The organism is Bacillus haynesii (assembly GCF_001969855.1).
Classification (GTDB): domain Bacteria; phylum Bacillota; class Bacilli; order Bacillales; family Bacillaceae; genus Bacillus; species Bacillus haynesii.
This window is the reverse complement of sequence record NZ_MRBL01000013.1, coordinates 1-115,343: the sequence shown is the minus strand read 5'-3', so window position 1 is coordinate 115,343 and position 115,343 is coordinate 1. Positions and strand designations below refer to the sequence as shown.

General features: G+C 44.1%; 101 protein-coding genes, 9 tRNA genes, 1 rRNA gene, 10 pseudogenes and 1 riboswitch (1 of these 122 running past the window's edge). Of the genes and pseudogenes, 76 read left to right on the top strand and 45 right to left on the bottom strand.

Translation table 11 applies throughout. From position 1 onward, the window contains the following. The 5 genes from BTA31_RS11915 to BTA31_RS11895 all read left to right on the top strand — a co-directional run. On the top strand, nt 1–262 hold the 3' portion of the coding sequence (locus BTA31_RS11915; RefSeq protein WP_043926761.1) for a PTS mannitol transporter subunit IIA. It extends 179 nt beyond the left edge of the window; only the last 262 of its 441 coding nucleotides appear in the window; its start codon lies off the left edge, out of view; its stop codon occupies nt 260–262. Next, entirely contained in the window at nt 259–1,398 is a 1,140-nt protein-coding gene (locus BTA31_RS11910) for a mannitol-1-phosphate 5-dehydrogenase (RefSeq protein WP_076791771.1), read from the top strand. Before BTA31_RS11915 ends, BTA31_RS11910 begins: the two co-directional genes overlap by 4 nt. A 274-nt stretch (nt 1,399–1,672) precedes the next feature. Further along, nucleotides 1,673–3,751: a BglG family transcription antiterminator gene (locus tag BTA31_RS11905; RefSeq protein ID WP_076791768.1), complete on the top strand. Its 2,079-nt coding sequence runs from the start codon at nt 1,673–1,675 to the stop codon at nt 3,749–3,751. Nucleotides 3,752–3,862: 111 nt separating this feature from the next. Next, nucleotides 3,863–4,732: an SDR family oxidoreductase gene (locus BTA31_RS11900; RefSeq protein WP_076791766.1), complete on the top strand. Its 870-nt coding sequence runs from the start codon at nt 3,863–3,865 to the stop codon at nt 4,730–4,732. A gap of 15 nt (nt 4,733–4,747) precedes the next feature. After that, nucleotides 4,748–5,251 (top strand): D-lyxose/D-mannose family sugar isomerase, encoded by a 504-nt coding sequence (locus tag BTA31_RS11895; RefSeq protein ID WP_076791763.1) that lies wholly within the window; start codon nt 4,748–4,750, stop codon nt 5,249–5,251. 16 nt (nt 5,252–5,267) lie between these two features. Here the strand turns inward: BTA31_RS11895 and BTA31_RS11890 are convergent, their stop codons facing one another. Continuing rightward, nucleotides 5,268–5,651: a DUF2283 domain-containing protein gene (locus BTA31_RS11890; RefSeq protein ID WP_043926754.1), complete on the bottom strand. Its 384-nt coding sequence runs from the start codon at nt 5,649–5,651 to the stop codon at nt 5,268–5,270. Between the two features lie 82 nt (nt 5,652–5,733). Here BTA31_RS11890 and BTA31_RS11885 point away from each other — a divergent pair, with 82 nt between their 5' ends. The 3 genes from BTA31_RS11885 to BTA31_RS11875 all read left to right on the top strand — a co-directional run bounded on the left by BTA31_RS11885 (nt 5,734) and on the right by BTA31_RS11875 (nt 8,526). After that, entirely contained in the window at nt 5,734–6,156 is a 423-nt protein-coding gene (locus BTA31_RS11885) for a pyridoxamine 5'-phosphate oxidase family protein (protein WP_043926753.1), read from the top strand. Nucleotides 6,157–6,610: 454 nt separating this feature from the next. Continuing rightward, the gene (locus BTA31_RS11880) at nt 6,611–7,420 is read left to right on the top strand and encodes a lipid II flippase Amj family protein (protein ID WP_043926752.1); all 810 of its coding nucleotides are present in this window, start codon (nt 6,611–6,613) and stop codon (nt 7,418–7,420) included. A 164-nt stretch (nt 7,421–7,584) separates the two neighbouring features. Further along, nucleotides 7,585–8,526 (top strand): LCP family protein, encoded by a 942-nt coding sequence (locus tag BTA31_RS11875; RefSeq protein WP_043926751.1) that lies wholly within the window; start codon nt 7,585–7,587, stop codon nt 8,524–8,526. Between the two features lie 32 nt (nt 8,527–8,558). On the opposite strand, the gene BTA31_RS11870 is transcribed toward BTA31_RS11875, so the two are convergent. Both BTA31_RS11870 and BTA31_RS11865 read right to left on the bottom strand, forming a co-directional pair. Beyond that, a complete protein-coding gene (locus BTA31_RS11870) occupies nt 8,559–8,852 on the bottom strand; it encodes a DUF3817 domain-containing protein (RefSeq protein WP_003179046.1) in 294 nt (97 codons plus the stop codon). An 84-nt stretch (nt 8,853–8,936) separates the two neighbouring features. Next, nucleotides 8,937–9,347, bottom strand: coding sequence for a carboxymuconolactone decarboxylase family protein (locus BTA31_RS11865; RefSeq protein ID WP_076791760.1), 411 nt, complete (start codon nt 9,345–9,347; stop codon nt 8,937–8,939). A gap of 117 nt (nt 9,348–9,464) precedes the next feature. On the opposite strand from BTA31_RS11865, the gene BTA31_RS11860 reads away from it, so the two are divergent. Both BTA31_RS11860 and BTA31_RS11855 read left to right on the top strand, forming a co-directional pair. Beyond that, the gene (locus BTA31_RS11860; RefSeq protein ID WP_076791758.1) at nt 9,465–9,893 is read left to right on the top strand and encodes a transcriptional regulator LrpC; all 429 of its coding nucleotides are present in this window, start codon (nt 9,465–9,467) and stop codon (nt 9,891–9,893) included. Nucleotides 9,894–9,963: 70 nt separating this feature from the next. Continuing rightward, nucleotides 9,964–12,147 (top strand): DNA topoisomerase III, encoded by a 2,184-nt coding sequence (locus tag BTA31_RS11855; RefSeq protein WP_094777430.1) that lies wholly within the window; start codon nt 9,964–9,966, stop codon nt 12,145–12,147. A gap of 192 nt (nt 12,148–12,339) precedes the next feature. Here the strand turns inward: BTA31_RS11855 and BTA31_RS11850 are convergent, their stop codons facing one another. Genes BTA31_RS11850 through BTA31_RS11840 form a run of 3 tightly spaced genes read right to left on the bottom strand, consistent with a single transcriptional unit; the run spans nt 12,340 to nt 15,705 of the window. After that, nucleotides 12,340–13,254, bottom strand: a complete 915-nt coding sequence (locus tag BTA31_RS11850) for a prephenate dehydrogenase dimerization domain-containing protein (protein WP_076791752.1) — start codon at nt 13,252–13,254, stop codon at nt 12,340–12,342. After that, nucleotides 13,251–15,347, bottom strand: coding sequence for an aminodeoxychorismate synthase component I (gene pabB, locus BTA31_RS11845; protein WP_076791749.1), 2,097 nt, complete (start codon nt 15,345–15,347; stop codon nt 13,251–13,253). The genes BTA31_RS11850 and pabB overlap by 4 nt, the downstream gene beginning before the upstream one ends. Continuing rightward, nucleotides 15,316–15,705 carry a chorismate mutase family protein gene (locus tag BTA31_RS11840; RefSeq protein WP_076791746.1) on the bottom strand — a complete coding sequence of 130 codons (390 nt, stop codon included), beginning with the start codon at nt 15,703–15,705 and terminating at the stop codon, nt 15,316–15,318. Before BTA31_RS11840 ends, pabB begins: the two co-directional genes overlap by 32 nt. A 1,007-nt stretch (nt 15,706–16,712) precedes the next feature. On the opposite strand from BTA31_RS11840, the gene BTA31_RS11835 reads away from it, so the two are divergent. Then, on the top strand, nt 16,713–18,434 hold the full coding sequence (locus BTA31_RS11835; RefSeq protein ID WP_076791994.1) for a pyruvate oxidase: 1,722 nt from the start codon (nt 16,713–16,715) through the stop codon (nt 18,432–18,434). A gap of 178 nt (nt 18,435–18,612) precedes the next feature. Then, nucleotides 18,613–19,179: pseudogene (locus tag BTA31_RS11830) on the top strand (lytic polysaccharide monooxygenase auxiliary activity family 9 protein); the annotation flags it as partial. 101 nt (nt 19,180–19,280) lie between these two features. Here BTA31_RS11830 and BTA31_RS11825 read toward each other — a convergent pair. From BTA31_RS11825 to aspA, 5 genes and pseudogenes are all read right to left on the bottom strand, one after another. Continuing rightward, on the bottom strand, nt 19,281–19,532 hold the full coding sequence (locus BTA31_RS11825; protein WP_043926744.1) for a hypothetical protein: 252 nt from the start codon (nt 19,530–19,532) through the stop codon (nt 19,281–19,283). Nucleotides 19,533–19,603: 71 nt separating this feature from the next. After that, nucleotides 19,604–20,154 (bottom strand): annotated as a pseudogene (locus BTA31_RS11820) (GNAT family N-acetyltransferase). A 53-nt stretch (nt 20,155–20,207) separates the two neighbouring features. Beyond that, complete coding sequence (locus BTA31_RS11815; protein ID WP_043926742.1) at nt 20,208–21,488, bottom strand: Nramp family divalent metal transporter; 1,281 nt, start codon at nt 21,486–21,488, stop codon at nt 20,208–20,210. 181 nt (nt 21,489–21,669) lie between these two features. Then, a complete protein-coding gene (locus tag BTA31_RS11810; RefSeq protein WP_043926741.1) occupies nt 21,670–21,930 on the bottom strand; it encodes a GlsB/YeaQ/YmgE family stress response membrane protein in 261 nt (86 codons plus the stop codon). Nucleotides 21,931–22,024: 94 nt separating this feature from the next. Next, nucleotides 22,025–23,446: an aspartate ammonia-lyase gene (gene aspA, locus BTA31_RS11805; protein WP_043926740.1), complete on the bottom strand. Its 1,422-nt coding sequence runs from the start codon at nt 23,444–23,446 to the stop codon at nt 22,025–22,027. A gap of 306 nt (nt 23,447–23,752) precedes the next feature. Between aspA and BTA31_RS11800 the strand changes: the two genes are divergently transcribed. Continuing rightward, the gene (locus tag BTA31_RS11800) at nt 23,753–24,937 is read left to right on the top strand and encodes a macrolide family glycosyltransferase (protein ID WP_076791741.1); all 1,185 of its coding nucleotides are present in this window, start codon (nt 23,753–23,755) and stop codon (nt 24,935–24,937) included. A gap of 25 nt (nt 24,938–24,962) precedes the next feature. On the opposite strand, the gene BTA31_RS11795 is transcribed toward BTA31_RS11800, so the two are convergent. Continuing rightward, on the bottom strand, nt 24,963–25,409 hold the full coding sequence (locus BTA31_RS11795; protein ID WP_076791738.1) for a DUF2188 domain-containing protein: 447 nt from the start codon (nt 25,407–25,409) through the stop codon (nt 24,963–24,965). Nucleotides 25,410–25,526: 117 nt separating this feature from the next. Here BTA31_RS11795 and BTA31_RS11790 point away from each other — a divergent pair, with 117 nt between their 5' ends. Further along, the gene (locus BTA31_RS11790) at nt 25,527–26,348 is read left to right on the top strand and encodes an EcsC family protein (protein WP_076791735.1); all 822 of its coding nucleotides are present in this window, start codon (nt 25,527–25,529) and stop codon (nt 26,346–26,348) included. A gap of 36 nt (nt 26,349–26,384) precedes the next feature. Beyond that, nucleotides 26,385–26,994, top strand: a pseudogene (locus BTA31_RS11785) (endonuclease V). A 31-nt stretch (nt 26,995–27,025) separates the two neighbouring features. Here BTA31_RS11785 and BTA31_RS11780 read toward each other — a convergent pair. Beyond that, nucleotides 27,026–27,889 carry an AraC family transcriptional regulator gene (locus BTA31_RS11780; protein WP_043926732.1) on the bottom strand — a complete coding sequence of 288 codons (864 nt, stop codon included), beginning with the start codon at nt 27,887–27,889 and terminating at the stop codon, nt 27,026–27,028. 157 nt (nt 27,890–28,046) lie between these two features. Here BTA31_RS11780 and BTA31_RS11775 point away from each other — a divergent pair, with 157 nt between their 5' ends. After that, complete coding sequence (locus BTA31_RS11775; RefSeq protein WP_076791732.1) at nt 28,047–30,332, top strand: beta-L-arabinofuranosidase domain-containing protein; 2,286 nt, start codon at nt 28,047–28,049, stop codon at nt 30,330–30,332. A 126-nt stretch (nt 30,333–30,458) separates the two neighbouring features. On the opposite strand, the pseudogene BTA31_RS22560 reads toward BTA31_RS11775, so the two are convergent. Both BTA31_RS22560 and BTA31_RS11765 read right to left on the bottom strand, forming a co-directional pair. Then, nucleotides 30,459–30,631 (bottom strand): annotated as a pseudogene (locus tag BTA31_RS22560) (IS5/IS1182 family transposase); the annotation flags it as partial. A gap of 110 nt (nt 30,632–30,741) precedes the next feature. Then, complete coding sequence (locus BTA31_RS11765) at nt 30,742–32,031, bottom strand: Na+/H+ antiporter NhaC family protein (RefSeq protein ID WP_076791729.1); 1,290 nt, start codon at nt 32,029–32,031, stop codon at nt 30,742–30,744. Between the two features lie 129 nt (nt 32,032–32,160). On the opposite strand from BTA31_RS11765, the pseudogene BTA31_RS23650 reads away from it, so the two are divergent. The 9 genes and pseudogenes from BTA31_RS23650 to BTA31_RS11725 form a co-directional block, all read left to right on the top strand. Continuing rightward, nucleotides 32,161–32,490: pseudogene (locus BTA31_RS23650) on the top strand (cupin domain-containing protein); the annotation flags it as partial. Nucleotides 32,491–32,499: 9 nt separating this feature from the next. After that, nucleotides 32,500–32,847 carry a YdbC family protein gene (locus BTA31_RS23645; protein ID WP_422109654.1) on the top strand — a complete coding sequence of 116 codons (348 nt, stop codon included), beginning with the start codon at nt 32,500–32,502 and terminating at the stop codon, nt 32,845–32,847. Between the two features lie 104 nt (nt 32,848–32,951). After that, complete coding sequence (gene gsiB, locus BTA31_RS11755) at nt 32,952–33,392, top strand: glucose starvation-inducible protein GsiB (RefSeq protein ID WP_043926729.1); 441 nt, start codon at nt 32,952–32,954, stop codon at nt 33,390–33,392. 221 nt (nt 33,393–33,613) lie between these two features. After that, complete coding sequence (locus BTA31_RS11750) at nt 33,614–34,654, top strand: AI-2E family transporter (protein WP_043926728.1); 1,041 nt, start codon at nt 33,614–33,616, stop codon at nt 34,652–34,654. Between the two features lie 71 nt (nt 34,655–34,725). Next, a riboswitch (cyclic di-AMP (ydaO/yuaA leader) is annotated at nt 34,726–34,867 on the top strand. Nucleotides 34,868–34,941: 74 nt separating this feature from the next. Continuing rightward, nucleotides 34,942–36,186, top strand: a complete 1,245-nt coding sequence (locus tag BTA31_RS11745; protein WP_043926727.1) for a dicarboxylate/amino acid:cation symporter — start codon at nt 34,942–34,944, stop codon at nt 36,184–36,186. A gap of 68 nt (nt 36,187–36,254) precedes the next feature. Beyond that, a complete protein-coding gene (locus BTA31_RS11740) occupies nt 36,255–37,181 on the top strand; it encodes an ABC transporter ATP-binding protein (RefSeq protein ID WP_076791727.1) in 927 nt (308 codons plus the stop codon). Continuing rightward, complete coding sequence (locus BTA31_RS11735; RefSeq protein ID WP_076791724.1) at nt 37,174–37,941, top strand: ABC transporter permease; 768 nt, start codon at nt 37,174–37,176, stop codon at nt 37,939–37,941. Before BTA31_RS11740 ends, BTA31_RS11735 begins: the two co-directional genes overlap by 8 nt. Nucleotides 37,942–38,061: 120 nt before the next feature. After that, nucleotides 38,062–38,400: a hypothetical protein gene (locus BTA31_RS11730; protein ID WP_076791722.1), complete on the top strand. Its 339-nt coding sequence runs from the start codon at nt 38,062–38,064 to the stop codon at nt 38,398–38,400. Nucleotides 38,401–38,524: 124 nt separating this feature from the next. Further along, complete coding sequence (locus BTA31_RS11725) at nt 38,525–39,673, top strand: acyl-CoA dehydrogenase family protein (RefSeq protein WP_076791719.1); 1,149 nt, start codon at nt 38,525–38,527, stop codon at nt 39,671–39,673. A gap of 47 nt (nt 39,674–39,720) precedes the next feature. On the opposite strand, the gene fbpB is transcribed toward BTA31_RS11725, so the two are convergent. The 3 genes from fbpB to BTA31_RS11710 all read right to left on the bottom strand — a co-directional run bounded on the left by fbpB (nt 39,721) and on the right by BTA31_RS11710 (nt 40,776). Next, on the bottom strand, nt 39,721–39,876 hold the full coding sequence (gene fbpB, locus BTA31_RS11720) for a Fur-regulated basic protein FbpB (protein ID WP_003179099.1): 156 nt from the start codon (nt 39,874–39,876) through the stop codon (nt 39,721–39,723). Nucleotides 39,877–39,878: 2 nt separating this feature from the next. Further along, nucleotides 39,879–40,037, bottom strand: coding sequence for a Fur-regulated basic protein FbpA (fbpA, locus tag BTA31_RS11715; RefSeq protein ID WP_003179102.1), 159 nt, complete (start codon nt 40,035–40,037; stop codon nt 39,879–39,881). A 418-nt stretch (nt 40,038–40,455) separates the two neighbouring features. Continuing rightward, nucleotides 40,456–40,776 (bottom strand): thioredoxin family protein, encoded by a 321-nt coding sequence (locus BTA31_RS11710; protein WP_003179104.1) that lies wholly within the window; start codon nt 40,774–40,776, stop codon nt 40,456–40,458. A 160-nt stretch (nt 40,777–40,936) separates the two neighbouring features. On the opposite strand from BTA31_RS11710, the gene BTA31_RS11705 reads away from it, so the two are divergent. The 6 genes from BTA31_RS11705 (at nt 40,937) to BTA31_RS11680 (ending at nt 48,190) form a co-directional block, all read left to right on the top strand. Beyond that, a complete protein-coding gene (locus tag BTA31_RS11705; RefSeq protein ID WP_076791717.1) occupies nt 40,937–42,022 on the top strand; it encodes a D-alanine--D-alanine ligase in 1,086 nt (361 codons plus the stop codon). A gap of 138 nt (nt 42,023–42,160) precedes the next feature. Continuing rightward, nucleotides 42,161–43,531, top strand: coding sequence for a UDP-N-acetylmuramoyl-tripeptide--D-alanyl-D-alanine ligase (locus BTA31_RS11700; RefSeq protein ID WP_076791714.1), 1,371 nt, complete (start codon nt 42,161–42,163; stop codon nt 43,529–43,531). Between the two features lie 66 nt (nt 43,532–43,597). Continuing rightward, nucleotides 43,598–44,308 carry an alpha/beta hydrolase gene (locus tag BTA31_RS11695; RefSeq protein WP_076791989.1) on the top strand — a complete coding sequence of 237 codons (711 nt, stop codon included), beginning with the start codon at nt 43,598–43,600 and terminating at the stop codon, nt 44,306–44,308. Nucleotides 44,309–44,659: 351 nt separating this feature from the next. Beyond that, on the top strand, nt 44,660–46,123 hold the full coding sequence (gene cshA, locus BTA31_RS11690; protein WP_043926791.1) for a degradosome RNA helicase CshA: 1,464 nt from the start codon (nt 44,660–44,662) through the stop codon (nt 46,121–46,123). 113 nt (nt 46,124–46,236) lie between these two features. Next, the gene (locus BTA31_RS11685) at nt 46,237–46,716 is read left to right on the top strand and encodes a PH domain-containing protein (protein ID WP_076791711.1); all 480 of its coding nucleotides are present in this window, start codon (nt 46,237–46,239) and stop codon (nt 46,714–46,716) included. Next, the gene (locus BTA31_RS11680; RefSeq protein ID WP_076791709.1) at nt 46,706–48,190 is read left to right on the top strand and encodes a PH domain-containing protein; all 1,485 of its coding nucleotides are present in this window, start codon (nt 46,706–46,708) and stop codon (nt 48,188–48,190) included. The genes BTA31_RS11685 and BTA31_RS11680 overlap by 11 nt, the downstream gene beginning before the upstream one ends. Here the strand turns inward: BTA31_RS11680 and BTA31_RS11675 are convergent. After that, nucleotides 48,187–48,786, bottom strand: a complete 600-nt coding sequence (locus BTA31_RS11675) for a rhomboid family intramembrane serine protease (protein WP_043926794.1) — start codon at nt 48,784–48,786, stop codon at nt 48,187–48,189. The two genes, BTA31_RS11680 and BTA31_RS11675, sit on opposite strands and share 4 nt — an antisense overlap. A 343-nt stretch (nt 48,787–49,129) precedes the next feature. Between BTA31_RS11675 and BTA31_RS11670 the strand changes: the two genes are divergently transcribed. From BTA31_RS11670 to BTA31_RS11610, 13 genes are all read left to right on the top strand, one after another. Beyond that, entirely contained in the window at nt 49,130–50,089 is a 960-nt protein-coding gene (locus BTA31_RS11670) for a LolA family protein (RefSeq protein WP_152847888.1), read from the top strand. Nucleotides 50,090–50,314: 225 nt separating this feature from the next. Continuing rightward, a complete protein-coding gene (alr, locus tag BTA31_RS11665) occupies nt 50,315–51,484 on the top strand; it encodes an alanine racemase (RefSeq protein ID WP_076791706.1) in 1,170 nt (389 codons plus the stop codon). Nucleotides 51,485–51,595: 111 nt separating this feature from the next. Further along, nucleotides 51,596–51,877 (top strand): CopG family ribbon-helix-helix protein, encoded by a 282-nt coding sequence (locus BTA31_RS11660; RefSeq protein WP_006638778.1) that lies wholly within the window; start codon nt 51,596–51,598, stop codon nt 51,875–51,877. A 4-nt stretch (nt 51,878–51,881) separates the two neighbouring features. After that, a complete protein-coding gene (gene ndoA / locus BTA31_RS11655) occupies nt 51,882–52,232 on the top strand; it encodes a type II toxin-antitoxin system endoribonuclease NdoA (protein WP_003179128.1) in 351 nt (116 codons plus the stop codon). 117 nt (nt 52,233–52,349) lie between these two features. Next, nucleotides 52,350–53,177 carry an RsbT co-antagonist protein RsbRA gene (locus BTA31_RS11650; RefSeq protein WP_076791703.1) on the top strand — a complete coding sequence of 276 codons (828 nt, stop codon included), beginning with the start codon at nt 52,350–52,352 and terminating at the stop codon, nt 53,175–53,177. A 3-nt stretch (nt 53,178–53,180) separates the two neighbouring features. After that, entirely contained in the window at nt 53,181–53,546 is a 366-nt protein-coding gene (locus BTA31_RS11645; RefSeq protein ID WP_043926799.1) for an STAS domain-containing protein, read from the top strand. Nucleotides 53,547–53,548: 2 nt separating this feature from the next. Continuing rightward, on the top strand, nt 53,549–53,950 hold the full coding sequence (locus BTA31_RS11640) for an anti-sigma regulatory factor (RefSeq protein WP_043926800.1): 402 nt from the start codon (nt 53,549–53,551) through the stop codon (nt 53,948–53,950). Between the two features lie 10 nt (nt 53,951–53,960). Then, nucleotides 53,961–54,968: a PP2C family protein-serine/threonine phosphatase gene (locus tag BTA31_RS11635; RefSeq protein ID WP_076791700.1), complete on the top strand. Its 1,008-nt coding sequence runs from the start codon at nt 53,961–53,963 to the stop codon at nt 54,966–54,968. Between the two features lie 58 nt (nt 54,969–55,026). Continuing rightward, on the top strand, nt 55,027–55,353 hold the full coding sequence (locus BTA31_RS11630; RefSeq protein WP_020450262.1) for an anti-sigma factor antagonist: 327 nt from the start codon (nt 55,027–55,029) through the stop codon (nt 55,351–55,353). Continuing rightward, nucleotides 55,353–55,835 carry an anti-sigma B factor RsbW gene (rsbW, locus tag BTA31_RS11625; RefSeq protein ID WP_076791698.1) on the top strand — a complete coding sequence of 161 codons (483 nt, stop codon included), beginning with the start codon at nt 55,353–55,355 and terminating at the stop codon, nt 55,833–55,835. The genes BTA31_RS11630 and rsbW overlap by 1 nt, the downstream gene beginning before the upstream one ends. Continuing rightward, nucleotides 55,801–56,592: an RNA polymerase sigma factor SigB gene (gene sigB, locus BTA31_RS11620; protein WP_076791987.1), complete on the top strand. Its 792-nt coding sequence runs from the start codon at nt 55,801–55,803 to the stop codon at nt 56,590–56,592. The genes rsbW and sigB overlap by 35 nt, the downstream gene beginning before the upstream one ends. Then, a complete protein-coding gene (locus BTA31_RS11615) occupies nt 56,589–57,188 on the top strand; it encodes a PP2C family serine/threonine-protein phosphatase (RefSeq protein ID WP_076791695.1) in 600 nt (199 codons plus the stop codon). Before sigB ends, BTA31_RS11615 begins: the two co-directional genes overlap by 4 nt. A gap of 77 nt (nt 57,189–57,265) precedes the next feature. Then, on the top strand, nt 57,266–59,428 hold the full coding sequence (locus tag BTA31_RS11610; RefSeq protein ID WP_076791692.1) for a Tex family protein: 2,163 nt from the start codon (nt 57,266–57,268) through the stop codon (nt 59,426–59,428). A gap of 36 nt (nt 59,429–59,464) precedes the next feature. Here the strand turns inward: BTA31_RS11610 and BTA31_RS11605 are convergent, their stop codons facing one another. Further along, nucleotides 59,465–60,022: a TetR/AcrR family transcriptional regulator gene (locus tag BTA31_RS11605; protein WP_076791689.1), complete on the bottom strand. Its 558-nt coding sequence runs from the start codon at nt 60,020–60,022 to the stop codon at nt 59,465–59,467. 151 nt (nt 60,023–60,173) lie between these two features. On the opposite strand from BTA31_RS11605, the gene BTA31_RS11600 reads away from it, so the two are divergent. Together BTA31_RS11600 and BTA31_RS11595 are read left to right on the top strand one after the other, a co-directional pair. Further along, nucleotides 60,174–60,797, top strand: a complete 624-nt coding sequence (locus tag BTA31_RS11600) for a GNAT family N-acetyltransferase (protein WP_076791687.1) — start codon at nt 60,174–60,176, stop codon at nt 60,795–60,797. Nucleotides 60,798–60,937: 140 nt separating this feature from the next. After that, on the top strand, nt 60,938–64,057 hold the full coding sequence (locus BTA31_RS11595; protein ID WP_076791684.1) for an MMPL family transporter: 3,120 nt from the start codon (nt 60,938–60,940) through the stop codon (nt 64,055–64,057). Nucleotides 64,058–64,223: 166 nt separating this feature from the next. Here BTA31_RS11595 and cmpA read toward each other — a convergent pair whose 3' ends face one another. Further along, nucleotides 64,224–64,334, bottom strand: coding sequence for a cortex morphogenetic protein CmpA (gene cmpA, locus BTA31_RS22555; protein WP_003179153.1), 111 nt, complete (start codon nt 64,332–64,334; stop codon nt 64,224–64,226). A gap of 111 nt (nt 64,335–64,445) precedes the next feature. Between cmpA and BTA31_RS11590 the strand changes: the two genes are divergently transcribed. From BTA31_RS11590 to BTA31_RS11555, 8 genes are all read left to right on the top strand, one after another. Further along, the gene (locus BTA31_RS11590; protein ID WP_076791681.1) at nt 64,446–64,907 is read left to right on the top strand and encodes a SprT family protein; all 462 of its coding nucleotides are present in this window, start codon (nt 64,446–64,448) and stop codon (nt 64,905–64,907) included. Nucleotides 64,908–65,023: 116 nt separating this feature from the next. Next, nucleotides 65,024–65,098: transfer RNA gene (locus tag BTA31_RS11585), tRNA-Asn, on the top strand. A 2-nt stretch (nt 65,099–65,100) separates the two neighbouring features. Next, nucleotides 65,101–65,191 (top strand) — tRNA-Ser (locus BTA31_RS11580). A gap of 28 nt (nt 65,192–65,219) precedes the next feature. Continuing rightward, nucleotides 65,220–65,291: transfer RNA gene (locus tag BTA31_RS11575), tRNA-Glu, on the top strand. Between the two features lie 12 nt (nt 65,292–65,303). After that, nucleotides 65,304–65,378 (top strand) — tRNA-Gln (locus BTA31_RS11570). A gap of 8 nt (nt 65,379–65,386) precedes the next feature. Then, nucleotides 65,387–65,462 (top strand) — tRNA-Lys (locus tag BTA31_RS11565). 12 nt (nt 65,463–65,474) lie between these two features. Further along, a tRNA-Leu gene (locus BTA31_RS11560) sits at nt 65,475–65,557 on the top strand. A gap of 20 nt (nt 65,558–65,577) precedes the next feature. Then, nucleotides 65,578–65,660, top strand: a tRNA-Leu gene (locus BTA31_RS11555). A gap of 197 nt (nt 65,661–65,857) precedes the next feature. On the opposite strand, the pseudogene BTA31_RS11550 reads toward BTA31_RS11555, so the two are convergent. Next, a pseudogene (locus tag BTA31_RS11550) lies at nt 65,858–66,346 on the bottom strand (response regulator aspartate phosphatase); the annotation flags it as partial. Nucleotides 66,347–66,853: 507 nt separating this feature from the next. Next, on the bottom strand, nt 66,854–67,663 hold the full coding sequence (locus BTA31_RS11545) for a MerR family transcriptional regulator (protein WP_076791679.1): 810 nt from the start codon (nt 67,661–67,663) through the stop codon (nt 66,854–66,856). A 99-nt stretch (nt 67,664–67,762) separates the two neighbouring features. Between BTA31_RS11545 and BTA31_RS11540 the strand changes: the two genes are divergently transcribed. Continuing rightward, on the top strand, nt 67,763–69,034 hold the full coding sequence (locus tag BTA31_RS11540) for an alpha/beta hydrolase family protein (RefSeq protein ID WP_076791676.1): 1,272 nt from the start codon (nt 67,763–67,765) through the stop codon (nt 69,032–69,034). Nucleotides 69,035–69,133: 99 nt separating this feature from the next. Beyond that, nucleotides 69,134–69,691 (top strand): GNAT family N-acetyltransferase, encoded by a 558-nt coding sequence (locus BTA31_RS11535; protein ID WP_076791674.1) that lies wholly within the window; start codon nt 69,134–69,136, stop codon nt 69,689–69,691. 14 nt (nt 69,692–69,705) lie between these two features. Here BTA31_RS11535 and BTA31_RS11530 read toward each other — a convergent pair. From BTA31_RS11530 to desA, 9 genes and pseudogenes are all read right to left on the bottom strand, one after another. Beyond that, a pseudogene (locus BTA31_RS11530) lies at nt 69,706–70,665 on the bottom strand (ATP-dependent helicase ComFA); the annotation flags it as partial. A 182-nt stretch (nt 70,666–70,847) separates the two neighbouring features. Then, nucleotides 70,848–72,335: a family 1 glycosylhydrolase gene (locus BTA31_RS11525; protein ID WP_076791672.1), complete on the bottom strand. Its 1,488-nt coding sequence runs from the start codon at nt 72,333–72,335 to the stop codon at nt 70,848–70,850. Nucleotides 72,336–72,351: 16 nt separating this feature from the next. Further along, a complete protein-coding gene (locus BTA31_RS11520) occupies nt 72,352–73,719 on the bottom strand; it encodes a PTS transporter subunit EIIC (RefSeq protein ID WP_076791669.1) in 1,368 nt (455 codons plus the stop codon). 130 nt (nt 73,720–73,849) lie between these two features. Continuing rightward, nucleotides 73,850–74,686, bottom strand: coding sequence for a PRD domain-containing protein (locus BTA31_RS11515; protein ID WP_076791666.1), 837 nt, complete (start codon nt 74,684–74,686; stop codon nt 73,850–73,852). Nucleotides 74,687–74,703: 17 nt separating this feature from the next. Next, a complete protein-coding gene (locus tag BTA31_RS11510; protein WP_076791663.1) occupies nt 74,704–75,186 on the bottom strand; it encodes a PTS sugar transporter subunit IIA in 483 nt (160 codons plus the stop codon). 366 nt (nt 75,187–75,552) lie between these two features. Further along, nucleotides 75,553–75,867: pseudogene (locus tag BTA31_RS11505) on the bottom strand (DDE-type integrase/transposase/recombinase); the annotation flags it as partial. Between the two features lie 280 nt (nt 75,868–76,147). After that, nucleotides 76,148–76,523 (bottom strand): annotated as a pseudogene (locus BTA31_RS11500) (DUF6262 family protein). Beyond that, complete coding sequence (locus BTA31_RS11495; protein WP_076791660.1) at nt 76,516–77,001, bottom strand: hypothetical protein; 486 nt, start codon at nt 76,999–77,001, stop codon at nt 76,516–76,518. Before BTA31_RS11495 ends, BTA31_RS11500 begins: the two are co-directional and overlap by 8 nt. Nucleotides 77,002–77,199: 198 nt before the next feature. Further along, complete coding sequence (desA, locus tag BTA31_RS11490) at nt 77,200–78,228, bottom strand: Delta(5) desaturase DesA (RefSeq protein WP_076791657.1); 1,029 nt, start codon at nt 78,226–78,228, stop codon at nt 77,200–77,202. 639 nt (nt 78,229–78,867) lie between these two features. Between desA and cspC the strand changes: the two genes are divergently transcribed. After that, complete coding sequence (gene cspC, locus BTA31_RS11485) at nt 78,868–79,071, top strand: cold shock protein CspC (protein ID WP_003179166.1); 204 nt, start codon at nt 78,868–78,870, stop codon at nt 79,069–79,071. A 197-nt stretch (nt 79,072–79,268) separates the two neighbouring features. Here cspC and BTA31_RS11480 read toward each other — a convergent pair whose 3' ends face one another. Continuing rightward, complete coding sequence (locus BTA31_RS11480) at nt 79,269–80,312, bottom strand: zinc-dependent alcohol dehydrogenase family protein (protein ID WP_076791654.1); 1,044 nt, start codon at nt 80,310–80,312, stop codon at nt 79,269–79,271. A 558-nt stretch (nt 80,313–80,870) separates the two neighbouring features. Then, a complete protein-coding gene (locus BTA31_RS11470; protein ID WP_076791652.1) occupies nt 80,871–81,470 on the bottom strand; it encodes a YczE/YyaS/YitT family protein in 600 nt (199 codons plus the stop codon). Between the two features lie 116 nt (nt 81,471–81,586). On the opposite strand from BTA31_RS11470, the gene BTA31_RS11465 reads away from it, so the two are divergent. From BTA31_RS11465 to BTA31_RS11450, 4 genes are all read left to right on the top strand, one after another. Further along, nucleotides 81,587–82,039, top strand: coding sequence for a MarR family winged helix-turn-helix transcriptional regulator (locus BTA31_RS11465; protein ID WP_076791650.1), 453 nt, complete (start codon nt 81,587–81,589; stop codon nt 82,037–82,039). A 25-nt stretch (nt 82,040–82,064) separates the two neighbouring features. Beyond that, the gene (gene paiA / locus BTA31_RS11460) at nt 82,065–82,583 is read left to right on the top strand and encodes a spermidine/spermine N(1)-acetyltransferase (RefSeq protein WP_043926357.1); all 519 of its coding nucleotides are present in this window, start codon (nt 82,065–82,067) and stop codon (nt 82,581–82,583) included. 22 nt (nt 82,584–82,605) lie between these two features. Further along, nucleotides 82,606–83,223, top strand: a complete 618-nt coding sequence (locus BTA31_RS11455; RefSeq protein WP_043926356.1) for an FMN-binding negative transcriptional regulator — start codon at nt 82,606–82,608, stop codon at nt 83,221–83,223. 318 nt (nt 83,224–83,541) lie between these two features. Next, nucleotides 83,542–84,414, top strand: coding sequence for a YitT family protein (locus BTA31_RS11450; RefSeq protein ID WP_076791647.1), 873 nt, complete (start codon nt 83,542–83,544; stop codon nt 84,412–84,414). On the opposite strand, the gene BTA31_RS23555 is transcribed toward BTA31_RS11450, so the two are convergent. Then, on the bottom strand, nt 84,411–84,545 hold the full coding sequence (locus BTA31_RS23555) for a hypothetical protein (protein ID WP_275667483.1): 135 nt from the start codon (nt 84,543–84,545) through the stop codon (nt 84,411–84,413). The two genes, BTA31_RS11450 and BTA31_RS23555, sit on opposite strands and share 4 nt — an antisense overlap. Before the next feature lie 113 nt (nt 84,546–84,658). Further along, the gene (locus BTA31_RS11445) at nt 84,659–85,771 is read right to left on the bottom strand and encodes a Gfo/Idh/MocA family protein (RefSeq protein WP_076791644.1); all 1,113 of its coding nucleotides are present in this window, start codon (nt 85,769–85,771) and stop codon (nt 84,659–84,661) included. Nucleotides 85,772–85,891: 120 nt separating this feature from the next. Here BTA31_RS11445 and BTA31_RS11440 point away from each other — a divergent pair, with 120 nt between their 5' ends. Beyond that, nucleotides 85,892–86,749 (top strand): LysR family transcriptional regulator, encoded by an 858-nt coding sequence (locus BTA31_RS11440; RefSeq protein ID WP_043926353.1) that lies wholly within the window; start codon nt 85,892–85,894, stop codon nt 86,747–86,749. 308 nt (nt 86,750–87,057) lie between these two features. Here BTA31_RS11440 and BTA31_RS11430 read toward each other — a convergent pair whose 3' ends face one another. Then, a complete protein-coding gene (locus BTA31_RS11430; RefSeq protein WP_076791641.1) occupies nt 87,058–87,768 on the bottom strand; it encodes a MerR family DNA-binding transcriptional regulator in 711 nt (236 codons plus the stop codon). Nucleotides 87,769–87,921: 153 nt separating this feature from the next. Here BTA31_RS11430 and BTA31_RS11425 point away from each other — a divergent pair, with 153 nt between their 5' ends. Beyond that, nucleotides 87,922–88,800 carry an alpha/beta fold hydrolase gene (locus tag BTA31_RS11425; RefSeq protein WP_076791638.1) on the top strand — a complete coding sequence of 293 codons (879 nt, stop codon included), beginning with the start codon at nt 87,922–87,924 and terminating at the stop codon, nt 88,798–88,800. Nucleotides 88,801–88,905: 105 nt separating this feature from the next. Here BTA31_RS11425 and BTA31_RS11420 read toward each other — a convergent pair whose 3' ends face one another. The 4 genes from BTA31_RS11420 to BTA31_RS11400 form a co-directional block, all read right to left on the bottom strand. Further along, on the bottom strand, nt 88,906–89,463 hold the full coding sequence (locus tag BTA31_RS11420; RefSeq protein WP_076791635.1) for an alpha/beta hydrolase: 558 nt from the start codon (nt 89,461–89,463) through the stop codon (nt 88,906–88,908). Between the two features lie 84 nt (nt 89,464–89,547). Beyond that, entirely contained in the window at nt 89,548–89,877 is a 330-nt protein-coding gene (locus BTA31_RS11415; protein ID WP_076791633.1) for a winged helix-turn-helix transcriptional regulator, read from the bottom strand. A 491-nt stretch (nt 89,878–90,368) separates the two neighbouring features. Next, the gene (locus BTA31_RS11405) at nt 90,369–91,157 is read right to left on the bottom strand and encodes a cyclase family protein (RefSeq protein ID WP_076791627.1); all 789 of its coding nucleotides are present in this window, start codon (nt 91,155–91,157) and stop codon (nt 90,369–90,371) included. A gap of 129 nt (nt 91,158–91,286) precedes the next feature. After that, nucleotides 91,287–92,669 (bottom strand): amino acid permease, encoded by a 1,383-nt coding sequence (locus tag BTA31_RS11400; RefSeq protein WP_076791624.1) that lies wholly within the window; start codon nt 92,667–92,669, stop codon nt 91,287–91,289. Nucleotides 92,670–93,071: 402 nt separating this feature from the next. On the opposite strand from BTA31_RS11400, the gene BTA31_RS11395 reads away from it, so the two are divergent. Together BTA31_RS11395 and BTA31_RS11390 are read left to right on the top strand one after the other, a co-directional pair. After that, entirely contained in the window at nt 93,072–93,704 is a 633-nt protein-coding gene (locus tag BTA31_RS11395) for a DUF2306 domain-containing protein (protein WP_076791621.1), read from the top strand. Nucleotides 93,705–93,956: 252 nt separating this feature from the next. Then, nucleotides 93,957–94,316, top strand: coding sequence for a putative zinc-binding protein (locus BTA31_RS11390; protein WP_043926343.1), 360 nt, complete (start codon nt 93,957–93,959; stop codon nt 94,314–94,316). Nucleotides 94,317–94,447: 131 nt separating this feature from the next. On the opposite strand, the gene BTA31_RS11385 is transcribed toward BTA31_RS11390, so the two are convergent. Continuing rightward, nucleotides 94,448–95,272: an alpha/beta fold hydrolase gene (locus BTA31_RS11385; RefSeq protein WP_239693180.1), complete on the bottom strand. Its 825-nt coding sequence runs from the start codon at nt 95,270–95,272 to the stop codon at nt 94,448–94,450. A 132-nt stretch (nt 95,273–95,404) separates the two neighbouring features. After that, nucleotides 95,405–95,668: a CD3324 family protein gene (locus BTA31_RS11380; protein WP_043926341.1), complete on the bottom strand. Its 264-nt coding sequence runs from the start codon at nt 95,666–95,668 to the stop codon at nt 95,405–95,407. A gap of 345 nt (nt 95,669–96,013) precedes the next feature. Between BTA31_RS11380 and BTA31_RS11375 the strand changes: the two genes are divergently transcribed. The 4 genes from BTA31_RS11375 (at nt 96,014) to BTA31_RS11360 (ending at nt 100,878) form a co-directional block, all read left to right on the top strand. Next, a complete protein-coding gene (locus BTA31_RS11375) occupies nt 96,014–96,511 on the top strand; it encodes an RNA polymerase sigma factor (protein ID WP_043926340.1) in 498 nt (165 codons plus the stop codon). Continuing rightward, entirely contained in the window at nt 96,511–97,371 is an 861-nt protein-coding gene (gene rsiV / locus BTA31_RS11370) for an anti-sigma-V factor RsiV (RefSeq protein WP_076791618.1), read from the top strand. The genes BTA31_RS11375 and rsiV overlap by 1 nt, the downstream gene beginning before the upstream one ends. 230 nt (nt 97,372–97,601) lie before the next feature. Then, nucleotides 97,602–99,485 carry an acyltransferase family protein gene (locus BTA31_RS11365; protein ID WP_076791616.1) on the top strand — a complete coding sequence of 628 codons (1,884 nt, stop codon included), beginning with the start codon at nt 97,602–97,604 and terminating at the stop codon, nt 99,483–99,485. A 187-nt stretch (nt 99,486–99,672) separates the two neighbouring features. After that, nucleotides 99,673–100,878, top strand: a complete 1,206-nt coding sequence (locus BTA31_RS11360) for a Bcr/CflA family efflux MFS transporter (protein ID WP_043926367.1) — start codon at nt 99,673–99,675, stop codon at nt 100,876–100,878. Between the two features lie 39 nt (nt 100,879–100,917). Here BTA31_RS11360 and BTA31_RS23325 read toward each other — a convergent pair whose 3' ends face one another. Beyond that, nucleotides 100,918–101,952, bottom strand: coding sequence for a response regulator (locus BTA31_RS23325; RefSeq protein ID WP_422109653.1), 1,035 nt, complete (start codon nt 101,950–101,952; stop codon nt 100,918–100,920). A 162-nt stretch (nt 101,953–102,114) separates the two neighbouring features. Beyond that, a pseudogene (locus tag BTA31_RS23320) lies at nt 102,115–103,380 on the bottom strand (sensor histidine kinase); the annotation flags it as partial. Between the two features lie 803 nt (nt 103,381–104,183). On the opposite strand from BTA31_RS23320, the gene BTA31_RS11350 reads away from it, so the two are divergent. The 7 genes from BTA31_RS11350 to BTA31_RS11320 form a co-directional block, all read left to right on the top strand. Then, on the top strand, nt 104,184–105,260 hold the full coding sequence (locus BTA31_RS11350; RefSeq protein WP_076791613.1) for a response regulator: 1,077 nt from the start codon (nt 104,184–104,186) through the stop codon (nt 105,258–105,260). Nucleotides 105,261–105,560: 300 nt separating this feature from the next. Next, nucleotides 105,561–111,500, top strand: a complete 5,940-nt coding sequence (locus tag BTA31_RS11345) for a SpaA isopeptide-forming pilin-related protein (RefSeq protein ID WP_076791611.1) — start codon at nt 105,561–105,563, stop codon at nt 111,498–111,500. 94 nt (nt 111,501–111,594) lie between these two features. Then, nucleotides 111,595–112,227 carry a class A sortase gene (locus tag BTA31_RS11340; RefSeq protein WP_076791608.1) on the top strand — a complete coding sequence of 211 codons (633 nt, stop codon included), beginning with the start codon at nt 111,595–111,597 and terminating at the stop codon, nt 112,225–112,227. 573 nt (nt 112,228–112,800) lie between these two features. Beyond that, nucleotides 112,801–114,222: a sugar porter family MFS transporter gene (locus BTA31_RS11335; protein WP_076791606.1), complete on the top strand. Its 1,422-nt coding sequence runs from the start codon at nt 112,801–112,803 to the stop codon at nt 114,220–114,222. Nucleotides 114,223–114,821: 599 nt separating this feature from the next. Next, nucleotides 114,822–114,898 (top strand) — tRNA-Arg (locus BTA31_RS11330). Nucleotides 114,899–114,910: 12 nt separating this feature from the next. Next, nucleotides 114,911–114,984 (top strand) — tRNA-Gly (locus BTA31_RS11325). 158 nt (nt 114,985–115,142) lie between these two features. Further along, nucleotides 115,143–115,343 (top strand): 16S ribosomal RNA (locus BTA31_RS11320); the annotation flags it as partial.

The following is a 115,343-nucleotide window of genomic DNA, read 5'->3' as shown; positions in this document are numbered from 1 at the left end:
TATTCCGCATGGTACGGAAGATAGCAAGCAGGATGTTCTTTATTCCGGAATATCCGTTATCCAGCTTCCGGAAGGTGTCGAATACGGCGATGGCAATATTGCTAAAGTGATCTTTGGCATTGCCGGGAAAAATGATGAGCATTTGGAGATTTTGTCAAAGATTGCGATCGTCTGCTCAGAAGCGGACAATGTCGAACGGATCATCAATGCGAAAAATGAAGATGAGTTAATGGCGGTATTTGAAGAAGGTGACCAGATATGATTGCACTGCATTTCGGTGCGGGGAACATCGGCCGCGGATTTATCGGAGCCTTGCTCTGTAAATCGGGATATGATGTCGTGTTCGCCGATGTAAACGATGCCGTGATCAATGAATTGAACGACAAGGGCCGCTATACCGTCGAATTGGCCGACGCCGGAAGGAAGCAGGAAACGATTGGCCCGGTGCGGGGGATCAACAGTGCGACCCAGCTTGACGAATTGTATGATTTGATAGCGAAAGCCGACCTTGTCACCACAGCGGTGGGCCCTGCGGTACTTAAATTGATCGCAGAGCCGATTGCAGAAGGTCTGAAGCGCCGGATGAAAATAAACACACAGCCTTTAAATATCATAGCTTGCGAGAATATGATCGGAGGCAGCGCTCATCTTCGCGAGGAAATTTTTGCCCGCTTAACTGAAACGGAGCGCGCCGCAATCAGCGATTCAGTCGGCTTTCCGAACTCGGCAGTCGACAGAATCGTGCCGATCCAGCATCATGATGATCTGTTGAAAGTAACGGTTGAGCCTTTTTTCGAATGGGCCGTCGATCAAACGGAATTCGCCGGAAAAGTGCCGAATATTGAGGGCGTGACATACGTAACGGATCTCGCGCCATTCATCGAAAGAAAGCTGTTTACGGTCAATACCGGACATGCCATGGCGGCGTATGCCGGCTATAAGAAAGGTTTGAAGACAATAAAAGACGCTATTCATCACCCGGAGGTCCGCCAAACGGTCGCAGGCGCGCTTGAAGAAACAGGCCGGTACCTTGTTCAAACATACGATTTTACACAGGAAGAACACCGGGCATATATGACAAAAATTATCGGCCGCTTTGAAAATGAATGCCTGTCAGACGATGTCACCCGTGTGGCCAGATCGCCGCTTCGCAAGCTTGGCAAGGATGACCGTCTTGTCAGTCCGGCCCGGAAGCTTTGCGACCTCGGCTTTGAACCTGTCCGCCTTGCAGAAGGGATTTCCTTGGCGTTGCAGTTTGATTGTGCCGATGATCCGGAAGCCGTTCAGCTTCAGAGCATGATCGCTGAAAAAGGCTATGAAGGCGTGCTTCGTGACGTATGCGGACTCGAAGAGGATCATTCTTTATTCAAACTGGTCATCAGCCATTTGAAAGCATAGCTTTAGATAGAATCGGGAGAAGTTCGGCAGCCGGGCGGGGGCTGCCGAAAACAGAACGTATGAACAGGGCGGTGCAGATGCAACCTAACCTAGAAACATCAGCTGTGAGCTGATGTTTCTTCACTTCTTGAAAAGTATTTGCACAGATTTTAATAAAAAATGAATTAGTTTGAATTGAAGATTTTTTAGCAGCGTTTTATGATAGGGATACCGTTTCAACCGCCGGACCCCCTTTCATCCCCCGCAAAAACGACAACACCGGAGGCGGCGTTTTATGTATATGACAGCAAGGGAACAAAAATTGTTGAAATACCTTTTGCATCAAAACCGTTATCTCAAGGTCAATGAAATTGCCGACTATATTGAAGTCAGCACAAGAACGGTTCACCGCGAACTTAAAGCGGTTAAATCCGTTCTGGACAAGTACAGTCTTCAGCTTGATAAGCAGCCGGGAAAAGGCTTGAAACTGGTCGGAGCCTACGGAGATAAACAGCAGCTTCTTGAAGATCTGTCCCGGGACAGCCATGTCGAATACAGTGCCGATGAACGAAAGCTATTGATTTTATGCGCGATGCTTGAAGCAGGAGAGCCGATCAAGCTTTATACAATCGCCAATGACTTGCAGGTGACGACGGCTACGATCAGCAATGATCTTGACGAGTTGGAGAAGTGGATCGCTCCGTTCGGCCTTTCGCTGATCAGAAAAAGAGGCTACGGCATAGAGCTGAGGGGGCCGGAGGACGCCAAGCGAAAAATCGTCGGAAACTTGATGGCCGACAAGCTCGATGTTCAGCAGTTTCTGGAAACGATCGAAATGAATATTAAAGGCAAGAACGAAGCGCCGGAGAAAATATTCGGTGTCGTCAGCAGGGGGAAATTGCTGAAAGCGGAAAAAGTGCTGTTTCAGATGAAAGAAAAGTATGGACTTTCCCTTTCCGACAGTGCATACATCGCTCTCGTCGTCCACTTGACGTTTGCGATCGAGCGGATACAGCTCGGTGAAATGATCAATATGAATGAAGAAGAATTGGCGGATCTGAAGCGTACGAAAGAGTTTGAACTGGCGCTTGCGCTTGCAAAGGCGCTTGAAGATGCGTTTCACGTGAAGATCCCCGAAGCTGAGGCGGGGTATATTACGATGCATTTAAGAAGCGCCAACAAAAGCTTCAAAATCGACTACAGAGCGGAAGATATCGAGCTGGATACTGCGCTCAGGACGAAAAAGCTGATCGATTTCATCTCGCAAAAAACGGGCATGAACTTAACCGGCAATCATTCGCTTTATGAAGGATTAATCGCCCACCTTGAACCGGCGATCATCCGGATCAAAGAAAAGATGTCAGTGCATAATCCGTTAACAGAACAGGTCAAAAAAGATTATTTTCTCTTATATATGGCCATAGAGGAAGGCGTCGAAACATTTTTTCCGGAAATCCGGTTTCCAGATGAAGAAATTGCTTTTATCGTTCTTCACTTTGGATCGGCGCTTGAAATGAGCAAACAAAAAGTGGACATTAGCGCGCTCGTGATTTGTTCGAGCGGAATCGGTTCATCAAAGATGCTGGCCTCGCGGCTGAAAAAAGAGCTTCCTGAAATCGCTTCCTTTGAAATATCCTCGCTGATGGAGCTGAAGACGAAAAATACCGGTGCCTATGACATCATCGTTTCAACCGTACCGATCCCGTATGAAAACATTGACTGCGTTACCGTCAGTCCGCTCCTTGACACGGAAGATGTGAAACAGATCAAACACCAGCTCACCCGAAAAATCCCGCTCATCCTTCGGAAAAAGCGGATGGCTCCCAAAAAGCCGGAGCCGTTTCCCGATATGCTTCAAATTGCGCGGGAAATCGGCCATTATTCAGCCGGCATTCAACATATACTGAGCCATTTTACGGTTGAAACGCTGGAAGCTGAATCAAGCCTGGAACATACGGTCAAACGCATTTGCAGTACCCTTGAAGATCAAGGTCTGGTTACGGATGCAGAGCAAATGGCCGACGGGCTCATGAAAAGAGAAGCGCAGGGGGGCCTCGGAATTCCCGGTACTGCCTTCGCACTGTTCCATTTAAAAAGCGAAGCGGCCGCGATTCCCCTCTTTAAAGCTTATGATCTGTCCAAACCGTTCGAGATCAAAGGGATGGACGGAAGCGCCATGAAGATGACACGGATGCTCATCATGCTGGCGCCGGCCGATCTGTCTTCGGAAGGTTCCGAGATTCTGAGCTTTATTAGTTCTTCGATGATTGAAAGTGATGAGAGTATAAAAGCGTACCAGACAGGAGACCGCGAGCAGCTGTACGGAAGGCTGAACGTGTTGTTTCACCGGTTTATACAGGATAAAGAGTGGTGAGAGCCCCGGGTTAACCCGGGGCTTTCTTCATTTTTATCGCACACGGTCATGTTTAAACAAAAATTTCTCCGGTTAAAAGTGTAGTAACATCAGCTAAAGGGAGGAATCACAATGGATTTGCGTAATCAGCAGACAAACGGACAGCCGGCACAGACGCAAGACGGCCAGCCCGGCATCGAAAGCGTCATGAACCCGCGTCCGATCTATGAGGATGAAAATTACAAAGGGACGGATAAATTGAAAGGAAAGGTCGCGCTGATCACAGGAGGCGACAGCGGAATCGGCAGGGCCGTTGCCGTTGCCTATGCTAAAGAAGGCGCGGACATCTCGATCGTCTACTTGAATGAACACGAAGACGCTCAGGAGACGAAAGCGCGGGTTGAAAAAGAGGGGGTCAAATGCCTGCTGCTTCCCGGAGACGTCAGAGATGAAGCATTTTGCAATGACGCGGTTGAACAGACTGTGAAGGAGCTGGGCCGTCTTGATATTCTTGTCAATAATGCGGCCGAACAGCATCCTAAAGACAGCATTAAAGAGATTTCCAGTGAACAGCTCGAGAAAACATTTAAAACAAATTTCTTCTCTTATTTCTACTTTACAAAAAAAGCGATTGATTATTTGGAGCCGGGCAGCACGATCATCAATACAACATCGATCAACCCTTACCGGGGCAATCCGCAGCTGATTGACTACACGGCAACAAAAGGTGCGATCAATGCATTTACACGGTCGATGTCACAGGCGCTCGTCAAAGACGGCATCCGTGTCAATGCCGTTGCACCGGGACCGATTTGGACGCCGCTGATCCCGTCCACATTTTCAGGGGAGGAAGTGGCGAAGTTCGGTACAAATACACCGATGGGCCGTCCCGGTCAGCCGGTCGACCATGTCGGCTGCTATGTGCTTTTAGCATCTGACGATTCTTCGTATATGACAGGGCAGACCCTCCACGTCAACGGCGGAGACTTTATCACGACATAAAAGGGGGAAGCTCGTGTGAAGGTGACAAAGGAAGACGTAATCGAATACTATGAAAAAGCGGGCATCGTGCTGAGCGACGCTGATAAAGAAAACATCCAAATCATGGACTACGGTTTAAATAAGCTGAATAAGCTGGGGCTTCAGCTGTTCGTCTATGTCAACACAGACCGCTACTGCGCCAAAGAGCTTGTATTATTCCCTGAACAAACATGCCCCGAACACCGGCATCCACCTGTAGACGGGCAGAAAGGGAAGGAAGAGACATTCAGGTGCAGATACGGAAAAGTGTATTTGTATGTAGAAGGAGAAAAAACGGAAGTTCCGGCTGTTATGCCGCCGCAAGAGGATATCGAGCATTTCACCGTTTGGCACGAAATTCAGCTCACGCCCGGTGAACAGTACACGATTCCGCCGGACACGAAACATTGGTTTAAAGCGGGGAGTGAAGGTGCGGTAGTCACGGAGTTTTCTTCAACAAGCACTGATGATCACGATGTGTTCACAGACCCGAGAATTTAGCGAATGGGAGTCTATCTCATTCGCTTTTTTCTACCCGATCCATCACATCAAAGCCGATGAAGTGCCGTCCGTCATGATCGGCAAAATAAAACAGAACACCGTTCACACCAAGCGTTTTGACCGCTTCCTGTGCCGTCGGTCGAAACCGCTGAACGCGGGCACCGTTTAGGAAAGCCGATTCAAGTTTGTGTTTTCTGCCGGTCAGCGTTCCAAGCCGCGCCATTTCCGGAGCCGCCTCCCCCGGAAATTCGACACCGATGATCCGCTGATGACGGTCAAAGTCTGCAGTTAAAGCCGTGTTGCCGATCTCATCGGTTGCTGCGGCAGATCCGGCACGGCTTTCCGTCAAAGCAATGTAGCCCATATCAGCATCGGCATCAAACGATATGAAAATATTCACGTCAAAAACCTCCATTCAATTGTTTAATATACAAGACATTGTGGAAAAGTAACAGTGGAGACGATAAAGGAGGGAACTCAAAATGGATCAGCAGCAATTGAAGAACAAGGTGCTCGACATTCTCGATCATCATAAAATCGGTTCGCTTGCAACGGTCGAAAGCGGCAAGCCTCATTCCCGCTACATGACCTTTTTCCACGACGGGCTGACGCTTTATACACCGACAAGCGATGAGACGCACAAGGCGGAAGAAATTGATAACAATCCGAACGTTCACGTGCTGTTGGGTTATAACGGCGAAGGATTAGGCGATGCATACCTTGAAATCACAGGTACGGCAAAGCTCAACCATTCAAAAGATTTAAAGGACAAAATCTGGGATGAAAGGCTTGAGCGATGGTTTGACGGAAAGGACGATCCGAACTTGACCGTGCTTGAGATTGAGCCTTCGGAAATCAGACTGATGAATGAAGGTGAAAGCACCCCGGTCACGCTTGACCTGTAGCACGCTGTGATCAGGCAGTTTGTCATGAAGGACGAACTGTAGTATAATAAAAAACAGGAACACACAAAAGAGCAAATAAATGGGAAGTAAACTTCTTTTTTCTTTCTTAGAAGATGCTAATGTCTTCCTCTGACCCGCCCCTAACAGGATAGAGGGAAAAAAGACTTTTTGTTTCACAATTCACACTGGCGCGGCTTCGGAGCCGCAAGGACGAATGAGAGGTAGGGCTTTCGTTGTCTTGTATCAGAAATTCCATGGTGTTTACTTTCGCTCGGAACGATAGATGCTGATCTTTTACGAAATTCAAATGACCGCCTTTGGCAGCGGATGATGATTTATTTGCTCGAATAAATATGATAATTGAGACCGCTTCGGCTTTTGCCGGGGCGGTTTTTGATTTACCGAAACGTTTGCGTTTTGAAAACAGTCTTACCTATAGACTGGAGGAAAGAAAATGGACTTTTTAACATCTAAGGTACTATTGATTTTTTGTTTTCTGTTATTGATTCATTCCATCGAAACACTCGCATACGCTACCCGGCTGTCAGGCGCGAGAGTCGGATTTATCGCATCGGCTCTGTCATTATTTAATGTGATGGTCATCGTCTCGAGAATGTCAAATATGGTTCAGCAGCCTGTGACGGGAAAGCTCGTCGATGTCGCGGGGGCGGATGCGCTTTCTCTCGTCGGCAGCCAATTTCGGTTTTTGATCTTTGGTTCAACCGTCGGCACAATTTTCGGAATGCTGCTTCTGCCGACATTCGTCGCCGTATTTTCGAGAGCGATTGTTCATTTGGCAGGGGAAAACGGCTCCGTTTTGCAAGTGTTTCGCAAGGCGTTTTCAAAAAAAATCTTCAAGCATGCAAAGCATTATGCAAAAAGACCGAGCCTGGAATATGTGAAAGACTTTCGGTTCCGCTATATACCGAAACGGCTGTTTGTCTTGAACATGGTCATCACGGCGATTTATACAATCGGCGTTCTTGCCGCTCTTTATGCGGGCGTCCTCGTGCCCGAAAGGCATACGACCGCGGTGATGGCCTCCGGCCTTGTCAACGGGGTTGCAACGATGCTGCTGGCGCTGTTTGTCGATCCGAAGGTGTCGGTACTTGCAGATGATGTAGCAAAAGGGAAGCGGAGCTATACCTATTTGAAATGGGCTTCGATCACGATGGCAACATCGAGGGTGGCCGGGACGATTTTTGCCCAAGTTCTATTTATCCCCGCTTCTTACTATATCGCATGGATGACGAAGTGGATGTAGTCGATTTTTGACGAAAAGATCAAAATTCGATCATTTTTGTTACATTATGAAACAAATAAAAACAAAAGATTATCTTTTTCGACAGGATTAGACAGCCTGATCTTTCTTTTATTAATTGCCCGCTGTTTCATCCTGTGATAGTCTTATGTGTGGCGGTGATAAAAGTGGAGAGGGTTAGAGTAAGAGTAAGAAAACCGAAAAGAAAAAGGCGAAAAATCATAAAGCGCCTGTTCACATTAACTTTGCTGGTTATCATAGCAGCAGCGGGTTATACCTACTTTGAATACAAAAAAGGCTTATCCGAATCTGACGGAGATTTTAAAGAAGACGGTCAGTTTGAATTTAACGGGGAAGGCTCTGATCTTGATGAAGTGAACATCCTCGTACTGGGGATCGATTCAAGAGGGGAAGACCATTCAAGGTCTGACTCCATGATGGTCATCCATTATAATAAAAAACAGAAACAGCCTAAATTGATTTCGATTATGAGGGACAGCTATGTCGACATCCCGGGATATGACAAGCAAAAAGTCAATGCGGCTTATGCATACGGAGGCCCGGAACTCGTCAGAAAAACATTAAAAGAATCCTTTGATTTGGACATTAACTATTACGCCATCATCGATTTTAAAGGTTTTGCCAAAATCGTTGACGCGGTGGCGCCTGACGGCATCGAAGTCGACGTTCCGAAAAAAATGTCGTACGGAATCGGCATGACACTGCAGCCGGGAAAACAAGTTCTTCACGGTGATAGGCTGCTGGGCTATGTCCGGTTCAGGCATGACAGAGAAAGCGATTTTGGACGGGTCAGAAGGCAGCAAGAAGTCTTTTCAAAGCTTCAAAAAGAAGCGGTGAGCATCGGAAATATCGCTCAGCTTCCGAAGCTGTGGGGGCTCGTCGATCCGTATATTGAAACAAACATTCCGAACGGCGTCATTTTCTCCCTCGGCAAAGACTTTTTGCTCGGAAGCGTAAAAGAAACCAAAAGTTTCAGGCTGCCGGTTGACGGATCATTTACGAACAAAGACGATCCAACATACGGGGCAGTCCTCGATTTAGATCTTGAACAAAACAAGGAAGAGCTGAAACGCTTTTTAAATGAGTGATCAAAAAATCCGCCGGGTTTCCCGGCGGATTTTTACTGATCATATTTTTTTAGTCCCCGGTCATAAAGGAAATTGCCGAACGGAACAAATGCGGCCACAAGACCGGCAGCCGGCCATTTCACAGACCACCTCAGCACAAAAGTTGCATACAACAGAACAAACAGATACAAAATAAACAATCCGCCGTGAACCGATCCGACAATCGTAACGGCCATCGGATAATCCGCCCAATATTTAAGCGGCATGGCGATAAACAGCAGGATTAGAAGCGACATGCCTTCAATAAAACCCATCAACCGAAGGCGGCCAATCGGCGTTTGCAGCATAGTATACCTCCTGTGGCGTGATAGTCTACCTTTATACTATAAACTAAAAGGGGACAAATATGACAGTTTTTTTCTCCGTTGGATTTATGCGTCTGCCGGAAGCTTCATTAAAGCACCGAAGTATTGCTGGGCAGTCGTAAAACAAATAAATGCGGTCAATTCCGTTATTTCTTCTTCTGAAAACACTTCTTTTAAAACATCAAACTGTCTGTCTGACACGCGCTCCCTCTGCGCCAAAAAGACCTCTGCAAACCCCATCGCAAAGCTCGTTTTCTGCTGATTCGGAATCTCGGGTTTCCCCTTGGCCTTGCAATATTCGCAACCGTTTCCCTGAGCCAGCACGCGGCGTACCTGCTCTTTCAGTTCCTTTGATAAAAAGCCGTCTCCTGACAGCTCCTCAGCTAAAGTCGTCCAGTTTGACATCAGGCTTTCAGAGTGTCCGAGCAGCCGCTGAAACGGGGTTTCTCCTCTGTCTGAAAAATTGATTCTTGTCATATGATGATCACCTCTTCATAATCATATATAAGCAGAATGAAAATATGAATTTCGAACGAAAGAATTTTCGTAAAAATATTAAAATAATGAAATAGAATGAAGGGAATAAAATTACATATGAAAATTGATGATCTCGATTTTAAAATCATAGCCGAATTAAAGAAAGACAGCCGTTTATCGATGCGGGAGCTGGGCAGGAAGATCAGCCTTTCCGCGCCGTCTGTGACCGAAAGAGTCAGGCGGCTCGAATCGTTCGGTGTCATTAAAAAATATACGCTAGACATCGATTACCAAAAGGTCGGTCTTCCCGTTTCCTGCATCATTGAAGCAACGGTGAAAAACGGGGAATACGAGAGGTTTAAAGCGTATATCGAACGCCTCCCGAACATTGAATTCTGCTACCGGATCGCGGGAGCCGCCTGCTATATGCTGAAAATCAATGCAGAGAGCTTGGCGAAGATCGAAGCGTTTATCAATGAAACGTCTCCATATGCCAAAACCGTGACACACGTGATTTTTTCTGAAATTGAAATAAAGGAATCGTGAACATTAGAGATGCATCTGTATCATCTGTTATAATAAAAGGATGCATGAACAAGAAAGTGATGTGATGGACTTGTCTAAAACAGTCGTTTTAGCAGAAAAACCTTCAGTCGGCCGTGACTTGGCCCGCGTGCTGAAGTGTCATAAAAAAGGAAACGGATATCTTGAAGGCGACCGCTATATCGTAACATGGGCGCTCGGCCATCTGGTCACATTGGCGGACCCTGAAGGATACGGAAAGGAATTCCAGTCTTGGCGGCTTGAAGATCTGCCGATCATTCCCGAGCCTTTAAAGCTCGTCATCATCAAAAAGACCGGAAAACAGTTTCAGGCAGTTAAATCGCAGCTGATCAGAAAAGACGTCAAAGACATCGTCATTGCAACCGATGCCGGCCGGGAAGGCGAGCTTGTCGCCCGCTGGATCATCGAAAAAGCTAAGGTCACGAAGCCATTGAAGCGCCTGTGGATTTCATCGGTCACAGACAAAGCGATCAAAGACGGATTTAAAAACTTAAAGAACGGCAAAGACTTTGAAAACCTTTACCATTCAGCCGTGGCCCGAGCTGAAGCCGATTGGATCGTCGGCATCAATGCGACGAGGGCGCTGACAACGAAATTCAACGCCCAGCTTTCCTGCGGACGCGTACAGACGCCGACATTGGCGATGATCGCGAAACGGGAGGAAGATATCAAGAACTTTAAACCCGCCCCTTATTTCGGCTTGCGTGCGGCGGTTGACGGCATGACGCTGACATGGCAGGACAAGAAGACGAAGCAGACCCGCACATTCAACGCGTCTGTGACGTCACAGCTTGCAGGAGCGCTGCAAGGCAAACCGGCCGACATCGTCGACTTGAAAAAAACGGCGAAAAAAAGCTTTGCTCCCGGACTTTATGATCTGACTGAACTGCAGAGGGACGCCCATAAACGCTTCGGTTTTTCCGCAAAAGAAACGTTGTCCGTTTTGCAGAAGCTCTATGAGCAGCACAAGCTTGTCACCTATCCGCGGACGGACTCAAGATTTCTTTCCAATGACATCGTCCCTACGCTGAAAGACCGTTTGGAAGGCATGCAGGTGAAGCCTTATGCCCAGCATGTGACCCGGATCTTGAAGCGGGGCGTTAAAGCCAATAAAAGCTTTGTCAACGATGCGAAAGTATCCGATCACCACGCGATCATTCCGACGGAAGAGCCGCTTGCGCTCGGCGCGTTAAGCGAAAAGGAAAGAAAGCTTTACGATTTGATCGCGAAGCGCTTCCTCGCCGTTTTAATGCCGCCGTTTGAATATGAAGAAACAAAAGTGTTTGCCAAAATCGGCGGGGAAACCTTTACGGCAAAAGGGAAAACGGTTCAGTCGCAAGGCTGGAAAGCGGTGTACGATTTCGCAGACGAAGATGATGACGAGGAAGAAAAGGATCAAACCCTTCCAAAACTCGCAAAAGGCGACACGCTTTCCGTCCGGTCTTTGACAGAGACGAAGGGTGAAACAAAACCGCCGGCGCGTTTTAATGAAGGAACATTGCTGTCTGCGATGGAGAATCCGGCTGCATTTATGCAGGGAGAAGAAAAAAACCTTGTGAAAACCCTCGGAGAGACGGGCGGACTCGGGACGGTCGCAACCCGCGCCGACATTATCGAAAAGCTGTTCAACACGTTCCTGATCGAGAAAAAAGGAAAAGATATTTACATCACCTCAAAAGGAAAACAACTCCTTGAGCTTGTTCCGTCAGATTTAAAATCTCCGGCGCTCACCGCCGAATGGGAGCAGAAGCTGTCAGGCATTGCGAAAGGAAAACTGAAATCCTCCGCCTTCATTAAAGAAATGAAGGAGTACGCAAAGCAGACGATCAGAGAAATCAAAAGCAGCAATCAAACGTTTAAGCACGACAATATCACAGGAACGCATTGCCCTGACTGCGGAAAACTGATGCTTAAAGTAAACGGCAAACGCGGCACAATGCTCGTCTGTCAGGACAGGGAGTGCGGTCACCGCAAAACAGTCGCCAAACAGACGAACGCCCGCTGCCCGGTTTGCCATAAGCGCATGGAGCTGCGCGGCCACGGGGAAGGCCAGACCTTCGCCTGCGTCTGCGGCCACAGAGAAAAGCTCTCCGTTTTCGAAAAGCGCAGGGCAAAAGACAAAAATTCAAAAGCATCAAAGCGCGATGTACACTCCTACTTGAAAAAGCAAAACAAGGATGAGCCGATCAACAACGCCCTCGCTGAACAGCTGAAGAAGCTGAAGCTTGATCAATAAAATCACGCAGCCTGCCGTTTTCGGCAGGCTGTTTTTAATTTGACCAAATATCAAAAAACTAGATGTTATGAAAAAGAACTTGTCAGTGAAAAAGTCGCGAATCTTCACGACTTTTCATACTTCTATTTGTCCCAAAAAGCCGTTCCCTGATCAAAGGAATCAGTTGTTTTCAAAACCCTTGATTCTACCCAATTAACCGGGGTGGTTAGTCTGGCTATGCTTTCCCTCCTTCGGTGCGATTGGCCCTTCAAAGATACTAGTACAGAGATCTTGATAAAGGGCTATTTCATTTCCAAATACCTCTCGGGATTTACGCAGAAGTTCGATGAATACGGACTTATCCCTCACCGATTCGTCCAACGATCCAACTGCTTCAGCTAGTGTAGCACGAGCCGTCATTGCTTGGTGGTTTACGGATTGGACGTCCCAATACACTTCCGGTGTTCCCGAACTAATCCGTGCTAGTAGTGCAAGCATAGTTGCATGCGGAGGGGGTGCAAGGGAACTGAGTTTTGCAATGTCAACATCTAGTTCTGCGAGCGCCAAACCAAAGGTGAGTATCGCTGCATGAGTGAGTGCCTGCATAGCCGCGGCCAATTGATCATGCTCCTCAGCTTCTAATAGCACAGGGCGACCTTTCCAATCTAAAATCATTTGAATCAAATGACTTCCTTTAGGCCCATCGTTTTGGACGATGACAGCTACCGGTCTACCCGCGATACTAAGACTGGGAGCAAACATAGGGTTAAGACCTATGCTTTCGAAAGGCAAACCCAAAGCGTGTATTCTTTTAAATATGGGTGACTGGACAGAAAGAGTGTGCGCCAAGAGAGAATCAGGCTTCATTAACGACCCGACAACTTTTACTGCTTGAAGAGCCGCATTCTCTGGTAAAGCGAGCATCACCATGTCCGCCTTTTGGATCATATCTTTGGCCTGTGGAGTCGGAACAGTGATGTCACACTTCTTGAATTGTCGACGAACGGAAGGAGGATTTATATCGATAATACATACTTCAATACCAGACCCTTCAAGGAGGTCTGCAAACATCCCGCCAACGCCGCCGGCTCCCCCCGCAATCACACACTGCCTTATTTCCTGACTCATCTTGAACCTCCCACTGCAGAGACTTCCGCTGCTGCGATAGCTGAGACCATAGCTCGCGCTTTAACCTGAGTTTCTTTGAACTCCTCTTCTGGATCTGACAATGCTACGATCGCTCCTCCGACACCAAAAGTCGCCTTGTCATCGGTCACAACAACTGTGCGGATAACAATACTAAGATCCGCAGCTCCACTCAGTCCGAACCAGCCGAGGCTGCCCGAGTAGACACCGCGGGGGCCATTCTCGAGCCGGTCTATGATTTCCATCGTCCGAATTTTCGGAGCACCGGTCATCGAACCGCCTGGAAAAGCAGCGCGGACACAATCAACCGTTGATTTGTCCGGACGTATAGTGCCGCGAATCGTCGAGATCAACTGGTGGACTGGTGCATATGTTTCTACATCGAACAGCTTAGGGACATGAACAGATCCTATTTCACAAACAGTGTTAAGGTCATTTCTGACTAAGTCAACGATCATTAAGTTCTCTGCGAGATCTTTTTCATCACTTAGTAACTCATTTCGTAATTGATAATCTTCAGCAGAAGTCCTGCCTCTCATCCGGGTACCCTTGATCGGTTTGGACTCAACGATGCGATCAGTACCGATTGAGAGGAACCGTTCCGGAGAGGCACTCATTACAGCCACATCGGCAAAGTTTAAAAATGCCCCGTAGGGAACCGGACTGATTTTTCGCAGGTGTGTATACGTAATCCAAGGATCTATAGGGGTATAAACTGTGGCGGAATTAGTCAAGCATATCTCATAGGATTCACCATTGCGGATTTCTTCCAAGCAATTGTTGATCAGTTGAAGATAAGAAGGCCGGTTATGCCGAAACTCGATTGGGATATTGTGGTCTGGTACGGACGTAAGTACTGAATCCTTGTCAAAATCATTTGCTGCAGCAGGAATGTCATTCAAGATTCGCTCTGCAGTATTTAGCCAGTTGAGTGCTTGCTTATCCTCATCCCCAGTCGAAAGACACAACAGATAGGCTTCTTGTTCAAGATGATCAAAAACAAGCATGCGGTCTACGAAAAGCAAGGCCGCATCAGGAATCTCAGATTGATACCGGCTGCTCCCGCAAGTTTCAGCTTTTAGCTCATAGCCAATGTAACCCACATAACCGAGATTGAAGTCAAAGGGAAGGCCTTCCGGAGTAGATGTTGCTCGACGGCGGATTTGCTCATCAAGATAATCATAAAATGACTGTTGAATGAACTCCGTCTCTTGACCCGGACGTTGTACTTTTACAATACCCTCTGCTACGCTATACGTCATATATTCAGCATTCTCTCCGGTCCCATCGCCAAGATATGAAAATCGTGACAACCCTTCGATGACACTGCTGCTGTCAAGCCAGAATCCATGAGGTGCATCAGCAAATAGTGCCTGGTAACTTGATTGAGCGTCAGGAAATCCCGATAATTTTCGAAAATGAATCCGGTAGAAATCATGTTTAGAATGAGAAGGCTCCTCTAATTTGGGAGACTGTCTTGATCGTCTAGTGCGCTTCGGGGTTAGGTCTCGAAAGTTGGCAAGCAACTCGTGCCCATAATGACTACAAATTGACTCGGGGTGGAATTGCACACCCCAAATCGGCAGATTGCGGTGTCGAAGCCCCATAATTAATCCATCTTTTGTCCACGCAATCGCTTCAACATCATCACCTAAATCAGTAACGATAAGGGAGTGATAGCGTACGACAGAGAACTCAGGAGGAAGCCCGTCAAAGATATCGATCCCTGAATGATGGATGACTGATGATCGTCCATGCATAGGCTCAGAAGCGTGGCCCACTTTCCCGCCAAACAAATGAGCTATACCTTGATGTCCAAGGCAGACCCCGAGAACTGGCAACTTCGCTTCTAGAATAACAGTTGCATTAATTCCAAAGTCCTTAACCCGTTCCGGTCGACCTGGGCCTGGGGAGATCACAATGTTGTCAATCTCATCAATCGGTACTTGTGACCAGTCTACATCATTACGGACAACGATTGGCGGTCGGCCATTTACTTCACCGATTAATTGATAGAGGTTGTAAGTAAATGAGTCATAGTTATCAATTAGAAGTGTTTGTATCTCTGTCCCCATTAAACAATTCCTCCCTTTTTCTTTTTTGGTCAACTGGGCTTGAAGAAATGTCTTGCCCGCGATTTTCTGAATTGTCAATGACGATATCCTCAACCCTGCACGTTTCAGAAATAATGAGCTCATAAAGGTTATGCAAAAACTCTTGACTTAAACCATTCTCGTCAGCGTATCGAGCTGCTCGTTCCTGAACAAAGTTAATTCGGTGCGGTTGCATCATCGGAATATGATACTCGCGTTTGTACAACCCGATCCTGATGCAGCATTCTAAACGTGCTTTCAATGTATCCAACAATTGTTCATCAATACGATCAAGTTTTGCACGCAGGCCCTCAAGCCCCTTTTCTATTTCTGATAACATGTAAATGCCTCCAATTCTAAATTCTTTGATAAAAGAGAGGGACTTTACTTTGACGATCCGCGTCTCTCCTTTTCACCCGAAACTTAGACTATGAAGTATACGGTTGATAAGATAAGAAGATTTGAGTGTTTCGACTATAGTTTCAGTGAAATTACCTTCAGATCGCAACAACCGAATCTCGAAGACAGATGGCTTCCACAGCACTTGAAACTGACAATCTGCAGCATGATGAATACCTAACGTGCCGAGGAGACTTAACAAGCCGATTGAGATTGTCGTGGTATCTGCATTAATAGAATAGACCAGCTTGTCCTTCTAAAATGGAGTAACCTAGATACAATGCCGCATGACAGGTGGATTCACATACGTACGAGCACTTCTGACCCATCAGATTAGGATGATTGGATAAATAAGCCAGTCCTCAAATACTATATATTTTATAAAAGCAGATTATAATAATTGCCGCCACGACCACCCCTGTGTTTGACGAAAGATTTAACAACCTTAACTTCAATCGAAGTTATGCAAATTCGGTTCATTTCTGTTAAATTATAACTCCGAACCTAAATTATAACAATTTAAATGTTAAAAAAAGTTTCAACACTTGTGTGAATGAACTGCGCCCCAATTGCTATAACATTGGTGCTAACGGATGAAGATCAAATGAAAAGGCATGAGTCCAATACCATTTCCGGACTCATGTCAGTCTAACCGCTTCATGACATTCTATTGTCTAACTTTGCGGGGGCATATCAAAATGAGCGGCAGCCTTTTAGTAGATTTGATCATGTGTACATTGAATGGTGCTTAGGATAGGTGCCGGCGTAATTTTCGGGCATGGCTTCAAGTTCAGCAGTGTGGTGGGGAGATCTTTATGCGAGATGAGCGCGGCTGGGAACACAAAGCATGAAACAGCCGCTGTCGTGTTTTCTTCACTTTCGTCAGCATGCCGTATCACGTTTCCCGTCGGCGAAAAAGTGGTATGGATAAACAAAGGAGGACGTGATATGGCAAACAAAACCGCAGGAAAAATAGCTGCAGAACTGCTGATAGAATGGAATATTGATCATGTTTACGGCATGCCGGGCGACAGCGTCAACGAATTTATCGATGAATTGCGGCATGAAGAAAACAGCCTCCGCTTCATTCAAGTGCGCCATGAAGAAACCGCTGCTCTTGCTGCCGCAGCCGATGCAAAGCTGACAGGCAAAATCGGCGTCTGCCTTTCGATAGCGGGACCGGGCGCCGTTCATCTGCTGAACGGCTTGTATGATGCGAAAGCTGACGGGGCGCCTGTGCTGGCGATTACAGGACAGGTGTCTTCGAATGAAATCGGAAGGGATTATTTTCAGGAGATCGGTCTTGAACGAATGTTTGAGGATGTGGCTGTCTTTAATCAGCAGGTTCATTCAGCTGAAGCCCTGCCTGATCTTTTAAATCAGGCGATCCGTACCGCATACAGCCAAAAAGGGGTCGCCGTACTGAGCGTCTCTGATGATCTGTTTGCGGAAAAGATTAAGCGGAAGCCGGTTTATACGTCTGCGCTTTATATCGAAGGCGATCTTCAACCGAAGCAAAGCCAGCTGATGCAATGCGCACAATTGATTAATCATGCGAAAAAACCGGTGATTTTAGCGGGAAGGGGAATGAAAGCGGCAAGAGACGAGCTGCTCGAGTTTGCAGATAAAGCTGCCGCTCCGATCATCGTCACGCTCCCCGCGAAAGGAGTCGTACCCGATCGGCACCCGCACATGCTCGGGAACCTTGGACACATCGGCACAAAACCCGCATATGAAGCGATGGAGGAAGCCGATCTGTTGATCATGCTGGGGACTTCATTTCCGTACCGCGATTATCTTCCGGAAGATGCGCCGGCTATTCAGCTTGATAACAACCCGGCGAAAATCGGCAAACGGTATCCTGTCACCGCCGGTCTTGTCTGCGATGCGAAAAAAGGGCTTTTGGAACTGACGAAAACCATTGAACGGAAATCGAACCGCGGATTTTTGGAAAGCTGTATACAACATATGAGGAAGTGGCGCTATGAAATTGAAAAAGACGAACAGGTGGCGACAGCACCGCTTAAGCCTCAGCAGGTGATTGCAAGGCTTGAGGACGCAGTAGCCGATGATGCAGTCCTGTCCGTTGACGTCGGAAATGTGACGGTTTGGACGGCGCGCCATTTTAATATGACCAATCAGGATTTTCTGATATCAAGCTGGCTTGGCACGATGGGATGCGGTCTTCCGGGCGCGATTTCCGCAAAGCTTTCCAATCCGGAACGCCAGGCTGTAGCCGTGTGCGGAGACGGCGGCTTCAGCATGTCTATGCACGATTTTCCGACTGCTGTCAAATACCATCTGCCCATTGTTGTTGTGATTTTAAATAATCAGAACTTGGGAATGATTCAATATGAACAGCAGGAAAAAGGGCATGTTAATTATGCAACGGCGCTCGAAAACGTCGATTATGCCAAGTTTGCCGAGGCCTGCGGCGGGAAAGGCTTCAGCGTGACAAAGCACGAAGAGCTTATTCCGGCTTTGAAAAATGCCTTTCAATCACAAAAACCGTCGATTATCGATGTGGCAATCGAAGACGAACCGCCGCTTCCGGGAAAAATATCCTATACACAGGCGGTAAACTACAGCAAATATATGATTAAAAAACTGGTTGAGAAAAAAGAGCTCGACTTGCCGCCGCTGAAAAAAAGCTTAAAAAGGATTTTTTAGTATGAAGCCAAGGGATACGCCCCTTGGCTTTATCATGTTCAGATGTTAAAATTGAATGGGTAATATTGGAATGGTTGCGTGTGTTTTCTTTTTGCATCAAAACCCGTCTCAACACTATGAAAAGAGAGGGGATCGTAACGTGGAGCATTTTACGAAAAATCCTTTCGGTACTGCTTTCATACTGGCAGCCGGATTGCTGTTGATGTCAATCGTTCCTCAGCAGGCCTTCGCTCATGGTTTTGTCGAAAAACCAGGGAGCAGAGCGGCTCTGTGCAGTGAGGCTTACGGACTTCTCAATCTGAATTGCGGAAGCGTGATGTATGAGCCGCAAAGCCTGGAAGCGAAAAAAGGGTTTCCGCATGACGGCCCGGCAGATGGACAAATAGCATCCGCGGGCGGACTGTTCGGCGGGATTCTTGATCAACAGTCGGAAAATCGCTGGTTTAAACATATTATGACCGGCGGGGAGTACACCTTTACCTGGACATATACCGCCCCCCACAACACCAGCCAATGGCACTACTATATCACCAAAAAAGGCTGGGATCCTGACAAACCGCTTAAGCGTGCAGATTTCGAACAGATTGGAACCGTACCGCATGATGGTTCCCCTGCATCCCGCCATTTATCTCACCAAATTTACATTCCAGAAGACCGCTCCGGGTATCATGTCATATTGGCCGTTTGGGATGTGGCTGATACTGAAAACGCTTTCTATCAGGTGATCGACGTTGATCTAGTGAATAAATAAAACCGTTTGTGAATCAGCGGGTTTTGGTGCAAACAGAGAAAATATGTGATTAAAAACCCCGGCTCTCCAAAACATGCCGGGGTTTTTGATATTCGTCATTTCTTTTTTTTCATTGCGGCAGCCATGAACGGCAGCAGGGTGCCGAACAGCATTGTACCGCCGAAGAAATTCCCGAGGTAAGGCTGTCCGATCAGGTAGCAGACGGCAAATACAGCCGCAGCAAGACCGATCATAACATAGCCTGGATAAAACCTTTTTTTAAAGCTTGTCCGCTGGGTAATCCGGAAAAATATCAGCCCGATGACGAGCGGGACAATCCATAGGTAAAACAGTATAAATACTTTCATGTTCAAAACTCCATATTTTTTAATCTATCATACCAGATTGCAGTGTAAAATGCGTGTGACAAATCCCGAACTTATTTGTTGCGGGTCTTATATTCCTCCCGCAAAAGCCCGTATACGAAGTGATCGGCGAAGTGATCGTGAAGCCACTCGCATTGCCTGAGGCAGCCTTCTTTCGTGAAGCCGAGCCTTTCCGGAATGGCTGGCTTTTCACGTTTTGAACAGCGGCTCTGATTTCAACCCGGTTTAAATCGTATTCGTTGAACAATGTGTCGATCAGCGCCCGGCAGGCATCAGTCATGATGCCTTTTCCGTGAAAAGGCTCGCCGAGCCAATAGCCGATCGAAGTCGTACGGTTAATCCAATTGATATAGTGGAGTCCGATGATTCCGGCAAAATGGCCTTGATGCCATATTCCCGCTTGAAACCCGTTGTTCGCAGCGGCCTGTTTCATGCTTTCTTCAATGAAAGCTTCGGTATCCTCCAGCTGCTTTGTGCTGTCCACCCAAAACAGCCATTTCCGCAACACATCTTTAGACTGCTGGATCTGCATATAAACGGCCTTGGCATCTTTTGGTTCAACCATTTTTAAATAAAGATCATCACGTACCATTAATTTGAACATCCAGAATCCCCCTTTTCTTCAGTATAATATAAAAAAGCCGACCGAGGCCGGCTTTAACCAGAAATTGTATCGTAAATCAAGAAAATATTGAGGGCGACGATTAAGGCAGCGATCAGCCATGAGACGGCTGTTATCCACTTCGCATTTGTCAGGCTCCCCATAATGCGTTTATTGCTTGTAAATAAGATAAGCGGGATAAGGGCAAAGGCGATGCCGAATGACAGGACGACCTGGCTCAAGACAAGAGCGGTGGTCGGATTCACCCCTGAAGCAATAATAGCGATAGGCGGCAAAATCGTAATGAACCGTCTTAAATAAAGCGGAATCCTGAAATTAATGAAGCCCTGCATGATAATATCTCCTGAAAGCGTTCCGACAGACGAACTTGATAAACCGGCTGTTAACAGGCCGACGCCGAACAGTACGGCGGAAAGCGGACTGACCATGCTGCTGAAGTGGCTGAAGGCCACATCAAGGTCTTCGACAAAAATGCCGTTCTTATAAAACAGTGCAGCGGCGACGATCAGCATGCTCGCATTGATTGCTCCGGCAATCAGCATGGCGATCAAAATGTCGATGAACTCAAACCGGAATATCTTTTTCTTTTCCGCTTCCGTTTTTCCGACCACTCTCCGCTGTGTGAGAGCGGAATGAAGATAGATGGCATGCGGCATCACGGTCGCTCCCAAGATTCCCGCGGCCAGCAGGATGCTGTCTGCACCATCAAAGCGGGGAACAAACATGCCCTCCAAAACCGACCCGATATCAGGTTTTGCAAAAAAGGTTTGAAAGGCAAAAGCGATTACGACGATAAACAGCATTCCTGTTATCGCTGCTTCAAGCGGTCTGACGCCGCGCCTTTGCAGTTCCAATATGGCGAAAGATCCGGCTGCTGCAATAATCGATGCTTCAAGCATCGGGATGCCGAACAGCAGATAGAGCCCGAGAGCAGCTCCAATAAATTCGGCCAAGTCCGTGGCGATTACGACAAGCTCTCCCTGAATCCACAAGCCGATGGAGACCGGTTTGGGGAATTCTTCCCGGGCAACTTCGGGCAGGTTTTTACCCGTCGCAATGCCGAGCTTGGCTGACAATGACTGAATCAGCAAAGCCATGATATTTGAAAAAAGGATTACCCATAAAAGCAAGTAGCCGTATTTCGAACCAGCCGCGATATTTGTGGCGAAATTGCCGGGATCAATATAGGCTATAGCCGCGATAAACGCCGGACCCAAAAAAGGGAGCAGCCTTTTGAAGCCTTTGCTTTTTCCATCCAGTGCATCTTGAGCTTCTTTTGATATTTGCGAGTGTTTGGACAAATCGTGACTGACCATTTGATTCACCTAGATTCTCAGTTGTTTTTCCTTATACATAAAAGTTTCCTTAGTGCAAATTTATATCAACATCATATGCCTGCAATGATCAATTGTCAACCATAAGATGCTATAGTATATGCGAGAAAGGTTTCGCCCAAACAAAAAAACAGCACCGCTTTCGGGCGATGCTGGCCGGATATTACGCTTGAGAACCCATTCTTCCGCGGAAGATCAGGTTTAAAATGAAGACGAGAATTGCGGCTCCGATAATCGCCGGAAAGATGGCGAATCCCGCAATATCAGGCCCCCACGTTCCAAGTAGCCCGTGGCCGATCCAAGCTCCGATAAAGCCGACAACCATAGAGCCGATCATTCCTCCTGGGGCACCATCGCCTCCGATTGCGCCTCCGATTAAACCAATGACAATGGCTACGATTAAAGAAACGAGAAATCCTAACATTGTCTTTCCACCTCTTTCAATTGATTTATATTAAATGTTTAGCCCGTCTCGGGCGTCTATAAACGCTTGAAAGCATATTGAGAAAGACGGATGGCTATTCCTCGAGAAGCGAGGCCCCTGCAATGCCCGGATGTGTCATTTCATACGGATCGAGAATGAGATCCAATTCTTCCTCTGTCAAAACATCATGGAGCAAACACAGCTCGCGCACTGATCGTCCTGTGGCAATCGCTTCTTTCGCAATTCGTGCGGCGGCTTCATAGCCGAGGTGCGGATTGACGGCCGTAATCGTTCCTACGCTTTTTTCGACGAATTCTTTCAACCTGATCTCATTCGCTTCAATCCCAGTGATGCAGTAATCGGTAAATACCCGAAATCCGTTGTTCATGATTTTAATCGACTGCAGCAAATTAAAGACGAGCACGGGCTCCATCACGTTTAACTCAAGCTGGCCCGCCTCTGATGCAAGGCAGATGGTATGATCGTTGCCGATCACCTGAAATGCGATCTGGTTCATCAGCTCAGGCATCACCGGATTTACTTTGCCGGGCATGATGGAGGAGCCGGGCTGGCGGGGCGGCAGCCGGATCTCGGCAAGCCCTGCCCTCGGACCTGACGCCATTAAACGTAAATCGTTGGCGATCTTGGACATATTCATCATGCCGACTTTCAAAGCAGCCGAAACTTCTGTGTAGGCATCCGTGTTCTGTGTGGCATCGACAAGATGGTCTGCGCCGGTCAGCTGATAGCCGCTAATATCTGAGAGGTGTGCGACAACGTTTTGAATGTATCTCGGATCGGCGTTCAACCCCGTGCCGACTGCTGTGGCTCCCATATTGACTTCATAGAGATGATGCTGCGACTGCCTGATCCGCTGAATATCGCGTTCGACCACCCGGGAGTAGGCTTCGAATTCCTGGCCGAGCCTGATCGGAACGGCATCCTGAAGATGGGTGCGGCCCATTTTAATGACGGAATCGAATTCCGCCGCTTTTTTGCGGAAGGCATCCAGCATATGTTCCATCGTTGATATGAGCCGTTTTAAGTGATTCAATGTGGCCAGATGAATGGCTGTCGGAAACACATCATTCGTTGATTGGGCCATATTGACATGTGTGTTTGGACTTAAATGGAAGTAATCCCCTTTTTCTTTCCCTAAAAGTTCTAAACCTCTGTTTGCGATAACTTCATTCGTATTCATATTCATTGAAGTGCCGGCGCCGCCCTGAATGGGGTCGACAATAAAATGATCGTGCCAGAGCCCTTCCGTTATTTCACCGGCCGCTTTTACAATGACTTCGCCAAGCTCTTTATATAAACGTTTAATATCCATATTGGCGAGAGCCGCCGCTTTTTTAACCATTGCCAAAGCTTTAATCAGCTCTTCATCAATCCGATATCCTGTAATTGGAAAGTTCTCCACGGCCCTCATGGTTTGTACGCCGTAATAGGCGTCAGCCGGAACTTCTTTATCACCTAGAAAATCCTTCTCGATCCTGGTTGCTTTCGTATCCATGGCAAAACCTCCGTAGGTTGTTTCTTATGATGTATTGTGCCTCGATCCGCCGTGTTTTAATTTGTTTTAAAAAAAGGAAAATCGTCTTCCGATATGGGGTTGTCAAGTAATAAAGAGCCTGTTTTCTCTAATGATATACGCTCATTTGCATGGCAAAAAAATTTAAAGGAAAGATATGCAGAAACAGACAAATGGTCAAATAGTTATGTTTATGTATTATTAATCTAATTAAATTTCTTTACTTCGTTTGTCTTTTTGTAGTAAATTTCCTTATATAAATTTTCGTATGAGAAAGGAAGAGCTGTGATGGGACATGTACTGATGATCAATTTCCCGGGGGAGGGGCACATCAATCCTTCTCTTGGCATCACAAAGGAGCTGCAAAGACGAGGAGAAAGCATCGTATATTATGCAGTTGAGGAATACGCTGAAAAAATTAAAAAAACAGGCGCAGAAGTCCGTTTATACCCGGATTTCAGAGAGGCTCTATCACCCGGGAAGGAAAAAGAAAAGATGGACTTTGCCGAAATGGTTTACAATATGTCGGGTAAAGTCGATGAGATCGTTCAGCTCATCTACCGGGAAGTCAAGAGCGAATCTTATGATTATGTGATATATGACCATCACTTTTTGGCGGGGAAAATCATTGCTGAAATGCTTGAGCTGCCGAGCGTTTCGTTATGTACGACATTTGCAATGGATGAGTCGTTTGCAAAAACGTTTACCTTGCAAGGCGACATCGAAAGCTCGCCGTATTTTGAAAAATTGAAACGATCCCTCAGCGAATTAAGTGAGCGGTATCCCGTCAGTCTCGACAAGCCGTTTGACGTATTCTCCTGTCCGGGGGATATCACGATTGTCTTTACCTCGAGGGAGTTTCAGCCTCATGAAGAACGATTTGGGCATGACTACTTGTTTGTCGGGCCGTCGATTACGAGCAGGCAGGATCCGGGCAGCTTCCCGTTCGCTGAGCTGGAGGGGGAAACCGTCATCATGATCTCGATGGGCACAATCTTTAATCAGCAAAAAGAGCTGTATCATATGTGTATCGAAGCGCTGAAAGACTTTGACGGCAAGGTGGTCATGTCTATCGGGAAATCAACGGATCCCGCCGATCTCGGCAGCATTCCGGATCATTTTATCGTGAGGCCGTATATCCCGCAATTGGAGGTTTTGAAACAAGCTGATGTATTTGTCACACACGGCGGCATGAACAGTACAAATGAAGGCCTTTACTTTGATACGCCGCTCATCGTCATCCCGATGGGGGCAGACCAGTTTTTCGTCGCAGATCAGGTGGAACGGACAGGCGCCGGGATCAAGCTGGACAAAAATGAACTTTCCGCGGCTGTTTTAAAAAATACGATTGAAGATATGCTTGAAAACCGCTCCTATAAAGACGGCGCCGCCAAAATCGGCCGCTCGCTCCGCAATGCCGGCGGCTACCAAAAAGCAGCTGATGCTGTATTGGAGTTGGCGGGGAAAAAGTAAGACGCTCCAAAAACGGAGCGTCCCGCTAATTCATCCTGATCTTCCGCTCAACACTGCCGTCTTTTTTATGGACGATGACGGCAGTGCCTTTATTTTCGGCGATTTCTTTCGCCCGTTCGACGGCTTCTGCTTTTGTATCCTTTACTTCGCTGGCCCGCTTGGCATCTTCTGCTTTGACTGCCCAGCCTTTTTCGTGTTTGATGACATGCTCGCACTTTTCCGCAAGCTCCGGCTTGCTGCTCGAACCGCTGTCACCGCGTTCCGTTTCATCGGCTTTCTCCGCATAGGATTTAAGTTCGCTTTTGCTCCTGTTATCCGCCCATTCCTTCGCCTGACTTGTCGCAATCGGAATTGCCCGGCTTTCGTCGTATCCTTCGTCAACCATCGCATTCGCAATTTCAATGGCTTTCTTTTTCACCGGTTTGTCCAAATGTTTCAATGAAGCGGGATAGTCTTCCATTGACCACGGCATTTGATCATTCCTCCTTTTTCATAAGTTTTACCCGCTGAAAGCCGATCAAAAAACACGGATTCATATGATGAATCATTGTATACTATAAAAAAACACGAATGAGAGGGCGAACCTTCCGTGCGCTACGACAAAACAGATTTGGAAAACGAACTGAAAAAAATTGAAAAATGGGAAAAAGAACAGCAGAAAGCGTGGTTTTGGGAAAGGATCGGCCGGCTGCCGTTCAAGGTACTGGACAAGCTTACGCCGGCATTCATTCAAGATAAAATCGGTCTGCTGCTCGACGAAATCGGCGGCTTTATTCAAAACGGAGGCCAATACTTGACGTCCGAAAAACATCTGATCCGCCAGTTTCAGAAAAAGTTGCCGGATGAAACGATTGAGACGATCGAAGATATTCAAAGGGCTCCTTTGGAAGTGATGGATCAAATGTGTGAAACCCTCGGGAAAAACAGGGCGAATACTGCAGCTGTTCAAGGAGCGACAACCGGTGTAGGCGGCTTATTGACGCTTGCTGTCGATATTCCCGCAATCCTCGGCCTTTCTTTGAAGACATTACAGGACATCGCGATATCTTACGGCTACGATCCTAAAGAAAAAACGGAGCGGATGTTTATTATTAAATGCCTGCAGCTCAGCGCCGCTGATATTGTCGGGAAAAGGGCGATCATTCAGGAACTCAGGCGATACCATCAATCATCGGGCTCCCGTGAAAATATGATTTCGCAAATTCAAGGCTGGCGGGAAGTTGTTTATACATACCGCGATTCTTTCGGATGGAAAAAGCTGTTTCAAATGGTACCCGTCGCAGGCATTCTCTTTGGTGCAATCTCAAACCGTTCGATGGTGAACGGTGTGGCTGAAACGGGAATGATGATGTATAAAAAGCGGCGGATCATGGAAAGGCTTGCGGAGCTGGACGCGACAGAAACAGAGTGATAAAAAGGCTGCCGTTATCAACGGCAGCCTTTAGGTATAGAAGGAAACCCAACCCCAGAATCCATCAACACCTGCGCAGGCGTCGACCTCGCTTATTGGGAGCAGGACGGCGAACCGTACGGGGTGTGCAGTGTTATCGTGATTGACGCTGATCCGAAAGAAGTCATTGAAAAAGTGCATAGCATGGGGAAAATCAGCGTACCGTATGTGGCCGGCTTCCTTGCATTTCGTGAGCTGCCGCTGATCATTGAGGCGGCAAAAAGCTGGAAACGGAGCCGGATGTGTTTTGGTTTGATGGCAACGGGTATCTGCATTACAACCATATGGGCGTTGCCACCCATGCGGCTTTTTTCTCGGTAAGCCGACAATTGGGATTGCGAAAACCTATCTCAAAATCAAAGGCTGTGATTTCGTGATGCCTGAAAATGAAGTCGGTGCATATACCGTTATCATTGACGGCAAGGTTCGGACGCGGCGGGACGTGAAGCCTATCTTCTTGTCTTGCGGAAATCATATTGATTTAGAAAGCAGCTATCAGATCACGATGAGCCTGATCAATCAAGAAATCAGGATACCGATCCCTGTCCGCCTTGCTGACCTGGAAACACATATCTTGCGAACGTTCTATCAGAAAAGTCACGCGTAACACTTGCAGGCCCGGAACTGCAAGTGTTTTTTTATTGATTTCTGTATATTTCGCTTATATATACAGACGGGGACACTCCAGTCACCCGTTTGAACACTCTGCTGAAGTAATAAGGATTAGAAAAGCCTAATGTGCTGCTGACTTCGGTTACGTTTAAGTTGCTTGTTTTGAATAGATCAATTGCCTGTGCAATCAGCAGTTCATTTTTATAAGCTGTTATGCTTTTCCCGGTTTGCTTTTTGAAGAGGAAGGAAAGATAGGCATAATTCATTTCTAAAGCATCCTCAAAATCTCTGCTGACCAGCTTTGCATGCTTGTTACGGTGCAGAAATTCAATGATTCTACTGATGGTCCTTGAAGAGGGTGTGCCGGCCTGACTGTTTATCGCACTGCTATACAGATCAATGAAGAATTGATAGGTGAGAGAACACGCTTGGAGCGCCCTGAAAGCACTTGGTGATTCAAAGGCATGAATAATGCTGCTCAGCTGTTTTTCTGTGTACTCACGATGAGGGACAGAACCGCTTTTCGGAAAGGTTAATTGCGATGAATAGATGCTGTCGAGAAGGATTGGTGAATTGTGAAATGGAGAAAACTCCTCCTCATTCAAGGAAGGTTCGGCGTAAAAATGAATGTAGTACCATTCGGTGCCGGGTGTATAAAAATCGCCTCCCCAATGCGGTGTATTGTTCTTAAGAAAAAGATATCTCCCCGCCTGAATGCGGTACTCGTTTTCGTTCTCAAATACATGGATCGCACCTTGTTTTACGTAAAAAAATACGCTGATTCTATCCATCGTCCTGTCAGGATGACGTAAAGTCCCTTCTGTATCCTTCATATGTCCGGCCTCACGGATCTTAGGGAGATGATTGGCTTGGAGTTTTACTTCATACATGGCTTCACCATCTTTCGCTATTCTTATTTCCAGTGTAACGGTTTAATCCAAAAAAAGGATATGTTTTTGATAAATATTGAATTCACATCCCATATCATCATTTGGATAATGAAAGCATCACCATGCATGATGAGACGTGATAGGGGGAGATCAAAAAATGAAAGATGTAACATTATTAAAAGGCAAGTTTTATGATTCTCAGATGAAAGGAAAGGAATATTTGCTTTTTTTGGATGTAGACCGTCTTTTGGCTCCTTGTTATGAGGCTGTATCACAGACGCCTAAAAAACCACGCTACGGCGGGTGGGAGGCAAAAGAGATTGCCGGGCATTCGATCGGTCATTGGCTGTCCGCCGCATCAGCCATGTACCAGGCTTCCGAAGATGAAAAGCTGAAAAGGAAAGCAGAGTACGCAGTGAATGAGCTGAGTCATATCCAACAATTTGATGAAGAGGGATATGTAAGCGGTTTCTCCAGGGCGTGTTTTGATGAAGTGTTCAGCGGTGATTTTCGGGTGGACCACTTTAGTCTGGGAGGCTCTTGGGTGCCGTGGTACAGCATCCATAAACTGTTTGCGGGATTAATAGATACGTATCGGCTAACCGGCAATCAGACGGCTTTACGAGTCGTCGTCAAGCTGGCTGATTGGGCAAAAAAGGGACTGGATCGTCTGACGGACGAGCAATTTCAGCGTATGCTGATATGTGAACATGGCGGAATGAATGAGGCGATGGCCGATCTTTATATGTTGACGAAAAACAAAGCATATCTTGAACTTGCAGAACGTTTCTGTCATCGTGCCATTCTTCAGCCTCTGGCAGAGGGGAAGGATGAGCTTGAAGGAAAGCATGCCAATACCCAAATTCCAAAGGTGATCGGAGCCGCCAAGCTGTACGATATTACGGGCAAAGAAGCATATAGAAATACCGCGCTCTTCTTTTGGGAACAGGTTGTATATCAGCGTTCCTACGCAATTGGCGGCAACAGTATTGGAGAGCATTTCGGAGCGGAAGGCAGCGAGGAGTTAGGCGTGACGACCGCGGAAACGTGCAATACGTATAACATGCTGAAATTGACCGGGCATTTATTCCGGTGGTTTCACGAAGCGAGATTTACGGATTACTATGAAAATGCGCTTTATAATCACATACTTGCTTCCCAAGATCCCGATTCAGGCATGAAAACCTATTTTGTTTCCACACAGCCGGGGCATTTCAAGGTGTATTGTTCACCGGAAGATTCTTTTTGGTGCTGTACAGGAACCGGGATGGAAAACCCCGCGCGCTACACGCAGAATATTTACCATTTACACCAAGACGATCTGTATGTGAATTTATTTATTCCTTCACAAATAAACGTACGCGAAAAACAAATGATCATCACACAGGAAACTTCTTTTCCAGCAGCGAATAAAACCAAACTGGTTGTAAAAAAAGCTGACGGCGTGCCTATGACACTCCATATTCGTATTCCTTATTGGACGAATGGCGGCCTTAAAGCTGTGGTTAATGGAAAACGAGTTCAATCGGTTGAGAAAAATGGGTACCTTGCTATTCACAAACATTGGAACACAGGAGATTGTATTGAGATTGATCTGCCGATGAAACTCCACATCTATCAAGCGAAGGATGATTCTAAAAAAAGCGTTCTGATGTATGGGCCGGTTGTTTTGGCAGGAGCACTAGGGAGAGAGAACTTCCCTGAAACAGATATACTTGCTGATCATCTCGCCCTTAATAACCATCCGTTAATTGATGTCCCTGTGTTGGTTGCGGATCAGGGACAGTTGGATCAGTGGGTGAAGTGTATAGACAAAACATCACTCGTATTTCAAACGAAACCGATTGGACAGCCGGGGAATGAAGAAATCACATTCATGCCGTTCTACAATGTGCATCATCAGCGGTATTCCGTTTACTGGTATGTGATGACTGAAAAGGAATATCTTGATTTTACAGATGAAGAAAAAGAAAAGCAGGAAATCATCAGACGCATAACCGTTGATGCCGTTCAGCCGAATGAACAACAGCAGGAGATAGAACATCACCTGAAAAAAGAAAACTCTTACTCCGGTTACGCAAATATCGTTCACAGAGGCTGGCGAGACAGCAGAGGAGATGGTTTTTTCAGTTATGAGATGAAAACAGAGCCGAGTCAACCCATGTATTTGCTGGTCACTTATTTTGGAAGTGATGATACCTTTCAATCGGAGGAACAAACATACGAAAGAAATTTTGAGATCATGATAGATGATCAACTACTGGCCAGACAGCAGCTAAAGGCAAATCACCCAGGAAGGCTTTTTGATGTATGTTATGACATTCCAGTTGCATATACGAAAGGAAAAGAGAGAGTAAATGTCACGTTCAAATCCAGTGAGGGAACAGCAGCCGGCGGAGTGTTTGGAGTAAGGATGATTAATGAAAAAATGGTTTTACATTGAATGCATATCGATATGAATTGCTTGTTCACTCAAAAACTTGCGACCCATGGATCGCAAGTTTTTTATTTGAATGTTTTTCGCGTCAAATCGATAAAAGCTTTTAAGGGCACAGACATCCACTTGTCCTATCAGCGGATCAAGTGAGGGGCGGCCTTTGTTTTCACTGTCATAAGGTTTAACCTTTTCAATGATGAAAGAGAAGTCTAATCAATTTTTCGAAGCAGATGATCCTCTTCGACAAGTTGGTCGAGAAGAACAAATTCGGCTGCGTTTAGAGAAGAATTTCTTGTGTGGAACATGAGAAAGACACCGTCCTTTTGAAGTCTTTCTTTTCTTTTATTACAGGAGAATGGATATTTTAAGGAAAAATAAAGGCTGCCGTTTGATAACGGCAGCCTTTCTCATGGAGTTACGCTTTTTCTGTAAAGCGAGGCAGTCTGAAGATAATCGCACAAATGCCGCAGACGCCGATCAAAATCGGATAAAAAGAATAAGGAAGAATGCTGACAGGCGATATTTTCGCGATCTGTGCAGCTGACAGCATTTGCGCACCGTAAGGAATCAATCCTTGAATCACACAGGAAAAAATATCAAGGATGCTTGCCGATTTCCTGTTGTCGATTCCGTACCGGTCGGATAAATCTTTTGCCAGCGGCCCCGCTGTAATGATGGCAATCGTATTGTTGGCCGTTGCCAGGTTTGCCGCGCTGACAAGGCCGGCTATGCCAGCTTCCGCTCCTTTTTTTGAACGGATTCTCCGCGATACAAACTGAAGGAGAAATGCGATCCCGCCGTTTCGCTTCATCATTTCCGCCATTCCGCCAATTAGAAGCGATAAAATGATCAGTTCAGACATTCCGCCGATGCCTTCGGTTATCGCCGTCAAATACGTATGAAGCGTCAAGCTTCCGTCGGAAATTCCGATCACCCCGGCTAATACGATGCCGCCGAAAATAACGGCCATAACATTAAATCCGAGAAGGGCAAATATCAGAACCCCGAGATAAGGCAGCACCTTCACCCAGCTGTAGGTCCCAGCTTGTGCTCCGGGATGCCCTCCGGCTGAGAACACCATCAGCAGGATGACCGTGGCAACCGCGGCAGGCAGAACAATCAGGAAATTCGTTTTAAACTTGTCCGACATCTTCGTCTTTTGTGTGCGAACAGCCGCAATAGTCGTATCGGAAATAAATGATAAGTTATCACCGAACATCGCGCCCCCCACAACTGCAGCAACCGAATATGCCGCCGGAACACCGATTTCAGCGCTGATTCCCGCAGCGATCGGAGCGAGCGCAGCAATCGTTCCGGTTGACGTACCCATCGACACAGAGATAAACGCAGCGATGATAAATAAACCGGCAACCATAAACTGCCCCGGTACAAACGAAAGCGCGAGATTAACGGTTGATTCGACGGCCCCCATCGCCTTTGCGGCTGATGAAAACGCTCCGGCCAAAATAAAGATCATCACCATGATCATAATGTCGGGGTGTCCGGCGCCTTTCGCAAACCACTCCGTCTTTTGGCTGAGCTTCTCCTTCCGGTTCATCGCCAGTGAGACAACCGATGCCGCAAGCGCCGCGGCCACGATTGGCAGGCTGTAAAAGTCGCCTGTGATCAAACCTGATCCAACGAATAAACAAACAAATAAAAACAGCGGCAAAAGCCCTGAAGCTTTTCCGTTTTGATTTTGCATGATGTACACCTCTTCTATAGGTTCAAACCGTTTTTTCACCAATATCCAACACTTTAAAAGGCGAACGCTCAAAAGTCAAATGGTAAAATAAGTTCGGAAGAAAATTAAATGAAAAGAGGGGAGAAGCTGATGAATCGCAAAATGAATGTCCTCGATTTAATAAAGGGAGTCACAGAAAAGCACGCCAATTTTTCCGTTTCGGAAGTGAATGACCATTGTATGCGAATCGCCGTTTTGGAGGGCGAATACGTATGGCATTTCCATCCCGGTTCAGATGAGCTGTTTATTGTTTTGGAAGGGGAGCTGTTGATCGATTTTCAGGATCGTCCCACAGAAGTCCTGAAAGCGAACGATTTCCTGCTGATTCCGAAAGGCGTCATTCACCGGACGCGCGCTGATGTAAGGTCGGTTAACCTTTGTATAGAAAAAACAAATGCGGAAACTGTCCCGTTCGCGGAAGGGAATGTACTGAAGCTGATACGGTGCAAATCAGCCAAACAAAAGCTTCGAGCGTTCAGCGAGGCGCAGGCCAAATGGGCTCCGCTGCAAAACGTCAGCGGATTCATCAGGCAGTGGGGCGGATGGATGGAAACAGAAGACGGGCTGGAAGCCGTCGTCCTGGTGCTTTGGAAATCGAAGCACGATTATTTGAACTTTATGGCGGATTATCATGATGATATATATGAAAGAACGAATCAAAAAGGCACGTTCGAATCCATCAACATTACGCTGTTTGAAGATCCTGCCGAGATATGTGAGACGCTGCAGAACATTACGCCGGCTCCGGTACCGGAATGGACGGTAAAGGGCAGCTGACAATCGCGCGATTCTCGGACTCTTTAGTGAATGTGCTATTTTTGTTTACTCTTTTTGAAATGTGGAATGTAAAAACCATAACACTTCAAAAGGAGGAATCGAAAATGGCAAACAATAATGACAACAACAAAATGAGCAGGGAAGAAGCAGGCAGAAAAGGCGGAGAAAAAACAAGCCAAAACCATGATAAAGAATTCTACCAAGAGATCGGTCAAAAAGGCGGAGAAGCTACAAGCCAAAACCATGACAAAGAATTCTACCAGGAAATCGGCGAAAAAGGCGGGGAAGCCACAAGCCGAAACCATGACAAAGAATTCTACCAGGAAATCGGTGAAAAAGGCGGAGAAGCCACAAGCCGAAACCATGACAAAGAGTTCTACCAGGAAATCGGTGAAAAAGGCGGGGAAGCCACAAGCCAAAACCATGACAAAGAATTCTACCAGGAGATCGGTCAAAAAGGCGGGGAAGCTACAAGCCGAAACCATGACAAGGAGTTCTATCAAGAAAACGGCGAAAAAGGCGGACGTCAAAGAAGAAGCGGTTAATGAGCGGTGAAGAGAGGGGCTGACCATCAGCCCCTCTTTTTTATGGAAGATGCCTGCCGCTGCCGCCCGAGCGTCCATATTAAATTATTATAAATTATTGATCTTCTGAAGAGATTTCCGGTCTGTTTTGTTATATAATTTACAGATGATGCATCAAATTGTAATTATAAAAGTTTGAATGCTAAAAGTTAAGGACTAAAGTACTGGTGGGAGTGTACCGAATGGCAGCGTTGATTAAATTTTTTCAGCACCCTGGGGTCAGGCGTTTTTCAGTTTTTGTTGTATTGGCGGGAGTTTTATATCTGTTCCGCAGCATGATGAATCTCATATTGCTCACATTTATCTTTACGTTTTTGATGAACCGTCTGGAAAATGTGATCCGCGGTTTTTTAAACCGCTTTATTAAAGTCAGCCAGAGACTGATTATTTCTTGTTTGTATGCGGCTCTTGCCATCGCGCTTTCGATCGGCGGTGTGGTCTATTACCCCGTGATCGTCACCCAGATTCAGCAGCTGATCAAACAAGGAAAGTATATCGCTTCTCACCCTGACAGCATTCCTTTTCTCGATATGATTACCGGTATGTTCGGCGATATCAATTTGACATCCTATTTGGAAAAAGGTCTTAACTTTATCTATACATATATCACGGATATCAGCGCGTTTGGCTTGCAGGTGGTTATGTCATTGGTTCTCAGCATGTTCTTATTGATCGAAAAAGACAAAGTCATGAGTTTAATGGATAAATTTAAGACGAGCAAAATAGCTATTTTCTACGAGGAAATTGCTTACTTTGGGAAAAAATTCACGAGAACGTTCGGCAAGGTGCTTGAGGCTCAGTTTATTATCGCTTCCATCAATTGCGCACTGACGACCATTGCCCTCGCGATTATGGGTTTTCCTCAGCTTTTCGGCCTTGCCGTCATGGTGTTTTTCCTCGGGCTGGTTCCGGTCGCAGGCGTTGTGCTCTCCCTTATTCCGTTAAGCATTATCGCCTACAGCATCGGCGGAATCGCTTATATTGTGTCACTGGTATTGGTCATCATGATCGTCCATGCGATAGAGGCCTATTTCCTCAATCCGAAATTGATGTCCGCCAAGACGGAGCTGCCGATTTTCTTCACGTTTATCGTGCTGATCTTTTCTGAACATTTTATAGGGATTTGGGGTTTAATTATCGGTATTCCGATATTTGTTTTCCTGCTTGATATACTTGATGTTACAAGTCAGGAGAAAAACCGAACAGCAGACACAAGAAAATAGCATATATTTGTAAATCGGAAAATTTGGTTTACATATTTCGAATTTTCAGGTATAACTGTTATATAACGAAATAGCGCCACACGTTTAATCCTTTAGTAGGAGTGGGGGACCCGATCATTTGGGGTGAATTTTTCTGTTCCCGTGCGAACCGAAAGACGGACATCTCTTCGTCCGAACCCGTCAGCTAACCTCATCAACGTGAAGAGAGTCATGTGGAACCAATTTTAATGGTAAAAGCCCATGGGAGATCTCTCATGGGCTTTTTTTGGAAAGGGGAGATATGTTATATGAAGTTAGCAACAAAAATTATTATCGCTCTATTACTCGGTGCAGCCGTCGGTATTATACTGAACGTCACTTCACCGGATTTATTCAGCAAGCTTAATACATTTTTATTCGGGCCGCTCGGCACGATCTTCCTTAACTTAATTAAAATGCTCGTTGTACCGATCGTTTTCTTTTCTCTGACTTTAGGGGTAGCAGGACTTGGAGATCCAAAGAAACTGGGCAGAATCGGTGCCAAAACGATTTCTTTCTTTTTAGTAACAACTGCAATTGCCATTATTATCGGACTTGTTTTAGCGTTGGTCATCAAACCGGGAACCATCGGAACGTATGATACAAGCGCTGCGGAATATTCAGCACAGAAGGCGCCAAGCATTGCCGAAACGCTTTTGAACATCATTCCGACAAACCCGGTTCAGGCAATGGCTGAAGGAAATATGCTGCAAATCATTGCTTTCTCCATTTTAGTCGGTCTCGGAATTACGATGCTCGGCAAAAAGGCGGACGCTCTTCTCAAAGTGGTTGAACAGGGTAACGATCTGATGATGTACCTGGTCAATCTCGTCATGAAGTTCGCGCCTTACGGTACGTTCGGCTTGATTGCCGGGGCAATCGGAAGCCAAGGCTGGGACGCCATTAAAGCAATGGGGCTTTATATGATCGTCGTCATTCTGGCGCTGTTCATCCATGCCATTGCAACATACGGCGCAGCGATTGCGTTTCTGGCAAAGCGGAACCCGCTCACATTCTTTAAAGATTTTTCAGAGGTTATGCTTGTTGCTTTCAGTACGTCCAGCAGCAACGCGACGCTTCCGGTTTCGATGGATGTCGCTCAAAGAAAGCTGAAAGTTCCAGAGCCGATTTCAAGTTTTGTTCAGCCGCTTGGAGCTACGATCAACATGGACGGAACGGCAATTATGCAAGGGGTGGCAACAGTCTTTATCGCTCAGGTGTACGGTTATGACCTGACATTCACACAGCTGCTGACGGTCGTTCTCACGGCAGTGCTTGCCAGCATCGGAACAGCGGGTGTACCGGGTGTCGGACTGATTCTGCTCGCCATGGTTCTTCAAACAGTTGGCCTTCCAGTTGAAGGAATTGCGCTAATATTGGGAATTGACCGACTTCTGGACATGATTCGTACGGCTGTCAATACAACAGGCGATGCAGCATGTGCAGTCATCGTCACCGAGACGGAAAAGAAACACGGCAAAATCGAAGCCCCTCATAGTGAAGTGTCCGTGTAACTCAAAAATGATATAATCAAACAGTGCCTTTTCGGCACTGTTTATTTTTTTGGAAAGAGGAGGGGGCTATGACAAAGCAGCCTGTTTTACATATAGAAAATGTTGATAAAGTCATAGACGGCAAAACGATATTGAAAGATATCCGCTTAACGGCGGATGAAGGGGAGATCATCGGCCTGCTTGGCCCGAACGGGTCGGGAAAAACGACCCTCATCAAATTGATCACCGGTTTAATCAAAATGAAGAGCGGATCAATTGTCATAAACGGTTTTCCGATTGACCGCCAATTTGAAAAAGCGATCCAGTCCGTCGGAGCCATCGTTGAAAATCCTGAATTTTATCTATATCTGACAGGCTATGAAAATCTGAAACACTATGCAAATATGCACACTGGAATCGGGCGGGAAAGACTGGCGGAAGTCATCAGCAGAGTCGGCCTTGAAGATGCCGCAGAAGACAAGGTCAAAACATACTCGCTCGGAATGAAACAACGCCTCGGGATTGCTCAGGCGATTCTTCACCGGCCGAAGCTGCTGATTTTGGACGAGCCGACAAACGGATTGGACCCGGCGGGAATGAAGGATTTCCGTGAACACTTGCGTGAGCTTGCCGAAGAAGAAGGAACGGCGATCCTGTTTGCGACTCACTTGCTGAAGGAAGTGGAAGATTTGTGCGACCGGGTCGTCATCCTTCAACAAGGGAAAATCAAATCAACCGTCGTCCTTAATGAAGCAAACGAAAAGCAGGAAAAGGCAATGCTGGAGGTACAGCCTCATGACAAAGCGCTTCAGTGGCTGAAAGACCAGGGATACGAAGCTCACGCCGAAAAAGGCCTGCTTGCCGTAAAGGTGGCGAAAGCGGAAATTCCCGCTTTAAATCAACAGCTTGTCGCCAATGATATTGACGTCTATTCGATTGCTCCGTTTAAGCAGTCTCTTGAGGATGAATATATGGCGCGGACGAATGGAACGGAAGAGAGGAATGCTGATGTTTAGACTGATTCAAAACGAGCATGTTAAATTGCTGAAGCGCAAAGTAACATTTGTATCGCTGGCGCTGATCGTGGTCTTTCAATTTCTCCTCGCCCTCATCACCAAAAGAATCCTGATGGGCGCCGGGGCAGATGATCATTTTATCGGCTATTTTTCATTCGCCCCAAACCTGAATATCCTCTTGCAGGGCCTTTCAATTGTGGTGGCGGCTTCAATTATATCCTTTGAATATGACAAAAAGACGATCAAATTTTTGCTGATCCGCCCTGTCAGAAGAGAAAAAATTCTCGTTTCCAAATACGTGACGAGCGTGCTCGCAAGCATTTGGCTTTTCATCATTTACTACGGATTTTCCTTATTATTCGGTCTGCTCTTTTTCGGCGTGAAGCTTGACGAAAAAGCGCAGCCGCTCTTTATCAATACGGTGAAAATAATCGGGACGCAGTGGTTTGAAGTATGGATGATGGTTACATTTGCGTTTTTATGCTCGGCATTGTTCAAAAGCAGCGCGCTCAGCATCATGGTGTCGATTGTCGTGCTGTACGGCGCCAAAATGCTTGTGACGATGATGGCGTATTTGGAAAAACCGCTCGGTAAATTTTTATTGTTCGCCAATACCGATTTAACGCAATATGCCGGAGAAGCCAAGCCGCTTTTCGCCGGGATGACGCCTTTGTTCTCGCTCTTCATCGTCTTTGTCCATCTCGCGTTTTTTCTCGGAGCGGCGTGGTGGAGCTTTTGTAAACGCGATATGAAAGTCTAGATCGTTTGTCTAAAGTGTGACAAAAGGAATGACATTTTTGTGAAAAATGTCGTAATTACCGTGTGGATCTCCTATTCTCAATTATAATTTTAGGATAAGGGAATGGGGGATGAGACATCTATGAAAAAATTTATTACGGCATTGCCGATTGTATTGCTGTTGTCATTTTCATTTGTTTCTTTTGCCTTTAACTTCGATCATCTCATCTATTTTAGACTTGCGCTCGGACTATTTTCGCTTGCAGGTTTGTTTCTGTTATATAAATTGAAAAACGGCGTCCGCTTCTTTATGGCGTATCTTTATGGAAGCTGGGTCGTGCTGGCCGGAATCGCCGCATATGAAGAACCGCTTTTTTCCGATTTCTTCTTCGGCGGCCTCACGATCACGATGGGCTACTTAACCTACATGCTGATTTATCTCGGTATGAAGGTTGACGGCCGCGGCGGTCAAGCCGTTTAGTCAAAAGCGCACCTCGCTGAAGGTGCGCTTTTTTGTTTTGCCAAGGCTATCATTTGCACAACGAGCCGTGAACGAACTATAATACTTATTAAATCTATCGGAATTTGGTCAGGAGGATGCCGGTGTGTGTTCAATATTTGTGAAAACGGAAAGGCAGCAGGAATGGCTCAGTAAAATCGGAAAACTGGCGGATGAATTTGAGAAAACAGCAGCGTACTATGACGAACATGCCCAATTTCCCGCAGAACATATTCAAAAGCTGCGGGATTCAGGCTACACGGCGCTGACGGTCGGAAAAGATTACGGGGGAGAGGGCATTTCGCTCTACGATATGCTTTTATTTCAGGAACGGCTTGCCAAAGGAGACGGACCGACGGCTCTCAGCATCGGCTGGCATTTAAGCGTGATGGGAGAACTGGCAGAAGGAAACAGCTGGGACCGGCATGTGTTTTCATCGATTTCACATGAAGCATTAAAGGGCGCGCTGATCAACAGAGCTGCAAGTGAAGCACAGACGGGCAGTCCGACAAGAGGAGGACGCCCCGGAACCCATGCAGTCAAAAAGAACGGCGGCTGGATTGTAAACGGTCGTAAAACATTCACAACGATGTCTCCGGTTCTCGACTACTTTCTTGTCACCGCTTGGATTGAAGAGAAGCAAACGATCGGCGTTTTCTTGATCCATAAAGATGCGGAAGGCTTGGCAATAGAGGAAACGTGGGATATGGCGGCGATGAGGGGCACGGGAAGCCACGATTTGGTGCTGACCGATGTCCGTCTCGACGAATCCATGCTTGTTGAACTGTTAGCAGGTAAAAGAACGGATAAAATAAACGGCTGGCTGCTTCATATACCGGCTGTATATTTAGGGATCGCACAAGCGGCGAGAGATTATGCCGTCCAATTTGCAAAAGACTATCAGCCGAACAGCTTGAAAGGTCCGATCAAAGAAGTGCCTGCCGTTCAGCGCCATATCGGCGAAATCGATCTGGAACTCATGAAAGCCCGCCACTTTATGTATCATGTCGCAGAGCTTTATGATGACCCGGAACGCCGCGCCCATTTGACAGGTGAGCTCGGAGCGGTTAAGCACACGGTAACGAATACGGCCATTGCTGTCGTAGACAGGGCGATGAGAGTCGTCGGAGCGAAGAGCCTGGCGAGAACGAACCCGCTCCAAAGATTCTATCGCGATGTCCGGGCGGGCCTCCACAACCCGCCGATGGATGATGCAACAATCAGCAAACTTGCAGGAATTGCATTCAGCGAATAGTTTCAGCGAAATAAAAAAGAAGCCGTTCAAAATGAGCGGCTTCTTTTTTATGTTTGTTTTGCTTTTGAAATGGCCAAAAGGCGGTTCTCGTGTCTGCGGTCGATCTTGTCATAAATGACTTCCATTTCTTTCGGGTTCTTGGCGATTTCTTTTTTATATTCTTCGACAAGCTGATGAAAGGTTTTAATCTTCCGTTTTGACATGATCATCCGCCTTTCTTGATGGATTGGTATTCGCTTTCAAGTTCGCTTAAAGATAATTCGTAAAGGTGGCGCTCTTCTTTTTTATATATGCCAAGCTGGATAAGCCGCTGAATGAGTTGTTTTTTTCTCATTTCCACCGCTTTCTTTAATTGAGGGGCCATGTGATCACCTCGTCAACCATTAGTGATATTGATAATCATTATCAATTATGTGTATTATACTAAACAGTATCACCGGATGTAAAGAGACATCCTTAAAAGGATATTGAACAAAATTGAAAAATATGAATTATTATCCAGAATGATATATAAAAAAAAGAAGCCGACAAGGGCTTCACAACTAGAAAAAATAATTGCAAAATAGGAACAAAAAACATTCTACCTGAATATAAAAAACGAATCAAGAACTTTTTACGAAATTTCGACATTTTGCGTTTCCCGGGAAATACTCGTGTCGAATTTTTAATGAAAGCTCATTCTTTTATGAAACAAATATTGCTGTTGTCTCGTCTTGTATAAAAAGGACATGGGGTGCTCCCATGTCCTGCGGTTCAGACAAAAAATCTGGACTTTAAACGAATTAGCTAATATGTTCAGCCAGGAATTCATTCACTTCTTCAGGCGTTTTGGCATTTGCGCTGTGAAGGTGACCCGTTTTTTCGCCGTTTTTGAAAATCAACAGGCTTGGAATGCCCATGACCTGATACTTGTCGGCAAGCTCAGGAAGATCGTCTTTATTCAGCTCATACCAGTCATTTTCCTGATAAGCCTCAAGAATATCTCCGATGAACATGTTCATGCGTGTGCAGTCCGGGCACCAGTCAGCGTAAAATTTGACGATGATTTCTTTATCGGATTGGATCAGTTCATTAAATTGCGCTTCTGTTGTGATTTTTTTCAATTGCAACCTCTCCTTTTCAATGCCATTTTAATATAAAATGAAAAGGATTTACATACAAATGCTTTTTATATGCTGTTTTTAGACCGTATTAAAATAATTAGATCATTTTCCCGGGAAAGTGATAAGATAGTAAAGATGAATCCAGTGGGGGGAGTACGAATTGAAGACAAGATTAGGATTGGTATACGGCGGAAAATCAGCGGAGCATAACGTTTCTCTGCAAACCGCGCTGGCCGTCACGAAAGCATTAGATACTGAAAAATTTGATATACACCCGATTTATATAACAGAAAAAGGCGAGTGGGTGAGAGGGCCGCAACTGACAGAACCCGTTTCAAATGTGAAAATGCTACAATTTGAACAGACGGGCCAGACATTTTCTCCGGCTGTGTTGAACCGCGATATGTTTCCAGGCGAAGCTGATGTAAAAGAAGACTCGATCGATGTTGTTTTCCCGCTTTTGCACGGACCGAATGGAGAAGACGGCACTATTCAAGGCATGCTTGAACTGCTGAATGTGCCGTATGTGGGCAACGGAGTCTTGGCTTCCTCTGCGGGCATGGATAAAGTTGTCATGAAGCATCTGTTTGCACAGGCAGGTCTTGACCAGGCGAAATACGTTTCATTCGTGAAAAAAACCTGGAGTCAGTCTAAAGAAGAAAGCTATGATCAAGTGGAAGCGAAACTTGGTTATCCATGCTTCGTAAAACCGGCTAACCTTGGATCAAGCGTCGGGATCAGCAAATGCAGAAACCGTGAAGAGCTTGACCAAGCCTTTGAACTTGCATTCCAATATGACCGGAAAATTGTCGTTGAAGAAGGCGTCATCGGACGGGAAATAGAACTCGGCGTTCTTGGGAATGATGAACCTGTCTGCTCAGTCGCAGGGGAAATCGCTCCGAAGAAAGATTTTTATGATTATAAAGCAAAATACGAAGACGGCGATACCGATTTGATTATTCCGGCTTCCCTGACAGAAGATGAATACGAAACAATGCGCATCATGGCGGTCAAAGCGTTTCAGGCAATTGACGGCTCAGGCCTTGTGAGAGCGGACTTTTTCCTTACAAATGAAGGCAGGGTCCTGATCAATGAAGTCAATACGATGCCGGGATTCACCCCGTTCAGCATGTTTCCGCTTCTCTGGAAGCAATCAGGGGTTGAGTATGCTGAACTGATTGAAAAGCTTGTCGCTTTGGCAATCGAGCGCCACGAAGAAAAACAGCAGATCAAACATACATTTTAACGGGACGGAGCGGGCCGAATCCGGGGAGCTTTCATAGAGAAAGGCGCGGCAGGCGGTTCGCCCTTAGATACAGCTGCAGACACTATCCTTATTTGTGGTAGTGTCTCTTTTCCTTGCTGGAGAAAGAGAGGGACATACATGATAACTAGAACGGTAAAAGAAATTGCTGAAATGTCGGGAGGCGTTTTGACGAATGAAGCTTTTGAAGAGCGTCTTGTCAAGGGCGTCTCAACCGATTCGAGAAAACTGGCGAAAGACCAACTGTTTATTCCGCTTGCAGGCGAGCGGTTCAACGGACACGTTTTTGCAGAGCAGGCTTTTCAGGAAGGCATCGCGGCCGTGCTATGGAACCGGAGCGAACCGAATCCTCCGGAAGGGAAGCCGGTCATTTTAGTTGACGATACGCTGGAAGCGCTGCAGAAGCTTGCGAAAGCATACAGGCATCAGCTGGACGTAAAAGTCGTCGGAGTGACCGGTTCAAACGGGAAAACGACGACAAAAGACATGATTCATGCTGTCTTGGGGACTGAGTATAAAGTGCATAAGACAGAAGGAAACTACAATAACCACATCGGCCTTCCCCTGACGATTCTGGCGATGCCCGAAGACACAGAAATCGCCATTTTGGAGATGGGGATGAGTGCCAAAGGAGAAATCGATTTTCTTACTCGTCTGGCGCACCCTGATATCGCTGTCATTACAAACATCGGTGAATCACACCTCCTTGAACTCGGATCAAGAGAAGGAATTGCAGAGGCAAAGCTCGAAATTGTCAATGGGCTTTCAAAAGAAGGCACACTCATTTATGTCGGAGATGAACCGCTGCTCACCGAAAGGCTGAAGCACCCGCCTTACGATACAAAAACGTTTGGAGAGGATCCGGCTTTCGATTATCAGCTTGAGGATATGACACAGACGGAAGAGGGCACAGCATTCCTCGTCAGAGGTATCGAAAACCGGTTCTTCATCCCGGTGCTCGGCAAGCATAATGTGAAAAACGCTTTAGCTGCGATTGCGGCCGGAGATCTTCTGAATGTCAGCCGGGCTCACATTGCAGAAGGGCTGACTAAACTGAAAGTGACCGGAATGCGGCTTGAGCTTGTGAAGACGCCGGACGGCGTTGCGATCATTAATGACGCCTATAATGCAAGTCCGACATCAATGAAAGCGGCGATCGAGCTTGTCGAACAGATGAAGGGATACGGTAAGAAAATTCTCGTTCTCGGCGACATGCTGGAGCTCGGCGAAGGAGAAAAAGTGTTTCATGAAGACATCGGGCAGGCAGTCAACCCGGACTCGATCGACTTTTTATTTACGTACGGAGAACTAGGTGCATATATTGCAAAAGGGGCGCTTAAACATTTCCCGGAACACCGCGTCCTTCAATTCAACCCGGAAGACAAAGACAGTTTGAAAAAGATATTGAAAGACAAAGCGAATACAGGGGATTTGATCCTCATCAAAGCGTCCAGAGGCATGCGCCTTGAGGATGTTATAAAAGATTTGTAAGGGAACATTGAATCATAAAGTCGTTGTTTTATGTGATCATCAGTAAAAGAAAACGGGTGAATGGTCATGATAGGATGTTTATGCATTCACGGATTTACCGGAGCACCGTATGAATTGGAACCGCTGGCTTCTCATTTAAAACAAACGGCAGATTGGCAAGTCGAAATGATCACGCTGCCCGGGCACGGAGAGATTCCGGTTTTAAAAGGCGTCTGTTTTCAGGAATGGATCGCTTGTGCTGAAGTGGAGCTCGTCCGCTTGCTGAAAACCTGTGATACGGTATTTTTAATCGGATTTTCAATGGGCGGGATGATTGCCGCCTATTTAGCCGGAAAATATCCGGTCAGCCGCCTTGTCCTGTTGAGTGCGGCCGCCCAGTACATCAGTCCGGGACAGCTGATCCAGGATTTGAAGAATGTGATCAAAGATTCTCTGCAAGGCAAGCTTGAGGATAATCTGCTTTACAAAAGGTACAAACAAAAGCTGACAAGCACCCCGGTGTCATCAGCATTTCAGTTTCGCAAGCTCGTCAAGATGACAAAGCCTGCTTTGAAAAACCTCCGGATCCCTGTGCTCATTGTTCAGGGGGAGTGTGATTCCATCGTGCCGCTGTCAAGCGCGTATTACTTGTATGAAACCATACCTTCCGAAGAAAAAGAGCTGTGCCTCTTGCCGGAATCCAAGCATCATGTCTGCCTTGAAGAAAACTCCGCAATCCTATTTCAAACCGTTGAGGCGTTTCTCAAAAAAACGCCGATTGAATCCATAAAAAAATAAATAATTGAACGGCAATCTGCAAAAAATAATCTGGGATGCTGGCAGGGAAAAAATGAGCGTATGCTGTCGAAAGCCGCACAAGCCTGTGTTACAATGTGTAAAAGACGCCCTCGGGCGGGCTTTATGTTTCGATGCCGGACGGCTTCGCCCGAGGTCCGTAGGAGACTGCCGAACCGGCAAGAGAGCACACCGCTCATTCTCATCTTGTTGAAAAACGTATAACGGAATGGTAATATAACATGTAAAGTAATTCGGGCTTTGCATAAGTATGGACCTGTCCTTTGCACAAAGGGCAGTTTTTATTGATAAAACACGATTACTGAAACAGTAAGCAGAAGGAGTTTGAATACATTGACAATAACGTTTCAAGATTTTCAATTAAGTTCTGATCTCACAAAAGCGATCAAGCGTATGGGATTTGAAGAGGCAACACCGATTCAGGCACAAACGATTCCACTCGGCCTTGCAAATAAAGATGTGATCGGACAAGCGCAAACGGGAACAGGAAAAACGGCTGCATTTGGCATCCCCCTTGTTGAGAAAATCAACCCCGAGTCTCCTAACATTCAAGCCATTGTTATCGCACCTACTCGTGAACTAGCCATTCAAGTTTCTGAAGAGCTATATAAAATTGGACAGGATAAACGCGCTCGCGTGCTGCCGATTTACGGAGGACAAGATATCGGACGCCAGATTCGCGCGCTCAAGAAAAACCCTCATATTATCGTCGGAACACCTGGCCGTCTGCTTGACCATATCAACCGCCGCACAATGCGTCTTCAAAACGTGAATACCGTTGTACTTGATGAAGCGGATGAAATGCTGAACATGGGATTCATCGAAGATATCGAATCCATCCTTTCCAATGTGCCTGCTGAGCACCAGACATTGCTGTTTTCTGCAACAATGCCTGCTCCGATTAAGCGGATTGCAGAACGTTTCATGACCAACCCGGAGCACGTCAAAGTGAAAGCGAAAGAAATGACAGTATCAAACATCCAGCAGTTCTACCTTGAAGTTCATGAGCGCAAAAAGTTTGATACGCTGACACGTCTGCTTGACATCCAGTCTCCGGAACTTGCGATTGTCTTCGGCCGGACAAAACGCCGCGTCGATGAGCTGACAGAAGCGCTTAATCTGCGCGGTTATACAGCTGAAGGAATCCACGGCGATTTAACTCAGGCGAAGCGGATGGTTGCACTCCGTAAATTTAAGCAAGGCGCAATTGAAGTGCTCGTTGCGACAGACGTTGCAGCGCGCGGCCTTGATATTTCAGGTGTAACGCACGTCTACAACTTCGATGTGCCGCAAGATCCTGAGAGCTATGTTCACCGCATCGGAAGAACGGGACGCGCGGGCAAAACAGGAATGGCGATGACCTTCATTACACCGCGTGAAAAAGATATGCTGCGCGCCATCGAGCAGACGACAAAACGCAAAATGGACCGCATGAAAGCGCCGACTCTCGATGAGGCCATTGAAGGACAGCAGCAGGTGACGGTTGACCGCCTTCGGACGATCATTGAGGAAAATAACCTGAACTTCTATATGACGGCTGCAGCGGAATTATTGGAAGACCATGATTCTGTGACAGTTGTTGCAGCTGCCATTAAAATGATGACTAAAGAGCCGGACAACACGCCTGTCCGTTTGACGGAAGAGGCTCCGCTCAGAACGAAGCGAAACAAAAATCACCACCACCGTTCATCAAAACGCAGAGACGGCGGCGGCTACAGAGGAAAGAACAATCGTTCATCTTATGATAAAAAGCGTTCTTCGAATGACAGACGCCAAAAAAAATCATATAATTCATAAGCAAAAGGCGGATCCTTTTTTACGGATTCGCCTTTTTTTAAAAACGAAAGTCTTTAAATGAAACATTTTCAGCCTGAAGACCGTAAATAGAACTAGATTGGGGGAATCGAGTTTTGAGAAGTGAGCCGAAAAATCAAATCAGCCGTGATGGCGTAAAAGTCTGGAGAATCACAGCTTGTATCACATCATTCGTACTCATGCTGGCTGCAGCAGGCCTGATTGCCGCCGGGGTGATATTTAAGTGGCCGGTATGGATCGGCATTTTATCAGGAGCCGTTTGGCTGGGGATTTCATTTGTTATCATTATCATGATTCCGAATATCCGCCACAGAATCTGGCGCTACGAAGTCCATGAGAATGAAATCGATATTCAGCACGGCATCTTTGTGGTGACCCGCGTGATCGTTCCGATGGTCAGAGTCCAGCATGTTGATACATCGCAGGGCCCCATCCTCAGAAAATATAACCTCGCCTCCGTACAAATTTCAACAGCCGCGACGACCCATTCCATTCCCGCTTTGGATGTTGAAGAGGCCGATCAGCTCAGGGACTCCATTTCCAGGCTGGCAAGGGTGACTGAAGATGATGTCTGAACCGAGACGCATGCACCCCGCCGCCGTCATTCTCAACTTTATCAAAGGACTTGTTGAGACCGTTAAAAATTTTATCATTCCATTTGGCGTGGTGATCTTTTTAAATCAATCGCACACAGTCAAAATGATAGCGATCGCTGCGGCCGTGCTGTTTTTCATTGCTTTGGTCGTGACGAGCATCATCAAGTGGAGCAAATTTACATACCGTATCGAAGAGGATGAATTGCGAATAGAGGAAGGCCTGATCAATAAGAAAAAAAGGTATATTCCGATCGAACGGATTCAAACGATCAACACGAGCGCAGGCCTCATTCAGCAAATGTTCAAGCTTGTGAAGCTTCAAGTTGAAACGGCAAGCGGAGGAACGGAAGCGGAAGTTTCCTTGGTCGCCATTACCCAGGCTGAAGCCGAACGTATTCAGCAAGCGCTTTTCGAAAGAAAAAAAGCGGCGGAAGAGGCGGGAGCCGATGTCACGGATCTGCTGGAAGAGACTGCTGAAGAGGCGGAGGAAACAGCAGAAGAGCCGATTATGATGTACAAAATGACCGGGCAGGAGCTCTTGACTGCCGCTTCCACATCGAGCGGCATCGGTGTTATTATTTCAGGGGTATTCGCTTTTTTTACTCAAGTCGATGATTTCTTTGATTTGGATTGGCTGTATGACCGCTTTGCGTTTTTGAACAGCGCGGGAGCCACTGTCATTGCATTGGCCGCCTTTGTTGCCCTTTTCATCGCATGGCTTCTCAGCATCGGCGGGATGCTTTTGAAATACGCGAATTTTACAGTCGTGCGTAAAGAGAAGGAAATCGTCATTTCCAGAGGGCTGATTGAAAAGCATCAAATCACAATTCCCCTGCAGCGGATTCAAGCGATTAAAATCAAGGAGAGTCTGATCAGGCAGCCTTTTGGACTTGCAGCCGTCACGATCGTCAGCGCAGGCGGAAACGTTTTGGAAGAAGATAAATCAGCCATCTTATTTCCGATTATCAGCAAAAAAATGATCAATCAGCGACTCGGCGAATTCATTCCGGATTATGCGCCTGAAGACGATTTGAACCGCTTGCCGAAACGCGCACTGCGCCGCTATATCCTGCGCGCATCCTGGCCGATTCTCGCCGTCGTTCCGCTTTCCATTCTGTTTCCGCCCTGGGGCTATTTGTCCGCTGTATTGATTCCTTTTTACTGGATTATCGGCTATTTATCATACCGTGATGCCGGTTGGAAGATCAGCGGCAGCAAAATTATCATGTCATCGCGCTTCATCGGCAGAACTACCGCTGTCATTCAGCGCAGGCGCATGCAGGTTTTCGAAGTCAGTCGCTCGTATTTTCAGCGCAGAAAACAGCTTGTTTCGATTCATACATCAACAAAATCGTCTGTTTTAATGGAGAAGTTTTCGGTGGCTGATGTCGAAGAGAAGGATTCGGACGATATTTTTGCATGGTATTCTTATGAAAAAAGAGTGAACGGTTAAAAGCCGTTCACTCTTTTGTTTAACAGCGGAGGAGCTAAGGCGAGTCCGCCCAGCAGTCCGAAGATGTGCGCCATGATATTGATATTTTGGTTGACAAACGTCATCAAAACCGAAATGGCGAGGATGGTGACGATGATTTGGGAATTGGCGCTCCCCATCAGCTCTTTTCGAAACAGCACGATGTACAGGTACACGCCGAACAAGCCGAATATCGCTCCCGAAGCGCCGACATGCATATACTCCAGCGGTTCGATGAAATACGTGCCGATATTGCCGATCACTCCTGATCCGATATAAACGATGAGAAACTTGAGCTTTCCGAGCATTCGTTCCAGCCCGGGGGCAAATAAGAAGATCGACATCGAATTAAAGAGCAAGTGGCCGAATCCGGCGTGAATAAAGATCGGCGTTACAAACCTCCACCATTCTCCATTCGCTATCCCCCAGTTAAAGCCAATCAATAAATCAGACCACATCTGTACGGCTGTAAACGGAATTAAAAATAGAATCCAAATGGCAAGCTGCAGGGCCAGTATGGCGGATGTAACCGGATAGAGCCTGATAAACGTCTGAAAATTTTCTGTTCTGATAAACATGCTTATGATTTAAGCCCCTTTACAATGATCTCGTACATATATAGTAACACGTTTATGACCGGGCAGCGGCGATTAGTACGGAGGAGAAAAATGATTTTGAAAGGTTGTCATGCTAGTCTGCATATTGTCTGAGACACGCTCATATATTGGGTAGTGCAATAAGGGAGACGAGTCGTTGCAGGCTTTTATGGTACGCATGCCGATACAGCCGGCCCTGTTCTTATGGCGTACCGTTAAAGTCGAACAAGCGGTTTCTTCCTTTTTACATCAATGATTAAAAAGGGGTTGAAAAAAGGTGAGAAAAAGCTTTGTTTTGCTTTTAACGGGGCTGCTTGTAATCCTTATGCTTTCTGCCTGCGGCCAAAAATCGCAAGAAGATGTTGTGACGGGGCTCGACAAGAAGGCAAAAGAATACACGTCCTATAAGGCAAAAGCGAAAATGACGATTGAAACGGGAAATGAACCGCAGGAGTACAACGTGGAAATCTGGCATAAAAAACCTTCTCTTTACCGGGTCTATTTGGAAAACCCGAAAAAAGACCAGAGCCAGGTGATCTTGCGCAATGAAAACGGCGTGTTTGTGTTGACTCCGTCGCTCAATAAAAGCTTCCGCTTTCACAGCGACTGGCCCAACAACAGCAGCCAAGTATACTTATTCGAATCGCTCGTAAAGGATGTCAAAAATGATGGGGAAGCTTCTTTTTCCGCAAAGGATTCAAAATACATTTTTGAAACGAAAACGAATTATCAGCATAATCAGATGCTGCCGACCCAGGAAATCGTTTTCCATAAAAAGACCATGGCTCCTTCATCGGTTAAAGTGATGGATACGGACCGCAAACCGATGGTAAAGGTTGAGTTTACAAGCTTTGAATTCGATAAGCCGCTCGATAAAGACTCGTTTGATGAAAAGAAAAATATGACGCTGTCTCAAATTGACGTAGCGACAAGCGCTGACGTGTCAGACTCTTTCGCCGTCAAAACGCCGCTTGATGTGCCTCAGGGCGTGAAAAAGCTTGAGGAAAAAGAAATGGCGACTGAAGACGGCAAACGAATCGTCATCACTTACGGCGGTGAAAAATCCTTTACATTGATTCAGGAAAAAGCCCGCGTCGCCAAAACGTCCACTTCCGTATCCATGAACGGTGAGCCGGTTGACCTCGGTTTCACGGTCGGCGCACTGACGGATAAATCGTTGTCATGGACATATGACGGAGTCGATTATTTCATCTCATCAGAAGATCTTTCTCAAGATGAACTTCTGATGGTTGCAAAAAGCATGCAGGGCCAGTCTTCAAAATAGACTGTGCCGTATCCAGCAGCTTGTTTTCCGCCCGGAGCCGGAAAGCAGGCTGTTTTTATATTTGCGACGCAAGCGTATGTTTTCGACAGCTTTTCCGTAAAATGTATAGCGTGCCAGCAATTTTTCTTTTGTTCAGGGCTGCTGATCCCGTACAAAATTTCCCTTTCTCCGAACTTTTTAGTATGATGGGAAGGACGATTGAAACAAGGAACAGGAAGTGTCATGATGAGCTTAAAACCATTCTATCGAAAGACATGGGCCGAAATCGATTTAACGGCTTTAAAAGAAAACGTGCGCAATATGAAGCGGCACATCGGCGAGCATGTCCACTTGATGGCCGTCGTTAAAGCGAATGCCTACGGACACGGAGATGCACAGGTAGCGAAGGCGGCTCTTGCAGAAGGGGCGTCCATTCTTGCTGTGGCTTTACTGGATGAAGCGCTTTCGCTGAGAGCACAGGGGATTGAAGAATCGATTCTTGTCCTCGGTGCAGTGCCGCCCGAATATGCAAGCATTGCCGCGGAAAAGCGCATTATCGTGACGGGCTACTCCGCCGGCTGGCTGAAAGACGTGCTCGGTTTTCTGGAAGAGACCGAAGCTCCTCTTGAATATCATTTGAAGATCGACACGGGCATGGGCCGCCTTGGCTGCAAAACGGAAGAAGAGATCAAAGAAATGATGGAGATGACCGAAGCGAGCGATAAACTCAATTGTACGGGCGTGTTCACTCATTTCGCGACGGCGGACGAAAAGGACACCGATTATTTCGACATGCAGCTGGACCGCTTTAAAGAGCTGATCAGCCCCCTCCCGCTTGACCGTTTAATGGTGCATTCGTCAAACAGCGCCGCGGGTCTGCGCTTCAGGGAACAGCTCTTTAATGCCGTCCGCTTCGGCATCGGCATGTACGGTTTGGCGCCGTCTACCGAAATAAAAGACGAGCTGCCGTTTCGTTTGCGGGAAGTGTTTTCGCTTCATACCGAACTCACCCATGTGAAAAAAATCAAAAAGGGCGAGAGCGTCAGCTACGGTGCGACATATACGGCTGAGCGCGACGAATGGATCGGGACAGTCCCCGTCGGATATGCTGACGGATGGCTGAGGCGCCTGGCCGGAACGGAAGTGCTGATCGACGGAAAACGCCAAAAAATAGCAGGGAGAATCTGCATGGACCAGTTCATGATTTCCCTTGCCGAAGAATACCCTGTCGGCACAAAGGTTACCTTGATCGGGAAGCAACAAGACGAATGGATTTCAGTCGACGAAATCGCCCAAAATTTGCAGACGATCAATTATGAAATTACCTGTATGATAAGTTCAAGGGTGCCCCGTATGTTTTTGGAAAATGGGAGTATAATGGAAATAAGGAATCCGATCTTGCCTGATCAATCCTGAAAATTGATGAATTAGCGGAAAAACAACTTTGCTTGCGAAAAGAATAATGATATCATTATGGATGGAATGGATAGAGTGTTGTATCCGTAAGTTTGGTGGAGGTGTATGTTTTTGTCTGAATCCAGCGCAACAACTGAAATATTGATTCGCTTGCCAGAAGCTTTAGTATCAGAACTGGATGGTGTCGTCATGCAAGATAACGGGAGCAGAAATGAACTGATTTACCAAGCCACAAAAATGTATTTGCGCGAGCGCAAAAATCGACAAATTCGGGAATCGATGAGACGCGGTTATATGGAGATGGCCAAGATCAATTTGAACATCTCTTCTGAGGCTCAATTTGCAGAGTATGAGGCTGAAAACACAGTAGAGCGCTTAGTAAGCGGAGGATAATCATTTGATTGTTAAACGCGGCGATGTTTATTTTGCTGACCTATCTCCTGTTGTTGGCTCAGAACAAGGCGGGGTGCGCCCGGTTTTAGTGATTCAAAACAACATCGGCAATCGCTTCAGCCCAACTGCTATTGTTGCAGCCATAACAGCCCAAATACAGAAAGCAAAATTACCTACCCACGTCGAAATTGATGCGAAACGCTACGGTTTTGAAAGAGACTCCGTTATATTGCTCGAACAAATTCGGACGATTGATAAGCAACGATTAACGGACAAAATCACCCATCTCGATGATGAAATGATGGAAAAGGTCAACGAAGCCTTACAAATCAGTTTGGCACTCATTGATTTTTAATATGGATGAAAGTTGCTCGAGGCGAAAGAGCAACTTTTTTTGTGTTCAAAAATAACAAACGATATAATGGAACTGTTAGTCCAAAAAATGTTATGAGATGTAGTTAGGGGGATGAACATGTCGAATCAAGCGGTGTTAAAATTTATCTCAGAACACCAAAATGTACTCGCCGGGAATTTGGCGGATATTCTGAAAGACTTAAACAGCAACATGACAAATGTGAAGCTGACTGAACACATGTATGAGACGATCAGCAATGAATACATTCATATTCTCATGAATGAGTCCGGGGACGGGAATGAAAAATCGATCGACACCATCTACCAGTTTTCTTCAAAAGCCGTACAGCTTGGCGTTCCGCTGAAGCTTCTGTCGTCGGGGTTATCAGCTTTTTGGAAGCATCTGTACTATGAAATGAATAAGGATGTCCCGGAAGATCAGCAGTGCTATGATCTAATTTGGGAAATCGATAGATTTATTGAACCGATCAACAGCGAAATCTTGAATCAGTATGCGATCTCCTGGGAGAAAACCGTTGCTCTGCAAAAGGTTGCATTACAGGAGCTTTCGGCACCGCTGATCCCGGTCTTTGAAAATATTACGGTGATGCCGCTCGTCGGCACGATCGATACGGAGCGGGCCAAAAAGATTATGGAAAACCTGCTGAGCGGCGTCGTCAAACACCGGTCTGAAGTCGTTCTTATTGACATTACGGGCGTGCCTGTCGTCGATACGATGGTCGCACACCACATCATCCAGGCTTCCGAAGCCGTCAGACTGGTCGGCGCTAAATGCCTGCTCGTTGGAATCCGCCCGGAAATCGCGCAGACGATTGTGAATTTGGGAATCGATTTAACTCAGGTTATTACAAAAAATACCCTGCAAAAAGGAATTCAAACCGCATTAGAAATGACAGACAGAAAAATTGTTTCATTGGAGGAATAAGTTTTGAGGATACCTAACATTCCAATTTTGAAGCTGTATAACTGTTTATTGGTATCCATTCAAGTGGAGCTCGATGACCAAACCGCTCTGAAATTCCAAGAGGACCTGCTGAACAAAATATATGAAACCGGTTCGAACGGAGTGGTGATCGATCTGACTTCAGTGGACATCATCGATTCATTCATCGCCAAAGTACTTGGCGATGTCATTTCAATGTCAAAACTGATGGGCGCCAAAGTCGTTCTGACTGGCATCCAGCCGGCTGTTGCGGTGACATTGATTGAACTCGGCATTTCTTTGGATGAGATCGAGACGGCGCTCGATCTCGAAAAGGGGCTCGAGACATTGCAGCGGGAATTGGGGGAATAAGTATGGCAGACCAATCCTGTGTGAAGATTTTGACAGAATGGGACATAGTGGCCGCCAGACAGCTCGGGCGAAATGTCGCAAAAGAACTGGGGTTCGGCACAGTGGACCAGGCCAGAATCACGACAGCCATCTCAGAACTGGCACGCAATATTTATTTGTATGCCGGAAAAGGCCGAATCTGCATCGAACAGGTTCAGCAAGAAGGAAAAAAGGGGTTGAAAATCATAGCGGAGGATGAGGGGCCGGGAATCGCTGACATCAAAAAAGTGATGGAAGACGGTTTTTCAACCTCAGGCGGCCTCGGAGCGGGCCTGCCTGGAGTAAAGCGTCTGATGGATCAATTTGAATTGCATTCGGACGCGGAAAATGGAACGGATATAAAAGCCATAAAGTGGCTGCGGTAGGAGGGAAGGAATGGATTTCAGGGAAGTGATTGAGCAGCGCTATCGACAGCTGCTTAGCCGTTATATATCTGAATTAACAGAGACATCCCTTTATCAGGGGCAGAAATTCAGCAGAAAAACGATTGAACATCAAGTGCCGCCGGAAGAGATTATCAGCATACACCGAAAAGTTCTGTCTGAATTATATCCGGATCTTCCAGACCATGTGTTCCATTCTCTCGATTTTTTAATTGAAGTGATGATTGGATACGGTTTGGCCTATCAAGAACATCAGACATTAAGAGGAATTCAGCAGGAAATTAAATCGGAAATCGAAATTGCCGCGAATGTCCAGCAAACGCTGCTCGAGACGAAGATTCCGAAAGTTGATGCGCTCGAAATCGGAGCGGTCAGTGTTCCGGCTAAGCAAATGAGCGGTGATTACTATCATTTTGTACGGGACAAGGAATCGATTAATATCGCCATTGCAGACGTGATCGGGAAAGGAATACCGGCTGCGTTATGCATGTCGATGATCAAATATGCGATGGACTCTCTGCCGGATTCGGGCACGAATCCTTCACAGGTGCTGAAAAACCTGAACAGAGTCGTCGAACAAAATGTAGACCCAAGCATGTTTATTACAATGTTTTATGGCAACTATCATCTTCAAAAACACCTATTTACGTTTTCATCTGCCGGTCATGAACCTGGCTTTTATTATTCTTGCAGGGAAAATAAATTTTACGATTTAAACGCAAAAGGCCTCGTTCTTGGCATTTCATCACAATACGACTATGAGCAGTACGAGCAAAAACTGGATATTGGCGATATGATCGTTCTATTTTCAGATGGTGTAACCGAATGCCGGACAGACAGCGGGTTTTTGGAGCGGTCTGACTTGCAGAACCTGATCAATGTACATATGGAAAAACCGGCTCAGCAAATGGTTGACAGTATATACGAACATCTGCTCAAGCTTCAGGATTTTCAGCTTCATGATGATTTTACTCTCATTGTTTTAAAAAGAAAGGTTTAAAGTTTCTCTGCACTGGGTAATAAACCAGTAGCTCATTAAGAGAACCAGAGGTGATATTGTGAATTTGGCAGTTGATACGAAAAAAAATGACCATGTGATAGAAGTCAAAGTGGCGGGCGAAATTGACGTGCATACGGCTCCGGCATTGCGGGATGAGCTGATGCCGCTCGCAGAAGAAGGAAAAGATCTCAAAGTTAGTCTGAAAGACGTTTCATATATGGACAGTACAGGGCTGGGTGTATTCGTCGGCATTTACAAAGCGGTAAACAGAACTGGGGGTTCTTTAGTGCTTGAAAATCTGTCAGAGCGTTTGATCCGTTTGTTTGATATTACAGGCTTAAAGGACATCATTGATATTTCTGGAAAGTCAGAGGGTGGATTATAATGAAGAGAGCAGCTGATTACATTGAAATGAAGTCACCTGCCAAACCAGAATTCGTAGGAATCATTCGTTTAACCCTGTCGGGGATTGCGAGCAAGATGGGGTATTCTTATGATGACATTGAAGACTTGAAAATTGCGGTCAGCGAAGCGTGCACAAACGCTGTGCAGCATGCTTATCAAGCAGACAACACAGGAGAGGTCTCCGTTAGATTCGGCGTGTTTGAAGACCGCCTCGAAATCGTCGTCGCAGATCAGGGAGACAGTTTTGATATTCAGGATAAACAGAAGGGGCTCGGACCATATTCCCCTGAGCATACGGTAGATCAATTGTCAGAAGGAGGGCTCGGCTTATATTTAATGGAGACGCTCATGGATGAAGTGCAAGTCCAGATTAACTCAGGCGTAACCGTCTCGATGACAAAGTTCTTAAACAGGGAGCGAGTTGATGATGGCACAACCGTCCAAAACTACGAAACTAACTAAAACCGAAGTCGACACGCTAATCAAAAAATATCAGGAGAGCCAGGATGAAGACGCTCAGCTGACCCTTGTTCAGACTTATCAAAATCTCGTGGAAACACTCGCCAAAAAATATTCAAAAGGAAAAAGCTTTCATGAAGATTTGTGCCAGGTTGGGATGCTCGGATTGCTTGGAGCCATCAAACGCTATGATCCCGATGTGGGAAAATCGTTTGAAGCGTTTGCCATTCCGACCATTATCGGAGAAATCAAACGGTTTCTCCGAGATAAAACATGGAGCGTCCACGTCCCGAGAAGGATCAAGGAGCTCGGGCCGAGAATCAAAATGGCGGTGGATCATTTAACGACTGAAACGCAAAGATCCCCAAGGGTCGATGAGATTGCCGAGTTTCTTGACGTCACAGAAGAAGAAGTGCTGGAAACGATGGAGATGGGCAAAAGCTATCAGGCGCTTTCCGTCGACCACAGCATTGAAGCGGATGCAGACGGCAGCACGGTGACGATCCTTGACATCGTCGGCTCGCAGGAGGAAGGCTATGAAAAGGTGAACCAAAAGCTGATGCTTGAAAGCGTATTACACGTATTGTCCGACCGTGAAAAGCAAATCATTGAACTGACATACATTCAAAACAAAAGCCAAAAAGAAACCGGTGACATGCTGGGCATATCGCAAATGCACGTCTCACGGCTGCAGCGCAAAGCTGTCAAAAGGCTGAGGGAAGCTTTGGCTGAAGATCCGTTTATGGAGCTTAGACCATGATTTGGACTGAGTCGAATGAACATATGCAAGCGCTTGTTTATCAGCTTCCTAAAGAAGGAAAATCCGTCTGCGGAGACAGTTTTTATTTCCATGCAACAGACGACACCATGGTGTGCGCACTGGCTGACGGGCTTGGCAGCGGTGCGATGGCACGCGAATCCTCTTCGGTCATCAGCGAAGTTGTCGAAGAGCACGGTCATGAAGAAGTCGCAAGCTTGATGGAACGGTGCAATCAAGCGCTGAAACATAAGCGCGGTGCGACTGTGTCAATTTTAAAAGTCGATTTTCGAACAAGGACGATCGCTTACAGCTCTGTAGGCAATATTCGCTTTATCTTGTACGCTCCTTCGGACAAATATATCCACCCTCTCCCTGTGACGGGATACATGTCGGGGAAGCCGCAAACATACAAAACATTCACCTATACGTATGAAAAAGGATCAAGATTCATCATTTATTCAGACGGATTGGAAGTACCCGCCCTCCGGACTTATTTAAAACAGCACCATACACCGGGAGATATATCGAATCAGCTTGAATCATACACACTAATGGGAAAAGACGATCTCACCTATATCATCGGACAGCTTTTTTAAGGAAGCTGCCCTTTGATATAGGTGTTTTTCTGTTTCTTTTGGTACACTAAGAAGACAACATTCTTTTGGAGGCTACAATGGATACTTTAGCGTTAATCGTCAAACAAATCGCAAAAGAAACGGGGCTTGCGCCAAAGCATGTCGAAAGTGTCATTCAATTATTAGAGGACGGCAACACCGTTCCCTTTATTGCGAGATACCGCAAAGAACAAACGGGCTCCATGGATGAAGTCCAAATTCAAACAATCTCCGAACGCTGGGGATACATCCAGCATTTAAATCAGCGGAAAGACGAAGTCATCCGGCTGATCGACGAACAAGGCAAGCTGACCGGACAGCTGAAGCTTGATATAGAAAAAGCGGACAAGCTCCAGGAAGTTGAAGACTTATACAGACCGTTTAAACAAAAACGAAAAACAAAGGCGACGATCGCCAAAAGCAAAGGCCTTGAACCTTTGGCTGATTTCATCATCTCGCTCCCGCGTCACGAAGACGTAGCAGCCGAAGCCCGCAAGTACATAAATGAAGAAAAGGAAGTCATGAGTGCCGAAGAAGCGCTTGAAGGGGCAAAGAACATACTGGCGGAACGGATCTCAGACGAACCGGAATACAGGAAATGGATCCGGCAGGAGACTTTTCAAAGAGGAACGCTGAAGTCCGCGGCGAAAGATACCGAATCGGATGAGAAGAAAATCTATGAAATGTATTATGAATATGAAGAGCCGATTCAAAAAATCGTTCCTCATCGCGTGCTTGCGGTTAACCGCGGCGAAAAAGAGGAGATTTTGAGAGTGTCGGTCGAGCCGCCGGCAGACCGCATTCAAGCTTACTTGGAAAAACGGATTTTACAACACAAGCAAACGAGTGCTCAAGATGTGCTGAAAAGCGCGATCGAAGACGGCTATAAGCGCCTGATTCAGCCGTCCATTGAAAGGGAAATCAGAAAAGAATTGACGGAAAAGGCGGAAGATCAAGCGATTCACATTTTTGCCGAAAACCTGCGTAAGCTGCTGCTGCAGCCGCCGATGAAAGGAAAGCTCGTTCTCGGTGTCGACCCGGCATTCCGCACGGGCTGCAAGCTTGCAGTTGTGGATGAGACGGGAAAGATGCTCAAGATCGACGTCATATACCCGCACCCTCCCATCAATAAGAAAAGCGCAGCCATCGAAAAAGTGAAACGCATCATCGAAGACTTTCAAATCGAGGTCATCGCAATCGGGAACGGAACGGCATCAAGAGAGACGGAACAGTTTATCGCCGATCTTTTAAAGGACATCGACAGACAGGTGTACTATCTGATCGTCAATGAAGCGGGAGCCAGCGTCTATTCGGCATCAGAGCTTGCGAGGGAAGAATTCCCCGAGCTGCAGGTTGAAGAACGAAGCGCCGTGTCGATCGCACGCAGACTCCAAGACCCGCTCGCCGAACTCGTCAAAATCGATCCCAAGTCGGTCGGCGTCGGCCAATACCAGCACGATGTCAGTCAGAAAAAACTAAACGATTCCCTCCGCTTCGTCGTGGAAACCGTCGTCAACCAAGTCGGCGTCAACGTGAATACGGCGTCAGCCGCGCTCTTGCAATATGTAGCCGGACTGTCGAAAACAGTCGCGGCCAACATCGTCAAAAAGCGGGATGAAATCGGAAAATTCACGAGCCGGAAAGAGCTGAAAGACATTCCGCGCCTGGGCGCGAAAACGTATGAGCAATGCATCGGCTTTTTAAGGGTGCCTGACGGCGATGAACCGCTCGACCGCACAGGCATCCACCCTGAGAGCTATAAAGAGACGAGAGAGCTCCTGAAAAAGCTCGGCCTTTCAACAGCCCAAATCGGTACTGGAGAGCTTCAGGACAAAATCAACGAACTGAATATTTCCGAAGCAGCTGAACAGCTGGGAATTGGGGAAATCACCTTGAAAGACATTTGCGCCCAGCTGACGAGGCCTGAGCGCGATCCGAGGGATGAAGTCCCTAAACCGCTCTTAAAAACCGATGTGCTTCAATTGGAGGACTTAAAAGAGGGGATGGAGCTGCAGGGAACAGTACGAAACGTCGTTGACTTCGGGGCATTTGTCGACATCGGCGTGAAACAGGACGGGCTCGTCCACATTTCCAAGCTCAGCCATTCCTTCGTCAAGCATCCGCTCGACGTTGTGTCAGTCGGGGATATCGTTACCGTATGGGTAGAAGGTGTCGACGCTGCAAAAGGAAGGGTCTCCTTATCGATGGTGAGGGATCGATAGGACTGCAATCAGCCTGCCTTGCGGCGGGCTGATCTTTTACCCTCCGATTTTTAACAGGATGCGGTGGACGACGCTTGCTATATGTGCCGGCGTCTGAACCATACCGTCGTTGATCCACTCTTCCAGAATGCCGACCACTCCGGAAACTAGAAATGTTATTTCCAATTCATCACATGTTATCTCACTCCCTGATTGCTGCATTATGCTCAATTCTTCGAAAATCTTCTGTTTGAAAAAATCTTTAAATTTATTGATGGTCAAAATATTTCTTTTCGGTTTCGTCAACAAAGTGAAGATCGCAGCGTTTTGATAAATATATTCGGTCGTTTTTTCGATGAAGGTGAGCAGATGGTGCGGATCTTCACTCGGAAAATAATCATCGTAAAATTTCCCCAGCTGATCAAACAACTCATTCTCGATTTGTTCATACAAATCAAAAACATCCCGATAATGAAGATAAAAAGTACCGCGACCTAAATCAGCGCGCCTCGATAAATCGGAAACGGTAATTTTATTGATTTCTTTCTCATGGAGCAGCTTTAAAAAAGCCTCTTTTATCGCTTTCTTTGTTTTCATTGACCTTCTGTCCTCCATCGGTGACCTCCGTTTATAGACAAATTTACGTATGTTGTTCATTATTGAACATCTCAATCCCAATTGCCGATTGAACACCGTATTTGCCCCAAATTATAATGAACATGTGTTTATTAATCAATAGCTGTTCATATTTTGGAGGAGGTTTTCAATGATTCAATATCGTCTGGCTTCAGCTGATCACTTGGACGAGGTGGCACAACTGTTTCATGAGTCTTTTGACAACTATCCGTTTATGGATTTGCTTGTAAGACCCGAAAAGAAAAATCCCCAATTCCTTTATGAACTGCATAAAGTCATCACTCGGGCATATATAAATAGGCAGGGGTGCTTTATCGGTGTAGTGAATGGTGAAATCGTCACCGCGGCCCTCTTAAAACATCGGGATGATCCAGACGTTGGGGTGCTGGATTATATATCAGCCGGAGGAATAAAGTTATTCATAAAAGGGGGCCTTTCCGCGGTATGGAATATGGTGAATGTGGCGGAAGAGGCCAAAAGATCGTACAAGGGCATCAAACAGCAGAAATGGTATTTGGAGGCGTTGGGGGTCTCCCGCTTCCATCAGGGCAAAAGTTTCGGCAGCAAGATGATCAATGACTGCCTGGTCCCTTTCATACGAAGAAACGGAGGCGGAATCCTGGCTTTAATTACCAACACGAATATAAATCGATCGTTTTACAAAAAGAACGGATTCGATGAATTTAGCGCATTTCCCCTTAAGCGATTCGGCCGTGAAATAGGAAATTGGAGTTTTAAAAGAACGATTTACTAATGTATTAGAAAGCCGATATAAAAAGTGCGACGGCTTTCTTGTTGATCAGCAAAACACGAATGTTTTGTCTGACGGCAGCAATCAGCCGTCTTTTTTTAATGAAAAACCCGCACAGCTCATAGAGGAGGAATAAAACGTCAATGAGAACGGTTATAAAGGCGAGATGGATCATTGCGGCGCTCTGGATTGCAATGGCCGCCGTCTTATTCATCACGGCGCCCGATATGGGGCAATTAACAAAGGAGAAGGGCCAGATAGCGGTCCCTGAAGGCTATCCGTCTTCTTACGCGAACAAGCTTCTCGAACAAATGTCAAAAGACGGGGATACGAACAAATCGGTTGTCGTCGTATTTCAGGACAAACAGCTCCTGCCGAATCAGGAGGCGGCTTTAAAAAAAGCGATCACCATTTTAGAAAAGGATTCCTCTCTTCACGTCTCAGATATTACATCGTACTTTGACGCGGATGAGGATATTCAAAAGCAGCTGTTGTCAAAGGATCGAACGACGCTGCTCGTACCTGTCACATTTGATGCGAACAAAATCAGTGCGGCCGATTTTAAAGCAAAGGTCAATGAAAAGCTCAACACTTTAAAGCTTGACTACGAGATGACCGGGCAGCCGCTCATCGATGATGATGTCATCACAAGCTCGCAGGAAGGATTGAAGAAAACGGAATATATCACGGTCGGTTTTATTTTAATCGTGCTGATTCTCGTATTCCGTTCAGCGGTTGCGCCTTTTGTTCCGCTTTTGGCGGTCGCGCTTTCCTATCTTGTGAGCCAGTCCGTCGTCGCCTATCTTGTCGAATACGCTGATTTTCCGCTGTCTACGTTTACGCAAATTTTCATGGTGGCGATCATGTTCGGAATTGGGACGGATTACTGCATTCTTCTTTTAAGCCGTTTTAAGGAAGAGCTCGCCCACGGGAAAGACAAGATTGAAGCCATCCTGACAACGTATAAAACAGCGGGAAAAACCGTTCTGTTCAGCGGAATTGCCGTTTTGATCGGTTTTACGTGCATCGGCTTTGCCGAATTCCAGCTTTACAAGTCTGCCGTCGCAGTAGCTGTTGGTGTCGCGGTCTTGATTTTGGCGCTGCTGACGATCGTGCCGTTTTTCATGGCTGTTTTGGGAAAAGTGCTGTTTTGGCCTGTCAGAGGAAATATCGGGCATCCGCAGTCAAAGCTATGGGAAACCGCCGGCCGTTTCGCCTTCAGTAAGCCGCTGATCAGCCTGTTGATCGTAGCGGCCGTGGCCGTGCCGCCGATCTTGATGTATAAAGGAACGCTTTCCTACAACAGCCTTGACGAAATCGGAGATCAATACGAATCCGTCAGCACTTTTAACACCATTTCCGACAAGTTCGGGCCGGGGGAATCATTGCCGGTCACGGTCGTGCTCAAAACATCGGATGCGCTCGATACCAATGACGGGCTGATCGCGATTGAAAAAATCAGCCGCGCCATTGAACAGACAAACGGCGTCAGCAAAGTTCGCAGTGCGACCCGTCCGGTCGGCAAAGGACTGAGCGACCTGTACGTTAAAACACAGGCAAATGAGCTGAATAAAGGGCTTGAGAGCGGCAATAAAGGTCTGAAAAAGATTAAAGACGGGCTTGCCGAGGCGAGCAAGTCGATCGCGGATCAGAAGCCGCAAATCGAAGCGTCCGGAAAAGGAATCAACCAGCTGATCAAAGGAACCGAATCAATCCAAGCCGGGATCAGCGACGTTGAAGCCAATATGAGAAAGCTGAAGGATGGTACAGATCAAAGCAAACAAGGCGTCGCTCAGGCGAAAAAAGAAATTCAAGCTGCGAAAAAACAGCTGACGGCGCAGGTCGATCAATTAAATGGACAAATCGAAAACTACAAAGAAATATCGAAAATCTTGAAAGCGGCATTGTCTCAAGCCGAAAATACCCAAGGCATAACGGCTGATGTGCAAAAGATGATCGAGCAGACAAATCAAAATTTCAAAAATCTTGAAAGCGAAATTCCCGAAGTGAAGGAGAATCCTTCTTATTTGGCAATCAAAGGCTCTTACACAGAGCTTGCATCGGCAATCAAGCAGGGATCACAGAAAGCGGCCGTTTACACGAAGCAGGCGGCAAACGCGAAAAAGCAGCTTGAAGCAGCTGATGCATTTATCGCAAAAGCGCAGGAAGAGCAAAAAGTATACACAAGCAAAATCGATGCTCTGATCAACGGCCTCGGCCAAATCGAAAAAGGGCTTGAAGAGACATCGAAGGGGCAGGGACAGCTCGCCGATTCGCTGCCTAAGCTCGAATCAGGTGCAGGTGATGTCGCTGAAGGCCAAAAGCAGATGAAGGAAAAAGTCGGAGAATTCGCCGGCCAGCTCGATCAATTAACAAAAGGGCTGAATTCAAGCGTGGACGGCCTCGAAAAAATTTCAAGCGGTCTGATGGGAGCGGGCGACTACTTGGATCAGCTGAAAAACGCATCAGATCAAGAAATGTCCGGCTGGTTTGTCCCTAAAGAAGTCCTGAAAAACAAGCAATTTCAGCAGGTGTTTAATTCCTATATGTCAGACGACCGCCATATCACGACGATCGATGTGATATTGGAAGATAATCCGTACGGAAACGGAGCGATCGCCAAGGTCAAAGACATTGAAGCATCCGTAAAACGGGTTCTTCCCGACACGCATTTGAACGATGCATCGTTTGGCGTCGGCGGCGTTTCCAGCATCAACGCCGATCTGAAGCAGCTGTCAGACCAGGATTTCAGCAACACGGTGATCTATATGATGATCGGAATCTTCCTGATCCTCGTCCTGCTGTTCCGTTCAATCGTTATGCCGGTGTATTTGGTCGGATCGTTGGTCTTGACGTACTTTGCATCCATCGGTGTAACCGAGTTTATTTTCACGGCGTTTTTCGGCTATCCCGGTCTCAACTGGGCGGTGCCTTTCTTTGGATTTGTGATTTTAATGGCGCTTGGGGTGGACTATTCGATCTTCCTGATGGAACGCTTTAACGAATACCGGGGAACGGATATTAAAACGGCGATGACCGAATCGATGAAAAATATGGGGTCCGTTATTATTTCAGCCGCAGTCATCTTAGCGGGAACCTTCGCGGCGATGCTGCCGTCCGGCGTTTTATCGCTTCTGCAAATCGCCACCCTTGTATTGACGGGTCTCCTGCTGTATGCATTTGTCATGCTGCCGCTGTTCGTCCCTGTGATGGTTCGCATCTTCGGCTCGGCCAACTGGTTTCCGTTTAAAAGAAAAGAATAAACGGCTCGTCCATCCGCAAAAGAATCGTTCGCCCATGCTCCCCGAAATCGGGCGGTCAGCTCCATTTGGGGAGTAACGGGCGCCATTGTGTGAGATGATAAAAGAACCGGTGAAGATGATGAGGAAACAGAAGAAATTCCAATCGGGCTCCGATGAACACTGCACATCAGCAGTGTTTTTTTCTGTAAAAATACCAGCACTGATTCAGCAATTTAATCTGGTAATGATCTTTTTCATAAAAAGCTCTCTGCATCTGGTTTTTGAGCCAATTCGGCATTGCTCATCCCTCCTCAGACTCTTATCATAAGAGTATGGGTGTCGTGTATTAGTTTATGCCGCCCGGAATTTGTCCTGTTCAATGTTTTTAAAAATGAGGTGGACCCAAGCAATGGATGAACAACAATTACAGCAGCTGACAGAACAGCTTTCGCTCACATACTTTAAAAAACCGTTCCGGCACCGCGCTTACTTCAACAGCCGCCTGAAAACGACCGGAGGCAGGTATTTACTGAATTCCCACAATATCGAGCTGAATAAAAAATACCTGACAGAACACGGGCAACAAGAGCTTGAAGGCATCATCAAGCATGAACTGTGCCATTACCACCTCCATCTTGAAGGAAAAGGCTACAAGCACCGCGACAAGGATTTTAGAACGCTATTAAAGGAAGTCGGTGCGCCGCGATTCTGCACGCCGCTCGCAGGAGAGAAAAAGCCGCAAAGAAAGGTACGCACATACAAGTGTGAAGCATGTGGACAAACGTTTCTCCGAAAGCGGAAAATGGATACAAGCCGTTACATTTGCGGCAAATGCGGAGGGAAAATAAAAGAAATCATAAAAAAGGGTTGACTGATCAGGCTTGTCTATGATAAATTATAAAAGCCGTCGCAAGACGAGCCACAAAGATGAATTGTTCTTCTTGACACAATTTGTCGACATATTTATAATGAAATGAGTCTGATTATTCCACAGTAGCTCAGTGGTAGAGCTATCGGCTGTTAACCGATCGGTCGCAGGTTCGAATCCTGCCTGTGGAGCCAATGGAGAAGTACTCAAGTGGCTGAAGAGGCGCCCCTGCTAAGGGTGTAGGTCGCGTAAGCGGCGCGAGGGTTCAAATCCCTCCTTCTCCGCCATTAGGAAAATATGATGCTGACTTCATATGGCCCGTTGGTCAAGTGGTTAAGACACCGCCCTTTCACGGCGGTAACACGGGTTCGAATCCCGTACGGGTCATTTCTCATATGTTGGGCTATAGCCAAGCGGTAAGGCAACGGACTTTGACTCCGTCATGCGTTGGTTCGAATCCAGCTAGCCCAGCCATTATATTTGAGCCATTAGCTCAGTTGGTAGAGCATCTGACTTTTAATCAGAGGGTCGAAGGTTCGAGTCCTTCATGGCTCACCATTGTTTTTTCACGCGGGTGTGGCGGAATTGGCAGACGCGCTAGACTTAGGATCTAGTGTCTTTACGGCGTGGGGGTTCGAGTCCCTTCACCCGCACTTTAAAAACAACATATCATGCGGTCGTGGCGGAATGGCAGACGCGCTAGGTTGAGGGCCTAGTGGGGGCAACCCCGTGGAGGTTCAAGTCCTCTCGGCCGCATCATAGGAATACCAAGGGTTTAAGCGCCCTTGGTGTTTTTTTGTTTCTTTTTCATTTCTTTTTTTTACTCCACATTTACTCCAGTTACTTAAAGTAAGTCAACTAAACGCTCGGCATTATCTCTCTGTTTGAAAAAGGTGTCCGTAAACATCTAAAGTTGTCTTTATAGAGGCATGTCCAAGCCGTTCTTTTATTGTTGCATAATTCATGGAGATGTAGTTTTGTTTTAAATAATAGTAAATTTCAGATAATTTATAATAAAATTCAGCCTTTTCTTCTTCGCTATTAACAAAGGCTAATTTTTTTTCAGCAATTTTATAGCAGGTTATTGCTGTGTTAAAGTTCTGTTGTTTAAATTCATACATCCCTTTGAAGAACCAATAATAATAGTTAATCATTTCATCGACTTGAGAGTTTTGCATGTCTTCCTTCTTTGCTTCGATTTTAGATAATGATGCTGATATGTCTGCTGCTTTGTTCGGTTTCAAGTCTTTCAACATCAGATTATGGCGGAATTCAAGCAAAGAATAATATAACAAAACGTTTTGGTCTTCTTCCATTTGCTCAAGTTCATGTTTTATTTCGGATTTAATAAACTCCGCATCTGTCACTTGATTTTTACGAATCGTGGAATACCATTCATTAAGCTTGACCGCGACATTTTCAGACGGAATTTTCTGTTTCATAATTTTGCCCCTTCCATAGTCCTCACTCTCTTTATCCGTATATTTCATAAGATGGCATATTTCCTTAATTCTGAAAGTTTCAAGCTGAATTTTTCGGTGTCCCGCAAAAAAAGAGGAGAATCCTGAATTTATCAAGACCTAAATCGTAAAAAATCAAAAAATAAGGAGTGAAACATATTAGTCATGTATAATATGTTTCACTCCTTTTACTTTTTGTTCCACAATCGCGCCCGATTGTGGAAGATCAAAACTAGAAAGCTGTTATAGATAATAGATAATTTCTTTTTTCACTATTGCCCTGTTAGCTAAAGAAAAGAAACCGATCACGTTGGTAGACTGCTTTCTTTGTTTTATAACGCTCTCGTTTCCCGTTAATGGAATGAAGTTCCTCTTAGCATAAGCTGTTCAAATATCCAGTGAGAGAGAACCTGTCCTCCTTTCATGTAACAGAATAAAAATTTTCACACTTTTTGGAAATAGGGCTACTGACTGAAGCTAATAATTGTATTAAGGCTGTAAATATACTTGAATTTCATGAGACTGGCTATCGAAATTATCGTAAAGTTCAGTTACAAGAATAACTGTAGTTTCTCTCACATTATTTCGGTTAAGGTAATCCTGCATTTTTTTTATTCTTTCCATCTTATTATGTTCATTGTAAGTAAGACAAACATATTTCCCTTCTGGAATATGGCTTAAGACGTATTCATTTTCGGGTATAAAGTGTTTTAGCTCATCTCCGCCCGTTACCCTCATATATGCAGATATAAAAGATTCTTTGCCAAGATTAAGGAAAAGCGGAATATCAATGAAAAAACCACTTTCAAAGTCAAATTCCAAATTAGATTGAAGCATGTCCATCTCAATCTTTCTGCTATTCAACTCAAAATTAAATACTTCGCCTTGATCTTTTAATTTAATTATACGTCTTTTATTAATACATCTTTGATAGGGTTCTTGCTGCTGTACAGCTTCTAACCCATACTCAATGAGTTCTGTTACTTTCGTAAATCTTTTATTAACACTGGATAGTGTCTCTATTTGTTTTTCTAACATATCTCGATAAGCTCTAATCTTTATTGAGATTTCTTGCATATCGCCGGAACTAAGGGTATCTCTGACTTCTTTCAAAGGAATACCGAACATTTTGGCATATTTAATGATGTCAAGATAGATGAACTGGTCAAGAGTGTAGTAGCGATACCCACTCTCCTCGTTAACATAAGAGGGTTTTAATAAGCCTATTTTGTCATAATGTCTTAATGCCTGAATTGAGACATTATTTATTTTTGCAGTTTCTCCAATGGAAAATTTCATAAAAATCCCCTTTACTCTATACCTAGTATAGACTATATAGTTTAATTATAAACGATAAAGAGGCATATTCAATGCCTTTATAAAAGGAGATCAGCAACCATGAAAAAAGTATTACTTGCTACATTGATCGCATCGGCACTGCTTGTTGGATTAAGCCTTCTTGCTAGTACTCAGGGAAAAAACACTGTGACAGAGTCAACAGCAACACCGCAAAACCAATCTATCTCAAAAGAAGAAGAAAGAGGTGCATTGGTAAGCTACGAAAAAGTAAATGATTTAACTACAAAAGAAATCAATGAGTTGAATCCTGAAAAGAATATCGGGCAGCTTTTGGATTATGATGTATCTTTATATTCTATTACTTACGAGTCCGTCCAAAATGGAAAACCGGTTGTATTATCAGGTCTTGTAACGATTCCTAAAGGTAAAGAAAAACCATCTCTCTTGCAATACCATCATGGTACAATGCTACCGATTCCAATGCCCGGTGGCGAAGGTTCAAACGATGTACCTTCCTTATTCAACGGACAGGCTGCTCAGCCTGATGCTGATTTTGGGGAGACAAGAATGATGATTCTGACTTTCGCATCAGAAGGATATGTAGTGAGTGCCCCAGACTATGCCGGTTATAATGTTTCCAAGGATTTAGATCATCCATATAATATTCCAAATGAATTGGCAAACTATTCAGTAGATATGATTAGAGCAACTAAAGAACTGACAACAATATTAGAAGTGAAAACGGACAGCAAGTTATTTTTAACGGGGTGGTCTGAAGGAGGAGGAGCTGCTGTAGCAACTCATAAGGACATTGAGCAAAAATATTCTAAAGAATTCAACCTTATTGCTACCTCTGCATTAGCTGGACCATATGACATGCCATCTATGCTCCAAAGCAACACTCTTGAGCTTGAAGACGACGATTTGGGTGAAAATGCTGGTATTTATAGTTGGACATTATATAGTTTGCTAAAATTCAGTAACATCAATATACCTTTAGATAAGATATATAAATATGAAGTCCAGAATTCTTTAGATGCGCTTAATCCACCTTCCAGTAAAGTAAGCGAGTTTATAAACTTACCGTTTCTACAAGAAAGCATCATGAGTGGTGATAACGAGGAATTGCTTAATGTCATTGAACAACTAAGCCTGATTGACGGTTGGATTCCTAAAGCAAAAATCATGCTCCATTCAGGTAAGAACGATGATATTGTCCCCCATTATAATACATTGAATGCCTATAACAATTTTAAAAAGGAAGGAGCAGATGTAACCCTGTATGAATATAACGGTGACCACTATACTCCTGACTTAGACTATCTGACAACTACGATTAAAGATTTTGGAAAACTGTCTCGACAAAAGTAATAATCTTTAGCTTTTATCATATAAAGACCTAATTATTCATAGCATTAGATCTTTTAATTTTTCTTAAACCTTTGTCTGACCAATCTAAGGAGGCACTTTATGAGTATATGGACAGAAACAATAACAAAAGACTTTAAAGAGTTGTATAAAATTGAAAATTTATACAAAACATCCTTTCCAGAAAATGAACGAATCCCGCTATGGTTTTTATTATGGAGATCCCGAAAAAAATTCGTTGATTATATTGCCTTCTACGATAATGATGTGTTTATTGGATTCACCTATCTCATATCAGATAAAAACCTGACCTTTGTGCTATATTTGGCCATTTCGTCAGAATTCCGATCAAAAGGTTACGGAACGTTCATACTATCTGAGATCAAACAAAAATATGCAGACAATCGTATCATATTAAATATTGAAGCAATTGATGAAGTAGCGGACAATAATGAACAACGAATTAAACGCAAGCATTTTTATCTGAAGAATGGATTTCAAAATGCAAGTTTCAAAATTATAGAATACGGGCAGATATACGAAGTATTGATTTTTGGAAGCAATGTTACTATTGAAGAATATATATTATTATTAAAGCAATTTACTGGGGTTCTATTCAGTTTGCTTTACAGGCCTAAATTTATAACTGGCAGTTGTTAGAACATAATACATGACTAGTCAATCAACATTTCCTTTTTAGACATTTTATTCATATTTTGAATATGACGCCGCGCTGCATTCATCGAATTTGTCCTGCCGTAATGAAAGAAACAGACGTCTCCAGCTGTGTGCTCGGGATGTCTGCCGGCTCTTCCGGCCATTTGGACGAGGGCGCTTACGGTAAAAACCTCCGACTCTGCCCCCAATACTCCAACCTGCGCATTTTTGACGGTCACTCCTCTTTCCAAAATCGTTGTTGTCACGAGCACCTCAAGACTACTTTCCCTAAATTGGTTCACTTTTTCATTTCTGTCAGGGTCTTCGGCATAAACTCCTTCAGCGCGAAATGTTTCCTTTTTCAGCAGACTGACCACGGATTTAAGAACAGGGACAGAGGGAACGAATAAAAAAACCGGATGCTGCAGTTCCTGGTGCTTAAAAAGCCATTTTTTGAGGCGAAAAGGAACTTTTCTTCGTTTCAAACTCCTTTTCCAATTTCCGGACCAAATCAATATAGGTACAGGCAGCGGACTGCGGTGGAATCTCGCGGGAATACGGACGGTGTCCAGCTTTCCGCTCTCAGCCCTTTTTTTCATATCCGCTGAAGGCGTGGCAGTTAAATAGATGTGAGCGCTTTGCCGTTTTGCCGATTTTTTAACAGCATTTTGCAGCGTGTTATCAAAAGAATACGGAAAAGCATCCACCTCATCTATGATGATCACGTCAAATGCTTCTTTATAGCGGAGCAGCTGGTGGGTAGTTGAAATGATAAGCGGCGAGAGAGCCCCAACGTCTGAGCTCCCTCCGTATAAAGCGGCAATTTCCGCCCCTGGAAAGGCTTGACGAAACCGCGGAGCAAGCTCGAGCACGACGTCCGTTCTCGGAGTGGCGATACATACTGTCAAGCCGTTGTTCAGCGCGAATTCGATCCCTTGAAAGAGAAGTTCTGTTTTCCCCGACCCGCAAGCGACCAACGCTGAAAACGGAGAAATTATTGATCCACATACGTTTTTATTGACTTTAAGAAATGAAAAAATGTGCTAGAAAAGCTATTAGTAATCATTAGCTTTTCTAGCACACAATATATTCTAATGGGTGTTTCAATCATCTATGCGAAATTTATCCTTTACTTGCGACCCGAAGTATTCTTATATCTCTACTCTAAATCTTGGCCATTTGAAGCAATAACTTTTTTGTACCAATAGAATGAGTCTTTTTTATAACGGTTGAATGTTCCGTTCCCTTCATCATCTGCATCAACATAAATTGTACCATATCGCTTACGCATTTCTATTGTTCCACAAGAAACTAAGTCAATAACTCCCCACATCGTATATCCTAATAAATCTACACCATCTTCACATGCATCTCTCATCGCTGAAAAGTGATTTCTCAAATATTCAATTCTGTAGGGATCATGGATGGAACCATCAGCTTCCAATTCATCAGCTGCTCCTAATCCATTTTCAGCAATAAATAGCGGCTTTTGATACCTATCATACAACCAATTTAACGTAATTCTTAATCCCTTTGGATCTTTTTGCCATCCCCACTGGCTTCTTTCAATATATGGATTTACTTTTGCTCTTTTTAAATTTCCATCTGTTTTTTCCCAATTCTCATCATTGGTAGCAACTGAAGAGAAGTAGTAAGAGAAAGAAACCATATCGCTTGTATAAGTTTTTAAGATTTCTTCATCTTCTGGAAGCATTTCTATCTTAATATTATGCTTTTTAAAGTAACTCTTCATATACCTAGGATATTCTCCTCTTGACATCACATCTGTATAGAATAAACACTCATATTGTTGTTCTTGATAAGCTAACAGTACATCATCAGGATTACATGTTGCAGGATATGGACAAAACCAAGCAATCATACAACTCATTTGAATTTTTGGATCAATTTCTTTCGCAATTTTTATTGTTAATGCGTTGGCGATAAATTGATGATGAAGCGCTTGATAAATTTTTTGTCGACTATCAATAAATGGATCTTCCATATCAGCATATTTATCATCTAAAACTAAGCCTATCCCGTTATATGGATGGAACATACCTGCATTTATTTCATTAAAAGGTAACCATATATCAACGTAATCTTTGAATTCTTCTAATAACGTTCTCGCATACTTTAGAAAGAAGTCAATCATTTTTCTGTTTTGCCATCCACCATATTCCTCAATCAAATGAACAGGTATAGAATAATGTAACATAGTACAATAGACTTTAATACCATGCTTTTTACATTCCTCGAAAATATTTTTGTAAAATTCCAAACCATCCTTATTTGGAGTTTGTTCATCCCCATTTGGATAAATTCGCGCCCAACTTATAGATAAACGGTATATTTTAATACCCATTTCCGCAAGTAACCCAATATCTTCCTTATATCTATGATAATGATCACTTCCCCAACGGAATGGATAAATATCGTTCCCTTCAGTTTTTAGAGCTCTTTCATATTTACTCGTTGTCATTAACCTATTTTTCCATTTTATTTTGTCCATTCTTGGTATTCCAAAATTACCTGGTCTGCAATCTGAAGTATCTAGACCCTTTCCACCTTCAGAATATCCACCTTCTATCTGTGAAGCAGATGTAGCTCCACCCCATAAAAAATCCTCTCTAAAACCATTCTTCATAATATTTACTTCCTTTCTATTGATTTTTTTCGTCAAATCCGAAGATATATGACAATATAGCTGTTAAAATTAGTGCCACCGCAAGTCCAATCAGCATAACCGGAATCGTATCACCAAATGCTGGAAGCATTATCCATGAAGGCATACCAGCGGCATATCTCTTACCTTCAAATGCTGCTACTATTGCTCCAGACACACCACCTCCAATCATAAGTGCTATAAGTTGTCTCCTAAATCTAAAAGCAATCCCAAATAATGCTGGTTCTGTTATGCCAATAAATCCTGACACAAAAGATGAAATAAAGTTTTCCTTATTCTCTAATTTCTTTGCTCTAAGGAATGCTCCCAAACACATTCCTGCTGCCGCCATAGAAGCCACTGTATGCACTGGTGAAATAAAGTCATATCCAAGAGTTGCGACATTGTTTGCAATGATTGTTGTAAATACTGCCTGCATTCCTGTTAATATTACTATTGGTCTTATAACACCGAGAAGAAGACCACCTAATGCAGGGAATAAACCAAAGATATAAGCAATTCCGTTCCCGACATAATAACCGATATTAAATCCTAAGGGTCCAATGATTCCCAAACATATAAATGCCATAACTAAAACAGTGATTGCTGGTGAAAACACAATTCGCAATGATTTAGGCATCCATGAATCTATAAATCTATATAGATAACTCATCACCCAAATAGAGATAATAATTGGGAATACAGTTGAAGAGTACCTTACAATATTAATATCAAAACCTGCTACATTAAGTGTTTCTCCAGCTAGTTCAGTAATTGAAGGATGCAGATATAATCCTGCTAGTACAAGTGATAAAATCAAACTTGTATTAAATTTTTTAGCTGCTCCTACCGCTACTAAAAATGGTAAAAAATAGAAAGCGGCTTCTGATATTGCATTTAGTATAACAAAGACTCCTGTATCTGTTGAAATCAAGTCATGAGTGGTCAAAAGAATTAAAACACCTCTGATAATACCTGCTCCAGCCATTGCTGGAATGACAGGTACAATACATGCACTTAACGTTTCGAGTATTGCATTGATTGAAAATTTTCTTTTCCCACTATTTCTATTTCCATCAAGATTTTCATCTATTGCATTCGGCTTTTCTAACCCTGCTTGTGCACAGATTGCATCATACACTTCATTTACAGTAGCACCAATAATAATTTGTAACTGTTCTCCAGCCCACTGACAACCTATGATGCCACTTGTTGACTCAATTTCTTTTATTTTGATAATACTCTTGTCTTTCACATTGAACCTTAGTCGTGTAATACAGTGAGTAAGAAATGTGATATTATCTTTCCCCCCAACTAGTTCAAGTACTTTACTTGCCAGTTCTTCATACTTTGCTTTCTTTGACACAATATACTCTCTCCTCTCATTTCAAATCTATATGCAAACAATGAAGTGCGCGCATAAATCATTGATTTGTCCTAAAAATAAAACCTCAGCTTATATGAAAANNTTTTCATATAAGCTGAGGTAATGCCCTTTATTGGTAACAACCCTCTTTGGTACATAAACGATTAATATGCAACATAAGATATAAGAGTTCTTCTTCAATTAGAATCCGTTGAATTTTATTTTTCAAATATTCACTAATCTCAACGGCACAATGATATGATTGTTCAAACTCTTTTTTCATAGATTCAAATAATATTATATTGTCACTATTAATAGAAATCTGTTCATCTTCTCTTTTCAATACGTAATGAATATGTGATAAAAAACGCGAATAGTTAAAACTTTTTCTATCAATATTTATTCCAAAAATATTTTCAATAATTTCAACAATCTGTTCAATTACTTGCTCGTCATCAAATTTATCTTCCTGTGAATGAGCCATATGCTCTGAATTAATTAAATGTAATGCAATGCTGACTGCTTCATCATTAGGCAAGTTAATCTTCTTTACTTTATTAATATAGTTCAATGCCTTCTCTCCAATAAGCATTTCATCATTATATAGATATCTGACATCCTTCCCTAGTGGCATCTTCACATACATTTTTTTCTCATAACGCTGTATTGCAAAATTAATATGGTCCGCTAATGTGAAAACAATATTTGGATTAAATTCCTTATCTATTTTTGTTTTCGCGTAATCTACTATTTTAGCTGCAATCTCAAATATATCTTCTGGAATCTGATTTAATAGATTCTGGTAATGAGAATTTAATCCATAGTAAGTTCTACGAATCTTACTCAAATCCGAAAGTTCATAAGGGGTCTTAGGAAAACCAATTCCATTTCCAAATGCAATAACTTCACGGTGATTATCATCAATGCATAAAGCAACGTTATTGTTAATCTTTTTTACGACTCTCAAAAACTATTCTCTCCTTTCTAGTTAAATTCAATAACTTTCGTATCTCCCATAACAACATTTTTTATCTCGTGACAATGTTTGAAATTATAGTCACTTCCATTCGTAATAACCATCGGCATTGTTAAATTGATGTTATGTTCTTCCATTACATCTCGATCAATTTCAATAATAGGTGTTCCTAGTTTCACTTTACTTCCTTGTTCTACCATTTTTTTGAATCCGTTACCATTCAAATTAACTGTATCTAAACCAATGTGTATTAATACCTCTGCACCATTATCTAATTTTATCCCGAATGCATGCAGTGTATTCGCAATCATGCTAATCTTTCCATCGTACGGTGCGTAAACTGTATCACCATCGAAGTCAAAAGCGATACCATCACCCATCATTTTTGAAGAAAATACGGTATCAGGTACTTCTTCTAATGGAATTTTTTTCCCTGTAACAGGAGCATATAATGCAATTTCTTTTTTCTTCTTGTTAAATAAATTAAACATATTGTTCACCCTTTCAAAAAAAAACTTCTCGGATACATATACCAATAACAGAGATTCATATCTGTTTCAGGTAATGCCTTCCGAGAAGTAACAATCCTTCATTCAATTTTATGCTCTCATAATAACACCGCGTGTAAGCGGTGTCAATACAATATATAAATTATTTTTTTGTGATAAATATTTGTTACTGTTCACACCCTAACCTAAACATAAAATAAATTCGCAACGATAAATGATAAGAATCTCAAACATGAAAAACACCTGAAAATTTTGAACTGACCTAGTAATATGAGACAAGAAAAAAAGCACCTATGCAGCCTTTGCCCTGAATTGAACAGGGGAAAGGCTGTTTAATTTTGAAAACGGTCATATATAGTTGTAATAATACATGTAAGATTCCACTTTTTCTAGTACAATAGAGTTTGAGAGATGCACCTTTTGGTGTGTGTAGAATTCTTCCGACTTTATGGTGGAGTGGAAGGATTCAATGACGGCATTATCAAAGCAATTGCCTTTGCGGGACATGCTTGTGATAATGCCTTTTTCTTCGGCTAAACCTTGAAAAGCATATGATGTATATTGCGACCCTTGATCACTGTGGAGAATCAGTCCTTTCGTTTCACGCTCATTACATGCTGCTTTCAATGTATCTAATACGAGTTCTACCGCCTGTGTATGGCTACTTAGCTAACCTGACGGTTCATGTAATAAGGTCAGCCAGAGAATGTGGTTGACTATTTTTTATCCAATTTATAGATGGATAGTAGCCGGGGTAGAACGTACCTGCCCGTGGGACTTAATCCTGTCAGCTAAGCTAACAAGTTCGACCGAATTCAACTAATCTGGCCCTGTTGGTTTAAGTGTAGATCTTCAAAGACTCACTTGAGTTAGAATGGTTATTCAACAATATGGCCCGATTGCTGAATAAGCAGGGATGGCGAGCACCATTTTCGCTACAAACTTAACTTTTTTTATATACCTCTGCATAAGCAACTTTCAATTGCTCTCTAAGTTGTTTATTATCATCTTCTAATTTCTTAATCTTCCGTTTCAGTGATTCAATAAGGGCATCCTTGTTGCTCTCATTTATTTCTCGCTTAACTTGTTTTGATGTAGGGGCTTGTGATTGTTGCTGCCTCAACGCTTCAATCCGTTTGCGTATATCGACATTGTTGTACAGTGTTGCTTTTGTTAAACCTGATTCATTTGAAACACTGTTAAAATTAATCCTTTCATCGGCTCGTATGAGCCGTTTAATGGCTTCGTCTTCTATAGGTGCTTGCTTTTCTTTCTTCATGAAGCTGTTTTAAATGCTCTCTACGGTCATATTTAGTCATTTGTAACACCTTGCTTTCGTTTCATCCGTTCTAATCGTCCAAAGATAATATTACCTTGTTTAATCGTGTTGTAAATGTCTTGTAATCTTTCAAGATTTTTCTGATTTTTCATTAAGATTTCTTCTCGACCATATTGCTGAGCAACTTCAATCATTTTTGATGTCGATTGAATATGAATCTCGTATTTGGCTGCGTCCATTTCTGACAAACCTACTGCCAAGTCCTTACATGGCTTACCGCCATTACAGGTTAAACATGGTGGTTCTTCTGCATATGGGCAATTTCCATTTAATCGTGCTCTACAAGACCTGTAAGGGTTATCAATGGCAGTTAGCTTATGATCACGCCACACTGTATCTAAAATGTCTTGAGGAACTTCATCTTTATCTGGTACTTCATACACTTTCCCATTTAGATCAAAACTAAATACACCTTGTTCTATAGCGTTTTCAAATGCTTTACGCTTAGTACTATCCAATAAACGAGCATACCTCATAGTCATTTCAGGTGAAGCATTTTTTTGCAGAAAATACGGCAATAAATGTACCGTGTGGTGGAGTCTGCAAGTATATTTGGCACTAAAAAAGTGCTAACCTCTGCACAAAACCGTTGTGCGAGTCTGCACTTTTATTCTGCAAGATACACTGCCTGTTATCATCGATTATGGGGAGTTTATTTAATCCGTTCTTAGCTGTGCTGATACTTGGCTTTTAGAAGCTTTTTTTAAGTGGCTAAAACCGACAAATTTTTTGCTTTCTTCATCCCATAGACGGAACTTTAATGACTTAAGACTTGTTGCCAGTGTAATGGTCGGAACGTTTTGCAATGGTTCAATGTTGTTATGCGCTTCTTCAAGCTTATAGTTTGGGACTCTCGGGCTTAAATGATGAACATGATGGAAACCGATATTGCCTGTTAGCCATTGCATGGCTTTTGGAAGCTTATAAAAAGAGCTTCCTTCAACAGCTGCTTTTACATATTCCCAATGCTCATCTTCTTCAAAATAAGAATCCTCAAACGTATGTTGTATATAAAACATCCAAATTCCGAGAGATCCCGATATCATAAAAACTGGCGTCTGAACCAGCAGGAAGTTTTGCCAGCCAATAGCCCGGCATAAAAGTGCTGTCAAAGCGACGATTCCCAGGTTCGTTACATACGTATTCATCCGTTCTTTGCGTTTTGCCCCTTTACGATTAAAACGATTGGTAATCCCGAAGACGTAAATCAGCCCAATCATAAACATAACAAACGGATTTCTGTACAAACGGTACATGATTTTTGTCTTAGTTGAGGCTTCCTTATATTCTTCAACGGTCAGTACCCAAATATCGCCTGTACCGCGTTTGTCCAGGTTGCTGCTTGTCGCATGATGGACAGAATGGTCGCGTCCCCAATGATCAAAAGGATGCAGAGTCAGAATTCCTGTGATTGTTCCAAGGATTCGATTCGCCTTTTTGTTTTTAAAAAAGGAATAGTGGCAGCAATCATGAAAGATGATGAAGGTTCTCACTAAAAAACCTGCCGCAACGATAGAAATCGCTAATGTAAGGAAATAAGAAATCGACAAGCTCTTATATGCCAAACACCATAACAGGAAAAATGGTACCAATGTGTTAATGATTTGAGAAATACTTTTTTGTAAATCGGACTTTTCATAAGGTGTAACCAGTTTTCTCAAAGTCTTTAGGTTTTGGTCATTCATTTTTTAAAGTTTCCCCTTCCCTGATGAGTTTCTACGTTTTATTGCCTTTGAAGTCCCAGTGTCATACATCATAGAAGTATCGTTCTTAGCCCTCTTTATTGGAAACTCGCAACTGATTTCCGGCTCAATTAAATCTTAATTAGCAGAGCTGGCCGGGATACAAAGGCGTATGAAAATTATACCCGGCTCTTTATCGGACAAAACTCTCTCCCTGCTTCCCTATGGGGATTGTTTTTTTAGACCGTGAACATTGATTGTTTGACGAACAAACATGATAAGCAGCAGAGTTTTTTTAAGAAAATCAATAATGAAGTGCAAATTTAGCAAAGAAAAAGGTTTGAAGACACTCGCGATTCATTTTCACGGTGTTTTCAAACCTATTAGACCTCTTAGACATGTTATAAATTTGATGCAGAATGATTGACGCCTATCGCTTCTGCACTGCTATCCTTACGTATAAGAACTAATGCCATGAATAAAAATAATATGAATTGCAATTATTTCCGTTTCCTGTTATGATAAAGAAGAATTATTTTTGTTCGGTGTAAAGGATAGTATGAATATTGACTTTTCGTCTTGATGATACTTTGGGCAAGGATAGTAATACAATGTGCGGTAACGCACTAGGAGGCAACAAAAATGGAACAAGGTACAGTTAAATGGTTTAATGCAGAAAAAGGTTTTGGATTTATCGAACGTGAAAATGGAGACGATGTATTCGTACACTTTTCTGCAATCCAAAGTGACGGATTCAAATCATTAGACGAAGGTCAAAAAGTAACATTTGACGTTGAGCAAGGTCCTCGCGGAGCTCAAGCTGCTAACGTTCAAAAAACTGCTTAATTTTCAATCGTTTATATAAACAGGCTCTCTATGTAGAGCCTGTTTTTTTATGTTCTCTGTATAATGCTTAATAAAAAACCCTACTCAACGTTCGAGTAGGGGGTGGTAAAAGGTAATAGAAAAAGATTTAAAGCTTCAAAGGTTTGTTTACAGTATAACATACTGGATTGACAATATGCGGAATGTATACAAATTATTTATATTTCTTTTCGAATACGACTACTTCTTATTCTTTTTTTTGGTTCCATCTCCTTCACTGCAAAGTTCAACAGTATTTTTCCATTCAAACCCGGCTGTTCATAATGCTTCAAGGCATCATAAAAATCTTCAAAATCATATATTTTTTCTGGGGCATTGATGACCATTCTTCCGCTTTCAACAAGCTTAATCACCTCCGAGAAGCGATTGCGATATTCAGAAACGGAATGTCTCTCATTCCAAAGTCTTAAGGCGAATAATTGCGGTGACACATGGTATACATCGTGAAGCTTTCTCCAATCGTTTGGTATACCTGACAACAGACCATAACTGACAAACGTCCCTTCAGGTTTTAACGCCCTCGCCAGCAGTTCGCCACTTTCTCCTCCAACAGAGTCAATTGCATGGTCAACACCGATGTCGCAAGCATCAGAAATCTGTTCATATATAGAACCATTCGAAGCGTTGATGACTCTCCATGCCCCAAGTTTTTGAAGTTTCTCTATCTTGCGGCTGTTTCTTGTAAGGACAATTAAACGGAATCCCAGTATTGTAGAAATTTGCGCAAACAAACCTGCAATAGATGTACCTCCGCCATTCATTAACACTATTTCATTCGGCTGAACACGCAATGATTCCGTACAAATTAGCCAGGCTGTTAATGGATTAATATACAGTTGACTGGCGTCGTTATCACTTATTGATGGAGGTACCTCTATTGCATAATCAGCTTTTGTGGTTACATATTGTTGCCAAGTTCCCTCTCCTCGTACAGGGAGAACCCTTTTTCCAATCAGTGATGGTGATACATCTTTGCCCTGATCTATGACAATTCCCACACCATCATATCCTGCAACAGCCGGCAGCTTAATTCTATGAGAATAAGCCCCTCTAATTGGAAGCAAATCTGACGGATTAATTGGACTGGCAATCATGTTGACAAGAATTTCATTTGGCTGAAGAGGAAGCTTTTCTCCGGTATAAAGCTGTAATTTTTGCAGTGGATTACCGAATTCCTTATATATTAATGAAACATTATTCATGATTTGTTATTGGCTCCTTAGGTTAATACTTGTATAAATAAACTTGCACTCTTTTGAGATTATGTCAATATTGTCTTTGTTTTAACATATTGAAGGGGGTTATGAATTGAGGTTTAAATTCATGAAATAAATTTGAATGGATATCAGAGTGCTTTACTATTAAAAAATCTAACAAAAGTCCAAAAGGCTGGAAAAGAGATGAAAAATGCAGATCAAATGGTTTGCGCTTTTCGTGTTTTGTGGTGTGTAGCATTGATATTTTAACTGTGATTATTTGATAAAAGGTCGGATTGCGAAAAAGGAGGAACAAAATGGGGAAATTCACTATTAAACTTTTAAAGGCTTGGCTCGCTATCCCCAGATGGTTCAGAATGTTTACGCTAAGTGCTATCACGATATATATTTTATGGTCATTTTTCTTTAATGGGATAAAAAATGTATTTAGATTAGATGCCTCTACCTTAGTTATAAGCTTAATAGCATCCGGAATTATATTGATGATTTTCAATAAAGGTTCTGTGAAAAAGTAGAGAGTGGCATTAAAAACATTCCTTATCGTCATGTACGAGCGTCTGTAAAGCGACCCAACACTTTTCCAGCAAACGGCATAAACAAATGAAGGACCGGCCCCCCTAAACAAACGGTTAATAAAGTTCCGATGCCAATCGGTCCTTTTAACATGACGGCTGCTGTTAAGAAGACGAGGTAAATGATGGTTCTCGAAACAAATATATTGGTTCTCGTTAATTCTTTTATGATGAATGTTAATCGGTCAATTGGCATCACAGCAAAATTTGTGTATAAGTATGTCGCGGTTCCTAACCCTGTAACAACCAAGCCGATCCCAAAACAGACCGCTTTGCTGTACCATTGTTCTGGTGTCACAAAAAAATGCAGCAAAAAAAGCCACATGTCAATGCCGATACCGGTTATAAACGCCGTTAGCATCCCCGAAACTTCCGGTCTTTGTCTTTTTAAAAACGAATTGCAGCCTATTAATAGCAGAGCCATGATGACTTCCCAACTTCCCACAGTAAGCCCTGCATGTACGGACAGTCCCACCAAAAGTGCGTCAAAAGGTGAAGCGCCAAGTTCAGATTGAATCGTGAAAGCAATCCCAAGGGTTAAAATTAAAATTCCTAATACATAAAAAAACATATTTCACTTTACTCGACCTCTTTATTTTTATTGCAAATACAACAAAATTCCGGTATATTTAATGTACGACATTTATATTGCATTTACAACAAAAATAAGTTCGAAAGGAGTTTATGATGAAGGATATTCTTCGTGAAATTGGAATGATTGCCCGAGCATTGGATTCTATAAGCAATATCGAATTTAAAGAACATGACCTGACAAAAGGGCAATATTTGTACCTTGTCCGAATATGCGAAAACCCGGGAATCATTCAGGAGAAGTTAGCTGAGATGATTAAAGTAGACCGGACCACCGCAGCCCGTGCCATAAAAAAACTTGAAATGAAGGGCTTTATTGAACGTAGAGATGATGAACATAACAAAAAAATAAAAAAACTTTTTCCGACGGAAAAGGGAAATGAGGTATTTCCTTTTATAAAAAGAGAAAATGATCATTCGAATCGTGTGGCATTAGAGGGATTTTCCGAGGAGGAAGCGGAGATCATCTTCAATCTTCTTCAAAGAGTAAGAAAAAATGTAGAAAAAGACTGGGAATTCGTGAAAAAGGGGAACAAGAGAAATTATTGACGGCATAAAGGAGCGGCAGATTGAAATGACAGTGAAAATCAAAAAGTGTACCCTTGAAGACTTACACAAACTTCAGGAAATTGGTTATGAAACATTTAATGAGACGTTTAAGGATCAGAATTCGCCAGAAAATATGAAAGCCTACTTGGACAAGGCGTTTAACTTAAAACAATTAGAAAAAGAACTATCCAATCGCTCTTCGCAATTCTTTTTTGTTTATTTTAACAATGAAATCGCTGGATATTTAAAGGTCAACACCGATGAGGCCCAGTCTGAAAAAATGGATGATGAATCACTTGAAATCGAGAGAATTTATATCAAGAACAACTTTCAAAACCACGGGCTTGGTAAATATCTGTTCAATAAAGCTGTGGAAATTGCGAAGGAACGGAATAAAAAGAAAATCTGGCTGGGCGTATGGGAAAAAAATAAAAACGCGATTGCTTTTTATAAGAAAATGGGGTTTGTACAAACCGGCGCCCACTCTTTTTATATGGGGGATGAAGAACAAACGGACTTGATCATGACCAAAACACTCCTATAACTTTTTTAAAAGGTGGATGACGATGTATATTCCAAAATATTTTAAAGTCGAAAATGTTGATGAAATCTTGGATTTTGTTCAAAAAAACTCTTTTGGGACGATCGTTACGACAGAACAAGGGAAGCCAATTGCCACTCATTTGCCCTTGGGGTTCAATAAAAAAGGTGATGATTACTATATCACAGGCCATATTGCTTATGGAAACCCGCAGGTGGGAACTTTGGAAACCTGTCAAGATGTGCTTGTTATGTTTCAGGGACCGCACGCATACATTTCTTCTTCCTGGTATGGGCATGAAGAAGTTCCAACATGGAATTATCAAGCTGTCCATATATACGGTCAAGCGAGCATTTTAGAGAGAGATGAATTAATAGAAGAATTAACAATTATGATGGAAAAATACGAGAAGCATCGAGAAAATCCAATTTTATGGGGGAACCTTTCTCCTCAACTTTTAGAAAGACAACTGAAAGCGATTGTCGGGTTTAAGATTAAGGTGGAAGACATTCAGGCTGCATATAAATTAAGTCAAAACCGAAATGAAACGGATTATATGAATATCATTGATCAATTGCAAAATGAAGGAGATCCCAATTCGGAGCAATTGGCGGCAGTGATGAAAAATATAAGCTCGCGCTGAAATATTCAAAAGCAGTCACATATCCAGCTGATAGCGGAGAACTTCTGTGAAGGTTCAAGTTGTTTCGGCGGCATGATAGGAAAACCAAGGGTTTACTGCCTTGGTTTTTTTGTTTTACTGTAGTTACAGAAAACAAGTCATCTAAACGGTCAGCAAACTGCCGGGAATGTTCCAAGCCATAAAGGGTTACCTTATTTTTAAGCCCCGTTTGGAGAGTTGAGCAGCAGCCCGCTACCAAATACATGATTAAACTTTTTAACAGAAAAAATCTGTTATGGTATATTTAAATATAACGTAAAATTTGAAATGAGGAATGGCATGAATAAAATCGAAAAACATAGGAAATTTAGAGCGAAGATGATTTTCAAAGTCATCATGGTTATGATCGGAGGAATCATAGCGGCATATGGATTGGAAACAGTGCTGATTCCAAACAGTGTATCTGATGGCGGAGTGACAGGACTTAGCATTGTTGGTTCACAACTGTTTGATTTGCCGCTTGGGATTCTTATCGCGGCTTTAAACATCCCATTTGTCTGGCTGGGATATAAGCAAATCGGGAAAAGCTTTGCGGTATTATCCATTATCGGAATCGCATCACTTGCAGCAGGGACAAGCTTTATGCACCACACTCCAGCTATTATCGAAGGGGATACCTTGTTAGTCACTGTTGTCGGGGGGATCATCCTTGGATTTGGAATGGGGCTGGCGCTCCGTAATGGCGGGGCATTGGACGGAATTGATATGCTTGCTGTGCTGTTATCGCGAAAGTTGCCATTTGGAACGAGCGATCTTATTCTATTCTTTAACCTTTTTGTGTTTATTTTTGTTTCCGCTGTATTTGGCTTGCAGGGGGCATTGCTATCAGTCATTGCTTACTACATTGCGTCCAAAGTCATTCATGTTGTCGAGGAAGGGTTAAGCGGATCTAAAACTTTTCAAATCATTACAAGCGAACCTGAATTAATGGTTGAGACAATACGAGATCAATTGGGCCGAAGTGCTACATATAAAGAAGCTTACGGGGGTTTTTCCCACGAGAAATTTAAAGAAATTACATGTGTCATCAACCGCTTAGAAGACACCAAATTAAAGGAAATCATTAATGAAATTGATAAAAATGCCTTTGTTACTGTATATGACGTAGCTGAAGTTAAGGGCAGCAATTTTAGAAAACCTAATATTCATTAATTAAGGGCTTCTTCAGAAAAACATACCAAATCTTTTTGGTATGTTTTTTTATTTCCGGACATGCCCGTCAAGCTAACACCCACAACATTTGGAGTTTGACCTTTTTTACAAGAAAACGGTTTATCATTCATTTAAAACCTCGATTCGCATAAAAAACCATAATATAAAAGAAATAATAGCGTTTTAGGAAAACAATTTGCTCAAGCTTGATAGATATGTGCTATAAATAAAAGAAATACTGTTCCTACTCATTTATTAAGATTATTTTTTTACCGGTCTTTGCCGATTTCCGAACTGCGTCTAACAACCGATGTAGTTTGACAGCGTCATGAAAGTTTGGAATTTGGCTTTTATGTTCAAATATATCTTCCGCCAAAATAGTATAAGCAGTTTCAACATAGCCTTTTGCACCATTATCCTTTACTGAGGATATTTTTACTTCTTCAGAATATACATCTTCAGTATTTAACAAATCATGAGGATGTGTAATCTTTTTGACTTTGAGATTACCAAATTGTACATGTCCTGAGGAATTATTTTGTGTTAAACGCAGAACACCTTTTTCCCCTCTAATCTCTAATTGAAAAGCCGGATAAACTCCACTCTGAATATGTACAGAAGCCGAAGCACCATCAACGAGTGTCCCCTGTATTAAAATTTGGTCAGCTGTGTTTTTTGGTATCTTTATGCCTGTTTCTTGTATGACGGCTTCTGTATAATGGCTGTTCATTGCAGCTGATAATTCTTTAAAATCACCCAGTATATAACAAAGAACATCAAGCGAATGCCCCCCGTTGATTGTAAGAAGGTCCGCCCCATTTTCTCTTTTTAAAAGGTAACTGCTTCTTTCATCTGTTATTCCTCCCTTTCCTTGTGTTGCTACCTGCATTGTGCAGGAGATGACCCTGCCGATCTCCCCCTGTTTGATTGCCTGCTTTACATAATTAACTTCTGGAGATTGCCTTCCCTGTAATCCAATCGCATGATGAATGTTCGCGTCATCTGCCATTTTTGCCAGTTTTTCAGCCTGTATAGTATCTATACCTAAAGGCCATTCACAATAAATATGTTTATTTTCTTCTATAGCTGCAATCGAAGCTTCATAATGGAAAGGAACCTTTATACTCACTACTACCAAATCGACATCTTTTGATTGTGCTAATTCCTTATAATCTGTAAAAGCATAGGAAGCCTTAAGCATCATAGCACTTTTTTTTGCGGTTTCCATTTTTGATGTTCCAATCGCTGTTATTTGATACAAAGGGTGATCCTTCAATACCGGAATATGAGTTTGACTAGCCCACTGATTATTTAATGAACCACCAATAATCCCTGCTTTTATTACTTTGTTCTTCATAGCTATCCCTCCAATATAGAAGCCGTTATCTTTAAATCGAGTATAATTAAAATTAGAGATCATTTTAAATGTTAAGTTATGATGGTTGTATCACTTTTTTTGATAGGTGGTGAAATATGAATGGATATTGAAAACATGAAAGCTTTTGTTTCAGTTGCGGAATTAAAAAGCATATCTGCTGCTGCAATTAAATTGAATCACCTTCAATCCAATATGACTGCAAAAATTAAAAAAATCGAAACTCATTATAATCAACAACTGTTTATCAGAAATTCAAAAGGAGTAAAATTAACGAAGGAGGGAGAAAAATTATATCATCAATATAAGAAAATATTGTTTGTTTGGGAAGAAACTGAAAACATCATGAAAAAACATGATGAAAAACTTCGTATCGGCACTATGATATCAGTTGGTGGAACTCAATTCTCAAGTGCTTTAAATAAACTTTATAACACATACTCTGATTTATCAGTAACATTAAAAACAGGTTCAACTGAATATATTGAAAATCAAGTTCTTCTTGGAAAAGTTGATGTTGCTTATACGATTGGATCGCTAAACAATAAAAAGATAAGCTACAAAAAAGTGGGATATGAAGAATTGGTTATCATAGGCCAAGGTATAGATCAATATACGATATTTGATGATTATATAAGCGGAAAAAACGTACTTGTGTTATCAGATAAGTGTTTGTATCACGCATTATTACGTAATATTTTTAAAGATTTGAACATTCAACAGGGGGAAATCATTGAAGTGGGCGATCCAGAATCCTTAGTGCAATTTGCATTAATGGGTATGGGAATTTCCTTAGTCTCAAAGCGCATAGCAGGCCGTTACAATATCAATAATTATTTAGAAGTTCCATCATCTTATAGATACGTCGATTTGTATTTAATTACACGACTAAATCATAAATTTACACCTATAGAAAAACAGTTTATTGAATTCAATCACTCACTTAGCAGCACCATTTGAGGGAATGTAAGGTTGATAAAAAAGTTACGCTCTCTTCAAAGCCGATTTTCCTTACACTAAGGAATCGGCTTTTTTCATCCGAAAATTGGATTACCGTATTTTCCGCGGTTTTCTGTCAGATCCCGATAGCCATCAAGATCAGATTTCAAAAGGCCTCCAAAATGAAATTTTTTATTTTATGGTGACGAGTTTATTGTTTTGGGGTAGATAGTTTCGATAGCTTGATGGGCATGGGTTTTGGGATAGATAGTGGAATACCCTTTTGATCAGGAGTATCAATCGAGGTAACCGCTGAGCTTATCACTTTTTTAGGTATTGATTTCTTGGTAAAAATGTATATATTTTATCAGTTCTGCGATTCCTTTCATTTGATGTAACAGTTGATTATTCAAATTTTTCAAGGCCAACTGAAAGGAATGTTCGATTTTCCCATAGTTTTGTGTGTCCAATTCATTTAATAAACTCTTCATATTTTCTATATAATAAACGATTTTTCTCAAGCTGCTTATGACCAGTATTTTACGCAGTTCAGATATTGAAAACATTCTATAGCCGTTTTCTTTATTTCTTTCTGAATGGACTAAACCTTCGTGTTCCCAATGACGGATCGCTGAAGTATTCACGCCCGCTATTTGTGCAGCCTCCCCAATGCTCATATATTCTTTTAATTTTACATTTTTATATTTAGTAAAATCGGCATTTTGTATCATCGTTAGTATTTCTTCGACCCTCTGTTTCTCCACTTGCACATGATATTGCTGTTCATTAACCAGCCAAAGGACTTCTTCAAATCTTGCATTTTTACTCATTCTCATGACTTCGTAAGCAATGGGTATGTCATATCCTTTTAATAAAGCTCTAATGGTGATAAAAGCTTGGAAGTGTATCGGTGTATAGAAACGGTGATTACTTTTTGTTCTTGGTACAACAGGAATAAGATCTTGTTCTTCATATCTCCTTAAAGTTGTGGTGCTAACATCTAAGGTATTTGCAATTTGTTTAGGGGTGTATGTCTTCAATTATTGTTCGCTCCTTTTTAAAGTAAAACCTTCAAGTGCTACGATAACATATTCCGAATTAATCCCCAATATATAAAGAGCGGGAAGCAGAAAAACCGAAAGATTGCATGAATGTTATATGATGATTGTATAAACACTTTAGGAGTGGTGAAATTGGAAAAAAACATAAAACTGACCGATGAATCAGAGATAAAAGTTGGCTTAGTTGGGAACCCCGGCTCTCCGACAATCATGCTTCCTGTTGCTAAAGAATCTGTATATGGACAAGAAGCTGAAAACTTAAAGGTATGGGGAGTAGACCCTGAATCAGGGAAGCATTTTGTTGAGGGACTCATGGACAAGTTTCAGATTTTATATTTCGACTACGAAGGACACCGTTTACAACATCCGAATCCAGAGAACCTTACACCTGAAAGCATAGTAAAAGATCTGTTAACAATTGCTAATGAAATGAACATTGAAAAGTTTAGCTATTATGGTTACTCTTGGTTGGCTTTAGTCGGATTACAATTAGCCATTCGGACAGACAGATTAGAAAGCTTAATCATGGGTGGGTTTCCGCCAATAGATGGTCCATATAAAGAAATGATGGTAGTGACAAATCAAACATACGAACAAGTTTTAAGTAATCAACATTCTTCTGTTAGTGATGAACAAAACCTCATCAATCCAGAAAAAGTTGATTGGGATAACATACAGGTAAAGATCGACACGAATCAAACAAAACAGTTTGTTACAATGTACGAAAATTTGATGGAATTTGATGATCGGGGCATTCAACATAAATTAATGATTCCGAGATTGGCGTTTGCCGGGGAAAAAGACACGATTAATTATGGAGAAAACTTTGGCAATGTAACAGTTGATATTATCGGTATACTTCAAAAAAACAAACAAGAATTAGAACACCTTGGATGGGATATAGAAATCTTAAACGGAAATGATATGGATCACACCAAAGCTATGCAGCCTGTGACGGTTCTGTCATTGATAAAGCCTTGGTTGGTTAAAAATTTGAATATAACCCGTTAAATAACAGACCACTTCAAGACAGGGAACTTTGGCGTCGATTTTTCCACACTTATGAAGAAATTGGAGAAGGGCGATTGCTAAGCCCTTTTCCGCCATAAAACCCTTTTAGAAAAAGGAGTTTAAAACATCATAAACAATAGGTAAAGAAGTAAATCCGTCAGTTTCTAAAAAATGACCCCCATGTTGGACTTCGTAAAGCTTAGCGTCAATTTGTTGTGCCAGATCTTTGCTCCATGCGAATGGCACAATTTGATCGTCTTTAGAGGCAATGACAGCACGATGCTTAGCTGACTCAATGATGTTTTGAAAATCAAACGATTCCTCTGTAAATTCATCTAACATCTTTAAATCGGGCAGTGACTTGGCAAAGCCGGAAACGAGCAGGATTCCGCCAAGTGGTTGATGCAATTGCGTTTGTTCCAAAAACCTCAAAACGGCGGCGCACCCCAGGCTGTGGGCAACCAGATAAGTATTTTCATTTAATGTGTGTTTATTTAAAGAGAGCGTATCAAGCCAATCGTTAAGCCTTGGCTGGAGAGGATTAGGCATATCTAAAACGTCTGCGTGCAATCCATCTGCAAGCAGACGTTTTTTCAGCCAAGGAAACCAATGGTTTGTTGAGGAGGCTCTGTAGCCATGAATGATATAGATTTGTTTTGTCATCCTGTTCTCCTTACAAATGATTTTTATTCAGTATAAAATTCCTCCCGTCGGGAAACAAGTACGCACTTTTTTGTAAGTATTTTTTTACTCATAAGGCAAGCCTTCGCTTTGTCCCCACCTGCACATCTCATCTATGAGAGGGTACAAAGACAGTCCTCTGTCTGATAACGAATACTCCACTCTGAGAGGATTTTGAGAAATCTCTACCCGATTAATCAGACCGTCAGCTTGCAACTCCTTAAGCTGGGAGCTTAACATTTTATGGGTGATTAACGGCATAGCCCGTTTAAGCTCCCCGTATCGCATCGTTTTTTCACACGCCAGCTCATAGAGGATTCTCATTTTCCATTTACCACCTATAAGAGATAATGTGTATTCAAACGGAGCTTGTTTGCTTCGGCATAAGGTATTCATGGTAATCAAACCTCCTTTTTTAAGATCATATCAGAAATAAATATTGAGCCTGGCTTAAACATGAATAGCGAAAGATTCGCTCGTTTTCCTTATTTTGCTGATTGGATTTATGATATGATACAAAAAAAGGGAGCGGATTTCTTCTGAATAAAGGGCGGGATTACTTTTGCGCGAATTTGCACCTCAAGTTTTTCAAACGACAGGGATTATTGGTTTTATTTTAGCTTTTGTCCAAATCCCAATCGGCTGGTTTATCGGATTTTTCTTTTCCGGTTTGTTCTTCATGATGTTGAAATCAAACAATGAAAAATCGGGAACCTTCAATGTGATGGCTGGAGTCGCATGTTTCTTGTATTCATTTCATTGTTTGTTTACGCAAGTATTATGACTGAATATCGAACAAGAATAAAAGCAGACTGATGTCTGCTTTTATTTTTTAATATCTGTCTATCCGGCATCCTCACAAACCAAAAGCTGCTGACTTTTTACCCTTATGCGTTTTCACCGCTAAGGATCGCAACCGGACGTGCCCAGCCGGCAGACGCTTTTTCAACTTTTACCGGAAATGCCATGACATAAAATCCGGTGGAAGGCAATTGATCGAGGTTGGCGAGCTTTTCAATTTGGCAGTAAGGAATGGTGCTTCCTGAATAATGACCTTCCCAAATAATCGATGGGTCTTTTTCCTGTTCAAAGCGCTTGGCGGTCATGCTGAATGGAGCGTCCCAGCTCCAAGCGTCAGTTCCGACAAGGCGGACGCCGCGTTCTGTTAAATAGAGCGTTGCTTCGCGCCCCATCCCGCAGCCGCTGTGCAGGTAATCGTTTTGCCCGTATTTGGCGCCAGCCGACGTATTCACAAGAACAATATCCCCGGGAGCGAGTTTATGATTGATGCGGTGAAGTTCTTGTTCGATTTCTTCAGGGGTAACGATATGCCCGTCTTTCAAGTGTCTGAAATCCAGCTTAACGCCGGGGCCATGAAACCAGTGAAGCGGAACTTCATCAATCGTCATCATCCGCTTGCCGTCATCAGTAACAGAACGGTAATGGTATGGCGCGTCTATATGCGTTCCGGCATGCGTTGACATCTTCACTTTTTCCAGCGACCAGCCTTCTCCTCCGGGAAGATCTTGCGAAGAAAGGCCGGGAAAGCTCTGGACCATCTGTTTGGCTCCTTGCTTATGATCCGCATATTCGATTTCAGGGATAAATCCCGGCGGGTCAGATGGAATATCACCTCTTAACGATACTGACAAATCTACAATTTGATTGATTTTCATCTATTTTCCCCTTTCTGCCTAAGCGGCTGACCATTGAAATTGTAGGCGATCAAGCTATTATCTTTTTTATTTTACATGATGAGCCATACAAAAAGCCTGCTGAACATTCTGCAGGCGATTCGCATTTTTCTACACTTCCTGTGATTTCGGTTTCCTCAGCTTGTAAATCGCGATCAGCATGATAAACCAAACCGGCGTGACAAATAAAGCAACACGGGTGTCCTGCGCCAGTGCAAGCACGATGAGGATAAACGCAAGAAAACCGAGAATTACATAATTTGAAAACGGGTAAAGCGGCATCTTGAATTTGTTTGTTTTCGCTAAATCCGGTCTTGTTTTGCGGTATTTCAAATGGCAGATGACGGTGATGCCCCAAATAAAGATGAAGCATATCGTCGAAATGCTCGTAATCAGCGTGAACACTTGTTCAGGCATGATATAGTTCAGCGTTATGCCAATCAGAATCACGACCGCTGAGAAAAACAATGCATTGCTCGGCACTTTGCGGGAGGTCAGTTTGGTCATAGCGCCGGGCGCATTATGTTCTTTCGCAAGCGAGTATATCATCCGGCTCGTGCTGAAGACTGCGCTGTTGCTTGCCGAAGCCGCCGATGTCAGCACCACAAAATTGATGATGCTTGCAGCCGCAATGATGCCGATCGCTGCAAAGACTTGGACGAACGGACTTTCATTAGGATTGATGACATCCCACGGATAGATGCTCATGATCACAAGGAGCGCACCGATATAAAAAAGCAAAATCCGGACGGGGATATTGTTGATCGCTTTAGGAATGACCTTTTCTGGATCTTTCGTTTCCCCCGCTGTCAGTCCCACAAGTTCGATGCCTACAAACGCAAAGACAACCATCTGGAATGAAAGGAGAAATCCGTGCAGTCCATTTGGAAACATGCCGCCGTGGCTCCAAAGGTTGTGAAAGGCGGCAGTGCCCGAATGGGTGGAAAATCCTTTGAAGATCATGAAAAGGCCGATTACGATCAGCGCCAATATCGCAATGACTTTGATTAATGCGAACCAGAACTCCAATTCTCCAAAAAGCTTGACGGTTGCCAGGTTCATGATCAACAAAATGATCAGGGCGATCAATCCGGGCAGCCATTGCGGTACATCCGGCAGCCAGTATTGGGTATAAAGCCCGACCGCCGTTAAATCGGCCATTGCGAGCGAAATCCAGCAGAACCAGTAAGTCCACCCTGTTATAAATGCCGCCATGTCGCCTAAGTAGTCTCTTACAAAGTCGACAAACGAATGGTATTCCAAATTGGATAAGAGCAGTTCTCCGAGAGAACGCATAATGAAAAAACAAATGATTCCCGTCATCAGATAAGCAAATAAAATCGACGGTCCTGCAAAATGAATTGATTTCCCCGAACCAAGAAACAGCCCCATTCCGATCGCCCCGCCAATGGCGATCAGCTGAATATGCCTGTTTTTCAGGCCTCTCGATAATTTTTGTTCGTGTATATCGTTGTCAGTTACATCTTCTGTCACTTTATGTATGTCTCCATTTTTATTTTTTAAGCCTGATCCCCGCATGTTTTAAAATCTATTATAACATTAAAATTTGAAGTAATTGATCATATCAGCCTGTGGGATAGAATTCATCTATTATTGTCGATTACGTTTCAAGCAGAGACATCATTCAAAAGTATGCCGCAAAAGATGACAGAGTTATACTGGTTTTCGAGGAAAACACAGGTCCGAACAAAGCAAGAAACAGTACTCGGCTTGTTTTTAATGGAAAAGGTTTTGTCATTGCGGGTTTAAAACGCCAAGCTGCTGCGCACGTTCGCTTTCGTGATACAATATAGGCATTGAAAGAGCATGATGTTTTAAGAGGAACAAAAGCTGAACAAAAACAAATTTCAACGCAGTCAATCGGTTTTTTCGGCAATGCTGATTCTAATCGCGGTGTATGTTCTGTATACTTTGTTTGAAAATTTAATTCTTGATCCGCAATCAACATCCTTTCTGAGCCATAAATCTCATCTGCGGGAATCCTTTCACCTCCCGATCTGGCTGAAGGTGATGTATGTTCATGTCATTGCCGCTTGTTTGGCGATGGTTTCGGGAGCTGTCAACTTCTCCAGCGCCTTGTTGACCAAAGGCCGCAAAATCCACCGGCTTAACGGCTGGGTCTACGTCGTTTGCGTGATGATTGTGACGCTGTCGTCAGGCTATATGGCCCCGCATTCTACGGGAGGGAAAGCCGTCAGCATAGCCTTTAACATGGTGAACATGTATTGGCCAGCGGCCACTGTTATTTCCGTCATCAAAGCCCGGCGAAATCAGTTTAGCAAGCACCGGAATTGGATGATTCGCAGTTACTTATTCTGCTTTACCAATATGTTCATTCATTTGATCACTTTCGTGTGCCATAAAGGACTCGACATGATCTATGACATCAGCTACACGATAGGCGTTTACGGGGCGATTGCGATCTGCATCGCGTTGGCCGAATGGATCATTCGGTTCGCCTTTAAAAAGCCGGCGCAAATTTTTCATACAAATCACAGGGGCCTTTAAGCCCCTGATCTTTTTCCTGAGGCCACCATATATTGACTGAAGGGATCAGGAGGCGAGTATTCACCGTTATCATTGAATACGGAAAAGGAGCGTGAAGCAGATGGGTTCGCATCCTTTAGTATGAGCTGTTTGATTCATATAGTGAAATGGAAAAAGTGATCTAGCTCACAGTTTTCATCGTGCACCTCATGTAGAGTAAATGATAGTTTTTTTGCCGGCGAAACTAAAGAAAAACAGAGGATGTGTCAACCGATGAAAAGAACTGATCTGCCTCTAGTGTATTCGTGCTCCGGGTGTTCCTCGGCCGCGCAAACGGCCAACATGATCGCCATTAAAATGGATCGGGAGAAAATGGCCGAAATGTCGTGCATTGCCGGAGTCGGCGGCGATGTGAAACCGCTTGTCAAAACAGCAAAATCCGGGCGGGATATCATTGCGATTGACGGCTGCCCTTTATGCTGTGTCAAGAGCTGTTTAGCTAAGCATGACGTTCAGCCAAAACATCATTTTGTATTGTCGGATTTTAACGTGCCGAAGAAAAAAGGAGCAGATCCCGACCCTGTCCTTTATATGAATGCGTATGAGCAAATTTTGCAGCTCTCAAAATGCTAACCTTTTAGGAATGTTTATTTAGGTTGATGTAGAGTATCAATGAAGGAATGCAATTGAATTGAAAAAGCGTATGCCGATTACAGGCCATACGCTTTCTGTGAACGGCGGATTGATTAAAAGTACCAAGGGTTTCATCCCTTGGTACTTTTGTTGTTAAACCTTCTAAAAACCATGTCCAGCCTTTCGGCAAATTCCTCCGGGTATAAAACGCATCCCACATGATTGCCTGGAAAATCGACCACTTTCGTTCCCAAATGACCAGCCAATGCTTCTGCATACCTGTACGGGAGACAGCCTTGCGAATCAATGCCGCCGGCTGATATGACCTTAACCGATGAAGCTTTAAGTCTGCCGATGTCGGGTGTATATTCTCTTAAACCCGGCACCTCGGACAGGATAAAATAATCGATGTTGGCCATGAACTGCTCCGTTCGGGATGTTGGACGCTCCGGCTGGGCTGAGGAAGTGATCCCCATCGCTATTGCGAATGCTTCTAAAGCCTGTAATCCGCTTCGTTTATATTGTTTTTCGAGGTTCTCCAAGCTCTCGAACCCTTTGGCGCGATCACTGCCGGCCAACAATTGCGGGATCGGAGGCTCGTGTGCAACCAACATGCGGATTTGTTCAGGATGGCGTACAGCAAGATCAAGGCCGATGACCGCGCCGGAGCTGCAGCCGAATACATAGACCGGTTCATCCGTCAGAGCGGCCAGCAGCCGGCTCGCATCATCGCTGTGTGCGGAAACCTGGTATTTTTCATTCGGGTCTTCCAGCCTGCTGCGGGAATGCCCGCGGCGGTCGTATGTGACGACCGTGTAACGGTCGGATAGGCGGTCTGCAATCGGATATGATTCTGCATCGCCGTTGCCACCGTGAATCATAAGCAAGACAGGCCCCGAGCCGCGCACTTCGTAGTAGAGCATTGCTCCAGGTACTTCCAATACACCGTGTTTCATGACAATATTCTCCTCTCGTTGCATGATCACTTTTACATTACATGACGGCGAAAGCATAGAAAATGCAGAAATCAGCTAATAAACAAACTCGCCATATTAAAAAGCACCGATCACAAGGATCAGTGCTCCAGTTTATTTTGTGTAAACGATTTTTTTAATCGTTTCGATGGAAAGATGATGTTCCGCTGCTAAGTGATCAATCGTTTTGCCATTTTTAAAGGCCTTTTTTATCGAAGTGTTGCGATCATCGATCAGCTTTCTTGCTCCTGAACGTGCACCCCATTTTTGGCGGGCGGATTCAGTCTTGGGAATGTAGATCGTTTCCCCTTGAACATACTTTTGAATTTCCGATATCAGCTTTTCAGGTAGAACAGCGGCAGCCTTTACGTATGCCATGTTTGCCAGCTCCTTATTCCTTTGATTGCAAAATAAGAGGCAAAGCCGATTACCAGAAAAGCTTACTCTCAGGCGATTTTATTTGTCCACCCCATGCAAAGTATCGCCTTTTCCGATAACAGGCTTTGCATGAGACGTTGCATGATCCGGCATTCTGATGATTGCCACGTGATCAACTCCTTCGAATTTTCTATTCATTATAAATGAAATTCAGATTGCCGGCACTTGATGATAAAATATTTTTAAAAAGAATGACCAGTCCGCAAACTATTTTTCACGCTCCGGCGTCTATCCTAATGTAACAGCCTTATATACGTATATTCGAAAAAGGAGTTCTTTATTGCAATGAAGAAACAAGCAGCCAGAGCGTCTCTTGTCGCTTGCATAACAGACCGGAAAGAAGACTTTTACCGGCTGGCATACAGTTATGTGAAAAATCAAGAAGACGCCTTAGATATTGTTCAGGAATCAATCAAAAAAGCGCTCGATTCCGTCGATTCCGTTCGCAATCCGGATACGATTAAAAGCTGGTTTTACAAAATTTTGGTGCGGACGGCAATCGATTTTTTGCGTAAACAGAAAAAACTAAAGGTTATGGATGATCAAACGATCGAGTTTTTAAGCCGGGGCAAGGAAGATACCTACCGGGATACAGATCTCCATGAGGCGCTTGATGAGTTGCCGCAACCCTACCATACCATTATTGTTCTGCGATTTTTCGAGGATCTCAAACTGGAAGAGATAGCGGAAATCACAGGCGAAAACTTGAGTACGGTCAAAACGCGCCTTTACAGAGGATTGAAGCTTATGCGCATCCAATTGACGAAGGAGGATCTTTCTTAATGGATAAGAAATTGGAACAGCTGAAAAAAGCATATCAAAACGTCCCCATTCCGAAGGAGCTGGATCAGGTTGTCGAAACTGCGCTTCAGCATAAACCGAAGAAGAAGAGAAGGATGGTGGTATGGCCCGCATCAACGCTGGTCGCGGCTGCTGTACTATTGGCTGCCGTCGTGAATATCAATCCCGGCGCAGCGCAGGCCATGTCGCGGATACCCGTCATCGGCAAGGTCGTTAAAGCCATCACATTCACCGAGATCAAACAGAAAGATGGAGAATCGAGCATGGACGTGAAAACACCGGCACTGTCCGGCCTGAATAACCGGGAGCTTGAAAATGGCATCAACGAGAAATATGTAAAGGAAAGCCATCAGCTTTACCGGGAATTCATGAAGGAGACGTCCCGGAATAAAAAAGGGCATCTCAGCATTTACAGCGATTATGAGACAGTCACGGATACGAAGGATTTGATTTCAATTCGGCGAAGCGTCGAAAGAACGGAAGCGTCCAGCTATACCGAACGGCGCTATATCACCATTGACAAAAAGAATGAAATCCTGCTTACCTTGAAGAGTTTGTTTAAAGACGACCGGTATATCACAGCCATCAGCGAAAACATTAAAGAACAAATGAAACAGCAAATGAAAGATGATCCTGATAAAATATATTGGGTTGATGACGAGGAAGTCGAGCCATTCAAAAGAATCAAGGCCGACCAAAATTTTTACATTACAGAGAATCATAAACTGGTGATTTCGTTTGACGATTATGAAGTCGCTCCCGGCTATATGGGCACAGTAGAGTTTGAAATTCCGACTAAGGCGATTTCGAACCTGCTGATCGGCGACCGCTACATCCGCTAGTCAAAGAAATCCATGATTCCCCGAAATCATGGATTTCTTACTTTTTTACAACTTTGTAACAACATATTCTGCTGGAAACTTTTATACTAGAGAGACGGCATCATTCAGGGAAAATAAAATGACGATTTTTTGAAACAAAAAACCGTCCTGACTTCGTCTATAATATCGGAGCCGTAAAAGGCGCGAAACATAACAGAAGAACCGTACGTACATATCATTGGAGGAATACCATGCGAGATCAGACACAACAACACCGTTACATACCGGGGTTAGACGGGCTTCGGGCTTTTGCCGTTTTGGCGGTTATCGCTTACCACCTCAACATGAGCTGGGCCGACGGAGGCTTCATTGGGGTTGATATCTTTTTTGTTTTATCAGGATATTTGATTACATCGATTATCCTGCCAGCGTATGGAAATGACATTTCCCTCACATTCCGCGATTTTTGGGTGCGCCGGATACGGCGGCTGCTTCCAGCGGCGACGATCATGATTTTCGCAACCGTCATATGGGTCGCTTTATTTAACAGAGAGCTGATGCATACCGTACGGGGAGATGCGATCTCCTCTCTTTTGTATGTCAGCAATTGGTGGTTTATCTTTCACGACCTGTCATATTTTGATAGTTTCGGATCGCCGTCTCCTTTAAAAAACTTGTGGTCACTGGCGATTGAAGAACAGTTTTATTTCATCTGGCCGATCATTTTGCTGTTGGGCATCTACATATTTAAAAAGCGGGAGAGGTTGGCAGCGGCGGTTGTACTGTGTGCGCTTTGTTCAGCCATATGGATGAGCATCCTGTACGTCCCTGGCGGCGATCCGAGCCGCGTGTATTACGGGACGGATACACGCGCCTTCGAGCTGTTGATCGGATGCGCATTAGCCCTTGTGTGGCCGATGAAAAGGCTTTCTGGGAACAGGCTCCCAAACAGCCTTAAGCATGCATTGCACGGAACTGAGCTTGCCGCTTTTGCGCTGCTTATGATGGGCGTTTATTTTGTCGATGAATTCAGCCCGTTTCTCTATCACGGCGGAATGCTTCTGATCAGCATAATCGCAGCTATTTTGATTGCATGCGTCAGTCATCCGAGCAGCTTCCTGGGCTTTGCCCTTTCCGTGAAGCCGCTGCGCTGGATCGGGAAAAGGTCGTACGGCATTTATCTTTGGCACTATCCCGTCATTGTGCTGAGCACGCCTGTTCAAGAGATTGGAAATCCGGTGTACTGGCATGTTGTGATTAAGGTCGCCGTTACGTTTATTCTGGCGGAACTTTCGTATCGCTTTATCGAGAAGCCAATCCGAAAAGACGGTTTTAAACCGTTTGTCAGCCGGGTTTTTCTGGATAAGATCACCGAATGGAAAACGGCTTCCGTTCCAAGCAAAATATCAATCGGACTGATGTTTGCCGCACTTCTCATTTTTGCAGGAGGCCTTTCCGGATTGGCCGACGAAAAGAAACAGCCGCAGCAGACCTATTCCAAATCCTATGAGGAAACAAGCGCCTCTGCGGATCAGCCGGCTGACAAAAGTGAAGAACAGCAGGATGAAAAGAAAGCACAAGCTGAAAGCGGAAATGAGAGTAAAGCCGGAGACGGGGATGAATCGTCAGATACGAAAGATGAGCATTCTGCAGAAAAAAAAGAGCCGGATCGTATCGAGAAAGAAGTATTGGCTGTCGGGGATTCGGTCATGCTGGACATCGCTTCCGGCCTGCGCCGGAAAATTCCGGGAATCACAATCGACGGACAGGTTGGAAGGCAAGTGAGGGAAGCACTTCAATTGACATCAACCTACGCTTCCTTTAATCATCCGGACAAAGCAGTCGTCATTGAATTGGGAACAAACGGCTATTTTACGGACGGTCAGTTGGACGCTTTGCTTGATGCTTTCTCAAAAGCCGACGTCTATCTCGTGAACACGCGCGTACCCCGCCAATGGGAGGGCAAGGTGAATGAATCGCTTCGGAAGCATGCAGACAGCCGTCAAAATGTGACATTGGTCGATTGGCACGCTGAAGCTCTGCAACATCCCGAATATTTCACCCCAGACGGCGTCCACCTGATGCCGAAAGGTGCTGAAGCTTTGGCATCGCTTATCGTCAAAGCGATGAAATAATCTAAAAAGAGGTGCTCCTTAAGGAGGCCTTTTTTGTATGGCAATAAAGTCAATTGGGAAAGCATTATTTTTCATGCAACCGCCTTTCACTGTTCAAAAAATATGGTACAATATACAAATGTTTTGCAGCCTGTAACAATAGAAACAGAGATGTTAACTAGGTTGATAGAAAGGTTTTGATATGTTTATGCTTCATAATCCTGTTGGAAAAGAGCGGTTGTCATTGGCTTTTCTGCTCGGAATGCTTGCCATACTGGGACCGCTTAATATCGATATGTATTTGCCGAGTTTCCCTGAAATAGCGGAGGACCTGGGGGCCGGTGCGTCGCTTGTGCAGCTCAGCTTAACGGCTTGCTTGATCGGCCTGACCATCGGCCAGCTCGTGATAGGGCCTGTGAGCGATGCGAAGGGAAGGCGAAAACCTTTATTCATTTCGATTTCGCTGTTTGCGCTGTCTTCACTGTTTTGCGCGCTGTCACCGAATATCGCGACATTAGTGCTTGCCCGTTTTTTACAGGGGTTTACCGCTTCGGCGGGAATTGTGCTGTCACGCGCCATTGTACGGGACGTGTTTACAGGGAGAGAGCTTTCTAAATTTTTCTCGCTTTTAATGGTTATCACCGCGGTTGCGCCAATGGTCGCGCCGATGACGGGGGGAGCCATCCTGCTCTTGCCGTTCGCTACTTGGCATACGATTTTTTATACGTTAGCATTGATCGGATTGTTCCTGGTGCTCGTTATCTCGATGAAATTGACTGAAACATTGCCGCCCGAAAAACGGATTCCAAGCTCAATCGGTTCGTCTCTCAAAACGATGGGGAGCTTGTTGAAGGATCGGTCCTTTATCGGCTATGCGCTGACTGTCGGTTTCATTCACGGAGGCAGCTTTGCCTACGTATCCGGAACGCCTTTTGTATATCAGGATATCTATGGGGTTTCTCCTCAAGTGTTCAGCGTGCTGTTCGGTATTAACGGCCTCGCCATTATTTCGGGAAGCTTTATCATCGGGCGATTCGGGGGAATCATTCATGAGAGGAAGCTCTTGCGGATTGCGGTTATTACCGCTGTCATCGCGACATCTGTTCTCCTGACGATGACGATCATAAAAGGGCCGCTTGCAACGATTGTCATTTCCATCTTTATCTATATGATAACCATCGGAATGACGTTGACAAGCACATTTACGCTGGCGATGGAAAACCAGGGGCACCGTGCGGGCAGTGCAAGCGCAATGCTCGGCATGCTTCCGCTGCTGCTCGGTTCGATCGTTTCGCCTCTCGTTGGAATGAATGAAACAACGGCCGTTCCAATGGGTGCGATCATGTTTATCACTGCTGTGATCGGCTCTCTCGCTTTTTTTGCCTTAACGCGGGAAAGACAGGGGGAGCGGTAAAGGTGAAGGACGGAATCAAGTGATTCCGTCCTTTTGCTGTTACAGAGGCGCCCGTTGGATGGCGGAGTCTGAAACATCCGCCGATTCATTGATAGAAATGACCATTGAGACAGCTGTCCCGCCATCCGGCGCACTTTCGATATTCAGTTCGCTCCCGCAGAAGTGTTTCAGTCTGCGGTTAATATTTTTCATACCGACGCTATGAGTGAAATGAGAAGAAAAGACATCGTGTCGTTTTTCCGGCGGCATGCCGATGCCGTTGTCTTCTATCTTGATATAATAGCGGTTTACGCTTTCTTTTTTTGCCGTCAGCCTGATCCAGCCTCCGCCTCTTTTCTTACTGATGCCGTGGTGGACGGCATTCTCGACAAGAGGCTGAATCATTAATGGCGGAAGGGTAAAGTCAATATCTTCGTCAATATCATAAATGACGTTCAGCCGATCACCGAAGCGTGTTTTTTCAATAGAAAGATATGAATTCACAATCGACAGTTCATGTTTGAAAGAACTCATGCCTGATGTATTTTGAAAATCAAAACTCATTCTTAAGTAGTTTGTAAAATCAGCCGTTACTTCGCGCGCTTTTTCAATATCCAAATGACTGAGCGCGATAATTGTATTTAATACGTTGAAAAGAAAGTGCGGCTTGATCTGCGACTGGAGGAATGCCATCTCCATATTGGTCGCCTGAGCTGCCGTATCTTTCATCATGATCAGGTTTTTAATGCGGGCTGCAAATTCAGTGTAGTTGTACGGTTTTTGCAAAATGTCATTTGCCCCGGCGTGAAAAGCCTTGTATTTATCATGGTCAATGATGGCTGCCGTAATGATCAGAACCGGAAGTTCCACCATTGTGAACCTTTCGCGGATTTTCATGCACACTTCAAACCCTGTCATATCCGGCATCATCAGGTCCAAAATCACCAAGTCCAGCTTTGAACGGGAGATGACTTCGAAAGCCTCTTGACCGCTTTTTGCTGCGATGACTTGATAAGGAACGCCTTCAAGCATATCAGCCAAAATTTTTAAGCTTTCGATGTTATCATCAACGATCAGAACAGTTGGAGCATCCATTTTCTTTGAGTAATAGGGCGTGCTTATTGAAACATCGGGCACGTCCCTGACGGCTTGCTGTTGAGGCATGTTCTCCTTCGTCTCAGAAAGCGAATCATCCTTTGCGACAGGCAGTGTGAAATGAAATGCCGATCCTTTCCCTTCTTCCGATTCTACCCAGATCTCTCCATTTTGAAGCTGAACGAGCTGTCTGACGATGCTTAAACCGAGTCCGGCTCCGTCGTCTTTATGGTTTTTTGCTTGTTGAAAAGATTCGAATATCGATTGACGGACAGCCTTTGGGATGCCGACTCCGGTATCCGCTACCGTAATTTTGACCATCTTTTGATTGAGCCTCTCGGCAGAGAGCGTAATTTGTCCCTCCGGCGTATACTTGATGGCGTTATCAACCAGGTTGGTCATGATTTGCCGGAAGCGGTTTCCGTCAGCCAAGACGAGCGGCAGTCCGGATGGAACCCGGTTTACAATCCGGACATTTTTATTTTTTGACAACAGCCGGTAGAAATCCATTTCCGTACTGATCGCCGAATGGGTATCGACAGGAACGGCCTGAATCTGCAGCATGCCCTGCTTCATTTTTTCCAAATCGAGAATGTCATTCACGAGGCTGGAGAGCCTGTATCCCATGCGGATGACCAGCTGCAGATTTTCTTTTTCTTCCTCTATTATTCTTTTTCTTTTCCGTGCCAAAAGGGTCTGGCATATATTAATCATGCTGTTCAGCGGTGTTTTAAATTCATGTGATGTTTTGGCGATAAACTCGTCTTTTAATCGATTCATTCTGAGCAATTTCAAGGATAGCACTTCATTCTCGCGGAATGCGCCTGCGAATTGCTGCGCCATCATCAGAACAGCCGCCAGCAAAGCGATGATCGACGGCACGGCATAGAGCGAGCTGAATGAAAAGCCTCTTTTGCCACTGTAGGCAGAAACGGTCGTTAAAATGACGAATGCGCTCATCGAGATCGCTGCAATCGTAAGATAAAGGCTGCCTTTCATTTTCCGAAGAGCGGAAATCGCAAACACATACGTAATATAAATCAAAGTCGTGACGGCAAGAACGGAATGCAATATATATGCGAGACGGTCTGTAAAACCCCAGGATATAAAATCAATCATCAAAACCAGTACAGAAAATGAAGTCGCGGCGATCATCCATTTTTTTGAAACGATTTCTCTGTAAGCGAAATAGAGATAGAGAAAAACCGCGATACTGACAAGCACCATTGTGGTCGCCCTCATTACGCTTAAAGCTGAGAATGAAATAGACGGAAAGAAAAGAAAGATGATTCGTTCTCTTCCGATTAACAGCACAATGACCGAAAAAAGAAGACACATCGTCGAAAAAAAGAATAAGTGCTTATCCTTTTTTCGATGCAGGAAAAAGCCGAGAAAGTATAAACCGGTAATGAAGAATGCCGTGATCATGCTGGTTTCATTAAAAAAAGAAATTTTGCTTTGGTGTAAAATGTGCTGCTGCGTTCCGAAGGTAATCGGTTTTTCTATCCCCCATGAAGGTGTTTTTTTGAAGTTTGAAAATTGCACAATCAGCTCGTTGTCCCCGCGGCGAATTTCGAAAAAACTCGTATATGGCCTGTTTTGCGCCGTGAAATTCGCTTTGCTTGCAGGGGTTCCGCTCTGTCCAATCAATTTGCCGTTGAAATAAATTCGGTTTGCGCTGTTAATAAAAGAGGTGCTGATTCCGAACATCTCATTGTCTTGCTTTGACCGGATCGTCAGTCTGTATGTACCGTAATCCACGTTTTTTCCTGAATCGGTAAGTTTGACATTGTTAGGCACATCGGAATAAATGGGGGCTTTTCCTTTGCCTGAATGGATGGCCTTTGGCGAGAGAAGCTGGTTTCGGTATAGTGTCCATTCTCCGGTGAGCGCGATGTTCCCGTCTTTCTGAAAATCCCATGTTTCCAGATTGATGTTTCCTTGCTTCGCTTCAGGGTAGTTTTGATCGGACAATTGATTGTTAATGAATAAGAAAATAAAAAAGAAGCCGGCATAGCCGAGAATAATCGAAATGAAAACAAATAGCTTTTTCAACATCAGCACTCCTCATTCCACCTGCTGCAGTCTTGTCGAATCTTATGAATATTGTACTCTTAAATGTTAATAAACGACAAGATTAAGAAAATGAATCCAACTAAATAGTGCCATAGACATGATATAATCATTATAATAATTTCCAGATGATTCGATGAAAATGGGGTGGGTGTGTCGTGAAAGCGTTAATTGTGGATGACGAGGAACTGGCATTGCTTCATTTTAAAAATATGCTTGAACGAACAAATTGCTTTCGATCCATTGAAATGTTTCAAGATCCGGCTGATGTTCTGGAGTATCCGGATATTCAGGATATAGACACGGTGTTTCTTGACATTGAAATGCCGGGGATCAACGGGATTGAGCTCGCTGAAGCGATTCAATCGATGAATGAAAACATTCAGGTTGTTTTTATCACGGCCTATAACGATTTTGCCATAAAAGCGTTTGAATTAAATGCGATAGATTATTTGCTCAAACCCGTCGATTACGTCCGGCTCGTGAAGACGGTTGAACGGATCAGGGAAAACAGCTTGCTAAAGGCTTCAGCGGAAAATGCCGGAGGGGACTATTTCATCCAATGTTTTGGGAGTTTGCAATTTTACAAAACGGAGAAGGATGTCAAAACATATATACCCGTTAAGTGGAGAACGTCCAAAGCCCGCGAAATTTACGCGTATTTGCTTCATCACCACGGCCATGTGATCAGCAAAGACGTGTTGATCGATCTGTTCTGGCCGGATCACGATGTCTCTAAAGCAAGCACCCAGCTATATACGGCGATTTATCAAATCAGAAAATTAATCGAAAGGCTTCCTTTCGTCCAATCCATCGAGAAGACTGACACAGGATATGTCCTCCGGATTTCCGGTGTAAAAGTGGATACTGACGAATGGGAAAAGTCGCTGAAAGAGGCTCCTCCAATCCATATGGCGACGATCAACCGAGACATGGAATTGCTGCTTGCATATGAAAACCATTATTTTATGGAACACGGCTATTTGTGGGCAGAATCGGAAAAGACGCGGCTTGCCCGGATATGGCTTGGAAAAGCTTATGAACTGGTCGATTTCCTTATTCATGAAAAAGACTATCGCCGGGCGCTTGATATATGTCTGCTGGTCGAGAAAATCGAACCGTTCGATCATAAAATCATCCAATACAAGATGCAGCTGTTTAATAAAACCGGGAATGTCGAAGGAGCGATCAAGGAGTATGAACGCTACAAACAAATGAAGGACAAAATGAATTAAAAGGTAAACATGAGGACCGGATCAGCCGGTCTTTTTTTTATGCCATTTTGAGCTTACATGCCGATGTTCAGAAATTGTATAGTTCCATCCCATACAATGTAGTTTGGTTCGGATGATGTCAGCTGACATAAAGCAAAATTCATACCCGCGACATCTTGATTACCGCCGCTAAACATACAGCAACGATTTTAAAAGCCTGTCATTCTGCAAATAGAAAAAAATTTTCAGGAGGGAGGCCGTCCTTTTCCAGGCACAATCGATCCGTACACAAAAACATTATAAAAGGGGAGGAATCACAATTTGAGATCGAAAAAATATTCGTTCAGCCTCAGCAAAAAAAGAGGACTGAAATCATGTTTGGTCACTTGCCTGGCATTGTATTTGATCTTCAGTCAAGTTGTCGGCTTTACGCTGACGGCAGTGGCTGCCGGAACGTCAACAGGCGGCAGCGTGTTTTTTGATTCAGTGACAATCAAAAACAGCGAAGGTCAAACGGTTGACGGCTCAAAGGGAGACGAACCAGCATTAAAGCCGGGTGACAAAGTGACACTCACATACGAGTGGTCGTTAAAAAACGATGAAAAAGCCGGCACCGAAAAAAGTTTTACTGTAGAGGTACCTAAAAGCTTCGAATTCGTTCAGGATGCCGAGGGAGATGTGAAATCGGCAGATCAGCAGATCATCGGCAGCTATCAAGTGAAAGCGGACAGCAACATTTTTACCGTATCTTTGAACAGCTCAGCCGAGGGTTCTGCCGGGGCAAAAGGGTCCATCACACTGTCAGCAAAGTTTGCCGCAGATGTGAAAAGCGATACAAAAACGGTCACAGCTCTCTTTCAACTCGGAGCAGGCAAGACGCAGCAAGTGATCATACCTGTGAATACAGGCTCCGAATCTGAAACGGCGAAAAATGATGCTCCGTCATCTGAGGACGATCAGGCAGCAGCAGACGATCAATCAAAATCTTCAGGAGGACAGGACCAAGAGGAAGCGAAGACAAAAGCATCTGCCGACGCTGAGAGCAGCGATTCAAAACCGGCAGCATCTTCAAGACTAGCAGCAGCCGGAAGACTTGCGTCCGGCGGCAATCAAATCACCCAAAATATTTTAACCGGCGTGACGCTGACAGATGAGCACGGAAAGCCTTATGACAAAAGCAACCGAGCCGACACGAATTCGCCGGCAAAAATTTCAATCACTTGGGACATCCCGAATGAGCTCGGAAAGACGATAAACGACGGTGATCGCTATGAATTTGATCTGCCTGAAGCTTTTATTATGTACAACGATATTCCGAATCAGCCATTAAGCTCAGACGGCATCACGTACGGCTATTTTTCAATTGATACAAAAGGCCATGTTGTGATGACGTTTAACGGCGAAGTGAAAGAAGATTCGAATGTCAAAGGGACATTGTTTGTCAATACGCAGTTCAACGCGCAAAAAATAAAAGGCTCGACGACTCAAAAGATTCCTTTCCCGGTGAAATCAGACACTCCGGAAGTAACGGTTTATTTCAAACCAAAAGTAAGCAAAACCATTGATAAATCCGGAACTTTTGATAAAGGCATCAACCCGGGGCAAGTCACATGGACAGTCGACCTCAACAAAAAATTGGATCAGGTCAAAAATGCCAAGCTGACCGAGAACTTTCCGGAAGGATTGACCTATCGTTCTGTCAAAGTTTATCAGTTGGATGTCAACATAGATGGTTCAGTCAGCCAAGGAGATGAAGTTCTGTCAGGCTACACCGTAGACGCAAATGGGAATGTCACATTTGACGGTGACATAGATTCGGCTTATCGCCTGATCTATGTGACGGACATCGATGACTCCGCAAAACCGAACGAAGGCGGAGACGCTGCATTTACGAACAAGGCAACGTTCGGTGGAGACAATCTGGAACCGGCTTCTGCAGAGGCCTCTGTCACAGCCAAATACGGGAAAATGATCGAAAAATCGTCGACAGGTTATAAAAGCGATTCACAGACTTTCAGCTGGACGATTTTATATAACTATGGAGAGAAAAAGATTGACGAATCCAAGGCGAGCATAACGGACTCGTTTGGTTCCGCTGATTTGCACCTTGTTTCTGATTCTTTGAAAGTGATTCCGATTTCTTTCAATCAAAACGGAAGTGAGCAGGCGGGAACGCCTCTAACGGAAGGCAAGGACTATACGCTCTCCGATACTGGAAGCGGGTTTGAAATCAAATTTAACCAAAATGTTACCGGAGCTTACAAAATCACGTATCAAACCGAGGTCAACAGCGGAGTGATCATCGATAAATCAACAACATATACGAACACCGCAGTGACTGGAACAGGGGAATCAAAGAAAGCTTCAGGTACAGCCATTCAGCAGAATTTGATAAAAGGCTATTCAAACATTGATTACCAGAAGAAAACGGTCGATTGGACGATCACAATCAACAAAAACAACTACACGATGAACAATTGGAAGTTGGATGACAATTTCGAAAGCGGCGGGCTCACGCTCCTCGACGGATCATTCCGTCTTCAGGATGTGACGAATAACAAAACGCTTGAAGAAGGCAAAGACTACACATTGACAATAAAACCGGATCATGAAGGTTTTCTCCTGGAACTCATCGGAGATTATGCGACAACAAACAGCCAGTTTAAGATCACGTATACGACGAATATGAATGCCGACTTTTCCAACGAAAATGTCAAAAACACGGCTGAATCAACCTGGACTGATCACAGCAGCACTGAACGCAGAAATAAGGAAACGAGCAGTTTCACGCCGAATCGCCAGACATCCCACAACGGCTTCAAAAACGGCTCATACAACGCTGTTACAAAAGAAATCACGTGGAAAATCGGCCTCAACTATAATGGAGAGCCGTCAAAGAATCCTTATATTAAAGATTCTTTAGCAGATGACCAGCAATTTGTTAAAGGATCAGTTATCGTGAAGAGCTATGCAGTCAATAAAGACGGTTCCATCACAGAAGGAGACATCTTGCCCGCTTCCCAATATGATGTGGAAGAGCCGTCGGCTGACAATAAACAAACTTTGACTGTCCATTTAAAAACGGACGATTCCGTCCCGTATCTTATTGAATTTAAAACATCGCTTAAAGGACAGGTCATTAAGCATGAACCTTACACCAACAAGGCGACATACCATAATGCCGGATATTCAGAGCGTGAGTTGACGGCATCCGTTTCGGTCGCAGACGGAGGAAGCCTCGTTTTCAAAGGAGGCAAACAAAACGGTGGTTATGTCGATTGGAGCATCAATGTCAACGCGAGCCAGTCGGTATTGGAGGACGTAAAAGTCACCGATACTCCGGATACCAACCAAATTTTAGCTGAAGATTCTTTTAAGGTTTATCAGGCTAAATATGATGAAAAAGGTGCAGTCAAAGACAGCAGCGGAAATCTTGTCCCAGATGATGTTCAGCTTCAGAAAGGCGAGGACTATACACTGGATATCAAGACCGACAATGCAACAGGTGAACAATCATTTGTCCTGAAATTTACAGGCGATTACAAAAAAATCGACCGCGCCTATGTTATTCAATACCAATCATTGATCAATATTGCCGGCACGAGCGGCCATGTTAACAACAAAGTGTCGATTTCAGGAACGAATGTTCAGGAACAGACCCAGGAAAACAACAGCTCGGTCTTTGTTGCCGTTTCAAGCGGCGGCGGTTCAGGTTCAGGTGAAAGAGGAAGCCTGACAATCCTTAAAACGGGAGAAGACGGCACACCGCTTGCCGGAGCAGATTTTCAATTGCGGACAAAAGATAATGAGCAGCTCCTGCGGACAGGAACGACTGACGACGACGGCAAGCTGACATTCGGCAATATCCGCTACGGCACTTACATTTTAAAAGAAATCCAGGCGCCTGACGGATATACGATCAGCGACGCTTATGCAGACGGGGTTTCCGTTGAGATTAACAGCAGCTCTTCCAGTGCCGGGGCGCTTTACAAAGTCGTGAACGAGAAGAATAAGGTGACGCTTATCAAACAAGACGAACAAAAGAATCCTTTGGAAGGAGCCATGTTCAAGCTGGAGAAAAAATCCGGGGATGGCGCCTTTACGACAATACGTACGAATATTAAGAGCGACGAAAACGGAAAAGTTGAGATCAACGGTTTGCCGCCCGGCGATTATCGTTTGCTGGAAACGAAAGCGCCTGAAGGATATCTCGTAAATACAAAAGAAATCAGCTTCTCCGTCAAAACGAATGATAAGAATCAAGTGCCTGACGTTGATTTAGGAACATTGATCAACTATAAAGGCAGAGCACATTTAACGAAAGAAGATGCAGAAGGCCGTCAATTAGAGGGGGCTGAATTCAAGCTCATCGATCATGAAGGCAAAACCGTTCATGAAAAGCTCACCTCAGATCAAGACGGGAAAATCGCGGTATCTGATCTTGCGCCGGGCCGCTACGCCTTTGTCGAAACAAAAGCGCCCGAGGGCTTTGTGTTAAACAGCAAGGAAATCGAGTTTACAATATCTGAATCCGCTGAAGAAAAACCGGAATCCGTGGACGCAGGCACAGCCGTCAACTATAAAGGTTCGGTTTATCTGACAAAAGAAGATGCGGAAGGCCACACGCTGAAGGGTGCTGAATTTAAGATCGTTGATCATGAAGGGAATACCGTTCATGAAAAGCTTACTTCTGATGAAGACGGGAAAATCGCAGCTTCAGGCCTTGCGCCTGGCCGCTATGCTTTCGTGGAAACGAAGGCGCCTGAGGGCTTTATGTTAAACACCGATCAAATAAAATTCGCCATCCCGGGCTCAGCTGAAGGGAAACCGGAGCCGGTAGATGCAGGCGCAGCCGTTAATCATAAAGGCTCGGTTCATTTAACAAAAGAAGATGCGGAAGGCAGCAAGCTTGAAGGCGCCTTCTTTAAGATCGTAGATCAAAACGGGAATACCGTACAGGAAGAACTGGTCTCAGATCAAAATGGAACCGTTACTGCTTCAGATCTGGCGCCTGGGCGCTATGCTTTCGTAGAAACGAAAGCGCCCGCTGGTTTTGTATTGAACAGCGGAAAAATAGAGTTTCTCATCCCGGATTCCGCTAAAGGAAAACCTGCACATGTCGATGCAGGCACAGCTGTCAACTACAAAGGTTCGGTTTACTTGCAGAAAAAAGATGAAGACGGCAATGGATTAGAAGGAGCCGTGTTTAAAATCATTGACAGCGATGGCAAAACGGTCAGAGATGATTTGATCTCAAAAGAAGGCGGCAAAATCGAGGTTGCCGGTTTGGCGCCGGGAAGCTATCAATTTGTTGAAAAACATGCTCCTGACGGCTACCTGCTGTCAACAGATCCGATCCCGTTCTCCATTACCGGGGAACACGAAGGTGAGCCGAAACAGGTTGAACTGACGGCTGTCAACAAGAAAAACAGCGTTATCCTCACAAAAGTCGGCAAGGATGACAAGAGCGCCGGACTTCAGGGGGCGGAGTTCAATTTGACAGATGAAAATGGCAAGGTGCTGAAAACCGGTTTGGCAACAGGCGCCGACGGCCGGATCACAGTGTACGGCCTCAAGCCTGGTAACTACCAGTTTGTCGAAACAAAAGCGCCTAAGCATTATCAATTGGATGAAACGCCAATATCGTTCACAGTCAAAAATACTGATACAAAGCCAATCGAAATGACTGCTGAGAACCAATTGACACCGGGCGATGCGAAACTGACGAAAGTTGACCGCAACGATAAAACGGCCGTTTTGAAAGGAGCCGAATTCAAACTGCTCGATGCCGATGGAAAGCCTGTTAAAGCCGCAGGCAACGGGAAAAAGCTGCCGGCAGTCTGGATTACGGATCAAAACGGGCAGTTCACAGCGGAGGGATTGGCACCTGGGCGCTATCAATTTGTCGAAACGAAGGCGCCTGACGGTTACAAGCTGGATGAAACACCGATTCCTTTTGAAATTAAAAAAGGACAGACAAAACCGGTCGAGATCATCGCGTCCAATGAAAAACTGAAAACGCCGGCTGTTGACAAGGGCACACCGGACCGCAACCTGGGGGGCCCTAAAACAGATAACAAAGGCACATCGGACAGCATTTCGAACGGAGATCCTAAAACAAATGACAACGGTCATTTGAAAGATACGCTTCCGAAAACCGGTGACACAGACAGCATCATTCCAATCATGATCGGCATCCTGCTGATTCTGTCTGGAGGAGCCTTCGCTTTCTTCACAAGAAAGAAACAAAGAAAGGCGTAAACGAATCATTGAAGCACCTGATCATTGGTCAGGTGCTTTTTTAAAAAAACGGCATTCATTCATTTGACATTAAGGTTAGAAAGGACTGTGAGGCATGTATAAAAAAATGATCGTTGCCGTGCTTGTCATATCAGGTATACTCTTCGTCTTATCTCCTTTCATTAAAGAAAGCATCATCATCAATCTCAGCAAGAATAAAAGTTTTGAATTGACTGCTGAACAGGCGGAACAAAACAATGCGCAAAAGGCGTCATTTGATTTTGACGCGATTCAGCCGCCTTCTTTTATCGAAACAGTAACAGCCGGTCTCGATCGTGAGTCGAAAGCGGTCATCGGCCGGATTACGATAAGCAGCGTCAATATCAAGCTGCCGATATTGAAAGGCACAACCAATCAAAATCTTCTTTACGGAGCGACAACAATGCGTCCTGATCAGAAAATGGGTGAAGGCAACTACCCGCTGGCCGGACATCATATGAAGCGGGAGAGCCTCTTATTCGGCCCCCTTATCAACATTGAAAAAGGGGATACCGTTAAAATCACAGACTTTAAAAAAGACTATATATACGCTGTAACGTCCAAACAATTCATTTCTGAAATGGACACAGATGTGATTCAAGAGACGAAAGAAAAGGAAATTACGCTGATGACATGTGACAAAGCCGTGAGAACCGAAGGACGCCTTGCGGTTAAAGGAAAGCTGATTCATGTTGCTATTCACAGATAATTGAAATGTCCGCTGCTGACAGGCAAAAATACTGAGGGGGAGCCCCTTGGTATTTTTTTATTGGGACTAAAATTCTACACGTCACAAAAAAGTGACAAAAAGATCACTATAAAATGACAAGAGTGAAAAAATGCTGATAAATAATAAAAAAAGAAAATGAAGCCATGTGAATTGGCTGTAATTCCTATCGTTTCGCAGTTAATAGCGCTTTTTCTCAATAAAAAAAGATAAATTTTCTGAAATTTATGTTGACTGAAAGCGCTTTTAAAATTATGATAATATCAGACCTAACAAAGATGTACCAAAAACATCACTATAACATAACAATTTATTTAAACGGAATACAAAATGAAAGCGATTCCAAAATATTCCGTTGGGTAATTGGTTGTACGGAAGCTTCAGCTTCCATCAAAATAAAATTTTCAATTTTCTGTTAAGGAGGGGTTGTCGGGACGAGACTTCAAAAGTTAGATATGAGGCTTTTAGGAAAAGAAATGAGCTCCTATTAAGGATGTTTCGAAAACCTTTGGAAATAAATCAATTTTCATGTAAACAAAGGCGGGGGAAATCAATATGAATGAACAGGGAAATCAGAAATCATTTTTGCGTACTATTATTTTAGTCTCGACATTCGGCGGGCTTCTATTCGGATATGATACCGGAGTGATCAACGGAGCCTTGCCTTATATGTCTGAAGGAGATCAGCTGAACCTGACTGCATTTACAGAAGGGCTGGTCGCAAGTTCGCTTCTCTTGGGAGCTGCATTGGGAGCAGTGTTCGGCGGAAGGCTCTCCGATTATATTGGACGCCGCAAGAACATCATTTTTCTAGCTGTACTTTTCTTTTTCTCGATGCTTGGATGTACCCTTGCACCTGATGTGACGATTATGGTCATCTCTCGGTTCCTGCTCGGAGTTGCTGTAGGGGGAGCATCTGTTACGGTACCGACTTACTTGGCTGAAATGTCACCTTCAGAAAAAAGGGGACGAATGGTTACCCAAAATGAATTAATGATTGTCTCCGGACAGCTCTTGGCATTCACTTTCAATGCCATCCTTGGAACCACAATGGGCGATTCTTCCCATGTTTGGCGTTACATGCTGGCCATTGCCGCAGTCCCGGCTGTATTCTTGTTCTTTGGTATGCTGAGAATGCCCGAAAGTCCGCGCTGGCTTGTCTCTAAAGGGAAAAACGAAGCGGCGCTGGGTGTTCTGAAAAGAATCCGCGAGGAAAAAAGGGCACATTCGGAAGTTGCTGAAATCGAATCTGCAGTCATGAAAGAATCGGAAATGAAAAAAGCGAATTATAAGGACCTGGCTGTTCCTTGGGTGCGCCGAATCGTATTTCTCGGAATCGGGATCGCCGTCGTTCAGCAGATTACCGGTGTAAACTCTATCATGTATTACGGAACAGAAATTCTCAAAAATGCCGGATTTGAAACAAAAGCTGCACTTATCGGAAATATTGCAAACGGTGTCATTTCAGTTTTGGCGACATTCGTGGGGATTTGGCTTTTAGGGAAGGTTGGACGCAGACCGATGCTGTTGACCGGTTTAATAGGGACGACATCAGCTTTGCTGCTGATCGGCATCTTCTCAAACGCCCTTCAAGGTTCAGCTGCTCTTCCGTATGTCGTACTTGCGCTGACTGTAACCTTCCTTGCGTTCCAACAAGGCGCCATTTCTCCTGTGACATGGCTGATGCTTTCTGAAATATTCCCGCTTCGCGTGCGCGGCCTTGGGATGGGCGTCACTGTGTTTTGTTTGTGGATCGTCAATTTCTTTGTCGGATTTTCGTTCCCGATACTGCTTGATGCGATCGGGCTATCATCGACATTCTACATTTTTGTCGGACTTGGACTTCTTTCCATTGCATTCGTGAAAAAATTCCTTCCTGAAACAAAAGGTCTCACGCTTGAACAACTTGAGCATAATTTCCGCAACTACAAATCGGAAAAAGAACAAAGCGATGCTGACGTTAAAATCAGCGGGTGACAATTTGAATTGTTAAGGGGCATGCGGGTGGAGTTATAGATAAAGTATTTGAAGTTTGCAGGCAGAAATCTTTACGTAACAAAGATTTCTGCCTGCATTTTTGTATATGTTGCGCAAAAGTAATGTATCCGGAGGCGTCTTGAGGATCTCTTAAAAGCAGTTCTGAAAATAAAAGCTTCATTAAATGACCGTGAAAGAGTAATGTCGAGGTTAATGATATATAGCTTCGGTTCCGTATATTTCTTGATGAAGTGGGGAACATTCAATAAAACATCACATAAGATGAAAAGGTCCAGTGAAACGTCATCTAATATGAATGGATGTAAGCATTATTTTTTTAGAGGTATAAAAAATGAAAAAAGGTGTTGACGGATGAGTTGGAGACATGGTATATTATTATTCGTCGCTGAGACAACGAAGTTACAGCTTCGAAACACCGATATGATATTCATCATTTAAAAGGGTGTACAAAAACCTTAAAATGTGTATAATGGATAAAGTCGAAACGAAAAAGACTTCATTCTTTCGGTAGAAAAACTTCAAAAAAATTCTTGACTTTAACTGATATTCATAGTATTATAGTTAAGTCGCCTGATGAAGCGCCCGTAGCTCAATTGGATAGAGCGTTTGACTACGGATCAAAAGGTTAGGGGTTCGACTCCTCTCGGGCGCGCCATATATTCGCAATGCGGGTGTAGTTTAGTGGTAAAACCTCAGCCTTCCAAGCTGATGTCGTGAGTTCGATTCTCATCACCCGCTCCAATTTCAGGATGATCTTTGAAAACTAAACAAGACAAAACGTACCTGTTAATTCATTTTTATAAATCGCACATGTGAGTGTGCGTAGTCAGGGGCCTGCACGATGCAGGTCATGCAGATGTTGTCACAGGATGTGACGAACTTAATCTGCGCTCCATTATTTCATGGAGAGTTTGATCCTGGCTCAGGACGAACGCTGGCGGCGTGCCTAATACATGCAAGTCGAGCGGACCGATGGGAGCTTGCTCCCTTAGGTTAGCGGCGGACGGGTGAGTAACACGTGGGTAACCTGCCTGTAAGACTGGGATAACTCCGGGAAACCGGGGCTAATACCGGATGCTTGATTGAACCGCATGGTTCAA

Excerpts from the sequence above, each read along its gene's own strand:
- BTA31_RS11910 (WP_076791771.1), top strand. The coding sequence starts at position 259 with ATGATTGCACTGCATTTCGGTGCGGGGAACATCGGCCGCGGATTTATC.
- BTA31_RS11905 (WP_076791768.1), top strand. The coding sequence starts at position 1,673 with ATGTATATGACAGCAAGGGAACAAAAATTGTTGAAATACCTTTTGCAT.
- BTA31_RS11900 (WP_076791766.1), top strand. The coding sequence starts at position 3,863 with ATGGATTTGCGTAATCAGCAGACAAACGGACAGCCGGCACAGACGCAA.
- BTA31_RS11885 (WP_043926753.1), top strand. The coding sequence starts at position 5,734 with ATGGATCAGCAGCAATTGAAGAACAAGGTGCTCGACATTCTCGATCAT.
- BTA31_RS11880 (WP_043926752.1), top strand. The coding sequence starts at position 6,611 with ATGGACTTTTTAACATCTAAGGTACTATTGATTTTTTGTTTTCTGTTA.
- BTA31_RS11870 (WP_003179046.1), bottom strand. The coding sequence starts at position 8,852 with ATGCTGCAAACGCCGATTGGCCGCCTTCGGTTGATGGGTTTTATTGAA.
- BTA31_RS11865 (WP_076791760.1), bottom strand. The coding sequence starts at position 9,347 with ATGACAAGAATCAATTTTTCAGACAGAGGAGAAACCCCGTTTCAGCGG.
- BTA31_RS11860 (WP_076791758.1), top strand. The coding sequence starts at position 9,465 with ATGAAAATTGATGATCTCGATTTTAAAATCATAGCCGAATTAAAGAAA.
- BTA31_RS11850 (WP_076791752.1), bottom strand. The coding sequence starts at position 13,254 with ATGAGTCAGGAAATAAGGCAGTGTGTGATTGCGGGGGGAGCCGGCGGC.
- pabB (WP_076791749.1), bottom strand. The coding sequence starts at position 15,347 with ATGGGGACAGAGATACAAACACTTCTAATTGATAACTATGACTCATTT.
- BTA31_RS11840 (WP_076791746.1), bottom strand. The coding sequence starts at position 15,705 with ATGTTATCAGAAATAGAAAAGGGGCTTGAGGGCCTGCGTGCAAAACTT.
- BTA31_RS11835 (WP_076791994.1), top strand. The coding sequence starts at position 16,713 with ATGGCAAACAAAACCGCAGGAAAAATAGCTGCAGAACTGCTGATAGAA.
- BTA31_RS11825 (WP_043926744.1), bottom strand. The coding sequence starts at position 19,532 with ATGAAAGTATTTATACTGTTTTACCTATGGATTGTCCCGCTCGTCATC.
- BTA31_RS11815 (WP_043926742.1), bottom strand. The coding sequence starts at position 21,488 with ATGGTCAGTCACGATTTGTCCAAACACTCGCAAATATCAAAAGAAGCT.
- BTA31_RS11810 (WP_043926741.1), bottom strand. The coding sequence starts at position 21,930 with ATGTTAGGATTTCTCGTTTCTTTAATCGTAGCCATTGTCATTGGTTTA.
- aspA (WP_043926740.1), bottom strand. The coding sequence starts at position 23,446 with ATGGATACGAAAGCAACCAGGATCGAGAAGGATTTTCTAGGTGATAAA.
- BTA31_RS11800 (WP_076791741.1), top strand. The coding sequence starts at position 23,753 with ATGGGACATGTACTGATGATCAATTTCCCGGGGGAGGGGCACATCAAT.
- BTA31_RS11795 (WP_076791738.1), bottom strand. The coding sequence starts at position 25,409 with ATGCCGTGGTCAATGGAAGACTATCCCGCTTCATTGAAACATTTGGAC.
- BTA31_RS11780 (WP_043926732.1), bottom strand. The coding sequence starts at position 27,889 with ATGTATGAAGTAAAACTCCAAGCCAATCATCTCCCTAAGATCCGTGAG.
- BTA31_RS11775 (WP_076791732.1), top strand. The coding sequence starts at position 28,047 with ATGAAAGATGTAACATTATTAAAAGGCAAGTTTTATGATTCTCAGATG.
- BTA31_RS11765 (WP_076791729.1), bottom strand. The coding sequence starts at position 32,031 with ATGCAAAATCAAAACGGAAAAGCTTCAGGGCTTTTGCCGCTGTTTTTA.
- gsiB (WP_043926729.1), top strand. The coding sequence starts at position 32,952 with ATGGCAAACAATAATGACAACAACAAAATGAGCAGGGAAGAAGCAGGC.
- BTA31_RS11750 (WP_043926728.1), top strand. The coding sequence starts at position 33,614 with ATGGCAGCGTTGATTAAATTTTTTCAGCACCCTGGGGTCAGGCGTTTT.
- BTA31_RS11745 (WP_043926727.1), top strand. The coding sequence starts at position 34,942 with ATGAAGTTAGCAACAAAAATTATTATCGCTCTATTACTCGGTGCAGCC.
- BTA31_RS11740 (WP_076791727.1), top strand. The coding sequence starts at position 36,255 with ATGACAAAGCAGCCTGTTTTACATATAGAAAATGTTGATAAAGTCATA.
- BTA31_RS11735 (WP_076791724.1), top strand. The coding sequence starts at position 37,174 with ATGTTTAGACTGATTCAAAACGAGCATGTTAAATTGCTGAAGCGCAAA.
- BTA31_RS11730 (WP_076791722.1), top strand. The coding sequence starts at position 38,062 with ATGAAAAAATTTATTACGGCATTGCCGATTGTATTGCTGTTGTCATTT.
- fbpB (WP_003179099.1), bottom strand. The coding sequence starts at position 39,876 with ATGTCAAAACGGAAGATTAAAACCTTTCATCAGCTTGTCGAAGAATAT.
- fbpA (WP_003179102.1), bottom strand. The coding sequence starts at position 40,037 with ATGGCCCCTCAATTAAAGAAAGCGGTGGAAATGAGAAAAAAACAACTC.
- BTA31_RS11700 (WP_076791714.1), top strand. The coding sequence starts at position 42,161 with ATGATAACTAGAACGGTAAAAGAAATTGCTGAAATGTCGGGAGGCGTT.
- BTA31_RS11695 (WP_076791989.1), top strand. The coding sequence starts at position 43,598 with ATGATAGGATGTTTATGCATTCACGGATTTACCGGAGCACCGTATGAA.
- BTA31_RS11680 (WP_076791709.1), top strand. The coding sequence starts at position 46,706 with ATGATGTCTGAACCGAGACGCATGCACCCCGCCGCCGTCATTCTCAAC.
- BTA31_RS11675 (WP_043926794.1), bottom strand. The coding sequence starts at position 48,786 with ATGTTTATCAGAACAGAAAATTTTCAGACGTTTATCAGGCTCTATCCG.
- BTA31_RS11670 (WP_152847888.1), top strand. The coding sequence starts at position 49,130 with ATGCTTTCTGCCTGCGGCCAAAAATCGCAAGAAGATGTTGTGACGGGG.
- alr (WP_076791706.1), top strand. The coding sequence starts at position 50,315 with ATGAGCTTAAAACCATTCTATCGAAAGACATGGGCCGAAATCGATTTA.
- BTA31_RS11650 (WP_076791703.1), top strand. The coding sequence starts at position 52,350 with ATGTCGAATCAAGCGGTGTTAAAATTTATCTCAGAACACCAAAATGTA.
- BTA31_RS11640 (WP_043926800.1), top strand. The coding sequence starts at position 53,549 with ATGGCAGACCAATCCTGTGTGAAGATTTTGACAGAATGGGACATAGTG.
- BTA31_RS11635 (WP_076791700.1), top strand. The coding sequence starts at position 53,961 with ATGGATTTCAGGGAAGTGATTGAGCAGCGCTATCGACAGCTGCTTAGC.
- rsbW (WP_076791698.1), top strand. The coding sequence starts at position 55,353 with ATGAAGAGAGCAGCTGATTACATTGAAATGAAGTCACCTGCCAAACCA.
- sigB (WP_076791987.1), top strand. The coding sequence starts at position 55,801 with ATGGCACAACCGTCCAAAACTACGAAACTAACTAAAACCGAAGTCGAC.
- BTA31_RS11615 (WP_076791695.1), top strand. The coding sequence starts at position 56,589 with ATGATTTGGACTGAGTCGAATGAACATATGCAAGCGCTTGTTTATCAG.
- BTA31_RS11610 (WP_076791692.1), top strand. The coding sequence starts at position 57,266 with ATGGATACTTTAGCGTTAATCGTCAAACAAATCGCAAAAGAAACGGGG.
- BTA31_RS11605 (WP_076791689.1), bottom strand. The coding sequence starts at position 60,022 with ATGGAGGACAGAAGGTCAATGAAAACAAAGAAAGCGATAAAAGAGGCT.
- BTA31_RS11600 (WP_076791687.1), top strand. The coding sequence starts at position 60,174 with ATGATTCAATATCGTCTGGCTTCAGCTGATCACTTGGACGAGGTGGCA.
- BTA31_RS11595 (WP_076791684.1), top strand. The coding sequence starts at position 60,938 with ATGAGAACGGTTATAAAGGCGAGATGGATCATTGCGGCGCTCTGGATT.
- cmpA (WP_003179153.1), bottom strand. The coding sequence starts at position 64,334 with ATGCCGAATTGGCTCAAAAACCAGATGCAGAGAGCTTTTTATGAAAAA.
- BTA31_RS11590 (WP_076791681.1), top strand. The coding sequence starts at position 64,446 with ATGGATGAACAACAATTACAGCAGCTGACAGAACAGCTTTCGCTCACA.
- BTA31_RS11545 (WP_076791679.1), bottom strand. The coding sequence starts at position 67,663 with ATGAAATTTTCCATTGGAGAAACTGCAAAAATAAATAATGTCTCAATT.
- BTA31_RS11540 (WP_076791676.1), top strand. The coding sequence starts at position 67,763 with ATGAAAAAAGTATTACTTGCTACATTGATCGCATCGGCACTGCTTGTT.
- BTA31_RS11535 (WP_076791674.1), top strand. The coding sequence starts at position 69,134 with ATGAGTATATGGACAGAAACAATAACAAAAGACTTTAAAGAGTTGTAT.
- BTA31_RS11525 (WP_076791672.1), bottom strand. The coding sequence starts at position 72,335 with ATGAAGAATGGTTTTAGAGAGGATTTTTTATGGGGTGGAGCTACATCT.
- BTA31_RS11510 (WP_076791663.1), bottom strand. The coding sequence starts at position 75,186 with ATGTTTAATTTATTTAACAAGAAGAAAAAAGAAATTGCATTATATGCT.
- desA (WP_076791657.1), bottom strand. The coding sequence starts at position 78,228 with ATGAATGACCAAAACCTAAAGACTTTGAGAAAACTGGTTACACCTTAT.
- cspC (WP_003179166.1), top strand. The coding sequence starts at position 78,868 with ATGGAACAAGGTACAGTTAAATGGTTTAATGCAGAAAAAGGTTTTGGA.
- BTA31_RS11480 (WP_076791654.1), bottom strand. The coding sequence starts at position 80,312 with ATGAATAATGTTTCATTAATATATAAGGAATTCGGTAATCCACTGCAA.
- BTA31_RS11470 (WP_076791652.1), bottom strand. The coding sequence starts at position 81,470 with ATGTTTTTTTATGTATTAGGAATTTTAATTTTAACCCTTGGGATTGCT.
- BTA31_RS11465 (WP_076791650.1), top strand. The coding sequence starts at position 81,587 with ATGAAGGATATTCTTCGTGAAATTGGAATGATTGCCCGAGCATTGGAT.
- paiA (WP_043926357.1), top strand. The coding sequence starts at position 82,065 with ATGACAGTGAAAATCAAAAAGTGTACCCTTGAAGACTTACACAAACTT.
- BTA31_RS11455 (WP_043926356.1), top strand. The coding sequence starts at position 82,606 with ATGTATATTCCAAAATATTTTAAAGTCGAAAATGTTGATGAAATCTTG.
- BTA31_RS11450 (WP_076791647.1), top strand. The coding sequence starts at position 83,542 with ATGAATAAAATCGAAAAACATAGGAAATTTAGAGCGAAGATGATTTTC.
- BTA31_RS23555 (WP_275667483.1), bottom strand. The coding sequence starts at position 84,545 with ATGAATGATAAACCGTTTTCTTGTAAAAAAGGTCAAACTCCAAATGTT.
- BTA31_RS11445 (WP_076791644.1), bottom strand. The coding sequence starts at position 85,771 with ATGAAGAACAAAGTAATAAAAGCAGGGATTATTGGTGGTTCATTAAAT.
- BTA31_RS11440 (WP_043926353.1), top strand. The coding sequence starts at position 85,892 with ATGGATATTGAAAACATGAAAGCTTTTGTTTCAGTTGCGGAATTAAAA.
- BTA31_RS11420 (WP_076791635.1), bottom strand. The coding sequence starts at position 89,463 with ATGACAAAACAAATCTATATCATTCATGGCTACAGAGCCTCCTCAACA.
- BTA31_RS11415 (WP_076791633.1), bottom strand. The coding sequence starts at position 89,877 with ATGAATACCTTATGCCGAAGCAAACAAGCTCCGTTTGAATACACATTA.
- BTA31_RS11405 (WP_076791627.1), bottom strand. The coding sequence starts at position 91,157 with ATGAAAATCAATCAAATTGTAGATTTGTCAGTATCGTTAAGAGGTGAT.
- BTA31_RS11395 (WP_076791621.1), top strand. The coding sequence starts at position 93,072 with ATGCTGATTCTAATCGCGGTGTATGTTCTGTATACTTTGTTTGAAAAT.
- BTA31_RS11390 (WP_043926343.1), top strand. The coding sequence starts at position 93,957 with ATGAAAAGAACTGATCTGCCTCTAGTGTATTCGTGCTCCGGGTGTTCC.
- BTA31_RS11385 (WP_239693180.1), bottom strand. The coding sequence starts at position 95,272 with ATGAAACACGGTGTATTGGAAGTACCTGGAGCAATGCTCTACTACGAA.
- BTA31_RS11380 (WP_043926341.1), bottom strand. The coding sequence starts at position 95,668 with ATGGCATACGTAAAGGCTGCCGCTGTTCTACCTGAAAAGCTGATATCG.
- BTA31_RS11375 (WP_043926340.1), top strand. The coding sequence starts at position 96,014 with ATGAAGAAACAAGCAGCCAGAGCGTCTCTTGTCGCTTGCATAACAGAC.
- rsiV (WP_076791618.1), top strand. The coding sequence starts at position 96,511 with ATGGATAAGAAATTGGAACAGCTGAAAAAAGCATATCAAAACGTCCCC.
- BTA31_RS11365 (WP_076791616.1), top strand. The coding sequence starts at position 97,602 with ATGCGAGATCAGACACAACAACACCGTTACATACCGGGGTTAGACGGG.
- BTA31_RS11360 (WP_043926367.1), top strand. The coding sequence starts at position 99,673 with ATGCTTCATAATCCTGTTGGAAAAGAGCGGTTGTCATTGGCTTTTCTG.
- BTA31_RS23325 (WP_422109653.1), bottom strand. The coding sequence starts at position 101,952 with ATGGATGCTCCAACTGTTCTGATCGTTGATGATAACATCGAAAGCTTA.
- BTA31_RS11340 (WP_076791608.1), top strand. The coding sequence starts at position 111,595 with ATGTATAAAAAAATGATCGTTGCCGTGCTTGTCATATCAGGTATACTC.
- BTA31_RS11335 (WP_076791606.1), top strand. The coding sequence starts at position 112,801 with ATGAATGAACAGGGAAATCAGAAATCATTTTTGCGTACTATTATTTTA.